This is a genomic window from Allobosea sp. RCC_152_1, assembly GCF_041360765.1.
GTDB classification, from domain to species: Bacteria; Pseudomonadota; Alphaproteobacteria; order Rhizobiales; family Beijerinckiaceae; genus Allobosea; species Allobosea spartocytisi.
This window is the reverse complement of sequence record NZ_JBFUPU010000001.1, coordinates 902891-1014059: the sequence shown is the minus strand read 5'-3', so window position 1 is coordinate 1014059 and position 111169 is coordinate 902891. Positions and strand designations below refer to the sequence as shown.

The window sequence follows — 111169 nt, the reverse complement described above, 5'->3', positions numbered from 1 at the left end:
CGGGTAGGTGAACTGATGGGGTGGATGCCCCCCCCTCTGGCGGGCATCGTAAGGTGCCTGCGAGCGCCATCAAGGCGCGTTCGAAGGAGGAGCCCATGTTCTGGCGATCGATCTCGCCAAGCGAAGCTTCCAGGTCTGCGCGACGGCTCGAGGCGGGGCGGTTCTATTCAATCGCATGGTGTCGCGCGCCAAGCTGATGCAGATGCTGCGATCTCAGGTCTGTTGTATCGTTGCCATGGAGGCTTGTGCGACAAGCCATTACTGGGGCCGCATGGGCGCAAGGCCACGGCCATGACGTCCGGCTTATCCCACCCTACGTGAAGCCCTTCGTCAAGCGGCAGAAGAACGATGCAGCTGACGCGGCTGCGATCGCGGAAGCTGTTTTGCAGCCAAGCATTCACTACGTCGCTGTGAAGAGCGCCGAGCAGCAGGCGCGATCCGTCGGTTTCCGCACGCATCAGTGCTTCGTCCGGCAGCGTACGCAGCTGATCAACGCCCTGCGAGGCCATCTGGCGGAGTTCGGTATCGTCGTCGCCAAGGACCTGTGCACCTGAGGGAGATCGTCGGCTTGCGGGAGAATCGCGAAGTGGAGGAGGTTCCCGACGCGGTCAAGGAGATCGCTCGGCTCTATCTTGATCAGATCGACGTGCTCGGCGGTCGGATCGAAGAGCTGGCCTCTGGCCTCAGGGCCGCGAGCGAGGAGCAGGTCGAGACGTGCCGCCTGTGTACCGTACCAGGCGTCGGCCGGTCACGGCCGGCGCCATCATGGCCTTCGCGCCCGATCTGCGCGCCTTCGCCAGCGGCCGGAACTTCGCGGCCTGGCTCGGCCTCGTGCCGCGGCAGCGGTCGACGGGTGGCAAGACCCTCCATGGCGGCGTCAGCAAGATGGGGCAGACCGACATCCGCAAATTGTTGATCGTCGGAGCGATGAGCCGGATTCGGTGGATCATCCGAAAAGGCGTCATGCCTGAAACCTGGCTCGGCAGGATCGTAGCTCGCGAACCCCGGATGGTGGCCGCCGTCGCCTTGGCCAACTGTCCGGCGTCAGCGCTCTTGAGACAGTTTAGGGGTTTTCGGGAAGGGAGGTCTCCAATGAATCAATGTTTCGGCTGCGCGGAGAACTGTCAGCGAGACGTCAGTGCGCTAACTCATGCGCAACGTGCAGGAGATATTCGCCATATCCGCTCTTTTTGAGCCTTTCCCCGAGGGCGCTGAGATCCCGTGCAGAGATCCAGCCTTGTCTTGCGGCGATCTCCTCCGGGCAGGCGATGCGTAGGCCCTGGCGTGCTTCCAGCGTGCGGACGAACTCGCCGGCCTCGATCATGCTGTCGGGCGTGCCGGTGTCGAGCCAGGCGAAGCCGCGCCCCATCGACTCCACCGAAAGCTCGCCGCGCTCGAGATAGATGCGGTTGATATCGGTGATCTCCAGCTCGCCGCGTGGCGAGGGCTTCAGCGACCTTGCGATGTCGACGACCTGAGCGTCGTAGAAATACAGTCCCGTCACGGCCCAATGCGACTTGGGGTTCTGCGGCTTCTCCTCGATCGAGATCGCCTTGCCGTTCGCGTCGAAATCGACCACGCCGTAGCGCTCGGGATCGCGCACGTGATAGGCGAAAACCGTCGCGCCTTTGGTCCGCGCTGTCGCGCTCGCCATCATCTCGGGCAGGGAGTGACCATAGAACAGATTATCGCCGAGGATCAGCACGGAGGGCTGGCCGGCGACGAATTCGGCCCCGATCAGATAGGCCTGGGCCAGGCCCCCCGGATGGGGCTGCTCCGCATAGCTGAGGCTCATGCCCCAGTCCGAACCGTCGCCGAGGAGGCGCTTGAAGTTCGGCAGGTCATGCGGGGTCGAGATGATCAGCACCTCGCGGATGCCGGCCAGCATCAGCGTCGAGAGCGGATAATAGATCATCGGCTTGTCGTAGACCGGCAGAAGCTGCTTCGACATCGCCAGCGTCATCGGATGCAGCCGCGTGCCGGAGCCGCCGGCGAGGATGATGCCCTTCATCGTTACTGGTCCTTGCCCTGATCTCTGAGAAGTCGCGCGACGCAAGCTTGGAGCGACCCTTGCCATTCCGGCAGCCGCACGCCATGGGCGCGGGCGAGCTTGCCGCAATCGAGCCGGGAGTTCGCCGGCCGGCGCGCCGGTGTCGGGTAATCGGCGGTGGCGATGCGCTTGACCCGGACGGGTTTGCCGCCCTGCCGCTCGCGTTCGGCGAAGATCGCCTCCGCGACATCGGCCCAGACCGCATCGCCCGTCGCGCTCATATGGAAGACGCCGCGGAGGGACGCATCCTCCGCCCTGCCGGTCAGGTTACGTGCGACGGCGAAGATCGCATCGGCGATGTCGAGCGCGTTGGTCGGGCACCCCGCCTGGTCGGCGACGACGCCAACCTCGTCGCGGGTCTCGGCCAGGCGCAGCATCGTCTTGACGAAATTCTTGCCGAAGGGGCTGTAGATCCAGGCCGTACGCAGGATGGCGTGGTTGCCGGTCGCTGCCGCGACCGCCTGCTCACCGGCGAACTTGCTCGCGCCATAGGCCGAGATCGGACCGGTCGCGTCGTCCTCGCGATAGGGCCGGTCGAGGCCGCCATCGAAGACATAGTCGGTCGAGATCTGGATCATGGGAATGCCGAGGGCCGCCGCCGCCCTCGCCGCTTCGCCCGCAGCCTCGCCATTGACGCGCATGGCGAGCTCGGGCTCGCTCTCGGCCTGATCGACCGCCGTATAGGCAGCCGCATTGACGATGACGTCGGGCCTGGCCGCGCGCAGCGCCGGCGCGACCGTCCTGGGGACGGAAAGGTCAAGCTCCGGGCGGCGGATCGCGATGACCTCGACGCCGACCGGCACGCGCTCGAGCATGGCGCAGACGACCTGGCCGGTCCAACCGGTGACGGCGATACGCAATGTCATCAGTCGAAATACCGCAGCAGCTCGGCGAGGCGCGGATGCTTGCGGTCCTTGTCGGAAAGGGTGAGTTCCGAGAGCGGCAGGCGCCAGTCGATGCCCAGCGCCGGATCGTCGAAGGCCAGGCCGTGATCGTTGTCCGGCGCATAGGGCGCCGTGACCTTGTAGAGCACCTCGGTATCCGGCTCGAGCGTAACGAAGCCATGCGCGAAACCAACCGGCACCAGGAGCTGCCTCCAGTTCTCGGCCGAGAGCTCGACCGCGACATGCCGGCCGAAGCTCGGAGACGATGTCCGGATGTCGACGGCAACGTCGAGGATGCGCCCGCGTGTCACGCGCACCAGCTTGTCCTGGGCGAAGGGCGGCGACTGGAAATGCAAACCGCGCAGCGTGCCGACCGGCGCCGACAGCGACTGGTTGTCCTGGACGAAATCGAGATCGAGCCCGGCATCGGCGAAAGCCTTGCGGCTCCAGGTCTCCGAGAAGAAGCCGCGATGATCACCGAACTTCTTCGGCGTGACGATTTTGACGGCGGGGATCGCCGTTTCTTCGACGCTCAACATGTCTTCTTTCCCGGTCAGGCCGCGCCGAGGCGCTCGCCGCGATAAACCCCAGAGCGGATGTCACCCCACCAGCCGGAATTGGCAAGATACCATTCGACCGTGCGGCGAAGCCCGGTCTCGAAGGTCTCCTTGGGCGTCCAGCCGAGCTCGCGGCCGACCTTGCCGGCGTCAATGGCGTAGCGCGCATCATGGCCGGGGCGGTCTGTGACATAGCTGATCAGCCGCTCATGCGGACCCTTCGGATCGGGCCGGAGCTCGTCGAGAATGGCGCAGATGGCCTTCACCACCTCGAGATTGGTCTTCTCGTTATGGCCGCCGATATTGTAGCTCTCGCCGGTCTTGCCGGCAGTGGCGACCGTCAGCAGCGCGTCGGCGTGATCGTCGACATAGAGCCAGTCACGCACGTTCAGCCCGTTGCCGTAGACCGGCAGCGGCTTGCCCTCCAGCGCGTTGATGATCATCAGCGGGATCAGCTTCTCCGGGAAGTGATACGGTCCGTAATTGTTCGAGCAGTTGGTCATCACCACCGGCAGGCCATAGGTGTGGTGCCAGGCGCGCACGAGATGGTCGGAGGCCGCCTTCGAGGCCGAATAGGGCGAGTTCGGCTGATAGGCGGTGTCCTCGCGGAAGAAGCCGTCGCTACCCAGCGAGCCGAAGACCTCGTCGGTCGAGATATGGTGGAAGCGGAAACGTGCCTTCCCGGCCTCGTCCAGACCACGGAAATGCCGAAGCGCTTCCTGCAGCAGGGTGAAGGTGCCGACGATATTGGTCTCGATGAAGTCGCCCGGCCCGTCGATTGAGCGGTCGACATGGCTTTCGGCAGCCAGATGCATGACGATATCCGGGCGAAAATCGGCGAAGATCGCCTTCATCCGTTCGCCATCGCCGATATCCGCCTGCTCGAAGCGATAGCGGTTGCTGCCCGAGACAGGTGCGAGCGAGGCGAGGTTGCCGGCATAGGTCAGCTTGTCGACCACGCAGACATCATGCTGCGTCTCTCCGACCAGCTTGCGCACCACTGCCGAACCGATGAAGCCGGCGCCGCCGGTGACAAGGAATTTCAATGACACGCCGCGTCGCTCCACAGGGGCGAATAAGGATTAGAAATCGTTGTAAGCCGCGGGCAAGAAGCAGTCCTCCGGCAATCTGTCAAGCAGGGGCTGCCCCTGCTGCCGCCATTGGCCGATCTGTTTTCGGCGCCGAAAAAGCGGCTCAATTCACAGCTGCCGGCGCCGGACCTAACCGGTTGCGCCAGCCATCCGCCACTCCGGCCCAGACGGGCTCGAGCGAGCCGTTCGGGCCTTTTATGGCCAGAACGGCGGCTTGGGCCGCTAGAGCGACACATGATTTGACGCGCCAGCGTAATGGCACATGGGCGAGCTTGGCGGTCGCGACGACATTGCGCGCGTAGTAATAATTGCGAAGCTTCGAATGCCGCAGGATTTGGGGCTTACCCCCTTCCTCCGCGCTGACCGCCTCGCCCCAGCGATGAGGCATCGCGAGTTCGGTCGCGAGATAAGATCCCCAACCACGCTCCCATGCACGAAAGCCCCATTCGACATCGATCCCCGCGATGAAGAAGTCGTCTCTGAACGGCCCGATCTCGGCATAAGCGGCGAGGTTCATCAGCGAACCGGAGGTCGGCGCGAAATCAAGGGCGGCGAGACCGTCACCACGTGGACTTCCCCGTCTCTCGTAGCGGATCGGCTTGTAGAAGCCCTCCGACGGCGGCTCGAGGCGCGGTGCCAGGACGGCAACCTTCTCGCCTCGCCCCTCGAGCTCAAGGCTGCGTGCAGTCAGACGGTCGAGTAGGTCCGGCCCCGGCTCGCTGTCTTGGTCGAGCAGCATGATGTGGCTGAACCCTTCACGTATGGCAGCATCCGCGACGGCGTTGAGGCCCTGGCCCAAGCCGACATTTTCCTTGCTTTGGATCAGGCGCAGATCCGCCGATGCGAGGGCAGCCACGATTTCCGTGTCGACCGGCCCGTTCGCGAAGGCAAACAGTGCCCGCCCTCGGAGGACCTCAGCCTGCCTCGCAAGCAGCATCCGATCGGGCTGATACAGCACCACGCCGGCGCAAGCCCGCGCGACCTGCGTATTCGTCTCTCGCTCCATCATGGGGTGCAATTATCTGCCATTCACGCAGCCGCAACTTAAACCGTCTTGGCCTCGACCGCAGACACAGGCCTACAGACTTGACCATCGGCGCTCAAGCCCTAGAAAGTCCGCCCTGCAGCCCTGCAGGGGGGCTTTGGTACGGTGCCCATAGGCGCCACGGAATACGCTGGTTGTTAACGGCCGTCGCCTTGCGCAGCCCCTCGACAGATTCGGTGAACCTCGGGCCGCGGCGCAGGTCCACCTCATGGAAGATACTTTCCGTATCACCAGCTGAGTTCCAAGAGGTTTTGGAGCGCGCGATCGAGATCGAACCGACGACATTCAGCTTGAGAAGCTGATGTTCTACCACTGAACTACGCCCGCATGCCGCGCGGACTGCGAAGCAGCGCCGTGGCAGGCGGGATTTCATAGCGGCTCCGCGAGCGCGGTGTCATCCGGGAATTTCCGGGAGAGGCTCAGCCCCTGAAATGCCTCGAGAGCTTGAGGGCCTGGCCCTGATAATTCGATTTCAGCCCGGCGCCGCAGAACGCGGCCGGACGGGCCGCCATCGTCTCGTAGACCAGCCGGCCGACGATCTCGCCGTCCTCGATGATGAAAGGCACGTCGCGGGAGCGCACCTCCAGCACCGTCCGCGCACCCTGCCCGCCAGCGGCGCTCGGCCGCTGGTCGGTTGACGCCCCAGCCTGTCGATGAACCGCTCTGGACTACGCGCGAGCCAAGCGCTCCGTGGAGTGATTAGACGGAAGAGATCATTGCAGGGAGCAAAGATCGAATTCCCGGCGGACAAAGCCAACAAGACCAAGACTGGATATTTCATGACACAGGACAACAAAGCCACTCTGTCGGCCGACAGAGCGATGGAACTCGCCCAACGCTCGCGCAATGACCCGCTTTCGCGCTTTGCCATCCCACAAAACGAGGTCGATCATTATCGAATGGTCGCGGCGCAGTCGGGGCGGCTGGACGACCTGATCAACGAACTGATCTCGCTTGACGCGCTGATCGAGGCCAAGAGAGGGCGCATCGAACCGGACGTCTTGACCGGCATGGAACTCACTTATGATCTCGTCCTGTTGCAAGTCGCGGCGATGGAACCGGCCACCGAGCCGAGCGCGCTGCTGAAATGGTCAATTCTGGACTATCAGCCGAAGACGAAGGCGTTTGGGAATCTGCCGGAGTTTCTGGTCGGTCAGCAGCAACGGCTCCGGAAATCCCTGGGCATTCGCGCGTGGGAGAGCGAACACTGCGATACCGACTGCGTCGAAACCTTGCCTGCTATCTGCGCCCTCTCCAATGAAGACCCCGTCCCGGCGACGAACGAAACGGCCGAGCGCGGCGACGATTCAGCGTCTTCCTAACAAAGAACAAAACAAGAACTATCATTTCACGGAGCCGCCCCATGACTACCGCCCTGCCCGCCTTCACCCAACCAGCGTCGTTCTCTCCCGTTGTCCATGGCCCACAACTGGACCTCTTCGCGCCCCTCTTGCCACTGCCAGCGATCCCGTCGCAGCAGCACCAGCGGCTCGGCGGCGGAACCCACGAAGCCTGCGTCTACATCGCCGGCGCCACCCATCTACGCAGCTACCTCAAGCCGCTCGGCATCACCGCCTACAAGATCGGCGTCACCGGACGCCGATCGACCTGGAACCGGATCATGGATCTCAGGGCCAATCGCTATGCCGGCGTTCTGCGTAATGAGCGGACGCAGGAGGTCACGCTCCTGGAGGATGGTGATGACTGGTTTCAGATGCCGTTGCATGATGACAACGCCGGCCTCTGGGAACTTCCGGCAGGCGTCGCGATCGATCGCAGCACCATCGTCCTGACGATGAGCACACGGATCCCGATCGAGCGGCTCGACGACCGGATCCATGCGGCTTTGGCACCGCGCGACCTGCGCCGCTACCTCCTCGGCGAGGAAGGCCAGGCCCGGTTGCGCGCTGCGGGATATGACCCGCACCGCCAACTCTGGACCAACTACAGCTTGGCCAATGACGGCAGACGCCCAAGCGCAGCGAGCGAGCTCTACTTGTTCCGGCCACGCCGGGAATTGCGCGATCTCCTGACCTGTCTCGGCGATGTGGTCGCGGCGATGGAACGCGAACTCGACAACCAGTCTCCGCAGCACGCCAGACCGTCGTTTGCGCAGGAGGTCTGACCATGGCGGCCGACGAAACCCTACAGGTCGATGCCATCGACGAAAGCGATCTGCATTGCGACGGCGAGCTGTGCCTCTCCGAGGCAGCCTGCATCTGCGGCCTCCATCACTGGCGAGCCGGCAGTCATGGCCCGAAGCCGCAACAGCCTGCCTCAATCGAACCGGAGGGGGCATCGGGTGCGGACGTCTACGACCATGCTGAAGCGCTCCGGCAGATCGGATTGCTGGCCGGTGAAGACCTGGCAATGCCGCGGCGATTGTCTGAGAGCGACGAAACCCGCCTCGCTCATTTGCGCGAACTCGTCGAGAACAAGCCGAAGCGCCCGCTTCTTCATCCCAACCATGGTTGGCGTCTCAACCTTGCCAGCCTGCGCGAGGATTGTCCGCCCTTCGCAATCGTAACCGACCTGATCGACAGGGCGGTCTCGCTGTCGATCATGACCGGAGCGCCGCTCAGGCTCCCACCGCTCCTGCTGGTGGGCGCCCCCGGGGTCGGCAAGACACATTACTGCCGGGCTCTGGCGGAGGCACTCGCGACATCGGTTCGCAAGATCGCCTGCAACGCTGCCTCCGATGCAAAGCAGCTCTTCGTCGGCCTCCCCACCGCATGGAAAGGCGCGCGAATGGGCATCGTCACCGAGACGCTGCTGATGTCCAGCAGTGCCTCGCCCCTCATTCTCCTCGACGAAGTCGATAAATTCCGAACCCATAACAGCGAGGATCCCTACAACATCCTGCTCAGCCTGCTTGAGCCTGAGAACAGCAGGGCCCTCCTCGACGAATATCTGCGCGTCCCCTTCGATCTGAGCCACGCCCTCTTCATCGCCACCGCCAACGACGTCGACGTGCTGCCGGACTTCGTCATCGACCGCTTTCTGGTGTTTCCGATTGCTGAGCCGCGGCCGGAACAGTCGCATACGATAGCCCGCCGCATCGTAGCCGAAGAGGTCAAGCGACATGGCGGCGCTTTCGCCACCCCAGATGATGCGGTGATCGTCCGGTTGGCCCGGTCACATCCGCGCAGGATCACGCGGCTTGTCCCGCTCGCTCTCGGCTTCGCCGCAGCCGAAGGCCGTAGCCATCTCTCCGTTGCGGACATTGAAGCGGCCGGACGGATTGCGGCCAGTCACTCCGCGAAAAACCCAATCGGCTTCGCCCCGGCCGGCACCAGAACGACAGAGATCGTCGACAGCAAAGCATTCCGCGGTCTCTGAGCGCAGCCCCTCCGACGACATCGCCAGCCTCACGCGCGCGGACGCCCGAAGCGGTCACCGCTCCCTTTGGCGTGCGCAGAGCCCAATCAACGATAAGGACATAAGCATATGCGTTTGCTGATCATTTCAGATCTTCACCTCGAATTCGGTCCATTCGAGTTCGCGTGCGAGCTGCCGCCGTTCGATGTGGCGGTTTTCGCCGGCGACATTCACCAGCCGGTCACGGCCGCTATTGAATGGCTGGCTCGTGAACGAGACACCGGAGCGCTGCAAGGTCGTCCGGTCATCTATGTCGCCGGCAATCACGAGTTCTATAATCACGAGATGCTTGGCAGTATCACCGATGGCCAGCGCATGGCGGAGGAAGCTGGCATCCACTTCCTGCATCGGCGCGCCATCGTCATAGACAAGGTGCGGTTCGTCGGCTGCCCCCTCTGGACTGACTATCGACTCTACAGAAAGCCGAAGCAGTCGATGATCCACGCCGGCCACACGATGAACGATCATCATCTGATCCGCTATCGCGAGACGCCGGATCATGTCGCCAGGTTCATGCCCTGGCACGCGGCATCGGAGCATCGGCTCGATCTCGCCTTTCTGCGTCACGAACTCGCGCAGCCGCATGACGGGCCGACCGTCGTGGTGACCCATCACGCCCCGCACCCAGGTTCGATCCAGCCACAGCATCGAGGCAGCCCGCTCACGCCAGCCTTCGTCTCGGATTTGAGCGAGCTGATCGAAACATTCCAACCCAGCCTGTGGGTCCATGGACACGACCATGGGTTCCATGACTACAGCGTCGGAAACACCCGGATATTCGCAAACCAGGCTGGCTACCCGCACAGCGGTGGCCGCCGCGAGAATCCCGGATTCCGCGCAGATTGCGTGATCGAGATACGTGATGCCCGCTCAGACGGACACGGCGGCATATCGGTCTAGGTCACCTACCCATAAACGGGATTCCCCGCGGAGCGGTGTTCTGATTCATTGATCTCAGCCTTGGAGGTTGAGATGGCTCGCTTTGACCTGACGGATTTCGAGTGGTCGGTGATCGGACCGCTTTTGCCAATGAAGGTGCGCGGGGTCGCGCGGGTGGATGACCGTCGCGTTCTGAACGGCATCTTCTGGCGGTTGCGCACCGGGGCGCCATGGGCCGATATCCCGTCGCGCTATGGCCCGCACACGACCTGCGTGAACCGCTTCAACCGGTGGCGCAAGGCCGGCCACTGGGCGCGCATTCTGCAAGCTGTGTCAGCCGCTTACGATGGCGACATCCAGATGATCGACGCCTCGTCGATCCGTGTTCACCAGCATGCCGCCAACGGTCAAAAAAAGACGAGCGATCCCGTTGCATGGGTCGCTCGCGCGGCGGCCTGACCACCAAGATCCACGCCCTCGTCGATGCCGAGCCGCCCGATCCGCCTGAAGTTGACCGAAGGCCAGGCTCATGACGGTCGCTCGGCCGCCGATATGCTGGACATGGTCGAGCGGGGAAACATCCTCCTCGCCGACAGGGCCTACGACAGTGACGCCTTGCGCGAAGAGATGGACGCACGCGGTGCATGGGCCAATGTCCGCGCCATGCCCAACAGGGTCAAGACCTTCGCCTTCAGCGCCCGGGTCTACCGCCAACGCAACGCCGTCGAGCGCTTCTTCAACAAACTCAAACACTTCAGGGCCGTCGCAACCCGATACGACAAAAGAGACGACAACTTCCTTGCATCAGTCCAACTCGCTTCAATCCGCATCTGGCTGAGAAGTTATGAGTCGGTCACCTAAACCAGCTCGGCCGACCGTGAGCCAGGGTCATGGACAACGTTCTGTCAGCGACTTCTCAGAGCAGCAGATTCGGAGACGTCCCGACTTAGAAACTAGCGTTTACAAGAAATAATATTCGTTAAACTCTTAATATAATTCATTAACAAAACGCAAACCCGACACCTGCACAAATTAAAGTTGGAAATCATCCAAATCTTTGAGAGCATATTTTGGTGAATCGAGTCCGATTCACGCGAATCGAAGCACGTATTACGTGGCGTGACTGATCCAGTACGCGATGCCTGACAAGCTTCCGTGCATATTATCGCGCTCACCCTGTGCTCGAATCGCAGCAATCTAGTACTGCGTAAGGAACACAAGATGGAGAATATTCTTCGGGTCCAGCTTCTGACCGTCAAGGAAGCAGCAACGCTCCTCCGCATTTCGCCGAGCACTGTCTATCGGCGCGTCAACGCAGGGCATTTGACCCTCGTCAGGTGGGATCCCCGCCTAAGTCGAGTAACCTTGAACGATCCGGAACGGCTCCTCCCGGCTGCCGAGGTCGACTATGTCTGACCGTCGCATCTCCGACCGCATCGAGGAATCGCTACGAGCCGCCAACCTTCAGCCGGAAGGCTCCGCCAAGGAGACGATCCGCGCCGCGGTTTTCGCAAAGGCCACCTTCCTCCGAAACCTGCTCGACGATGGCGCCTGCCCGATCAAGATCGCCGAGATTTTCTCAGCCGAGTTCGATCGCGCGATAAAGCCCTCCACGATCCTGGCTTATGTTCGGGCGGCCACGAAAGATCGGAAAGGTGGCGGTGGCAGCGGACGGGGAGGCTCTGCCCGGCTCCGCTCTCCCAAAACGCCCAATCCGCCGCCACCGCGGGGGCCTGCGCGGCTGCCACACGCGCCGCCGGTCCGTGCGACCGCGGCTACCACAGAAGTCCCCGACCAGTTCAATGACATGCTCATCGAACGCAGGGATCCTGCGCACTACTCGCCGCCGGATCTTCTCGAATACGACCAAATGATTGCTCTTCCGTCCGCCACTCCCTTGGCACCTCGGTGAGCTGTATGATGAGTCGTATCGAGCGTATCCTTGAAAGCCTTCCGCTCTGCGCTCTTGTGGTCGTCCTCAATGGCAAGGGCGGTGAGGGCAAATCGACGATCGCGCAGACCTTCGTACACGCGCTGGGCGGGCGCGGGCATATCGACTGCATTTCGACAGACACTGCAAATTCCAATCTTAATCAGATTGGACTTGCTACCTTACCGCCGGTCGATCTGGCGGAGACGGAGAATATCGGTCATCTCCTGGCCCTAGCCGACCGCGTCGGCAAGGAATCTCAATTTGCACTCGTCGATACCGGCGCGCGGGACGAGGCACGGCTATTGCCGTTCCTTCCGGGGCTCGCGCAGCGCCTGAAGCGAAACGGTGCCCAGTTAACGGTTCTCCGCCCCATCACAGCCTCGCACTTCGGTCAGGCGAACGCGCTGAGCTATAGTCGGCAACGGCCCCCAGCAACGAGCTGCTTGTTCGTGCGCAACCTCGGCCAAGGTCGCGACGAGAAGCATTTCCAACGCTGGAAGGAGTCTATTGAGCGAGCAGAAGCGCTGCGAAGTGGCGTCGTCGAAACGACGATCGATTCGCTCGGCCCGCTGATCGCTGACAACGCGACGAGCTTCAACCTGTCGCTCGAAGATGTCGCTCATGGGGACTTCAGACGAGCAGGCGTCGATCAGGACCGAGCTGAAAAGCTTTTCGACAAAGCTCGGCAGCTCTTCGTCGCGGAATTCCTACGCGAGCACGGCGAGCGCTTTCGCGCGGCGCTGATCGAAGCGGCCAGGAACAGCGGCTTCTGATCATGTCTGACCTGAACTATCGCATTCGCGAACTTCGCCGGATCGTGCCGCTCGAACAGCGCTACGATCCGGCAATCGACGGACCGCGGCTGGTACACCCGGTTCACGCGTCTCGGCGCGATCTGCGATGCGCTCGGAGTCGGAGCCGACCCATGATAGTCGAGTCCTCCTTTCGGCAGGCCGGCGGACTTTCGAGTCACTTGCTTCGAACCGATTCGAACGAAAGCGTTCGGCTACTCGAAAGCTTGTGCCGGAACGCGCCGCTGGACGTTCGCCTGGCCCTGCGAGCATTCGCTGCGATCTCGGCCACCAATCTCAGAGCCACCAATGCGTTCGCTCACATCGTCATCGCACCTGAGGTGGAGCTCATCGACGGACAACGCGAGCGGATCCTGGACCTCATCGAAGAGGTGTATCGCATTCGTCGGGACCATCCGCGGATCGTTGTCGCGCATGAGAAAGGTGCGCGCCCTGCCCACTACCATGTCGTGTTTCCGCTCGTTCATCCTGAGACCGGGCGCGCCCTCAAATCGAGCAAGAACCATGTCCATGACGAGCTCGTTGCCCGTGTGGCGGAAAAGGAATTCGGCCACCCCGCGGTGATCGGAGCACATCAGGCTGAGGTTGCCGCCAGCCTGCTTGGACGAACGGCCGGGTTGAAGGCACCAGAACCGGATAGTCCTACCCTGCACCGGCAGCTGTTCGGCAAATCCGAACGCCAGCAGATGTCGAGGGTCGGCGCAAGCGTCTCTCGGCTGGAGAAACAGATCCAGCAGGCCTGGGCGGCCGGCGAAGGCCGGATATCAGGCTTCATCGCTTGCCTACCGCAGCACGGTCTCCTGCTTGCAGAGGGACGCAAGGCATTGCTGCTCGTAGACGGCGCGACAGGGGCACAGATGCCAGCCGCACGCACCATTCGGCGCTTGGCGAAGGAGCAACGCGCACCGGTCGCGATCAACGACGCGATGATGCGCGCGGCACTGCACGACCGCCCCCTCCAAGCTTTTGACGAACTTCAACGCACCCTTGTCGAACGCAACTACGAGCTCGCGATCAAAGCCGTCGACGCAGAGGATGGCCTTGCGCGCCGCGAGCAGGAGACCGATCGCGTTCATTTCCGCGATGAGTGGTTTGTCGAGCTCGCCCGTAGGCGTAAGGCGCTGAGCGAAGCCAAGGCAACTCTGACGGCGCGGCGCGCGGCAATCCGCGAAGCGCATGCACTGCGTCGCAACTTGCGGTGGGAACGGGTCAACCGGGCGTTCACCGCAGCCCGTTGGACCGACAACAAACTCGTCCGAAAGCTGGCCTTCCGTGCGGCTGCCGCTGGCGTATTGCTGTGCGGTGGCGGGCTCGGCCTTGCGCTCGTGGCGGGCGGCATCGCTGTTACCCTGTTGCCAACCTATGAGCGAGCCCGCGCGATGAGCCGGGCAGCTCGGACTGCCTCCCTGCAGGACCGTGCCGAATTGGTCAGCCAATTGGCGCAAGCCTTCGCGGACTTCCAGCAGGTGAAGCTTGGAGCCAATCCGAGTGCCACGATTGAGGCTCGCCTGGAAGGGTTGCGCACCGCCCAGGAGACGGTCACCCAGCCGGCAATTCAGCAGCCGCGACCGCCGAATTGTTTTCCAGAACCGATGACCGAGACGGAATCGCCCCCAAAGCGTCAGAGAGCACTCCCGAGAAAGCGCGGTGGCCATGAACGCGATTGATCCTCAAGAGCGCCACTGGTCGTCATGGACGTCAGCACGACCTCTCCGCTCCCTCGTCAGAGGGACGAACCCCGATGTGGTCATCAAACGTATCGACTCCGGCTTCCTCGATTGTGCCGAACCCGATGTGCCGAAACACGACTTCAACGACGTCGTGCGGGCGCTCGGTCGATCGCATCCGGGATCTCCTATGCATGATCGCCCCCTCCTCTCTAGCACTTTGATCGTTCTTTCGCTGTTCGACCGGCGGAACACGACCGCAGTCAACGCGCGCGGATTTTAGCTATGTCTGGAACTCCACAGCAGTCTCAGGTTCGCTTTCCCGTCGACCCGCGCGACGTGCCGCCGACGAAGGCTGCCCGCCGCCTGCACTTGACCCTGGCAGAGTTTGAGCAGCTCTTGCCACGACTATTTCGGCGCGGTTTCCCACGACCGGATCCGGACACGGGCAACTACGATCTGAAGGCCGTCGATCAATGGATGGACAGTCGGTCGAGCCTGCCCCTCGCGAATCCGCTGCGCGATGCTCGCAGTGAAATATCCGAGCGCTTGGCCCAGCTTCGGCAGAGGCGCGGCTGGAACTCGAGCAACTGATGGGCAAAGATTCGATCCGGCACCTGATCTTCATGAGGAACAGGTGGCGCTATAAGCCATCGCACCTCATGGTTCCGTATGGGTTCAAGTTTCTGACGCTCGGCCCCGGGGTGGTGATCGGGAACCGCCATATCGCATCCCCAGAAGATCAGCAGCGCGCCATCGAGCTCAATGCCGAGTGGGATCGCATCCGACTTGGTCTGGCCGAAACAGCCAAGCCGAAGTATCCGCCGGGCTCGGTCGGCGAAGCATATCTTCGTGTGATCAGTCTCCGGACCGCGGACCGAGCCAAGGCTGGCAAAGAGCAGGACCGGGATCAGGCAACCCGCGACGATTGGCCGAGAGCTTGGCGCTGGATTGAACCCTATTTCGGGGTCTCCGATCCGAAATCCATCGAACCCGAGGACTTCCTCGCTATCGATAGCAAGACCGCGAAGCCGATCGGCCTCGTCGTCGAGGTCGAGACAGAAGTTTCGATTTCGGAGCGCCATCGCGTCATCAAGGTCTGGCGCGCGCTTTGGAAGAAGATGGCGGCCATGGGATACTGCGCACTCGACGCCGATCCCTCGCTAGCATTCTCCAACAGAGCTCCCGATGCGCGCCAAGACATTTGGACCGAGGGAGAGGTCGTAAGGCTCTGCAAGCGCTCTTGGCGCATGGGTTATAAGGGTCTTGCCGCCTGCATGGCCACCGCATGGGATAGCCAGCTCTCCCCTGTCGATCTGCGTTCGCTGACAACTGGCCAGCGCGCTGACGACGTTCAAGGCGCGATCTTTTCGCTGGCTCGGACCAAGACAGGGCGGGCCGCCGCGGCGTCCCTCGGGAAGCGGGCGACCTGGGCCCTCGACGCCTACATCGCCAGCCTCGCCTTCGAGCTGATGCCGCACGCGCCGATTTTCAGAACCAGGGGCGCGCCGACAACTGCAAAAGGCGGCAAACCTCAATCGCCCTCGCCTTATACGAAGAACAAACTCGCAGAGGACTTCCGGACGATCCGCATTGCAGAGTTCGGGAAGACCGAGCAGCGCAAGCTTTCAGATATGCGACGTTCTGGCACCGTCGAGGCGACCGCCGGCGGCGCAGATGCCCAGGCGGTATCCACCAAGATGGCGAACACGCTTGCTGCGTCAGCCCGTCTCCAGAAGACCTATAACCCGGTCAACCTAGCGACGGTGCGGGACGTAGACGCGAGCAGGAGAAAAGGGCGGGCCAAGCTTCGCCAGAACAAACCGCGATAGAATTTGTAACGGCGGCGGCTGGGAATTTGTAACGCGACCAAGAGGTTTGTCGCTAACCCCTTGATTTATATGGCGCGGGCGACGGGGCTCGAACCCGCGACCTCCGGCGTGACAGGCCGGCACTCTAACCAACTGAGCTACGCCCGCGCTGGGCGACTGAGGCGCGGTGGCCGTCAGCGAGGTGTGGATTATGGCCCCGGGCCGGAAGTGTCAAGCGCCCGATGCCGGCAAAACCAAATCGGTGGAAAAATATCTCCGGCACCGCGAAAGGACGCGCCCCGCGCCGGGCCGCAAAACTCATTCCCGAGAGGCCAGACAGGGATCGAGCATCACATGGCGGGCGTTCTGGCGGGCGTAGCCGCCGCGCAGCACCGCCATATCGCCGAGCTTCAGGTCGTTGGCGCCATAGGTCACGCAGAGCACGCGCACGCCCGGATCCGCGCAGACGGCGACATACCAGACCGCGCCATCGGTCTGGATCAGGGTGACGGGGCCAGCGATCGCCATATCGACACGCGAATCGCGCGGCACCGATTCCGGGAGCTGGGCCGCGATGCTCTCGCAGCTCGCCGGCGTCGCCGGCTGCTCGGGCTGGGAGAAGGCGGGGCGCCCCTCGAAGAAGGAATCGGGCAGGAGCGACTGCGCGGCCGCCTGTTGCGCGGCGAGGAGGGCGAAGCCGGCCAGCCACCGCAAGGCAAGACCGGGATGTCGTGATCGGAAGCTCATGGCCGGAACAGTGCCGACGAAGATGGCGGAATTCGGCTGCGTACCGCAGCGCTTTGCGGGCAACGCTGCCGAGCCTGCTTGCGATACGCGCGCCGAGGCCTTAAACGCGAGCGCTGAGGGCGGTTAGCTCAGTCGGTAGAGCGTCTCGTTTACACCGAGAATGTCGGCGGTTCGAGCCCGTCACCGCCCACCATCGCTTGAATCACCACGTCCGGTAAACTCTTCGGCTCACGCCGCGTGCGGCGCGGATGTTCTCCCCACGCCCGAGTTGCGCGCCCGATTGCCGGCACGGTTTTCGGACCGTCGCGACCGGCCTTCACAGCATTGTTTTCGATTCGTGTGTTGAACGGCCCGGCCCTACGGGCAAAACCCTGTCGCGTTCAACGGAAATGGATACCGCACATCATGGGATCACTCGATAGCGCTCGTCCCTATGCGCTGACGGCCTTCAGGATCGCGCTCGGCCTCGTCGTCTTCTCATTCGGGACGGCGAAAATCCTGCCCCTGCACCCAGGCAACTTCACCCCTCCCGTCGGCTCCCTGCCCTGGATCGCCGGATCGATCGAGCTGATCGCGGGCTTTCTCTTTCTCGTCGGCTTCCAGACACGCGCCGCCGCGTTCGTGCTCTCCGGCCTGATGGCGGCCGCCTATTTCATCGCGCATTTCCCCAAGAGCTTCTTCCCGACCGAGAACGGCGGCTTCGCCGCCGCCGTCTTCAGTTTCGCCTTCCTGTATTTCGTGACGGCCGGCGGCGGCTATCTGAGCCTCGACCGGGCCTTGCGGACGAAGACGGCCTGACAGGCCGCCCACTAACGAACCGCCAAGCGTGCTTCAACGAAACAAGCGTGCTTCAAACGAAAAAGGCCGCCGGACCTCTCGGTCCGGCGGCCTCTCATGTCAGGCGATGCCTTCGCTCAGTGAGCGACGACGCCCGCCGCATCGTCCTCGGTGCCCTTGGGGGGGACGGCATTGACGTCCTCCTCCCAGACGATCGGAACCGGCTGGCGGGTCAGCGCATGCTGGAGCACCTGCTCCATGCGCGAGACCGGGACGATCTCCATGCCGTCCTTCACGGACTTCGGCAGGTCGATCAGGTCCTTGGCGTTCTCCTCGGGGATCAGCACCTTCTTGATGCCGCCCCGCAGAGCCGCCAGCAGCTTCTCCTTCAGCCCGCCGATCGGCAGCACCCTGCCCCGCAGCGTGATCTCGCCGGTCATGGCGACGTCGCGGTTGGTCGGGATGCCGGTCAGGATCGAAACGATGGCGGTGGCCATCGCGATGCCGGCCGATGGCCCGTCCTTCGGGGTCGCCCCCTCCGGAACGTGGACGTGGATGTCGCGCCGGTCGAAGAGCGGCGGCTCGATGCCGAAATCGACGGCCCGCGAGCGGACATAGGACGCCGCCGCCGAGATCGATTCCTTCATCACGTCGCGCAGGTTGCCGGTGACGGTCATGCGGCCCTTGCCGGGCACCATGACGCCCTCGATCGTCAGCAATTCGCCGCCGACCTCGGTCCAGGCCAGACCGGTGACGACACCGACCTGATTCTCCGTCTCCGCCATGCCGTAGCGATAGCGCGGCGGGCCGAGATATTCCTCGAGCAGCGGCTCGTCGACGACCACCTTCGCCTTCTTGCCGAGCACGATGTCCTTCACGCCCTTGCGGACCGTGTTGGAGATTTCGCGCTCGAGGTTACGGACACCGGCCTCGCGGGTGTAACGCCGCACCAGGGTCTGCAGGGCCTCGTCGGTGATCGACCACTCCTTGCCGTCGAGCCCGTGCTTCTTGATCGCGTTGGCGATCAGGTGCTTGCGCGCGATCTCGGTCTTCTCTTCCTCGGTGTAGCCGGCGATGCGGATCACCTCCATGCGGTCCAGCAGGGCCGGCGGAATGTTCAGCGTGTTCGCCGTCGTCACGAACATCACGTTCGACAGGTCGTAATCGACCTCGAGGTAATGGTCGTTGAAGGTCGAGTTCTGCTCGGGGTCGAGCACCTCCAGCAGGGCCGCCGAGGGATCGCCACGGAAGTCCTGGCCCATCTTGTCGATCTCGTCGAGCAGGATGAGCGGGTTCGAGGTCTTGGCCTTCTTCATCGACTGGATGATCTTGCCGGGCATCGAGCCGATATAGGTGCGGCGGTGACCGCGGATCTCGGCCTCGTCACGCACGCCGCCGAGCGACATGCGCACGAACTCGCGCCCCGTCGCCTTGGCGATCGACTTGCCGAGCGAGGTCTTGCCGACGCCGGGAGGGCCGACGAGGCACAGGATCGGGCCGGCGAGCTTGTTGGCGCGCTGCTGCACGGCGAGATACTCGACGATGCGGTCCTTGACCTTGTCGAGGCCGAAGTGATCGTCGTCCAGCACGAGCTGGGCGGCGTTCAGATCCTTCTTGATCTTCGAGCGCTTGCCCCACGGGATGCCGAGCATCCAGTCGAGATAGTTGCGCACGACGGTCGCCTCCGCGGACATCGGCGACATCTGGCGCAGCTTCTTCAACTCGGCCGTGGCCTTGTCGCGGGCTTCCTTGGTCAGCTTGGTGCGGGCGATGCGCTCTTCCAGCTCGGCCAGCTCGTCACGGCCTTCCTCGCCGTCACCCAGCTCCTTCTGGATCGCCTTCATCTGCTCGTTGAGGTAGTACTCGCGCTGGGTCTTCTCCATCTGGCGCTTGACGCGCGAGCGGATGCGCTTCTCGACCTGAAGCACGGACATCTCGCTCTCCATGAGCGACAGGACCTTCTCCAGACGATGGGCGACGTTGGTGATCTCCAGCACGGCCTGCCGGTCGGCGATCTTGACCGCGAGATGCGAGGCGACCGTGTCGGCGAGCTTGGCAGGCTCGTCGATCTGCGAGACGGCGGCGACGATCTCGCCCGAGATCTTCTTGTTGAGCTTCACATAGCTCTCGAACTCCGAGACGACCGAGCGGGCCAGCGCCTCGATCTCGACCTTCTTGCCCTCTTCCTCGGCAAGGCCCGTGGCCTCGGCCTCGTAGAAGGACTCGGCTGCCGAATAGGAGGAGGCCTTGGCGCGGCCGACACCCTCGACCAGCACCTTCACGGTGGAGTCGGGCAGCTTCAGAAGCTGCAGCACGCGGGCGAGCGTGCCGATCTCATAGATCTCGTTGGGCTGCGGGTCATCGTCGCCGGCATTCTTCTGGGTCGCCAGCAGGATGAGCCCGTCCGTCTTCACGACTTCCTCGAGCGCGCGGATGGACTTCTCGCGGCCGACGAAGAGCGGGACGATCATATGGGGGAAAACGACGATATCGCGCAGGGGCAGGACCGGGTAGGTGCCGGTCTCGCCAGAGACGAAGGGAGCGCGGGGCGTCGACGTCATTGACTTATCCTTTGCAGTTGCGCCCGGCGAACCCCCGAGATGGGCGGAACGATCGGACGTTTGCGGCCAGGGGACCATTCGCCCTTCCGCCCTCGCGCATCGCACCCTCATCAGGCATGCGACTCTCGCAAGTGCACCTAAAGTGGAGACTTCCTTTCTGGCTTTCAAGCGAGGCAGCCGGTCTATGCACTGCTGTCCTGCCTGTCGGACATACGAAGAAATCCCTGCCGTTCGGCTTTGAGTTCAGCGTCTCAATTTTCAACCGGCCCGTCGCGGAACGAAACCGCGGCCGGGCCGCATCCCATCAAAACGCAAAACGCGCGCCAAGAGGCGCGCGTCCTGTTGTCGCAATGTTGCGGCAGGCGTCAGGCAGAGGCCGTCTTGTTCTCGTCCTCGCGCTCCGCATAGATGAAGAGCGGACGGGCCTTGTTCTCGACCGCCTCCGGGCCGATGACGACCTGCTCGACGCCTTCCAGCCCCGGCAACTCGTACATGGTCTCGAGCAGGATGCCCTCCATGATCGAGCGCAGGCCGCGGGCGCCGGTCTTCCGCTCGATCGCCTTGCGGGCGATCAGGCTGACGGCCTCGTCGGTGAAAGTGAGCTGGGTGTCCTCCATCTCGAACAGGCGCTGATACTGCTTCACCAGCGCGTTCTTAGGCTCCGTCAGGATGGTCTTCAGCGCCGGCTCGTCGAGATCCTCCAGCGTCGCCAGCACCGGCAGGCGGCCGACGAATTCCGGGATCAGGCCGAACTTGAGCAGGTCCTCGGGCTCGACATCGCGGAAGATCGCGCCGGTGCGGCGGTCGTCCGGAGACTGGACCTTGGCACCGAAGCCGATCGAGGTGCCCTTGCCGCGGCTCGAGATGATCTTGTCGAGGCCGGCGAAGGCGCCGCCGCAGATGAACAGGATGTTCGTGGTGTCGACCTGCAGGAATTCCTGCTGCGGATGCTTGCGCCCGCCCTGCGGCGGCACGGAGGCGACGGTGCCTTCCATGATCTTGAGCAGCGCCTGCTGGACGCCCTCGCCCGAAACGTCACGGGTGATCGAGGGATTGTCCGACTTGCGGCTGATCTTGTCGATCTCGTCGATATAGACGATGCCGCGCTGCGCCCGCTCGACATTGTAGTCGGAAGCCTGGAGCAGCTTGAGGATGATGTTCTCGACATCCTCGCCGACATAGCCGGCCTCGGTCAGCGTCGTCGCGTCGGCCATGGTGAAGGGCACGTCGAGGATGCGGGCGAGCGTCTGCGCGAGCAGCGTCTTGCCCGAGCCGGTCGGCCCGATCAGCAGGATGTTCGACTTCGCCAGTTCGACGTCGTTGTGCTTCGTCGCGTGGCTCAGGCGCTTGTAGTGGTTGTGGACCGCCACCGAGAGCACCTTCTTGGCGTGCTCCTGGCCGATGACGTAATCGTCCAGAACCTTGCGGATCTCCTTGGGAGTCGGCACGCCGTCCTTCGACTTCACCAGCGCGGATTTGGATTCCTCGCGGATGATGTCCATGCAGAGCTCGACGCATTCATCGCAGATGAACACGGTCGGGCCCGCGATGAGCTTGCGGACCTCGTGTTGGCTCTTGCCGCAGAAAGAGCAGTACAGCGTGCTCTTCGAGTCGCCGCCGGGCTTGCTAGCCATTGTCCATCTCCAGTTCCGGAGCCCGGGACCACACCAGCCGAGGCAGATGCAACCGTCGTCTCTCCGTCATAAAATAAGCGCTCAGATCACGATGATTAGGTTAACGGCCCGTTCCGATACATCCGGATACGCTGGGTCGATCCAAATCGGATCATGATGAAGCGCCTCGTCCGCTCACCCCGACCCCATGCAAACACGGGGCCGATCCGCTTTCAATATGGGCCTTCAACCTGCCCACGCCAACCCACAGGATCGGGACCGCTCGTCGCAACCTCACGCGTCCTCGGGTCGCTTCTCGATGACCTTGTCGATCAGGCCGAAATCGCGGGCCTGCTCGGCGGTCATGAAGTTGTCGCGTTCCAGCGCAGCGTGGATGTCCTCGTAGCTGCGGCCGGTGTGCTTCACGTAGATTTCATTGAGCCGCTTCTTCAGGCTCTCGACTTCCTTGGCGTGGATCAGGATGTCGGTGACCTGGCCCTGGAAGCCGCCGGAGGGCTGGTGGACCATGATGCGGGCATTCGGCAGGGCAAAGCGCATGTCCTTGGCGCCGGCCGTCAGCAGCAGCGAGCCCATCGAGGCGGCCTGGCCGACGCACAGCGTCGTCACCGGGCAGCGGATGAACTGCATCGTGTCGTAGATCGACAGGCCCGAGGTGACCACGCCGCCGGGCGAGTTGATGTAGAAGGAGATTTCCTTCTTGGGGTTCTCGGCCTCGAGGAAGAGGAGCTGCGCCACGATCAGCGAAGCGGAGAAATCCTCGACCGGACCGGTCAGGAAGATGATGCGCTCACGCAGCAGGCGCGAATAGATGTCGAAGGCGCGCTCGCCGCGGCTCGACTGCTCGACCACCATCGGGACGAGATTGTTGTAGGTCTCGATCGGATCGCGAAGCATGGATCAATCCTTGGGAGTAAGCGCCGTATCGGGCGACGAGGTCGAATCGGCAGTGTCTCGGAAGACACTCACATAAGCACGCCGAACGTGGCTGAAAAGGGAAGCGCCGCCGGTCGCGAAGGCCGGCGGCGCAAAGGCTGGCATTAAGGTTGCCGGAACGCTCAGGCGGAAGCGTCTTCGGCCTTGTCTTCGGCCTTCTTGCTCTTCTTGGCGGCAGCCTTCTTCGGCTTGGCCTCGGTGGCGGCTTCCACCTCGTCATCGGCGTAGAGCGCCTCGCGCGATACCGTCTGATCCTCGACCTTCACCTGGCCGAGCAGATGGTCGACGACCTTCTCCTCGAAGATCGGGGCGCGGATCTCGGCGAGAGCCTGCGGGTTCTTGCGGTAGAACTCCCAGACCTGCTTCTCCTGGCCCGGGAACTGGCGGGCGCGCTCGATCAAAGCCTGGGTGACCTCGTCATCCGAGATCTGCACCTTGGCCTGCTCGCCGATCTCGGCCAGCACGAGGCCGAGGCGAACGCGGCGCTCGGCGATCTTGCGGTAGTCGGCGCGGGCTGCGTCCTCGGTGGTGTCCTCGTCGGCGAAGGTCTTGTTGGCCTGCTTCATGTCGGCCTCGACCTGGCTCCAGACGCTGTTGAACTCCTGGTCGACCAGCGTCGGCGGCAGCTCGAAGGTGTACTTGCCGTCGAGCGCGTCGAGCAGGCTCTTCTTGAGCTTGCGGCGCGACTGGGCGCCGAAGTCGCGGCCGATCTGCTCGCTCACGGCGGTCTTGAGCGCATCGAGCGACTCCATGCCGAAGGCCTTGGCGAGCTCGTCGTCGATCTTGATCGCGTCCGGGCCCTGGACGTCGGTAACGGTGACCACGAACTCGGCCGCCTGGCCGGCGAGATGGGCCGCGCCGTAGTTCTCGGGGAAGGTGACCTTGATCGTGCGGGTCTCGCCCTGCTTCACGCCCTCGAGCTGCTCCTCGAAGCCGGGGATGAACTGGCCGGAGCCGAGATCGAGCGGGATGCCTTCGCCGGTGCCGCCCTCGAAGGCCTTGCCGTCGATGGTGCCGACATAGGAGATCATCAGGCGGTCGCCGGTCTCGGCCTTGGCCTTCTCGCCCTTCGCCGAATAGGTGCGGTTGCCGGACGCCATGCGCAGCAGCGCGGCGTCGACATCGGCGTCCGGAACCTCGGCGACCGGCTTCACGAGCGAAACGTCGGAGATGTCGACGAGCTCGATCTTCGGCAGAACCTCGAGGGCGACGGTGAAGGCGAGATCGCCCTTGGCCTCCATCGCGGCCTCGATCTCGTCCTTGTTCTCGGGGAAGCGGATCTGCGGCTCGAAGGCGAGCTTCAGGTTGTTGTCGGCGACGATCTTCTGGTTCGCCTCGTTGACGGCGTTCTGGAGGACGTCGGACATGACCGAGCGGCCATAGAGGCGGCGCAGATGCGCGACCGGCACCTTGCCCGGGCGGAAGCCGTTGATCTTGGCCTTGCCCTGGAGGTCCTGCAGGCTGTCGTCGAGCCTGGTCTTCAGGTCGGCGGCGTTCAGCACCACCTGGAATTCGCGCTTGAGGCCCTGGGACAGGGTTTCGGTCACGTTCATTTTTGTACCGCCAACAGCTCGTTTACGTCTCAATGTCCAAAGCGCGACGCCGGTTCCGGCCGCCACCGCGCTCGCGAAAAATTCCGGCATCGGACCGAAAAGTGGCTTCCACTTTCCGGAAAATCCGATGCGATAACAGTCGCATCGATCACCGTTACCGCATCCGGAAGGACACGCGATGATCTCGGCCGATGGTGCGGGCGGAGGGACTCGAACCCCCACGACTTTCGCCGCTGGTACCTAAAACCAGTGCGTCTACCAATTCCGCCACGCCCGCCGGCCCGATAGCGCTGCGCGCGAGCAAACGCAGCGCGGCCATCATTGGGCCGCGGTGCTATACGCATTTCAGGCGGCGGTTGCAGCAAAAAAATGACGGTTCTGCAAAATGCCGGTGCCGCCACTTTTCGGCACGCTTCGCGCCAGGCCCTCTCGCCAGTGCCCGCCCGCCGGATTATGCGGAGGGAATGACGAGCCTGCCGCCAGACCGCCCGACCACCGCGACCCGCCGTCAATGGCTGGCGGGAATGAGCAGCACCGCCCTGCTCGCCCCCCTGCCCGGCCGCGCCCAGAGCCCGACGCCGCCCGGCAACACAAAACCGCCGGAGGAGCCCCCGGTCAGAACGCTGGTCGCCGGCCCCGCCAAGCTCCGCTTGCGCCCGGTGCCGGCCGCCGAGACCGAGATCTGGGCCTTCGACGGCACGACGCCAGGGCCGAGCTTGCGAATCAAGCAGGGCGAGACGCTGCGACTGAAGCTGGAGAACAAGACGGCCGCGCCGCTCTCGCTACACTGGCAGGGCCTGCGCGGCGCAGCGGCGCAGGACGGCGTCGGCGGCTTCAGCCAGCCGCCGGTCGCGCCGGGCGACAGCATCGAATACCGGCTGACGCCGCCGGATTCGGGCACCATCCTGTATCGCCCGCTGGTCATCGGCGGCTCGTCCGAGCCGGCGGGGCGGGGCTTGAGCGGGCTGCTGATCGTCGAGGAACGCGAGCCGCCCGCCGTCGATCTCGACCTGCCGGTGTTCGTGAACGACTGGCTGCTCGGCGACGACCAGGCGATCCTGCCCTTTGCCTTGCAGGCCACGAGCTCGGCCGCCGCCGGCCGGCTCGGAAACTGGCTCACCGTCAACGGCAAGCCACCGCCGCAGCCGGTCAAGCTGCTGCCCGGATCGCGCGTGCGTCTCCGGCTCGCCAATGGCTGCAACGCCCGCATCATGCGACTGCGCTTCGACGGCGCGAAGGCTGCGGTCGTGGCGGTGGACGGCCAGCCGACCGAAACCTTCGAGCCGGTGCATGCGCAACTGCCCTTCGCGCCGGGCACGCGCTACGACGTCATCCTCGACCTGCCGATCGAAGCCGGCGCCTCGGTCAACGTCACCGCCCTGATCGGCCCGGGCCTGCCGCTGGTGCGGATCGTCACGGATGGCGCAGCGAAGGTCCCGCCAGCCGCGGTGCCGGCGCTCAAGCTCAACCCCGCTTTGCCCGCCGCGGTCCGGATGCAGGACGCGCTGCGGCCGACGCTGGTGATCGAGGGCGGCGGCAAGCCGACGCCGGAGCGGACGCTCGACTATACCGGCCTCGATCTCGCCCGGCCCTGGCTGGTCAATGGCGGCATCGGAGCGAAGGACGGCAAGCCGCTGTTCAGCGTCAAGCGCGGCACGCCGGTCGTGATGGCGATCGACAACCGCACCGCCTTCATCCAGCCCGTGCATGTGCACGGCCACGCCTTCCGCCTGCTGCACCCGCTCGACGACGGCTGGGAAAACTACTTCCTCGACACGGTGCAGATTCCGGAGGGCAAGAAGCTGCACATCGCCTTCATCGCCGACAACCCCGGCCGCTGGCTGATCTCCTCGACCGTGCTGGAACGCTTCGATCTCGGGCTATGGAGCTGGTTCGAGGTGGTTTAAGGTCTTCTGCTCCGTCATTCTCGGGCGAAGCGGAGCGGAGACCCGAGAAGCCCAGGCCGAGAAGACACTGGTTTCCGAGATGCTCGGGTCAAGCCCGAGCATGACGGCAGTCTCGCCTGATCCGATCAGCCCGCGTCCAGCCCCAGCCGCTCCACCACATCCTGCACGATGGCGTCCTTGCTGTCCTCGACCGAGACGACGAGCGGGTTCTCGTCGGAGCCCGGTTCCTGCAGCGTGGCGAACTGGCTGTCGAGCAGCGCCGGCGGCATGAAATGGTGCTGCCGGGCCGCCATGCGCCGGCCGATCAATTCGCGCGAGCCCCTGAGATAGACCAGCCTCACATCCGGCCGATCGCCGATGATGACCTCGCGATAGGCCTTCTTGAGCGCCGAGCAGGTAACGATGCCGTGCGCGCCCGTCGCCCTGAGATCGTCGATCCAAGCGGCGATGGCGGCGAGCCAGGGCTTGCGATCCTCGTCGGTCAGCGGGGTGCCGCCGGCCATCTTGGCGACGTTCTCGGGCGGGTGGAAGGAATCGGCATCGCGGAACGGCCAACCGAGGCGCGCCGCCAGCCGCTCGCCGAGCGAGGTCTTGCCGGAGCTGGCGACGCCCATGATGACGATGACGGCCGGGCGACCGCCCTTATCTTCTGCGCTCACGCCGGTCAGCCCTGCTTTTTCGGCTCGACATGGCCGCCGAAGCCGGCGCGCATGGCGGAGAGGATCTTCTCGCCGAAGGTGTGATCGACCCGCGAGCGGAAGCGGGCGAAGAGCGCCGAGGTCAACACCTCGGCCGGCGTCGCGGTCTCCACGGCGGCATCGACGGTCCAGCGACCCTCGCCCGAATCGGAGACGTTGCCGGTATAGGCGGCGAGCGCCTCATCGGAGGCGAGCGCCTCGGCCGTGAGATCGAGCAGCCAGGAGGTGACGACCGAGCCGCGGCGCCAGACCTCGGCGATCTCGGCTACGTCGAAGTCGAAGCCGTAATCGGCCGGCAGGCCTTCCTTGGCCGATGCGTTGCGCAGCAGGTCGAAGCCTTCCGCGAAGGCCTGCATCATGCCGTATTCGATGCCGTTATGGACCATCTTGACGAAATGGCCCGAGCCGGTCGGCCCGCAATGCAGATAGCCCTGCTCGCTGGTCGGGTTGCGGCCTTCGCGATGCTTGGTCGGCTCGACCTCGCCCTTGCCGGGCGCCAGCACCTTGAAGATCGGCTCCAGCCGGTCGAAGGCCTCCTTGGCGCCGCCGATCATCAGGCAGTAGCCGCGTTCCAGCCCGTGCACGCCGCCGGAGGTGCCGACATCCATGTAGTGGATGCCCTTGGCCGCCAGCTCCTTGCCGCGGCGGACATCGTCCTTCCAGAAGGCGTTGCCGCCATCGATCAAGACGTCGCCTGCGCCGACGAGGCCGGCGAGCTCGGCGAGCGTGCCCTCGGTGATCTTGCCGGCCGGCAGCATCACCCAGATCGCGCGCGGCGCCTTCAGCTTGGCGACCATGTCCTTGAGGTCGGCGGCGACGATGGCGCCATCCTCAGCGAGCGCCTGCCCCGGTTTCGGATCGCGGTCATAGACCACGCATTCATGGCCGGCGCGCATCAGCCGGCGCACGATGTTGCCACCCATCCGGCCGAGGCCGATCACTCCGAGCTGCATGTCAGATCACTCCTGCCGGGAAGCCGGCTCTCTTGCCTGCTTGAAGCATGGCGGCAGCGGGCGGAGCAAGCGGGGTAGGGTCAGCGCGCCGCGGCGGCCCGCTGCTGCAGGCTCCGCCAGCGACCCGGCGTGATGCCGTAGGCCCTGTGGAATTGGCGGGTGAGATGGCTCTGATCGGCGAAGCCGCAGGCGGCCGCGACCTCCGCCAAAGACGTGCCGAGCGTGAGCAAGCTTCGCGCCCGGCCGAGGCGACGCATGACGAGGTAATTGTAGGGGCTCGTGCCGAAGGTCGTCCGAAATTGTCGCGCCAAAGTGAAGCGGTCGAGGCCGGTCAGCCTCTCGAGCTCTTCCGAGGCGACCGGCGCTTCGAGATGGCCATCGAGATAATCCCGCGCCCGCTCCAGCGCCGGACGATCGAGCCGCTGCCGGCGCATGCGCGCCGCGGAAGAATCGATCGCGGCAAGCGCGTCAGCCAGGGGAACCACGATGTCATCGAGCCCGAGCGCTTCGAGCGGCGCATCGAGATCGCGAAGCGCGCCGGTAATGGCACTTACCAACCGAGCATCTTGCGAGACGGCGGCCGGAATGAAGGGCAGGCTGCGGCCGGCCTCTCCCATCGCCTCGCGGATCAGCCGCGGCTCGACATAGATCATCCGGTAGCGAAAGCCCTCGGCGATGCCGGAGCGACCGTTATGGATCTCGTCCGGGTGGATGACGATCGCATGGCCGCACAGGCTGTCGCGCCGGGCGCCGCGATAGTCGAAGGACTGCACACCGGAAAGCGTCAGCCCGAAGGCATAGGTGTCGTGGCGATGCGGATCATAGGCGTAGCCGTGGAAGAAGGCCTCGATCCGCTCGATGCCATCAGCGCCGGTGCCGAGCCGCACCCAGTCCGCGGCACCCGGCTTGCACGATCGTTCAAGACTGGCCTTTCCGGCCTCGGCTAACGCTGCATCCATGCGTTACGATACCAAGATCGCCATCGTGGTGCGCGAGAATCTCGCGACCTGGCAGAAACTCAATGTCGCGAGCTTCCTCGCCGGAGGGCTCGTCGGCGCCTCATCCGAACTCGCGGGAGAGCCTTATCAGGACGGCTCGGGCCGGTTCTACGGCCCGCTGATCCGCCAGCCCGTGCTGATCTTCGCCGCGAGTGCCGAGGCGCTGAAGCAGGTGCTGCAGCGCGCGCAGGGGCGCGGCGTCAGGGCCCATCTCTACACGCATGAGCTGTTCACGACCGGCAACGATGTCGACAATCGCGAAGCCGTGGCGGCGGTCGCCACGGCCGATCTCGATCTCGTCGGCCTCGCTCTCCATGCCGAGCGCAAGGAGATCGACAAGATCGTCAAGGGCCTGAAGCTGCACGATTGAAGGCTCAGGGAAACAGAGCCTCCACCGGGCCGGCGGCGCGCACCGGCTCGCGCATCAGGACCCGCGCGTCCACGCCGTTCGGAAACGCCGCATCGGCGCGCCAATCGGCGATGATCGCAGCCGCATCGGCCGCCCTGGCGAGATCGACAGCCATGATCTCGCGGGCCTCCTCGCCCCTCCGCTCGGTCGCGACGAAGTGCAATTGACCCTTGCAGGCCAGAACGAGCGCCTCAACCCGGCCGAGCAGGGCCTGCCGGACGCCCGCAGCCCGTGCGTCGTATTCGACAAGAAGCAGCCCTTCCATGGCGGCTCAGCCGTTGCGGAAGGTGTAGCTGTAGCCGTTGATCGCCGGCACGCCGCCGAGATGGGCGTAAAGCACCTTCGAACCGGCCGGGAAGAAGCCCTTCTTCACCAGATCGATCATGCCCTGCATGGATTTTCCCTCATAGACGGGGTCCGTCATCATGCCCTCGAGCCGCGCCGACATGCGGATCGCCTCGATCGTTTCCTTCGAGGGCACGCCGTAGACGGGGTAGGCGTAGTCCTCGTTGAGGATGATGTCATCGGCGGTGATGTCCTTGCCGCCGATGAGTGCCGAGGTCTTCTGCGCGATTTCGAGGACCTGCGCCTTGGTCTGGGCCGGCGTGGCTGAGGCATCGATGCCGATGACGTTGCGCTGGCGGCCGTCCTTGGCGAAGCCGACGACCATGCCGGCATGGGTCGAGCCCGTGACGGTGCAGACGACGATATAGTCGAACTTGAAGCCGAGTTCGGCCTCCTGCGCCCTCACCTCCTCGGCAAAGCCGACATAGCCGAGCCCGCCGAATTTATGGACCGAGGCGCCGGCCGGAATCGCATAGGGCTTGCCGCCCTTAGCCTTCACATCGGCCAGCGCATTCTCCCAGCTTTCGCGGATGCCGATGTCGAAGCCCTCATCGACCAGCTCGACATGGGCGCCCATCACGCGCGACATCAGGATGTTGCCGACCCGGTCATAGACGGCGTCGTCATGCGGCACCCAGCTTTCCTGCACGAGCCGGCACTTCATGCCGATCTTGGCCGCCGTGGCCGCGACCATGCGGGTGTGGTTCGACTGCACACCGCCGATCGAGACCAGCGTGTCGGCGCCGGAGGCGATGGCGTCCGGCACGATGTATTCGAGCTTGCGCAGCTTGTTGCCGCCGAAGGCGAGGCCCGAATTGCAGTCCTCGCGCTTGGCGTAGAGCTCGACGGCGCCGCCGAGATGGGCTGAGAGCCGCGAGAGCTTCTCGATCGGCGACGGCCCGAAGGTGAGCGGATAGCGCTCGAATTTCTCCAGCATGGGTCTTGCTTGCTCCGTTAAACACCGGAGAAAGCTAACAAAATCGATTCGAAACGTCCTTCCGAAATAAGCCCTCTTTCTATTGCACTCCCGCCGCAATAAGCAATTCTGTGACTCCTGCAATCAGAAACTGAGCCATATTTCGGAAGAATCTTTCATGGATCAGACGCTCGACAAAACCGACCTCAGGATTCTGCGACTGCTGCAAAGCGACGGGCGCATGGGCAATGCCGAGATCGCCAAGCGGGTGAACACCAGCGCCGCGACCTGCCATCGCCGCATCCAGCGCCTCTTCGCCGAGGGTTACGTCACCGGCGTGCGGGCTCAGATCGCGCCGAAGAAGGTCGAGATGGGCACGCTCGCCTTCGTCGGGGTGGTGCTGGACCGCTCGACGCCGGAAAGCTTCGGCGCCTTCGAGGAGGCGATCCGCGAGATGAAGCTGGTGCTCGACTGCCACATCGTCGCCGGCGATTTCGACTACATCCTGAAGATCCGCGTGCGCGACATGGCCGATTTCAACAAGCTCCACGCCGACAGGCTGATCGCGCTGCCGGGCGTGCGACAAACGCGCACCTTCTTCGTGATGAAGGAGGTCGTGGACAACGCGCCGCTGGTGTTCTGAGGGATCGCGCGGTCCTCCCCCAAAAAAAGCGCGTCGACGGCATTGACTTAGAGCGCACTCGAACTCGTAGCTTCCCGGGCGTCACGACGAGAAGAACGGCATGAAGATCGGCGAACTGGCCCGGCGTTCGGGGCTGACGGCCCATACGATCCGCTATTACGAGCGCATCGGCCTCCTGCCCTATGCCGACCGGGACCGGTCGAGCCAACGCGACTACGATGCCTCGATCCTGACCTGGATCGAGTTCCTGGGCAGGCTCAAGACCACGGGCATGCCGATCCGCGAGATGCTGCGCTACGCCGCCTTGCGGGAACAGGGTGCCGGCACGGAACCCGAGCGGCGCGCCCAGTTGGAGCGCCACCGCGAGCAGGTCCGCGCCCGCATCGCAGAGCTCAACGCCTGCCTTCTCGTCCTCGACACCAAGATCGCCGGCTATGCCGGCGCCGAGAACAGGATAGAAGACTATGACGCACATCAACGCTCACGCCGAAACCAGCCGGCTAGAACGCGGCAAGCGCGCGCTCGCTGAGATCGACGGCGAAGCAGGCCACAAGGTGATCGCGGCGCTCGCCGACATCGCACCCGATTTCGCGGACTATGTGTTCGAATTTCCCTTCGGCGACATCTATTCGCGGCCCGGTCTCGACCTGCGCTCGCGCGAGATCGCGACGATCGCCGCCCTTGCGGCGATGGGCAATGCCGCGCCGCAGCTCAAGGTGCATATCGAGGCGGGGCTGAATGTCGGCCTCTCGCGAGAGCAGATCACCGAGGTCCTGATCCAGATGGCCGTCTATGCCGGGTTTCCGGCCGCGCTCAACGGGCTGTTCGCGGCGAAAGAGGTCTTCGCGGCGCGTGATCTCGCCGCCTGACGAGAGGCTGCATCGGAGCCGCTGACTCTTAATCAGCGGATCTGGTAATCAGCGGGTCCGCCCCTCAGACCTGAATCAGCCTCTGCACCTGGTTGCCGTCGAGCTCGTTCATCGGGCCGGACAGCACGACCTCGCCGCGGTCCATCACGAACATCGTGTCGGCGAGGTCGCGGGCGAAGTCGAAATACTGCTCGACGAGCACGATCGCCATGCCGCCCTTCTGGCGGAGATAGTCGATGGCGCGGCCGATATCCTTGATGATCGAGGGCTGGATGCCCTCGGTCGGCTCGTCCAGAACCAGCAATTTGGGCCGGGTGACCAACGCTCGCGCTATGGCGAGCTGCTGCTGTTGGCCACCCGAGAGGTCTCCGCCGCGCCGGCCCAGCATGGACTTCAGCACGGGGAACAGGTCGAAGAGCTCATCCGGGACGAAGCGCTCCCTGCGCTTCAGCGGCGCGAAGCCGGTCTCCAAATTCTCCTTCACCGTCAGCAGCGGGAAGATCTCCCGCCCCTGCGGCACATAGGCGATGCCGGCCCGCGCGCGATCCTCGCTGCGCAGAGTCGAGATGTCCTCCCCGTCGAAACGGATATGGCCGGCCGAAATCGGCTGATGGCCGACGATGGCGCGCATCAGCGAGGTCTTGCCGACGCCGTTGCGGCCCATCACGCAGGTGACCTTGCCCGGTTCCGCGGTGACGGAGACGCGGCGCAGTGCCTGGGCCGCGCCGTAGTGCAGGTCGATGGCGTCGACGGTCAGCATGAGGACGCCCCCTCGCCGGAATCGCAAGGAAACACCGCGTCATCCCGGACGCAGCGCAGCGGAACTCCTGGATCCATCGGAAGCCTCCGGAGCCCTCCGATGGATCCCGGATCGGCGCCGCTTCGCGGCTTGTCCGGGATGACGGTGAGGATCAGCAGACGGACTGAGCCGGATGAGAACAGCGTCATCTCACCGCCCCAGATAGACTTCGACGACGCGCTCATTGGCGCTGACCTGGTCGAGCGGGCCCTCGGCCAAAACCGAGCCCTCATGCAGGACCGTGACCTTCACGCCGAGTTCGCGGATGAAGCCCATATCGTGCTCGACCACGATCACCGAATGATCCCTGGCGATCTCCTTGAGCAGCACCGCCGTCTGCGCCGTCTCGCCATCGGTCATGCCGGCGGCGGGCTCGTCGACGAGCAGGAGCTTCGGGTCCTGCGCCAGCAGCATGCCGATCTCGAGCCATTGCTTCTGTCCGTGGGAGAGCGAGCCCGCGAGCCGGTCGCGCTTGTCGGCCAGTTTCACGATGCCGAGGATGTCGTCGATGCGCTTCTGCTGGGGCTCCTCCGTCTTCCAGAACAGCGTCCTGCCGACCGTGCGCTTCGATTTCAGCGCGAGCAGGATGTTGTCCTCGATGGTGTGGAAGTCGAACACCGTCGGCTTCTGGAACTTGCGGCCGATGCCGAGATTGGCGATCGCGGCCTCGTCGAGCTTGGTGAGATCGACCGAGCCGCCGAACATCACCGTGCCGACATCGGGCTTGGTCTTGCCGGTGATGATATCCATCATCGTGGTCTTGCCGGCGCCGTTGGGGCCGATGATGGCGCGCATCTCTCCCGGTTCTATGGTCAGAGACAGTCCGCGGATCGCCTTGAAGCCGTCGAAGGAGACGCTGACGCCGTCGAGATAGAGCAGCGAGGAGGTGAGTGCGCCGGGCACGGGAGCGTTCATCGCTTCACTCCGCCGGGGCCGGCTCGGCTGCCGGAGTCTGATCGGGCTTGCGGCGGCGCGCCCAGAGCGCCTCGGCCGTGCCGAGGATGCCCTTGGGCAGGAAGAGCGTGACGACGACAAAGAGACCGCCCAGCGCGAAGAGCCAGTAAGGCGCCATGAAGCCCGAAGTGAACACCGTCTTGGCCCAGTTCACCACGACCGCGCCCAGCGCTGCGCCGACCAGCGTGCCGCGGCCGCCGACCGCGACCCAGATCACCGTTTCGATCGAGTTGGCCGGGGCGAATTCGCTGGGATTGATGATGCCGACCTGCGGCACGTAGAGCGCGCCTGCCACGCCCGCCATGCAGGCCGAGACGGTGAAGACGAAGAGCTTGAAGCGGTCGACCCGGTAGCCGAGGAAGCGGGTGCGCGACTCCGCGTCCCGGATCGCGATCACGACCTTGCCGAGCTTCGAGACGACGATGCCGCGCGCGATCAGGAAGCCGACCGCAAGCATGACGCAGGTCAGCGAAAACAGAGCGGCACGAGTCGCTTGCGCCTGGATGTTGAAGCCGAGGATGTCCTTGAAATCGGTCAGGCCATTGTTGCCGCCGAAGCCCATATCGTTGCGGAAGAAGGCGAGCAGCAGCGCATAGGTCAACGCCTGGGTGATGATCGAGAGATAGACGCCGGTGACGCGCGAGCGGAAGGCGAACCAGCCGAAGACGAAGGCGAGCAGGCCGGGCACGGCCAGCACCATCAGCATGGCGAAGGGGAAGGACGAAAAGCCGTACCAGTACCAGGGCAATTCCTGCCAGTTCAGGAAGACCATGAAGTCGGGCAGGATCGGGTTGCCATAGACGCCGCGCGAGCCGATCTGGCGCATCAGATACATGCCCATGGCGTAGCCGCCGAGCGCGAAGAAGGCGCCGTGGCCGAGGCTGAGGATGCCGCAATAGCCCCAGACGAGATCGAGCGAGACCGCGAGCAGCGCGTAGCAGAGATATTTGCCCCAGAGCGACATGGTCGAGGTCGGGACGTGGAAGGGCGAGGACGCCGGCAGCAGCAGGTTCGAAAGCGGCACCAGCACGGCCAGGCCGAGCAGGATCGCGAGAAAGATGCCGCCGCGACGGTCCATCTTCTGCAGGAGGAAGCGGGTGATCATGCTTCCACCGCCCGGCCCTTGAGCGCGAACAGGCCGCGCGGGCGCTTCTGGATGAAGAGGATGATGCAGACCAAGAGCGCGATCTTGCCCAGCACCGCGCCGGCATAGGGCTCGAGCAATTTGTTGGCGACGCCGAGCGTCATCGCGCCGACCAGCGTGCCCCATAGGTTCCCGACGCCGCCGAAGACCACGACCATGAAGCTATCGATGATGTAGCTCTGGCCAAGGTTGGGGCTGACATTGTCGATCTGCGAGAGCGCGACGCCGGCCAAACCCGCGACACCGGAGCCCAGCCCGAAGGTCAGCGCGTCGATGCGGCCGGTGCGGATGCCCATCGCAGAGGCCATGCGGCGGTTTTGGGTGACGGCGCGCATCTGCAGCCCCATCGGCGTCAGCTTCAGGATGGCGAGCAGCGCCGCAAAGACCAGCCCCGCGAAGACGATGATCCAGAGCCGGTTATAGGTGATGGCGAGACCGCCGAGATCGAAGGCGCCGGACATGAAGCTAGGGGCGCCGACCTCTCGGTTGGTCGGGCCGAAGGCGGTACGGACCGCCTGTTGCAGCATCAGGCTGATGCCCCAGGTCGCCAGCAATGTTTCGAGCGGCCGGCCATAGAGGAAGCGGATGACGCCGCGCTCGATGGCGATGCCGACTGCACCCGAGACGATGAAGGCCGCCGGCAAGGCGATGGCCAGCGACCAATCGAACAGGCCGGGCGCGTTCGCCCGGATGATCTCCTGCACCACGAAGGTGGTGTAGGCGCCGAGCATGACCATCTCGCCATGGGCCATATTGATGACGCCCATCACACCGAACGTGATGGCAAGGCCGATGGCGGCCAGCAGCAGCACCGAGCCGAGCGAGAGCCCGTACCAGAGGTTCTGCGCCATGGCCCAGAGACGCAGGCGGCCCTCGATGGCAGAGATCGCCCTCGCCTGCGCGTCCTTGAGCGCCGGGGTCGCCTCGCCTGCGAGCGAGCGCAACGTCGCCAGCGCATCCTGGTCGCCGCGCTCGCGCAGCAGGTCGATGGCGCCGAGGCGGTCGAGCGGGGCGGCATCGGGCTTGGCGATCAGGATCGCGGCCTGGGCCTGGCGCAGGGCGGCGAGCGCGCGCGGATCGGTCTCCTTGCCGATGGCGGCTTCGACGATGGGCAGGAGGCTGGCATCGCGCGACTTGAAGACCGCTTCGGCCGCGGCAGTCCGTTTCGCGGGTTCAGGATTGAGCAGGCTCAGGCCGCCGAGCGCGGCCTGCACGGTGCGCCGCACCGCGTTGTTGAGGCGAACGGTCTTCACATCCGCCGGAGCGGCGGTAAGCGCAGCGCCGGTCCTGGCGTCGACGAAGCCACCAGTCGGGGTCTTCAGCACGACGCCGCCGGGGCCGGCGAGCAGGCGCCCGTCGTTCAGGGCTTCGACGATCAGCGCAGCATTGGGATGGGCGGTCGACACCAGGATTTCGACGGCGCGCGTCGTGTCGGAATAGCTGTCGGCGGCGAGGCGCGTGAAGGCCTCGTCGGCAGTCTGCGCGAAGGAGGCGATCGAGGCCGCGACCAGCGCGACGACGATCACTCCGAGATGCAGCAGGCGATAAAGGAAGGACATCAAGACCGGCTTCCGCATTCAGGTCATCCCGGGCGCCCGCAGGGCGACCCGGGATCCGGGCGTTTCCCCGAAAAGCTCAGGCATCGATCCCGCCTCTAGGCTTCGCTCCGCCGGGATGACGGAGCGGGACGAGCAACCGCGATGGAACGGCGAGATACGAGGCGAGATACGAGGGACGACCGGGATATTTCCCGTGCCGCCCCTCCCCCTCATGATCTCAGGCGCCACCGCACTTGTTGGTCTTGACGTTGAAGTTGCCGCACTTCTTCTCGACCCAGTCGCCGACCAGATCCTTGGAGCCGTCGAGCTCCTTCGACCAGGCATCGCCCGGAACGAGGCCGGAGGTCTTCCAGACCACGTCGAACTGGCCGTCATCCTTGATCTCGCCGATGAAGACCGGCTTGGTGATGTGGTGGTTGGGCAGCATCTTCGAGATGCCGCCGGTCAGGTTCGGCGCCTCGATGCCGGGCAGCGCGTCGATGACCTTGTCGGGGTCGGTCGACTTGGCCTTCTCGACCGCCTTCACCCACATGTTGAAGCCGATGTAATGCGCCTCCATCGGGTCGTTGGTGACGCGCTTCGGGTTCTTGGTGAAGGCCTGCCACTGCTTGATGAAGGCCTCGTTCTCCGGCGTCTTGATCGACTCGAAATAGTTCCAGGCGGCGAGATGGCCGACGAGCGGCTTGGTGTCGATGCCGGCGAGTTCCTCCTCGCCGACCGAGAAGGCGACGACGGGAATGTCGGTCGCCTTGATGCCCTGGTTGCCGAGCTCCTTGTAGAACGGCACGTTGGCATCGCCGTTGATGGTCGAGACCACGGCCGTCTTCTTGCCGGCCGAGCCGAACTTCTTGATGTCGGAGACGATGGTCTGCCAGTCGGAATGACCGAAGGGCGTGTAGTTGATCATGATGTCCTCGGGCTTCACGCCCTTGGATTTGAGATAGGCTTCGAGGATCTTGTTGGTCGTGCGCGGGTAGACATAGTCGGTCCCGGCGAGCACCCAGCGCTCGACCTTCTCCTCCTTGGCGAGATAGTCGACGGCGGGGATCGCCTGCTGGTTCGGGGCCGCGCCGGTGTAGAAGACGTTGCGCTCGCTCTCCTCGCCCTCGTACTGGACGGGGTAGAACAGGATGTTGTTGAGCTCCTTGAAGACCGGCAGCACCGATTTGCGCGACACGGAAGTCCAGCAGCCGAAGGTGGCCGCGACCTTGTCCTTGGTGATCAGCTCGCGCGCCTTCTCGGCGAAGAGCGGCCAGTTCGAGGCCGGATCGACCACCACGGCCTCGAGCTTCTTGCCGAGGACGCCGCCCTTCTTGTTCTGCTCCTCGATGAGCATGAGCATGACGTCCTTCAGGGTCGTCTCGGAGATCGCCATCGTGCCCGAGAGCGAGTGCAGGATGCCGACCTTGATGGTCTCCTGCTGCGCCGCCGCCGGCAGATAGGAGGAACCGAGGAAAGCGGCGCCCGCGAGCGCGGTGCCGAGGAATTCGCGACGATTGCTGTTCACGGGCTGCTCCCGAATATTCCTGTTGAGCGGCGCCGCGATCGGCACCGACAGGCCTCCCCGGCCCGAAGGCAGGTATCGCAAGCCACATGCCAACCGGCCTCACCGAACGGGTCGTCGCGCAAATCTCTGCCGCTAGGTCAGCAAACCCCGCATTTCCTGCGAAAGAGGGGGGCCCCGACGCAATGATCAGGTCATATCGATCATTTCTGCTCATTTTACAGGCAAACCCACTGCCTGCTAATTGCGCACCGCACCATCCGCCTGAAATTTAGCCCGCAAACACGCCGCTCACGGCGCAGCGGACAGCGCTTTTTTTGGCATTTACGTGGAGCCGAGAATCACCCTAGCCTCTTCTGGTCGGTAACAACTGAAAGGAGGTGATCCAGTGTCTCATTGTCATCAGCCGCTGGTGCAAGGCGGGTGGACCTGGACCTCTTCTTGCTGGGGTTCGTGTTCCGCGTGAGTTTTCGCACCTTTGATCCGGTTCGCTGGATCGCGGTTCGACAATGGAAGGGCTGTCCGAAAGGGCGGCCCTTCTTCTTTTCGTCTCGCGAATGCTGGCACTTGCTCGCCGGCCGTGGCAGACAGTCGGGTGTGGTTCATATCCTTCCCATCCTGACGAGCGGCGCCCCGTGAACGTGCCTGAACCGAGCCGCGAGGCGATCCTCGATTTCATCGAGGAGGAGCGTTCCGCCGGCCGCGAGGTCGGGCGGCGTGAGATCGCGCGTGCCTTCGGCCTCGACCAGGGCGGCAAGATCTGGCTCAAGCGCCTGCTGCGGGAGATGGAACAGGAAGGCGAGATCGGCGGCGACGGCAAGGAGCGCCCGGTGCATCCGCGCGGCGCCCTGCCCCCGGTCCTGCTCTGCGAGGTGAAGTCCCGGGATCGCGACGGCGATCTCGTGGCGCAGCCGCTCGAATGGAACGAGGCCGATGACGGCGCGCCGCCGCGAATCCTGATCGAGAACCGGCATGAGGGCCGGCGCAAGCCGAAGGATGCACGCCCTGCCCCCGGCGTCGGCGATCAGGTCCTGCTCAAGCTGACGCGGCTGCGCGGTGTCGATGGCTTCGCCTATTCCGGCCATGTGCTGAAAGTGATGGGCAAGGCGAAGGCCGCCGTGCTCGGCATCTTCCGGGCCCTGCCCGACGGTTCCGGCCGGCTCGTCCCGATCGACAAGAAGGCGCAAGGGCGCGAGGCGATCATCCCGAAGGGACGCACCGGAGAGGCCGAGGACGGCGATCTCGTCTCGGTTTCGCTCCGCCGCGAGAGCCGCTTCGGCCCGCCGGAGGCGCAGGTGCGCGAGCGGCTGGGCTCGCTCAAGTCGGAGCGCGCCGTCAGCCTGATCGCGATCCATGCCCACGGCATCCCACATGAATTCCCGCCGGCGGCCCTCAAGGAAGCCGCCGAGGCGCCGCTCGCGAGCCTGAAGGGCCGCGAGGATTGGCGCGAGCTGCCGCTCGTCACCATCGACCCGGCCGACGCCAAGGACCATGACGACGCGGTCCACGCCGCGCCGGACGAGAGCCCCGATAATCCCGGCGGCTTCGTCGTCACCGTCGCCATCGCCGATGTCGCGGCCTATGTGCGGCCCGGCTCGGCGCTCGACCGCGAGGCGCTGGAACGAGGCAATTCGGTCTATTTCCCCGACCGCGTCGTGCCGATGCTGCCGGAACGGATCTCCAACGACCTGTGCTCCTTGCGTGAAAACGAGGACCGGCCGGCGCTGGCCGTCAGGCTCGTCCTGAAGGCGGACGGCTCGAAGAAGAGCCATTCCTTTCACCGCGTGCTGATGCGCTCGGCGGCGAAGCTTTCCTACCAGCAGGCGCAGGCCGCCATCGACGGCACGCCGGACGAGAAGACCGGCCCAATCCGCGAGAGCGTGCTGATGCCGCTCTGGGCGGCCTATGGCATCGCGGCGCGTGCCCGCGACCAGCGCCAGCCGCTCGAACTCGACCTGCCCGAGCGCAAGCTGGTCCTGAAGCCCGACGGCGCGGTCGAGCGCGTGATCGTGCCGGAGCGGCTGGCGGCACATCGATTGATCGAGGAGTTCATGATCCTCGCCAATGTCGCGGCCGCCGAGACGCTGGAGAAGGCCGGGAGCCTGCTGATCTATCGCTGCCATGACGAGCCCTCGCTCGAGAAGATGCGCGCGCTCGGCGAGGTCCTGGCCTCGATCGGCATCAAGCTGCCGAAGGACGGGGCGCTGAGGCCCGTGCTGTTCAACCGCATCCTCGGGATGATCAAGGGCTCGGAAAACGAGACGCTGATCAACGAGGTGGTGCTGCGGACCCAGGCGCAGGCCGAATATGTCGCGGAGAATTACGGGCATTTCGGCCTCAATCTGCGCCGCTACGCCCATTTCACCTCGCCGATCCGGCGCTATGCCGACCTGATCGTGCATCGCGCCCTGATCACGGCGCTGAAGCTGGGCGATGACGGCCTGCCCAAGAGCGTCACGCTTGCGGAACTGCGCGAGGTCGCGACCCGCATATCGGCGGCGGAGCGGCGCGCCATGGCGGCCGAGCGCGAGACCACCGACCGGCTGATCGCGCATTTCCTCGCCGACCAGATCGGCGCGAGCTTCGACGGGCGCATCGGCGGGGTGAACCGCGCCGGGCTCTTTGTGAAGCTCGACGGCACCGGTGCCGACGGCTTCGTCCCGGCCTCCACGTTGGGCGGCGACTACTATCGCTACGACGAGGCGGCCCATGCGCTGATCGGCGAGCGCACCGGCGAGAGCTGGCGGCTCGGCGACAAGGTCCATGTCAAGCTCGTCGAGGCGGCGCCGGTCGCAGGCGCGCTGCGCTTCGAGCTGCTCTCGGCCGGCCGCACCGTGCCGACCGGACGCGCTGGCAAGCGAGGCGGCGGCACGCCATATGGAACGAGCCGACCCGCCGCCTCCTTCGGCCGGACAGGCAAGACCAGGCCGGGCAAGAGCGGGGCGGGCAAGAGGCGCCGATGAGCGTTCAGTTTCACGGTCCTGCCGGGGACGCCGGCCTGCGCGACTGGCGCGGGGCGATCACGCACGGGATCAAGGGCCGCTGCCCGCATTGCGGCGAGGGCCGGCTGTTCCGCGCCTTCCTGAAGCCCGTCGACCGCTGCGAGGCTTGCGGCGAGGACCTTTACCACCAGCGCGCCGACGACCTGCCGCCCTATATCGTCATCACCATCGTCGGCCATGTCGTGGTCGGCGGGCTGCTGCTCGCCGAGAAATACGGCGACTGGCCGATGTGGTGGCACATGGCGCTGTGGCCCACCCTGACGATCATTCTCTGCCTGGCCCTGATGCAGCCGGTGAAGGGAGGCGTCATCGGCCTGCAATGGGCCTTGCGGATGCATGGTTTCGGCGGCGAAGCCGATCAGCCCGAGCGCCAACCCCTGCCTTCCCGCGGACGCAATCCATGACCGACCATACCGTCACCCTGACCCAGGCCGAACGCGCGCGCGTTGCCGTCAACCTGCGCCCCAAGGACGCCGCGACGATGCTGATCATCGACCGCAACGGCGCCCGGCCCAAGGTGCTGATGGGCAAGCGCCATGACAGCCACAAATTCATGCCGGGCAAATATGTCTTCCCCGGCGGCCGCCTCGACGACGGCGACCGGCGCATGGTGGCGACGGGCGCATTGCCGCAGATCTGCGAGGACCGGCTGCTCAAGCGCGCCGTGCGGCCGAGCGCGAGCAAGGCGCGCGCGCTGGCGCTGGCGGCAGTCCGGGAGACGTTCGAGGAAACCGGCCTGCTCTTCGGCTCGGACGAATTCGGCGTGCCCGAATTGGCGCCCGAGGGGAGCTGGAGCGAGTTCGCCGGCCATGGCGTGTTCCCGGATCTCTCCGCCATCACCTTCGTCGCCCGCGCGATCACACCGCCGCGCCGGCCGAAGCGCTTCGACACGCGATTCTTTACCATCGACGCTTCGGCCCTGGCCAAGAAGATCGACGGGGTGACGGGACCCGATTCGGAATTGACCGACCTGGTCTGGGTCGATTTCGACGAGGCCAAGGCGCTCGACCTGCCGAGCATCACCAAGGTCATCATCCAGGAGGTCGAGGCGCGGATCGCAGCCGGATTCGCGCCCTATCTGCCCGTGCCGTTCTATTGGGAGAAGCGCGGCAGCTTCGTGCGCGAGGAGCTTTGAAGCGCGACGAGGCCGCATTCCCGGATGAAGCGCACATCCGGCCGCGCTATTCTTCCTTGACTTCGCCGGCCCTTTGCGGCATCTCCCGCGCTGACGGTTTGCCGGGTCTGCCCGGCCATTTTCTTTTCTGAGGGCCATCCGCGGCCCGCATGGTTCGAGGATAAGCCCATGGCCAAGGCCGTGACGATCAAGATCAAGCTGCTTTCGACTGCCGACACCGGTTTCTTCTACGTGACGAAGAAGAACTCGCGCACGATGACCGAGAAGATGTCGAAGAAGAAGTACGACCCGGTCGCGCGCAAGCACGTCGAGTTCAAGGAAACCAAGATCAAGTAAGGCACCCGCCTTCAGATCTGGATGCTTTTTGCAAAGCCGCCCGCCAGGGCGGCTTTTGCTTTTCGGGTGGCCCGAGCTTCGCAAAACAATCCGCCAGGCCGCGGCGACCGCTCCGGAACCGCGTGAAGCCGGCACCGGCGACCGCCTCCTCCGCCGCGGGACGGAGCCCCCGGCTATTCTTCCTGGGGATTGGGGTAGCCACCACGCTCGAACTGCCGTTCGCTCCGCTTCTGGCGATCCCGATCGGCCGTCATGACGCAGTTCGCGAAGGCGTCCGTCCCGCGCTGGAAGCCGTAGGCATCGCAGCGAGAGCGATCCTCGACGATGGGCTCGGGCGTGCTCGCGCAAGCACCCAGAGCGAGGACAAGAGTTGATGCAGCAAGGAGCCTCATGGCCACCAGCATCGTCGAGCGCATGGCGAATTTAGGGCCATCGTTCGATGCCGATGCGTCGGCGGCTCCGCCGCCACGCTTGCCGCTTGGTGTCAGCCTGCAGCGCGCCGGCGCCGCGCAAGACGCGGCCCCTCGCAACGCTTTCGCAGGCAAGCCTGTTAATCGGCTGCTCGACACGCTATTTGCTGGAGCAGCGCTGTTTCGGCTTGGCATGCGCCGCTAGAGTTTCCCGGCACCGATCACGGAGTGCTTTCTTTGGCGAATCAAGAGGATGGGAAGGCGCATCACAGGACGAGCGGTCTCGCGCGACACTTGTTGAAGCTGCTCGTCGAGATCGACTCGTCGCGCTTTCTCAGCAAGAGAATCGCAGCGGCGCTTGGATTGATCGGCCTGCTTGGAAGCTTCGCTGCCGCCGGCTATTGGCTGCCTGCGCTCTTCCAGCACTATTTTCCGGGATAGGCTATCTGCATCCCGTCGCGCTGAAAGCGGCGAAGCATGGGCTTGCGGCTTTATCCGTTGCCACCGCTACCGGAGATGAGGTGGCCGGTCGGCGACGGTTCTGAGGAGGCCAGAATTCCGCTGCCGACCGGCCGAGCCCTTCGGTTTCCCAGGAGATGCGGCGGACCTGAGTCTCCGAGGGGCATTGCCGAGCAGCGATGCCGCTGCGTTGCGGAAACACTTACAATCTGACTGAAACGAATCAATCGAATACGACCGATTCGTCATTCTTCATCGATTTTTAACCTTACCTGCTAAGCTTAAGCTTGAGGCTGCGCGCACTGACTCAAGGTCACGTTTCACGAATCGGCGCAGCGGCTTAGCGGAAAGACTTCATCCGCTGGATGCGGAAACGCCCTCAAGCGGCGTTGGCGGCAATCACGCGGTTGCGGCCACTGGCCTTGGCCCGATAGAGCGCGTCGTCCGCGCGCTTCACGATATCGGCGGAGGAGGCGTCGCCGGCCTTGCGGCTCGCCACGCCGATCGAGACCGTGACCGGGATCTCGCGACTGTTGTTGTAAATGGCGAAGGGCGTGTTCTCGACTCGCTCGCGAATGCGCTCCGCCACGGCATAGGCCGCCTTGGGGCCGGTTTCCGGCAGAACCACCACCACCTCCTCGCCACCCATGCGCGCAACGAGATCGATGCCGCGCGTGCAGGCGCGCACCCGGTCGGCGAATTCCTTCAGCACCTCGTCGCCGGCATCGTGCCCCCAGCTGTCGTTGACCACCTTGAAGTGGTCGACATCGAGCACCATCACCGACAGGGCGCGGGCCCTCAGCGCGGATTCGTCGAACATCGCGGCGAGGCGCGTGTCCATGAAGCGGCGATTATGCAGCCCGGTGAGCTGGTCCAGCACCGCCATTTCCATGGAGGATTGCAGGCTGTCGCGCAGCCGGTCGGTGAAACGCTTGCGGCGCACCTGCGTGCGCACGCGGGCGAGCAGCTCGTTGCGGTCGATCGGGCGGATCAGGAAATCATGCGCGCCGATGTCGAGCCCGCGCAGGATGCGGCCCCGATCCTCAGCCTCCCCCATCAGCAGCACCGAGATGTCACGGGTGCGGTCGAGCGAGCGGAGCTGGCTGCACAGGCGCAAGCCGTCCTGCCCCTGCAGGTCGAGGCTGATCAGGACCGCGTCGACATCTTCTTCCGCCGCCCGCACAGCCGCCCGCTGGGAATCGGGCTCGACCTCGACGAGATGGAAGGCCGAAAGCGCGCTCTGCAGGCGCTCGGCGACCGAGACGCGGTCCTCGACCAGCAGCACCCGCCCGTTGAGGCCGGTTTCGGCGGCGGCCGCCACCAGAGGATCGGCGATGCCGAGGCGGCGCGAGGCGGCGGCGCGGTTGCGCAACTCGTCCGTCATGGATTTCAGCCGCGAAAGGCTGCGCACCCGCGCGAAGAGCGCGACATCGTCGAGCGGCTTGGTGAGGAAATCATCGGCCCCGGCATCGAGACCCTGCAGGCGGTCGCGCGGCTGGTCGAGCGCCGTGACGATCACCACCGGGATATGCGCCGTCACCGGCGTGCTCTTCAGGCGGCGGCAGACCTCGAAGCCGTTCATGCCCGGCATCATCACGTCGAGCAGCACGATGTCGGGCTCGCCCCGCTCGCAGATCGCCAGCGCGTCAGGACCGCTCGTCGCCGTGAGCACGTCGAAATACTCAGCCGAAAGCTTCGCTTCCAGCAGCTTCAGATTGGCGGGAACGTCGTCGACGATGAGGACGCGAGCGGACATGGAAGGGCTTTCGACTCAGGCTGCGCCGGCATAGGCGCGGACGGTCTCCAGGAATTTCGCTACCGAGATGGGCTTCGACAGATAGGCCTCGCAGCCGCCTTCGCGGATGCGCTCCTCGTCGCCCTTCATCGCAAAGGCGGTGACGGCGATGACGGGGATGGCCTTGAGGTCGTCATCCTCCTTGATCCATTTCGTGACCTCGAGCCCCGAAACCTCCGGGAGCTGGATGTCCATCAGGATCAGGTCCGGGCGATGGGTACGGGCCAGCTCGATGGCCTCGATCCCATCCGAGGTCTTGAGCGTGGCGTAGCCATGCGCCTCGAGCAGGTCGTTGAAGAGCTTCATGTTGAGCTCGTTGTCCTCGACGATCAGAACCGTCTTCATTCGGCCGCCCTTCGTGCTGCGCCGCCAAAATCCGACTTGCGTCGGAGCTTCGGCCTGGCGGCTTCGTTCGCTAAATGTGCTAGCATGACAGCAGTTGACGAAACGCAAATCCAATATGCGACACGAGGCCGATGGCACCGCGACAAAGCTTTCCCGACGCCGAGGCGCTGGCGGTCCAGGCGCTGGGCTTCCTCGCCGCAGAACCCGAGCGAATCGGGCCTTTCCTGGCCACGACCGGGCTTGATCCCGCGAATTTGCGCGCTGCCGCCGGTGAACCCGGCTTCCTCGCCGCCGTGCTCGATCATATCGGATCGAGCGATTCGCTCCTGCTCGAATTTGCCGAAAATTTAAGGCTGAATCCGGAAATCGTGGCCGAGGCACGCCGCCGGCTCGCCGGGGACGTGCCCGGCCCCGGCGAATTCGCCTGAACGAGCGGGGTTTTGCGCGTGCGCAGCCTGTGCCGCGACTGCCTGAACGACCACGAGGCCGTGGGCCCGCTGCGGCGTTGCCCGACCTGCGGCTCGCCACGGCTGATCCGCCACGCCGAGCGCGATCGCTTAAGCCTCGCCCATATCGACTGCGACGCCTTCTACGCCACGATCGAGAAGCGCGACGATCCGAGCCTGCAGGACAAGCCGGTGATCGTCGGCGGCGGCAAGCGCGGCGTCGTCTCGACCTGCTGCTACATCGCCCGCACCTATGGGGTGCGCTCGGCCATGCCGATGTTCAAGGCGCTGGAGGCCTGCCCGGACGCCGTCGTCGTCAAGCCGAACATGGCGAAATACGTTTCGGTCGGCCGCGAGGTCCGGCAGATGATGCGGGAGTTGACGCCGCTGGTCGAGCCGCTCTCGATCGACGAGGCCTTCCTCGACCTCTCCGGCACCGAGCGGCTGCACCATGCCAGCGCCGCCGCGACGCTGGCGCGCTTTGCCCGGCGCGTCGAGGACACGCTCGGCATCACCATCTCGGTCGGGCTGTCCTATGCGAAGTTCCTGGCCAAGGTCGCCTCCGACCTCGACAAGCCGCGCGGCTTCTCGATCATCGGCCGGGCTGAGGCCGTCGCCTTCCTCGCCGACAAGCCGGTCGGGCTCATTCCCGGCATGGGGCCGGCGAGCGTCGCCAAGCTCGCGGAGGGGGGCTTCAAGCTGATCGGCGACCTGCGCGAGGCTCCAGACGAGAAGCTCTTCCGCCTCGCAGGCAAGGACGGGCCGCGGCTGAAGAAGCTCGCCAACGGCATCGACCCGCGCAAGGTCACGCCCGAGCGCGAGACCAAGAGCGTCTCCAGCGAGACGACCCTGGATGTCGATCTCTCAGGTTTCGAGGAGCTGGAGCCGATCCTGTGGCGGCTCTGCGAAAAGACGTCGAAACGGCTGAAGGCTCAGGAGCTTGCGGGGCGGACCATCACCCTGAAGCTCAAGACCGCGAGCTTCCACAGCATCACCCGCGCGACCCGGCTGCCGGAACCGACGCAGCTCGCCGCACGGCTCTTTGCCGCCGGGCGCGACCTGCTGAAGCGGGAATGCACCGGCCCGCGCTACCGGCTGATCGGCATCGGCGCGAGCGATTTCAGCCCGCCGGCCGAGGCCGACCATGGCGATCTCGCCGATACCGCCACGCCGCGGCTGAAGGCCATGGAGGGCGCGCTCGACAAGCTGCGCGCTCGCTTCGGCGATGCTTCGATCGGCCGGGGCCTGAACCTCAGGCTGCCGCAGCGTCCGTCGAGCGAACCGGCTATTTCGCGCAAGGCTCCTGAGGAAGAAGGTCCAGACGGCTGAGCGTGCCGCGCAGGGCGAAGCTACCGTAATCGAGATGGATCGCGCCGGTGACGCCGTTCTCGTAGAGCTCGAAGGAGATGGTGTAGGACGGCGTCGATTCGCCTGCGCCGACCTTGTAGTAGGAGATCGAAACCGGCCAGCGGGCGATCTTCTCGAATTCCGGACGCTGCAACGGCTTCTCGGACGGCGCGGCCTCGATGCGCTTCCCGATGATCGAGAGCGTGTCGTAGACCTCCTTGCCGCTGTTGGCGCCGTCATAGAGCCGCACGTTCAGCGTGGTCTTGCCGGCGCGCGCGGCCTGGATCACCGCCTTCATCTGCGCATTGGGGAAAAGGGCGTCGTTCGGCTCGCGATAGGCCTCGGCCTTGGGCTGGCGCAGCTTGACCTCATAGCCGCCGCCGGCCTTCTCGGCCGTGCCGTCGACCGTTTCGGGCTGGGCGCCGCCCGACGAGCTTTCCGTCTTGAAGCGGTAGCTCGCGCCGTCACCGGCCTCGAAGCTGGTGGTGCGGGCATCGACGACGCGCGGGCCGGCCTCGGTGCCGAGCTGCGTCACCTGCCGGAACGAAAGCGCGTAGCCCTCGCAGGCGTCGCCGGTGAACTCGAAGGCGATCCGCCCCTTCGCCGCCTCGATGTTGCCGGACGGCTTGGCGCCATCGAGAACGAGGTCGTAGACGGCGCGATGCGGCGCCAGCACCACCCGGTCGGCCGCATTGCCCTTCGGCGCGGCCTTGTCCTGCGAGGCGCTCTGCGCCTGCGCCCCGCCCGCCAGCAGCAGCGCCGCCACGCAAACCCGCCCCGCAAGGCCGAATAGACTTCCGCTCATGATGTCGCTTGTCCGCTTCCTGTCAGCGAAATCTAGGTGCATTGCGGCAATGGCGCAAACAAGGCGAAACGCCTCGGCCTCCGTGCCGTGGCAGCCCTGCCCGCGCGGCATGCCGCGGCGCTTGCGAGCCGTCCGGCCATCGGCCATGAAAGGCCCCTGCCCTCGTTCGCGCAGCCAGACGGAGCCAAGACCATGAACGTCGTCGATACCAAGCTCGCCGAACTCGGCATCACCCTTCCGACACCGGCCGCGCCGATCGCCAATTACGTGCCCTACGTCATCACGGGGAAGCTGCTGGTCATCTCCGGCCAGCTCTGCTTCGGCCTCGACGGCAAGCTCTCCGACAAGCACAAGGGCAAGCTCGGCGCCGAGATCTTCAACGAGGCGGGGTTGGAAGCGGCACGGCTCTGCGCCATTAACGTGCTCGCCCAGGCGAAAGCCGCGCTCGACGGCGATCTCGGCCGGATCGTGCGCTGCGTCCGCCTCGGCGGCTTCATCAACGCCGCCCCGCATTTCTCCGCCCTGCCGGCGATCATGAACGGCGCGTCGGACCTGATGGTCGAGGTTCTCGGCGACAAGGGCCGTCATGCCCGCTCGACGGTCGGCGTCGCCGAATTGCCGGCCGGGGCCGCGGTCGAAGTCGAAGCCATGTTCGAGATCGCCTGATGAGTGCCGGCCTCGCAAAGGACGCCAGCCGGCCCGATCTCGGCTGGCTGGTGGCGAAGCCGATCGCCCATCGCGGCCTGCACGATCTCTCCGCCGGCGTGATCGAGAACAGCCCCTCGGCGGCGAAGGCGGCCATCGCCGGCGGCTTCGGCATCGAATGCGACGTGCAGCTCACCGCCGACGGCGAGGCGGTGGTGTTCCACGACTTCGTGCTCGACCGGTTGACGGGCGAGACCGGGGCGGTCGTGGCGAAGACGGCGGCCGAACTCGGCAAGATCACGCTCAAGGGGTCGAGCGACCCGATCCTGACGCTCTCCGCCTTCCTCGACCTGATCGGCGGGCGCGTTCCTCTCGTCATCGAGATCAAGAGCCGCTTCGACGGCAATCTCGCCCTGACCAGGCGCACGGTGGAGGTGCTGGCCGGCCATGCGGGCCAGCCGATCGTGATCAAGTCCTTCGATCCCGAGATCGTGACCGCCTTGCGCACGCTCGCGCCGCAGATCCCCCGCGGAATCGTCGCGATGAACGCCTATGATTACGGCGACTACGACAAGCTCTCGCCCGAACGAAAGCATGCGCTCGCCAATCTCCTCCACTTCACCGAAAGCCGGCCGGACTTCCTGTCCTGGAAGGTCACGGACCTCGAAAGCGCCGCGCCCTATCTCTGCCGCAACGTCATCGGGATGCCGCTGATGAGCTGGACGGTACGCACCCCGGAGGAACGGCAGCGGGCGGCCGATTTCGCCGACCAGATGGTGTTCGAGGGCTTTCGCCCTTGAGCGACGGCCCGGGCGACAGTCTCAGCGTCCGCGTTGCGACCTCGCTCAAGGCCGTGCCCGCCGGCGCGTGGAACGCCTGCGCCAATCCTCATGCCTTGCAGGACGCCCTCGCGGCGCCCTGCTCCCCATCCGCGGAAACCGGCATCGACCGCGACAACCCCTTCGTCAGCCATGAATTCCTGAGCGCGCTGGAAGAGAGTCGCTGCATCGGCGGCCGCTCGGGCTGGTCGCCGGCCTATCTGGTCGTCGAGGACGAGAGCGGGCAGATCCTCGCCGCGAGCCCCAGCTTCCTGAAGAGCCACAGCCAGGGCGAATATGTCTTCGATCATGGCTGGGCCGATGCCTATGAGCGCGCCGGAGGGCGCTACTACCCCAAGCTCCAGGTCGCCGCGCCCTTCACGCCTGCGACCGGCCCGCGCCTGCTCGTCGCCGATACGCCGCGCGCCGAGGAAGCGCGCGCAGCCCTGATCGCCGGGCTGGAGGCCCTGCGCGGGCAGACACAGGCCTCCTCCGTCCATGTCACCTTCGCGCAGGAGCCCGACGTCACGGCGCTGAAGCAGGCCGGCTATCTCGAGCGCAACGATCTGCAGTTCCACTGGCAAAATGGCGGCTTCGCGGGCTATGACGACTTCCTCGCCACGCTGGCCTCGCGCAAGCGCAAGGCGCTGAAGCGCGAGCGGCGCGAGGCGGTTTCGGCCGGCATCACCATCGAGGCTCTGTCGGGCTCCGACCTGACGGAAGCCGTCTGGGACGATTTCCACGGCTTCTATGAGGACACCGGCTCGCGCAAATGGGGCCGGCCCTATCTCAACCGGGAATTCTTCTCGCGGGTCGGCGCAGTGATGGGCGAGCGGGTCGTGCTGATCATGGCGAAGCGGGCCGGACGCTACATCGCCGGCGCGATCAATTTCCGTGGCGCCAACACGCTCTACGGCCGCAACTGGGGCTGCATCGAGGATCATCCCTTCTTGCATTTCGAGGTCTGCTACCATCAGGCCATCGACTACGCGATCGCGCATGGGCTCGCCCGGGTCGAGGCCGGGGCGCAGGGCGAGCATAAGCTGGCCCGCGGCTACCGGCCGGTCATCACCCGCTCGCTGCATCACATCGCCGATCCCGGCCTGCGCCGGCCGGTCGCGAACTATCTGGCGCAGGAACGCGCGGAGATCGCAGCCGCGCAGGCGGCGCTGGAGGCGGACGGACCGTTTCGGAAGACAGAGGGCGACAATGACTGACGGCCCCGTCGAGCCTGCGAGCCCGCTGCTGTTCTGCACAGACGGCGAGCTCGGCTATCGCCGCAACCTGAGCGATTTCTCGCAACCCCTGACGCTCGACGAGAGCTACCGGCTGGCGCATCTGCCGCTGGTGGCGCCGGACCATCCGCGCATTATTCCCCGCCAGGACGGCAAGTTCTACGAGATGGGCCGGCATCCGCGCGTGTTCTCGCTGGTGCTGCCGGTCGACGACGCGGCCCTGCAAGCCTCGCCGGCCTTCCGCGAACTGGAAAGCGCGCTGAAAGCGGCGCCTTTCGCCGGCAAGATCGCCTGGGATCTGCTTCCAAGGCGGCGCGACAAGCTGCATGCGACCATCTGCGGTTCACTCGGCGTGGGCGAGCCGCCCGCCATCGCGCCTGAAACCCGCCGGGCACTGGCCGCGATCGCTCCTTTCGCGGTCGAACTGCGCGGGCTGTTCTCCGGAAACGTCAATCGCGGACGCCTCTATCTCCCCGTCTATCCGCAGAAACGGGACGGGGCGAACATGCTGCACAAGGTCCAGGCGGCGTTCGGACGGCCTCCGGGCGATCTCTGGCTCGTCGGACTCTACAATCTGACCGAGGATCTCGATGCGGCGGAGACGGCCGCCCTCGCCGCTCTCATCGAACGCTGGCGGGACATGGCGCTGCTGCGCTTCACCCTGCGCGAACTCTGGCTGCTCGGCGCCGAAGACGATCTCGTGCTCGACTCGCAGATCACGGAGACACTGCCGCTCGGCGGCTGACGCAGGGGCGCCGGCGGCCCCGCGGCCTTGACGCCCCGGCGGCCGGGCCACAGGTTGCGACACCTTCGTCGAACCAGCCGGACCCGCCATGAGCGCCTATGACCCGTCCAATGTCTTCGCCAAGATCCTGCGCGGCGAACTGCCCTCCCAGACCGTCTACGAGGACGCCGAGACGCTCGCGATCATGGACATCATGCCGCGCGCCGACGGGCATGTGCTGGTGCTCCCGAAAGCCGCCTGCCGCAACATCTTCGACGCCCCGCCCGAAGCGCTGAAAGCCGTCGCGCTGACCACGCAGAAGCTCTCGCATGCCGTGAAGGCCGCCTTCGACGCCGACGGGCTCACCATCCAGCAGTTCAACGAGTCGGCCGGCGGCCAGGTCGTGTTCCACCTGCATGTCCATGTCATGCCGCGCTTCGAGGGCGTGGCGCTCAGGCCCCATACCGGCGCGATGGAAAAGCCGGAGATCCTCGCCGCCCATGCCGAAAAGATTCGCGCCGCGTTGAAAAATTCCTGAGGAGCATGTCACAGCGGCGCAGGCTGCCTCGTCCTGTCTTCATCAACTGATGGAGACGAACCATGAGCCAACGCCTCAACGCCTTTCAGGCCGCGCCCGGCGCGATCGACGCGCTGCTGAAGACGCAGACCTACATCAATGAATGTGGGCTGGAGCACAGCCTGCTCGAGCTGGTGAAGATGCGGGCCTCGCAGATCAATATTTGCGCCTATTGCCTGCACATGCACGCCGCCGATGCGCGCAAGGCCGGCGAAACCGAGGCCCGGCTCTATCTGCTCGACGCCTGGCACGAATCGGACCTCTACACCCCGCGCGAGCGCGCGGCGTTGGCCTGGACGGAGGCACTGACCCGGCTCTCGCAAGGCGCGCCGAGCGACGAGGCCTTCGCGGAATTGCGCGCGCATTTCAGCGAGAAGGAATGCGTCGACCTGTCGCTCGCCATCGGCGCGATCAACAGCTGGAACCGGATCAATGCCGGCTTCCGCACGCGCCATCCGGCCGACAAGCCGGCGAAGGCCGCCGCCTGACGCTCCCGCCTTGACCGGGCCCGGCCACAGGCAGAACCTGCGGGCCGGCAACTGCTATCTCTCTCATCTCATCGGATTTCTCCGAAAAGTGGACTCCACTTTTCGATCCGATGCCAGCGAGAACCGCCATGAACAAACGCCTCAACCCCTATACGACCGCCCCCGATGCATTGAAGCCGATGATGGCGCTCGAGGAGGCGGTCGCGAATTCCGGCCTCGAGCACAGCCTGATCGAGCTCGTGAAAATGCGGGCCTCTCAGATCAACGGCTGCGCCTATTGCCTGCACATGCACTCCGCCGACGCCCGCAAGGCCGGCGAGAGCGAGGCCCGGCTCTACCTGCTGAGCGCCTGGCATGAATCCGCGCTCTATACGCCGCGCGAGCGCGCCGCCCTGACCTGGACCGAGGCGCTGACGCTGGTGTCGCAGACCCATGCGCCGGATGCCGATTATGAAGAAGCCTTGCGCCATTTCAGCGGGGAGGAAATGGTGAAACTCACCCTGCTGATCGGCGCGATCAATGTCTGGAACCGGATCGCGATCGGCTTCCGTTTGCACCATCCCAATGACAGGGCGCCGAAGGCTGCGGCAGCCTAGGAATCCGTATACACGGGATTTCATGACGGACGCCACCGCCGCCGGCTTCGAGCTTCACCGGCCCTATCTGACGCGCCTGGCCTACCGCATGCTCGGCTCGCTCAGCGACGCCGAGGATGTGGTGCAGGATGCCTGGTTGCGCTGGCACGCATCCGCGCCCGAAGCGCTGGCGAACCCGCGCGCCTGGCTCGGGCGCGTGGTGACGCGGCTTTGCCTCGACATGATGAAATCGGCCCGGCGGCGGCGTGAGACCTATGTCGGAGCCTGGTTGCCGGAACCGCTGATCGAGGAGATCGGCGGCCCCTCCGACGACAAGGACAATCTCGACATTCCCTATGTGCTGCAGCTCGCCCTGGAGCGATTGTCGCCGCTCGAGCGCGCCGCGTTCCTGCTGCACGACGTGTTCGACGTGCCGTTCTCCGACATCGCCGACACGCTGGGGCGCAGCGAGGCGGCGTGCCGGCAGCTCGTCTCGCGGGCGCGCCGGCATGCGCGGCAGGATGCCCCCCGCCACCCGCTCTCGCCGGACGAGGCCCGCCGCTACGCCATCGCCTTCTTCGAAGCGGCCCACAGCACCGATCCCACAGCCCTGAAGGGGCTGCTCGCGCAGGATGCGGTGTTGCATGGCGACGGCGGCGGCAAGGCGAGCTCGGTGCTCAACCCGATCTTCGGGCGCGACAAGATCGGCCGCTTCTTCGCCGGCCTCGCCCGCAAGCCGGAGCAGCAGGGTTTCGCTCCACGCTACGAGCCGGTGCTGATCAACGGGATGCCCGGCTATATCAGCGCGGAAACCGACACCGAGCAGGCCGTGGTGCTCGATATCCGCGATGGCCAGGTCCATGCGATCTACGTCATCCGCAACCCGGACAAGCTGGGCCCGGTGCGCGACCGCCTCAAAGGCAGCTAGACCGCTCCGAACAGCCAGACGCCACCGATCAGCACCGCCTCTCCCATCAGCACCGCCAGCATCATGCGCCGCCGATCGATCGCCATGACGGCGACGGCGGCGGCCAGCGCCGTGATCCGTATCAGCAGCGGCGCGTGAGCCAGCGCACCCGGCGGCGAGACGATGAGCTTGGCGACGATGCCGGCGAGCAGCGCGGTTGCAACGGCGCGGACCCAGTCGAGCAGCGCCGATTCGGCACCGAGCCCGCGCGCGAAGACCACGGCGAGCCAACGCCAGATCTCCGTCGGCAGCACCGCGAACAGAAAGAGCGCGAGATAGGGCCAATACGGCCCGTCGAGCCAGGCGATGGGCTGGGTCATGCCGTCTTTCGCCTTTTGCCGACGAAGAGCGCGATGGTCCCGGCGACGAGTCCGGCCACGATGAGGTCGAAGCCGCCGCCGATGAAGCGCTCGCAGATCGGGGCCAGCACGAGGCCGAGGATCAACGCGACCACGTCGCCGCGATGGCGCAGCCCCGCCGTGAGCGAGACGAGGAAGAAGATCGGCGTGAGGCAGAGCAGCCCGGCGGCGAACGGCAAGGGCAGCGCCTCGACGAGATAATAGCCCGCGAAGGTGCCGAGGGCGCTCACCGCCATGCAGGTGTTGGCGAAGGCGAGGAAATAGGGAACGCGCTGGTGCAGCGGGATCGCCGGCAGCCGTCGCAGACCCTCGGTCCAGGCGGTGACGGCGACGTAATGCGCCAGCAGGAGCTGCAGCCAGACGCTCTGGCCGGGGCGGCGCAGCAAGGGCAGGATCGCGACCGTCATCGGCAGGAAGCGCAGCGACGCAAAGCCGATCGCGATGGCGATCGCGCTCCAGGCCGCGCCCGCCGCGATCGAGGCAAAGAACAGCACCTGAGAGGGGCCGGCCCAGACGAGAATGGTGGACAGGACCGCGCTGCCGACGGGATAGCCGACATCGCGCGCCAGAGAGCCGATGCCGACCAGGCCGAAGCCGACGATCCAGGCCGGCAGCGACAGCGCGTCGCGCATGCCGGCCAACGCGACGCGCTGCCAGCTCCAATCGGCGGATACGCTCATGCGGTCATCGGCGGGAAGGCTCGGGAGGGTTCAGGTCCCGGCGAATCCGGAGCCCTCTCCTCTATCGTTCACGCAGCCGACGCTTGCATAGACATCAGCAAGCCGGCCTGCCCTGCGGTAGTTGCAAAGGGAACCAGGCGGCGAACCGGAATCCGCGAGCACCGCACAGCTTCAGGGTTCAGCGACGAGCCATGGCTTCGCCGCGCGCGGGATGACGGCGGCGCCTCAGCCCTTGCCCTTCAGGGCCATGGCGATCAGCTCGTTGGCGAAGTCGACCAGCTCCTTGGGGATGCCGCCGACCGACTTGATGCCGAGATAGATCAAATAGATGAAGGCCGGGACCAGGATCCAGCCCAGCACCTCCTCGAAAATGATGCGCCGCCGCCGGCGGCGGCTGCGCTTCTCGAACCAGCCGAGCTTTTCCTTCTGCCGCGGCGGTGGCGCGGCGGTTTCGGTCGCGACCTCGCCGGTCTCGGTCGCCAGCGTCGCAGTCTTCCGTCTGAACAGCACGTCTTAACGCCTTCTCACGCCTTGGTCAGCGGAACCTTCGGCACCGTGCGGACGGCACGGCCGGACGCCTTGGTCGGCGCGGCCGAGCCGCCCGGTGCCCCATTCGACCCCGTGCCGCCTGACCCTGCACCACCTTTGGGAGCACGACGAGGCGGAACGGGCTTGGCCGGGGCGGCGCCCGACGCCTTGGCGCGCGACTTCGGCTCGCGCTTTGCGGTGGCGGCCACGACATCCTTCTCCGGCTTCGGCTTGACCGGGCCATCGGGGAACTCGAGGCCGAGCACCTTGATGCCGGTCTCGGACTGGACGACCACGACCTTGACGGCGCCGCCGCCCTTGAGGCGCCCGAACAGCACCTCGTCGGCGAGCGGCGTTTTGATCGTCTGCTGGATGAGCCGGGCCATCGGCCGGGCGCCCATCGCCTCGTCATAGCCGTTCTCGACCAGCCAGTCGCGCGCCTCGTCCGAGAGCTCGATGGTGACGTTGCGGTCGGCGAGCTGCGCCTCGAGCTGGAGCACGAACTTGTCGACGACGCGGGCGACCACGGTCTTCGGCAGGTGGCCGAAGGAGATCGTCGCATCGAGACGGTTGCGGAACTCCGGCGCGAACAGCTTGTTGATCGCCTCGGTATCGTCACCCTCGCGCTTCTGGCGGGTGAAGCCATAGGCGTTCTTGGCCAGATCGGCCGCGCCGGCATTGGTCGTCATGATCAGGATGACGTTCCTGAAATCGACCTGCTTGCCGTTGTTGTCGGTCAGCTTGCCGTGGTCCATCACCTGCAGGAGGATGTTGAACAGGTCGGGATGGGCCTTCTCGATCTCGTCGAGCAGCAGGACCGAGTGCGGATGCTGGTCGATCTGGTCGGTCAGCAGGCCGCCCTGGTCGAAGCCGACATAGCCCGGAGGCGCACCGATCAGCCGCGAAACGGTGTGGCGCTCCATATATTCCGACATGTCGAAGCGGATCAGCTCCACGCCGAGCGAAGAGGCGAGCTGGCGCGCGACCTCCGTCTTGCCGACGCCGGTCGGGCCGGCGAAGAGATAGCTGCCGATCGGCTTCTCGCCATCGCGCAGGCCGGCACGGGCGAGCTTGATCGCCGAGGACAGCGCCTCGATCGCCTTCTCCTGGCCGTAGACGGAGCGCTTCAGCGTCTCCTCGAGGTTGCGCAGCACCTCGGCATCGTCCTTCGAGACGGTCTTGGCCGGGATGCGGGCCATGGTCGAAATCGCGACCTCGACCTCCTTCACGCCGATGGTCTTCTTGCGCTTGCCCTCGGGCAGCAGCATCTGCGAGGCGCCGGTCTCGTCGATGACGTCGATCGCCTTGTCCGGCAGCTTGCGATCATGGATGTAGCGCGCCGAGAGCTCCACCGCCGCCTTGATGGCGTCGCTGGTGTAGCGCAGCTTGTGGAACTCCTCGAAATAGGGCTTGAGGCCCTTGAGGATCTCGATCGTGTCCGGGATCGACGGCTCGTTGACGTCGATCTTCTGGAAGCGGCGCACCAGCGCCCGGTCCTTCTCGAAATACTGGCGGTATTCCTTGTAGGTGGTCGAGCCGATGCAGCGCAGCGTGCCGGAGGCGAGCGCGGGCTTGAGCAGGTTGGAGGCGTCCATCGCGCCGCCCGAGGTCGCACCGGCGCCGATCACCGTATGGATCTCGTCGATGAACATGATCGCCTTCGGGTGCTGCTCGATCTCCTTCATCACCTGCTTGAGGCGCTCCTCGAAGTCGCCGCGATAGCGCGTGCCGGCGAGCAGCGTGCCCATGTCGAGCGAGAAGACGGTGGCGTCGTGCAGCACCTCCGGCACCTCGCCGCGGATGATCTTGAGCGCGAGGCCCTCGGCGATCGCGGTCTTGCCGACGCCGGGGTCGCCGACCAGCAGGGGGTTGTTCTTCTGGCGGCGGCAGAGGATCTGGATGGTGCGCTGGACCTCGGCCTCGCGGCCGATCAGCGGATCGATGCGCCCGTCCCTCGCCTTGCGGTTGAGGTTGACGCAGTAAGCGTCGAGCGCGCTTTCCTTTTTCTTCTTCTCCTTGTCGTCGCTTTGGCCCTGCTCGGCGCGCTGCTCACGCTGCGGCTCGGCATCGTCCTCGGCGCCGCGCACCGGACGGCTCTCGCTGGCGCCCGGGCGCTTGGCGATGCCGTGGCTGATGTAGTTGACCGCATCATAGCGGGTCATGTCCTGCTCCTGCAGGAAGTAGGCGGCGTGGCTCTCGCGCTCGGCGAACATCGCGACGAGCACGTTGGCGCCGGTCACCTCCTCGCGGCCGGAGGACTGGACATGAATGACGGCGCGCTGGATCACGCGCTGGAAGCCCGCCGTCGGCTTGGAATCGTCACGGCCGTCGGTGACCAGATTGGTCAGCTCGGCGTCGATGTAGTCGACGAGGTTGCGACGAAGCAGGTCGAGATCGACGCTGCAGGCGCGCATCACCGCGGCCGCGTCCTGATCATCGACCAGCGCGAGCAGGAGATGCTCGAGAGTGGCGTATTCGTGGCGGCGCTCATTGGCCAGAGCCAGAGCCCGGTGAAGCGCCTGTTCGAGACTGCGCGAGAAACTCGGCAAGGGGCGCGCTCCTATCTGTTTTGAGAGGGTGAAATACCCAAGGCTACTTCTTCTCCATCACGCATTGCAGCGGATGCATGTGCTTGCGCGCCAGATCCATCACCAGCGTAACCTTGGTCTCGGCGACCTCGTAAGTGAAGACGCCGCATTCGCCGACGCCGTTCTGATGCACATGCATCATGATCCGCGTGGCTTCGGAGCGATCCTTGTTGAAGAACCGCTCCAGCACGTGAACGACGAACTCCATCGGCGTGTAGTCGTCGTTCAAGAGCAGGACACGATAAAGATTGGGCTTGCGCGTGCGAGTCCGGGTCAGCACCGCCGTCCCGGTTCCCTCGCGCCCGCCATCGGCCGGCGGCCCGGCCCGTTTCGGGCGGTCGGCCATGCCGACGGTGCCCGCGACACGCTCAGCGCGCGCGGACATCCCCTGCGAAATCCCGGCTCGCATCGCTCTGCCCTGGCCTGCCTCGCTCATATCCGTCCGCGCCGTACCCAACCGATCCCGCATCACGATCCAAGATAGTGCTTCGTCACCGAATTTACAGACCTCGTCTCCGCTTCGCCAGCCTGTTCGCGTCGCAGCCGATCAACTCTGCGCTGGCCTCGCCCGCCCTGACCCCGGACCGCGACTTGACCGGGGCGGTGCAGCAGCCATATGCCCGGCTGCCCGCCCGCAAAGGAAATGCCATGACCCCGCACGCCATCGTCTCCATCGGCGAGGATCTCGCCCGGCCCGTGCGCTTCGGCAACGCCCTGCCGCTCGCGCTGATCGCCGGCCCCTGCCAGATGGAAAGCCGGGGCCATGCGCTGGAATGCGCGCTGGCGCTCAAGGAGATCGCGACGGCGCTCGGCATCGGGCTGGTGTTCAAGACCTCCTTCGACAAGGCGAACCGGACCAGCGTGCGCGGCCAGCGCGGCATGGGGCTGGAAGCCGCCCTGCCCGTCTTCGCGGAGATCCGCGAGCGCACCGGCATGCCCGTCCTGACCGACGTGCATGATGCGAGTCAATGCGCGCCCGTGGCCGAGGTGGTGGACGTGCTGCAGATCCCCGCCTTTCTCTGCCGCCAGACCGACCTGCTTGTCGCGGCGGCGAAGACCGGCCGGGTGGTCAACATCAAGAAGGGTCAGTTCCTCGCTCCCTGGGATATGGTGAACGTCGCCAACAAGGTAACGGAAAGCGGCAATGCGAATGTCATGCTGACCGAGCGCGGCGCTTCCTTCGGCTACAATACGCTGGTCACCGACATGCGTTCCCTGCCGATCATGGCCGAGATCGGCGCCCCCGTGATCTTCGACGCCACCCATTCGGTGCAGCAGCCGGGCGGCAAGGGCTCCTCCTCCGGGGGGCAGCGCGAATTCGTGCCGGTGCTGGCGCGCGCGGCGGTGGCGGTCGGCGTCGCCGGCGTCTTCATCGAGACGCATCCCGACCCGGACAAGGCGCCGTCCGACGGGCCGAACATGGTGCCGCTGTCGGAGTTCCAGAGCCTGATCGCCGAGCTGCAGGGTTTCGATCGTCTCGCCAAGGGCCGTCCATCGCCAAACCTGGCCTATGTCTGAGCCGAAGCCGGCCGCCGGCCATGATCTCGGCGCCCTCATCCCCGTGCTGGGGCTGTGCGGCTTCGCCTCGACGTTCACCATGCGGCTGGTCGACCCGCTGGTGCCGACCCTCGCCGCCGAATTCGGCCAGAGCGTCCACCAGATCGCCTTCCTGGTGACGGCCTTCGCCGGCTGCTATGCGCTCGGCCAGCCCTTCCTCGGTCCGATCGCCGACTCGGTCGGGAAGCTGCGCAGCATCTCGACCTGCCTCGCCTTGCTGTGCGTGCTGTCCGGCCTTGCGGCCTTCGCCACCAACTACTGGATGCTGTTCGCGCTGCGTGCCGGAGCCGGCGTGATGGCGGGCGGCGTGATCCCCGCCGCGATGGCGGCGATCGGCGATAGGGCTCCGATGGCCGAGCGGCAGATCATGCTCGGTCGCTTCCTCGTCATCATGATCATCGGCCAGATGGCGGGCGCCTCGTTCTCGGGGGTGGTCGCCGACCATATCGGCTGGCGGGCGGTGCTGGGGGTGGCTGCCGCGCTCGCGGCCTGCGGCGCGCTGGTGGTGCGGCTCGTCCTGAAGCCCCGGCCCCTCGCCGAACGGCCGCCGCTGAGTCTCGCCGGCGCCATGACGAGCTACGCAGCCGTCTTCGCCAATCCGCGCAGCAAGGTGCTGTACGGCCTCGTGCTACTGGAAGGCGCGCTGATCTTCGGCTTGCCACCCTTCGTCGCTGCGATCCTGCACGAGCGCTCGGGCACCGGCCCATCCGAGGCGGGGATCGCCATCGGCGCGATGGGGCTTGGCGGGTTGGTCTATGGCCTGCTGACGCGCATCCTTGTCCAGCGCGTCGGACCCGCGCAGATGATGCGCCTTGGCGGGCTTGCCGTGGCGCTGGCCGATTTCGCCTTCATCCTGCCAGCGCCATGGTGGACGTCGATCGGCGTCTTCCTGTCAATCGGCTTCGGATTCTTCCTGATCCACGGCACGTTTCAGGCCCAGGCGACGGAGCTCGCTCCCACGGCACGCGGTTCGGCCATGGCCCTCTTCGCCTGCTTCTTCTTCATGGGCCATGCGACCGGGCCGCTGCTGATGGGCTCGGCCCTTCAAGCGCTCGGCACGCAAGGAGCGCTCGCCCTCTTCGGCACCGCCGTCGGCCTGCTCGGGCTGATGGCGCCGAAGCTGCTGCCGCCCTTGGGCTCGCGGACCTGAGAGGTATACGCCGCCGACATGCTCGGGCTTGACCCGAGCATGTCTTCCCGAAGGACGTTCCCCGCGCCCCTCTGCCCGGAGATCTCGGGTCAGGCCCGAGAATGACGCCCGGCTCCCAATCGTCCGGACGGCCTCAGCGCCCGCGATAGGGCGCGACGCCCTGGTCGGGCAGCCAGAGCCCCTTCGGCGGCTCGCCGGTCTGCCAGAACACGTCGATCGGGATGCCGCCGCGCGGATACCAGTAGCCGCCGATGCGGAACCATTCCGGCTCCAGCAGATCGACCAGCGTCTTGCCGATGCCGACGGTGCAATCCTCATGGAAGGCGCCGTGGTTGCGGAACGAGGCGAGATAGAGCTTGAGCGACTTCGACTCCACCAGCCACTGGCCCGGCAGATAGTCGATGACGAGGATGCCGAAATCCGGCTGGCCCGTCACCGGACAGATCGAGGTGAATTCCGGGCAGGTGAAGCGGGCGAGATAATACGTGCCGGCATGGGGATTGGGCACGCGGTCGAGGCGGGCTTCCTGCGGCGAGGCCGGCAGCGCGCTGGCTTGCCCGAGCTGCAAGGTCGAGGCGTCGATGGACATCGGATGCTCCTGTGTTTGCGCCGCTTCTAGAGCAGGACGCGAAACAGTGGGAGCCGGTTTTTCGCGAGAATCCTGCCCCAACCCTTTGGCCAGAGCATCTTGCGCGATGGTGGGAGCTGCCCGCGCAGGCGCATGACCCTTCGGCGCGCATCGGGGCCGGGCCGCATAGCCTCGCCCGTATCGGACAAGCGCAGAGATCGCCCTAAAGACCTACCGGGCGCGATATCTCAATATTTATCGATCTTCCACACGCATCCTTGCGACGCACCATGCAACATCATAGTGCAAATCAATAGCGTAACGGATCAGATCCCGATAATTTTATGATAATTGCGGGTATATTATTTCTGCTCGGTATTCTGATTGGCCTGTCCTATGGCTATCCGGCCATCGTCATTGCCAGCGCCGCCTTGACGCTCTTCTTCTTTCCGCTCTGGTTGATCCGCGGAGAGCTGAGCTTCTTCACCCTCTTCATCTGGATCGGCTATCTGTTCGCGCTCCAGAGCGGCTTCCTGCTTGGCAGCTATTTCGCCACGCCGGATGACGAGGCGTGATCACCAGAACCAGATCGGCCTGCCGGCGTAGAGGCACAGGCCGACCCACCACGCGACGGTCAGCGCGCACCAGAACAGGACAAGGGCGAGAGAGGGGCGACGACGAGCGGACATATTCTGGAACATGCTTGTTTCCCGATGAGGCGAAGCGCCAAAACCATCGAAAAATCCGCAATCATCGCGCCACGCATTGCCGGTCCGCGTTCCAGAGTAGCCGCTCTTCACACCGTCTTCTTTCGCCGGATCGCTCGGGTCAGAAGCGCGATCGACCTTGCCACAATGCACAATCAACAAGGCGGCCTCATGATGGCACCCCGGACCGCGACGTCCCGGCCGGCGTGACCTCACCCGATGTCTAGCCAAGGCCGGGAACAGCCTCTAGAAGCTGCCTGTCCTTCCCGCTTGCCCCTTCTCCGGAGCCTGCCATGACCGCCATCATCGACATCATCGGACGCCAGATCCTCGATTCCCGCGGCAATCCGACGGTCGAGGTCGATGTGGTGCTCGAGGACGGCTCGATGGGCCGCGCCGCCGTTCCCTCCGGCGCCTCGACCGGCGCGCATGAGGCGGTGGAGCTGCGCGACGGCGACAAGTCGCGCTATCTCGGCAAGGGCGTCCTGCAGGCGGTCGAGTCGGTCAATGTCGCGATCGCCGAGGCGATCGTCGCGATGGACGCCGAGGACCAGACCGCGATCGACCAGACGATGATCGAGCTCGACGGCACGCCGAACAAGCGCAAGCTCGGCGCCAACGCCATCCTCGGCGTCTCGCTTGCCGTCGCCAAGGCTGCTGCCGAGGCGTCCGGCCTGCCGCTCTACCGCTATGTCGGCGGTACCTCGGCCCGCGTCCTGCCCGTGCCGATGATGAACATCGTCAATGGCGGCGCCCATGCCGACAATCCGATCGACTTCCAGGAATTCATGGTGATGCCGATCGGCGCGACCTCCTTCGCGGAAGGCCTGCGCATGGGCTCGGAGATCTTCCACACGCTGAAGAAGAAGCTGCACGACGCCGGCCACAACACCAATGTCGGCGACGAGGGCGGCTTCGCCCCCAACATCAAGTCGGCGGAAGCGGCACTGGATTTCGTCATGCAGGCGGTCGAGGCGGCCGGCTACAAGCCGGGCGAGGACATCGCGCTGGCGCTCGACTGCGCCGCGACCGAGTTCTTCAAGGACGGTTCCTATGTCTATGAGGGCGAGCGCAAGACGCGCGATCCCAAGGCGCAGGCCAAGTACCTCGCCAAGCTCGTCGGCAGCTACCCGATCGTCTCGATCGAGGACGGCATGGCCGAGGATGACTGGGAGGGCTGGAAGGCTTTGACCGACCTCGTCGGGGCGAAGTGCCAGCTCGTCGGCGACGATCTCTTCGTCACCAATGTCGAGCGCCTGTCGCGCGGCATCAAGGGCAAGACGGCGAATTCGATCCTGGTCAAGGTCAACCAGATCGGCACGCTGACCGAGACTCTCGCCGCCGTCGATATGGCGCAGCGCGCCGGCTACACGGCGGTGATGTCGCACCGCTCGGGCGAGACCGAGGACTCGACCATCGCCGACCTCGCCGTCGCCACCAATTGCGGGCAGATCAAGACCGGCTCGCTCGCCCGCTCTGACCGGACCGCGAAATACAACCAGCTTCTGCGCATCGAGGAAGAACTCGGCACGCAGGCGATCTATGCCGGCCGCGCCGCGCTGAAGGCCCTCGCCTGATCGAGGCCCGCGCTGCCGCGCTCACCAGCGCGGCAGCAGGCCGCTCGCCTGCGACAGGCCCCAGGAGCCGACGGCCTGCACGCCGCCAGCAGCCCCCGAAACGGCATCGACGACCTTCGTCGCCGGTGCGATCACGAGACGGCTCCAGGAATCGTCGTGGGACGTCTCGGCCGTCGTCGCAACCTCGATCGCCGTCGCCGCGGCGGGGGGCAGGATGACCAGCGGCCCCGATGCCGCAACGGCGCGGGTCGTCGGCGAAGCGCTCCGGCGCGACACTGCACGGGGCGTGCTGTCGCCCGCCCGCGGCCGGCGCTCGGAGAGCATCGCGAGCTGCGGCGGCGCCCATTCCCCGGTTTCCGGCCAATTCAACGACATCGGCATCGCCAGCGCCGCCGGCGTGACCGGCGCGTTGGCCAGGATCTCCGCGCCCCCGGCCGAGATGCGCTCCAGCCGGTCGGCGATCTTGCCGTTCCGCAGCATCGCCAGCACCGGTACGGACGCCTGATTGCCGATCGCGGCGCGGGCTCCCTGTCCGGGCGCGGTACCGGACAGAAGCGCAGGCAGCGCCGCGAGCAAAGCAACAGTCGTCACCACGCCCAGCGAAAGCAGGAGGTGGTGGCCGAGCCGGCTCGCCATCGCTGCCGGGCTGGGTGGATAGAGGGTGCTGGACATCGCTGCCACTCCGGATCGCTCGCTGCCCCTTTGGCTCGCGGGAGCCAACAAGCCCTGCCCTGTGGGCGGCAGAAGGGCCGAACCGGGGCGCAATTGCGGTTCGCATCCGCAAGCGCGGGCGCCATGCGGAACGGCCCGTAACGGCAGTGCAGCAATCGCGCTATGCCAGCGCATGGATCAGCGCGTCGCCAGCCTTCCCGCACCTCAGGACAAGGAACGACGCCGACGCCGGCTCGCCGTCGCCGGCATGCTGCTCAGCGTGCTGATCTTCGGCTCCAACTTCGTCGTCAGCCGGCACGCCATGCTCAACGGCGTCGGCCCGCATGATCTGATGGCACTGCGTTTCGCGACGGCGGGCCTGTTGCTGATGCCACTCTTCCTGCGCGGGGGCGGCTTGGCCACCTGTGGCGGCGTCGGCTGGAACCGTGGCCTCTGGCTCGCGGCGACCAGCGGCTTCCCGATGACCTTCCTGATGCTGACCGGCCTCACGATGGCTCCCGCCGCCCATGGCGCCACGATCGGCCCCGGCACCGTGACCGTGATCGGCATCGTCGGCAGCGTGGTCCTGTTCGGAGCAAGGCTCTCCGCGCCGCTGATCGTCGGCATCCTCGGCGTGATCTGCGGCTTGAGCTTCCTCGCCTTCGCCGGCAGCAGCGGGGCGGCGTCCGAGACGCTCAGGGGCGATCTCTGCTTCCTCGGCGTCGGGCTGCTCTGGGGCTTCTACCCACTGCTGATCCAGCTCTGGAAGATCGACGGCCTCAAGGGGGCGGTGATCGTCTCGGTGCTGTCGCTCGCCTATCTGCCGATCTACTTCCTGTTCTTCTTCCGCGGCTTCGACATCGCGCCCTGGTGGGTTATCCTCCTGCATGCGCTCTATCAGGGCGTCGTCAACGTCATCCTGGGTCTGTGGCTCTGGGGCTGGGCCGCGCATGTGCTGGGCGCCGCCGTGGTCGGGCGGTTTCCGCCGCTGATCCCTGTCACCGGCACAACGCTCGCCATTCCGGTGCTGGGCGAGCTCCCCGGCCCAATGCAGCTCGCCGGATTCGGTCTGATCGTCAGCGGGCTGTTCGTGGCGTCATGGCGCCGGCCGGTGCGCCAGGAGCCCGAGATTCCAGCAGATCGACAACAGCAATCCGAGAGCCAGCGCCGTTCCTGAGCCGAGCGGGACGGCCGTGAAGTGGAGCACGGCCAGGCCGAGGCCGACGCCGAGCAGGCCGAGCGCGCCATTCCCGATCAGGGCGGCGGTCGCGGCCCCGCCGATGCGCGGCTGCAGGATCAGGACGAGGCTCGACAGCACCAGCGGGAGCCCGGCGAGGATGCCCGACCAGTTCGCCCCGACCTGATGGCTCGCCACGGTGACGCCGCCGACCAAGGCGGCGACGCAAGCGGCGCGCAGCGGGACTGCGAACCAGGCCCGCTTTGACAGGACGGAGGGCCGCGCGGCGAGAAACGGCCGCACCAGGAGATGGACAAGGACCAGCGCGACCGTGGCGAGCAGCGTCAGGGGCAAAGCCGCCAGCGACAGGGCTCGCACCCCGAGCAGCACCGCGATCCAGGCCGTCAGCGCGGCAGCAAGGCTCGGCAGCGTCGCAAGGCGTTGCGCCGCCAGGACATAGGCCAGGACGAAGCCGGCATTGGCGACGTTGGAATGCATCGTGCCGCGGGCGCTCTCGGCGATAAAGGCCGGCTCGTGCTCGAGCGCCAGGAAGAACAGGACCGGGCCGAGCGAGATCGGCAAGGTGGCGATCATCGCCGCGAGCTTCGGCCCGCTGCGCTCGGCGATCAGCGAACAGGTGACCACCACAGCGGCCGCGATCGCCATCTTGACGAGCAGCAGGCCGGGATCGGTAACGGTCACGCCGGGCCGCTTCCGGGCTCGCCCCTGGCCCAGCCTTCCTTCGTCTCGGCGATGAAATCGGCGAGGCGCCCGGCCGCGATGGCGGCGCGCAGGCCGGCCATCAGCTCCTGATAATAGGCGAGGTTCACCCAGGTCAGCAGCATCTTGCCGAGCATCTCCTCGGCCTTGACCAGATGGTGCAGATAGGCGCGCGACCAGCCATTCGCGGCCGGGCAGGCGGATTGCTCGTCGATCGGGCGCGGATCCTCGGCGTGCTTGGCGTTCTTGAGGTTCATCCGGCCGAAGCGGGTGAAGATCTGGCCATGGCGACCGGCGCGCGTCGGCATCACGCAGTCGAACATGTCGATGCCGCGCGAAACCGCCTCGACGATGTCGTCGGGCGTGCCGACGCCCATCAGATAGCGCGGCTTCTCCTGCGGCAGATGCGGCTCGACGGCCTCGATCATCGCCAGCATGACCTCCTGCGGCTCTCCGACCGCGAGGCCGCCGACGGCATAGCCCTTGAGATCCATCGCGGCGAGCTCGCGTGCGCTCTCGACGCGCAGGCTCGGCACAGCCCCGCCCTGCACGATGCCGAACAGCGCGCGGCCCGGATGGGTGCCGAAGGCCGTTTTGCAGCGCTCGGCCCAGCGCAGCGACAGGCGCATCGCCTTCTCGGCCACCTTGTCCTCGCAGGGCAGCGCGACGCATTCGTCGAGCTGCATCACGATGTCGGAGCCGAGCAGGTTCTGGATCTCGACCGAGCGCTCGGGAGTCATCACATGCTTCGAGCCGTCGATATGCGATTGGAAGGTGACGCCCTCCTCGGTCAGCTTCCTGAGCTGCGACAGGGACATCACCTGGAACCCGCCCGAGTCGGTCAGGATCGGGTGAGGCCAGTTCATGAACTTGTGCAGCCCGCCGAGCCTCGCGATACGCTCGGCCCCCGGGCGCAGCATCAGATGATAGGTGTTGCCGAGCACGACATCGGCGCCGAGCGCCCTCACCTGCTCGGGATACATGCCCTTGACGGTCGCGGCCGTGCCGACCGGCATGAAGGCCGGCGTGCGGATGACGCCGCGCGGCATGCTGATCGCGCCGGTGCGCGCGGCACCGTCGCGGGCCGCGACCTTGAAGGTGAATTCGGGAGTGGCAGCGATGTCCGGCTGCATGGGCTGGGGCTGAACGGTCATAGCCTGCGAGGTAGAGCAGCGCGCCGGTTTAGGGAAGAGACCCGCGCGCCGGATGAGCCATGCGCCCTCACCGGGAATCCCGATCAAATCGTCATCCCGGGCGACCGCAGGGAGACCCGGGATCCATGCCGGAACCTTCATCGGAAAGGCTCAGCCATGGATCCCGGATCGGCGCCGCTACGCAGCTTGTCCGGGATGACCCGCGCCTTCCCGCCCATCCCCCGTGTTAAAGCGGCGTCGCTACTTCCCCACCAGCGCCGTCTCGTAGATCTCCGGCTTGAAGCCGACGATCGTGCTGCCCTTACCGAGATCGAGCACCGGGCGCTTGATCATCGAGGGGTTCGCCAGCATCAGCGCGATCGCCTTGCCCGCGTCGAGCCCCTGCTTCTCGGCATCCGGCAGAGCCCGGAAGGTCGTCCCGGCACGGTTCAGCACCGTCTCCCAGCCATGCTCCTTCACCCAGCCTTCCAGCGAGGTGCGGTCGATGCCGCTCGCCTTGTAGTCGTGGAAGGCGTGAGCGACGCCGTGGCTGTCGAGCCAGGCGCGCGCCTTCTTCATCGTGTCGCAGTTCTTGATGCCGTGGATCGTCGTCGTCATACCGAGCGCGCCTCAGGCCGGACGCTTCGGGCTGTCGAGGCCGCGCTGCACCGCCGGGCGCGACAGGCAGCGTTCCAGCCAGATCGGCACATGCGTCAGGCTGGCATAGCCGACGAGTTCGCCGGCGCCATAGAAGCCGACGAGGTTGCGCACCCAGCCGAGCATGGAAATATCGGCGATGGTATAGTCGTCGCCCATGATCCAGGTGCGGCTGCCCAGCCGGTCCTCCAGCACGCCGAGCAGGCGCTTGCTTTCGTTCGCGTAACGATCACGCGGGCGCTTGTCCTCATATTCGCGCCCGGCGAATTTATGGAAGAAGCCGAGCTGGCCGAACATCGGCCCGATCGCCGCCATCTGGAAGAAGACCCACTGGATGGTCTCGTAGCGGGCGGCAGGGTCCTTCGGCAGGAGCTTGCCGGTCTTCTCGGCGAGATAGAGCAGGATCGCGCCGGATTCCCACAGACCGAAGGGCTTCCCGTCCGGCCCATCGGGGTCGATGATCGCCGGGATCTTGCCGTTGGGGTTAAGCGAGAGGAATTCCGGTCCCCAGGTCTCGTTCTTGCCGATGTCGATCAGATGCGGCTCATAGGGCAGTTCCAGCTCCTCCAGCGCGATCGAGGCCTTCACGCCGTTGGGCGTCGGCAGCGAATAGAGCTGGATGCGGTCGGGATGGCTGGCGGGCCAGCGCTTGGTGATCGGGAAAGCGGAAAGATCGGCCATCGGGTGCTCCGGTTGAATCGGGAGAGCTTCGGGCGGGCACGATAGAGCCGGATGGGCTCAAGGCAACGGGGCAACCGCATTAGCTTCGCAAAGCCGGTTTGCGATGGTGCACGATCAGCGATTGGCCAGGGGCCAGCGGCCGAGGATTTCATAAGGCTGGTGCGGAACGCTCCGGATCAGGGCGAAGTCCGCCACGCGCCAGCCCAGCGGCCGCACGCGGAACGCCTTCGTCCGAAAGCGGGCATAGAGCAGCGTCAGATGAGGATGGCAGGGAGAGCGCCTGCCCCGAAAGCCGCCTGCCCGCAGTTCCCGATCCAGCCTGTCGTGAAGCCGGTCAGCCCCGATCACGCTGTCCTGGCCGGTCATGACGAGCGCCGGTTTCTCCAATCCTTGGGCGAAGGTCGCGACTTCGTCGAGCCGCAGCTTGAAGCCATTCTGCCTGACACGCCCCGCCGCGCAGTGCATCAAGGCGAGTTCCTGCGAATCCGGTTCGCGACGTTCAGGCCATCCCCACAGCGTGACGTGGTATTTGCCGATACCGCGTGGATTGCCGGACAGATTGAACCAATTGCGCAGCGCGCGGGCCATATGGTCGGCCGCGGCCGCCGCGACGGGGTTGGGCAGGAGCGCGAAGAAGTAATTCGCCCGTTCGGGCGGCCGGACACCCCGTTCCATGGTCGCCTCCTTCGAAAAGATGGCCGAGGACAGTATTCTAGAACAAATCAGGAACGATCGTAAATCGTGATTTTCCTCTTGCGCCACCGGGCCCGGGACCCGGGGCACACCGCGATTTTGCGCTCGAAGACTGTCATGAGGCATCGCTCTTGAGGCTTGCCGCCAGCCGCATTTCCCTTATATTCGGAATATGCCGAATATATCAAACAAGCCCAGCAAGGATGAGCAACGGTTCGTGGAGGACGTGGCCCGGCTGCTCACGCCCTGGGGCGTGCCGCCCGTCGCGGCTCGCCTTTATGGCTATCTGCTTCTCTGCTCCGACCCCGTCAGCCTCGACCAGATCACCGAGGGCCTCGAGATCAGCAAGAGCAGTGCAAGCGTCGCCGCGCGACTGTTGGAGAGCTACACGCTGGCGCGTCGCCACAGTCAGCCCGGGACAAAGCGTGCGCTCTATGCCGTGGCCGACGACTACGACGTCATGATCCGGCAGCAGAACCGCCTGCTCGACGCCTTGGCCGAACAGCTGAACGCCGGAGCCGAAATCGCCGCGTCCAAAACGGCAAGCGCGCGTCTCGACGAGATGGCCGATTTCTATCGGGTGATGCGTGGCGCCATGGAAGACGCCATGAGCCGCTGGAAGCGTGGCCGGCGACCCCGGTGAGAAACGAACTCCCGCAGCGGCGTATGCCGCGCGGAAGGATCAACAGCTTCGACGCGAGAGGCAGGCAATGAGTCTCGTTCTCAATCTTATCCTCCAGACGATCGTCTGGTTCGGCTTCATGGGCGCGATCATCTTCGGTGCCGCGGGCACGACCGACTATGCCGGCGGCTGGCTCTATCTCGGCCTGATGGTCGCGCTCTCGATCCTGTTTGGGGCGATCATGGCGCGTATCGATCCCGGGCTCCTCAGAGAACGCCTGAAGTCGCCCATGCAGAAGGACCAGCCTCTAGCCGACAAGCTGGTTCTCGTCCCGATCCTGCTCCTCATCTTCGGAGGCATGGGCTTCATGGCAGCCGATGCGGCGCGCTGGCACTGGTCGACCATGCCGCCATCCGTGCAGTGGGCAGGTTGCGCCCTTCTTCTGGCGGCGCTGGTCTTCGTTTACTGGGTCATGCGCACGAACAGCTTCGCGGCACCGGTCGTGAAAATACAAAAGGATCGCGGACAGGCGGTCATCTCGACAGGCCCTTATGCCATTGTCCGCCATCCCATGTATTTCGGCTCGCTCTTCTACATCGCCGGCACGTCGCTCGTGCTCGGCTCGTGGTGGGGACTTGCGACAGTCCCCATCCTCGCCCTCCTGTTCGGCATCCGGATCGGCATCGAGGAGCAGGCGCTGCGGACGGGCCTCGAGGGCTATGAGGACTATGCGCACCGCGTGCGCTGGCGCCTGATACCGCTTATCTGGTGAGACGACTGACCCGCGGTCACTCCCACTCGATCGTGCCGGGCGGCTTGCTGGTCACGTCGTAGACGACGCGGTTGATGCCCTTGACCTCGTTGATGATGCGGGTCGCCGCACGGCCAAGGAAATTCATGTCGAAGGGATAGAAATCCGCCGTCATGCCGTCGACCGAGGTCACCGCGCGCAGCGCGCAGACATGGTCGTAGGTGCGGTAGTCGCCCATCACGCCGACGGTGCGCACCGGCAGCAGCACGGCGAAGGCCTGCCAGATCACGTCGTAGAGGCCCGCCTTGCGGATCTCGTCGAGATAGATCGCATCGGCCTTGCGCAGGATGTCGAGCTTCTCCTTGGTGATCTCGCCGGGGCAGCGGATGGCGAGACCCGGCCCCGGGAAGGGATGGCGGCCGACGAAGGCCTCGGGCAGGCCGAGCTCGCGGCCGAGCACGCGGACCTCGTCCTTGAACAATTCGCGCAGCGGCTCGACGAGCTTCATCTTCATGCGCTCGGGCAGGCCGCCGACATTGTGGTGGCTCTTGATCGTCACCGAGGGGCCGCCGGAGAAGGAGACGCTCTCGATCACGTCGGGATAGAGCGTGCCCTGTGCCAGGAAGTCGGCGCCGCCGATCTTGGCGGCTTCCGCATCGAAGACCTCGATGAAGAGCCGGCCGATGGTCTTGCGCTTGGCTTCCGGATCGGGACCGACCTTCTCCAGCTCGGAGAGGAAAAGCTCCTCGGCCTCAACATGGACGAGCGGGATGTTGTAGTGATCCCTGAACAGGGTCACGACCTGCTCGGCCTCGCCGAGGCGCATCAACCCATGATCGACGAAGACGCAGGTAAGCTGGTCGCCGATCGCCTCATGGATCAGCACCGCAGCCACCGCCGAGTCGACGCCGCCGGAGAGCCCGCAGATGACGCGGCCGCTGCCGACCTGATCCTTGATCTTCTTCTGCATCTCGGCGCGATAGGCCGACATGCTCCAGTCCGGCTTGCAGCCGCAGATTTCGACGACGAAATTGCGCAGCAGCTTGCCGCCATCCGGAGTGTGGACCACCTCCGGGTGGAACATCGTGGTGTAGAAGCGCCGCTCTTCATCGCTTGCCACCGCGAAGGGGGCGTTCTCCGAGGTCGCCTTGACCGAAAAGCCCTGCGGCAATTCGGTGACGCGGTCGCCATGGCTCATCCAGACCGGATAGCGCGCGCCCTTCTCCCAGACGCCTTCGAACAGCTTCGAGGGCGCGACGATCTCGACATCGGCGCGGCCGAACTCGGCGGCGTGTCCGCCCTCGACCTTGCCGCCGAGCTGATGCGCCATGGTCTGCTGGCCGTAGCAGATGCCCATCAGCGGGATATTCGCGGTGAACACCGCCTCCGGCGCGCGCGGGCTACCCTCATCCGGCACGGAAGCTGGGCCGCCGGAGAAGATCACGCCCTTGGGCTTCAGCCGCTGGAACGCCTCGCCCGCCGACTGGAACGGGGCGATCTCGCAATAGACGCCGATCTCGCGGATGCGCCGCGCGATCAGCTGCGTCACCTGCGAGCCGAAATCGATGATGAGGATGGAGTCGTGATGGGGCTGAGCGCTCGTCATCGCGTCCCGTTAGAGCATCGGACCGAAAAGTGGAACCCACTTTTCGGGGCAATCCGATGCGGCCGCAGAGTATGGATCACGCGGGCGCGCGCAATGGCTGCCCCCGCCTCAATCCCCGCGTCGCAGGCAAGCCAGATAGAACCCGTCCGTCCCGGTCCGGCGCGGCGAGAGCTGCAGGCCGAATTCCGTGGCGAAGCGGGCGAGCAGGGAGAAGTCGCTCTCGGCCCCGGTGAGCACGTCGATCGGCGCCACCGCGGCGAAGCCCTGGTGACGGCCGAGGAAGGCGCGGATCGCCTCGTCGTTCTCCTCCGGCAGCATCGAGCAGGTGATATAGGCGATGCGCCCGCCCGGCTTCACCAGCCTGGCGGCGCGGGCCAGCACCTCGGCCTGGTCCTTGATCCGCTCGGCGAGCGCGCCGGGGCGCACGCGCCATTTCGCATCGGGATTGCGCCGCCATGTGCCGGAGCCGGTGCAGGGCGCATCGACCAGAACGAGATCGGCCTGTCCGGCGACATCCGCCAAAGGCTCGTGGCCGCGCGAGCGCGGAATGCGGATATCGACGATGTCGGCGCCCGAGCGCGCCAGCCGGTCATGCAGCGGGGCAAGGCGGCGGCTGTCGAGATCGGTGGCGTAGAGATTGCCGCGATTGGCCATCAGCGCCGCCAGCGCCAGCGTCTTGCCCCCTGCCCCGGCGCAAAGATCGATCACCGTATCGCCGGGCTTCGCGCCGGCGAGCAAGGTCACGAGCTGCGAGCCTTCGTCCTGGATTTCGAAGGCACCGGCAAAGAAGGGGGCTTCAGTCTGGAGCGACGGGCCGCGCCCGTCATGGCCGGGCTGGAAGCGCAAGGCGTCGGGCGACCAGGCGCCCTCTTCCGGCTGAAGATGGGCGAGATCCTTCAGCACCGCCTCGCGGCTGGCCTTGAGCCGGTTGACGCGCAGATCGACGGGAGCGCGCGCCGCCAAGGCCCGCGCCTCCTCCACCGCCATCGCGCCGAACGCCGCCTCGAAGGCGGGCCAGAGCCATTCCGGCACGTCCGCGCGAATCCAGTCGGGCGCATCGTCATCCGAAAGGGCGGTGAGCAGGGCCGTCTCATCGGCGCTGAGCGGCGCGGGCGCGTGGTTCTCGCCGGAGCAAAGCGCGGCGATCTCGGCGAGCGGCAGGCCGCGCAGGCCCATCAGCATGCCCAGCACCAGCGCGCGCGGCTCCTCGGAAGCCATGGCGTAGCTGGAGGAGGCCTTGCGACGCAGCGCGTCATAGACCAGCGAGGCGACGGCCGCGCGGTCCTTGGAGCCGGCGAAGCGGCGCGACAGGCCCCAATCCTTGAGCGCGTCGGCAGCCGGGCGACGGCGCTCGATGATGTCCTGCAGCACCTCGATGGCGGCGCTGATCCGGGCGGCTGGCGTCATGGTCGTTCGATCCTGGCGCGGGCCGCTGGGGCATGGCGCCGCGAAACAAGGGCAAGGTCAGTTTCAACGCATTCCATCATGTCGCTGCGGCATGGGTATCGCGGCGGCATGTTCTTGACGCGGTCGTTTCATAAGCAGAAAGACGATGCAACCGCATGTCGCGGCCAATGGGACACGACACCATGAAAAATGCCGCCCGCCTTGCCGTTCTCGGCCTCTTCGCCTTCGCTCTCGCCGCTTGCGCCACCCAGCCGCAGGCCGATCTGACCCCGCCGCCCGCCAAGCGCCTCGACGCCAAGACCACGCTCGAGAATCACCGCTGAGGTTCCGTTTGGAAACGCCCTGAACCCTCATCCCGAGCCGTCATTCCGCCCGGAATGGCCTCTCGGAGCAGGGTCGAGAGTTTCCAAACAGATTCCTGACGTCCGGTTCGCAGTCGGCCGTCCCCGGCCGGCAGCGCACAGGCGCGAACGCACTTCATGGGGATGTCACATCCCGCGGCCTAGCTTCGCGCGCCCTTTCGCGAGCCGAGGCCCATCATGAAGAAGACGCTGCTTTTCTCGACATCGCTTTTCGCCGCCCTGGCGCTGCAACCGCTGACCGCCGGCGCGCAGTCCGCGCCGACGCTTTCGGGCCAACCGCCTCTCGTCATCGCCCATCGCGGCGCCAGCGGCTATCTGCCGGAGCACACGCTCGAAGGTTACCGGCGCGCCATCGCACTCGGTGCCGACTTCATCGAACCGGACCTGGTCTCGACCAAGGACGGCGTGCTGGTCGTGCGCCACGAGCCGATGCTGAGCGGCACCACCGATGTCGCCGACCGCCCGGAATTCGCCGGCCGCAAGACCACCCGCAAGCTCGACGGCATCGAGACCACGGACTGGTTCGCCAACGACTTCACACTGGCCGAGATCAAGACGCTGCGGGCCAAGCAGGCCTTCGCCGATCGCGATCAGTCGCATAACGGCAAATACGAGATCCCGACCTTCCAGGAGGTGATCGACCTCGCCAAGGCGGAGAGCGCCCGCACCGGCCGGACCATCGGCATCTATCCGGAAACCAAGCACCCGACCTACCACGCCGCGCTCGGCCTCGCCTTCGAGGACAAGCTGCTCGACATGCTCACGGACGCAGGCTGGACGCAGAAGAGCTCCCCGGTCTTCATCCAGAGCTTCGAGACGGCGAACCTGAAATATCTGCGCAAGAAGACGCAGCTCCGGCTCGTGCAGCTCGTCGACGGCGACGGTATCGACAAGGACGGCAAGGTTACGCTGGCCGCCCCTTTCGACCGGCCCTACGACTTCGCGGTGCTCGGCGACAGCCGCACCTTCCCCGACATGCTGTCGCCGGAGGGCCTCAAGGAGATCGCGACCTATGCCGACGGCGTCGGCCCCTGGAAGGTCTATCTGATCGGCGCCCGGCAGACGATCGGCCCGGACGGCAAGCCGAAGGACCTCAACGGCGACGGGAAGATCGACGAGCGCGACCGCAACGTCATCGCGCCGACCAATGTGGTGAAGGACGCGCATGCGGCCGGGCTGGTGGTCCACCCGTGGGCCTATCGCAGCGAGGCGCACCGGCTCGCGGCCGACTACAACAACGACCCGGTTGCCGAATACAAGGCCCATCTGGCGCTCGGCATCGACGGCATGTTCACCGACTTCACCGACCACGCCGTGAAAGCCCGCGACGGCAAGTAGGCCGCAAGGCTTGCCCAGGGAGGAGGCTTCAGGCCTCCTCCTCCATGACCATCTGCGCGATGCGCGGATCACCGTTGAACCGGGTGGCGGCGGCGTGGCCGACCGCGACGGCCGTCACGCAGAGCACGACGGAGGCGACGACGTTGATCGCCGCCCGCACCGTCTCGCCGCTGCGCAACAGGTCGAGCGTCTGCAGGCTGAAGGACGAGAAGGTGGTGAAGCCGCCGCAGAGGCCGACCATCACGAACAGGCGCACGGGCTCGGACACCGGGAAGCGGCCGCTCGCCAGCGTCAGCGTGCCGAAGAAGCCGATGACGAAGGAGCCGGCGATATTGATGAGGATGGTGCCCCAGGGCAGGCTCCCGCTGATCGGCAGCGCAAGCACGGAGATGAGGTAGCGCGCCAGCGTACCGAGCGCGCCTCCGATCATGACGAAAACGACGGTCGAGAAGGACATGCTCGCTTCGGCTCCCTTGTCGACGGGCATGAAAAAACCCGCCTTGCGGCGGGCTCCGGACGGATTCCCACCGCAGTTTCGTGCGGTAGGAGTCATCAGCCCTCACGGGCGGTTTCGGGGGAACTCCATCCCCATCGCCGGTGAGAATAGGATGCCGCGCGGTCCGGCGCAACGGCGTTCGCGGGCGCCGGCCGCATGATTTCCGCATTGGAGCGTGGTGATTTTACCCAGAACCTCCGCCGTCATCCCGGGCTTGACCCGGGATCCATGTCGGAGCGCTTCCGATCAAGGTTCAGGCATGGGTCCGGGATCTTCGCGGAGTTTATCCTTGGGCCGATCGAAGATCGGACCCGAGGGCTGCGTCCGGGATGACTCGCGCTTCCGCCACGACGCAATGCTCGACGAAAAAGAAAAGCGCGCCGGTTTCCCGGCGCGCTTTCGCAATTCGATCTAACCCGACCGTCTCAGTGCAGGATCTGGCTGAGGAAGAGCTTGGTGCGCTCGTGCTGCGGGTTCTTGAAGAACTCGTTGGGGGTGTTCATCTCGACGATCTGGCCGGCGTCCATGAAGATGACGCGGTCGGCGACCTGGCGGGCGAAGCCCATCTCGTGCGTGACGCAGAGCATGGTCATGCCCTCCTCCGCCAGCGAGACCATGGTGTCGAGCACCTCCTTGACCATTTCGGGGTCGAGCGCCGAGGTCGGCTCGTCGAACAGCATGATCTTCGGGCTCATGCAGAGCGAACGGGCGATCGCCACGCGCTGCTGCTGGCCGCCCGAGAGCTGGCCCGGATATTTATGAGCCTGCTCGGGAATCTTGACGCGCTTGAGATAGTGCATGCCGATCTCCTCGGCGTCCTTCTTGGGCATCTTGCGGACCCAGATCGGCGCCAGCGTCAGGTTCTCCAGGATCGTCAGATGCGGGAACAGGTTGAAGTGCTGGAAGACCATGCCGACGTCGCGGCGGATCTCGTCGATCTTCTTGAGATCGTTGGTGAGCTCCGTGCCGTCGACGACGATCTGGCCCTTCTGGTGCTCCTCCAGCCGGTTGATGCAGCGAATCATCGTCGACTTGCCCGAACCGGACGGGCCGCAGATGACCAGCTTCTCGCCGCGGGAGACCTTGAGGTTGATGTCACGCAGCACGTGGAACTCCCCGTACCACTTGTTGACGCCGACCATCTCCACCGCCGTCGCGGTCTTCAACGAGGTCGGCTTCAGCGCTGCCGGGCGGGTGTCGGTGATCTTGGTTTCGGCCATTGCCATGGTTTTTGTCCCTCTCAACGTCTTTGGCCGGCAGCCAGGCGCTTCTCGACCGCAATCGAATATCGCGACATGCCCCAGCAGCACAGGAAATAGAAGATCGCGGCAAAAGCATAGCCCGTCGTCCGCGTCGTCGGCGTCGCCCAGGTCGGATCGACCAGCGTCGCCTGGATTGTGTTCAGGAAGTCGAAGATGCCGACGATCGCGACCAGCGTCGTGTCCTTGAACAGGCCGATGAAGGTGTTGACGATGCCGGGAATGACGATGCGCAGCGCCTGCGGCAGGATGATGAGGCGCATCATCTGCCCGTAGCCGAGGCCGAGCGACATCGCTCCTTCGAACTGCCCCTTCGGAATCGCCTGGAGACCACCACGGATGACCTCCGCCATATAGGCCGAGGCGAAGACCGCGACGCCGATCAGCGGCCGCAGCAGCCGGTCCGGCGAATATTCCTGCGGCACGAAGAGCGGCAGCATGGTGTTCGCCATGAACAGCACCGTGATCAGCGGCACGCCACGCACGAACTCGATGAAGATCACCGAGAGCAGCTGGATGATCGGCAGCCGCGAGCGGCGTCCCAGCGCCAGGACGACACCCAGCGGCAGCGAGAAGACGATGCCGACCGCCGAGATCAGGAAGGTCACCGTCATGCCGCCCCACAGGCCGGTATCGACCCGCGGCAGGCCGAGCTGCTGCTGGATGACGGCGATCAGCCCGAAGACGACGAGCGCCATCAGGATCAGCCGCTTCGGCCGGTAGAAGCGCTGCCAGGGCGACGCCTCGCGCTCCGCCGCCAGCAGCGGCGCAGGAGTCCAGAACGCCAGCGAGGGCACGAAGGACACCACGGCGTAGAGCACCGCCAGCGCGGCACTGAGCAGCAGCAGATTGCGCAGCAGCCCCTCGGCCGTCGCGCCGCCGAGCAGCAGGATGAAGCCGCTGAGCGGCAGGATGATGAAGAAGAAGAAGGCGCCGAGCTTCTTCAGCGGCGCCTTGTTCCAGAGGAGCCAGACGACGCCGAGCGCGAACATCACGAAGACGATGTTGACCCGCCAGCGCTGCGAGACCGGATAGGAGCCGTAGACGAAATACTGGAAACGATCGACCACATAGGGCCAGCACGCGCCGACCGGCCGGCCGATCTTGTCGGCGAGACAGGCTTCGCGGTTCGCACCGGTCCAGACGGCGTCGAGGATGTAGAACCGCACCAGGTCCTCCACCCCGACGATGACGATGTAGAGGCTCACCAGCGTCAGGACCGTGCCCAGCGGGCTGGAGAAGAGGTTCGAGCGGATCCACGCCACCGGGCCGGCCACCGAGAGCGGCGCCGGCTGCTGCGCGAGCGTTTCCCTGCGGACGAAGGCGTTGGGTGCGTTGTCGAGAGTTGCGTCGGTCATCGCTGCGCCCTCACCGTTCCACCAGCGCCATGCGCTTATTGTAGATGTTCATCGCGAACGAGGTCACAAGCGAGATCGTGAGGTAGACCCCCATCGTGATCGAGACCATTTCGACGGCCTGGCCGGTCTGGTTCAGCACCGTGCCCATGAAGACCTGGGTGAGATCGGGATAGCCGATCGCCACCGCCAGCGACGAATTCTTGACGAGGTTGAGGTATTGCGAGGTCAGCGGCGGGATGATGACGCGCATCGCCTGCGGCACGACGACGAGCTTCAGGGTCGGCCCCGACCTCAAGCCGAGCGCGTTGGCGGCTTCCGTCTGCCCTTTCGAGACAGCGAGGATGCCGGCGCGCACGACCTCGGCGATGAAGCCCGCCGTGTAGGTCGACAGGCCGACGAGGAGCGCGACGAATTCGGGGAAGATCTGCAGGCCGCCCGTCAGGTTGAAGCGGCCCTGCTGCGGATACTCGAAGGATAGCGGCTGGCCGGCCAGCAGGAAGACGATCAGGGGCATGCCGATGACCAGGCCGAACGCCACCCAGCCGTTCGGATACTGCTTCCCCGTCTTGGCCTGCTGCCCGCGCGCCCAGATGTAGAACGCGATCGAGCCCGCGATGCCGATGAGGAAAGCGATCACCACCCACTCGAAGGCCGGTGCGAATTGCGGGTTCGGGAAGATGATGCCGCGGTTGTTCAGATAGATGCCGCCGGGCAGCGAGATCGAATTGCGCGCGTCCGGCAAGGGCTTCAGCACCGCGTTGTACCAGAAGAAGAGCTGGAGCAGCAGCGGGATGTTGCGGATGACCTCGACATAGATCATCGCCAGCTTGGCGATGATCCAGTTGCTGGAGAGCCGCGCGACGCCGACCGAGAAGCCGATGATCGTCGCCAGCACGATGCCGAGCGCGGCGACGAGCAGCGTGTTCAGCAGGCCGACGAAAAACGCCTGGCCATAGGTCGAGCCCGAAGCGCTGAAGGGGATGAGCTTCTGGTTGACGTCGAAGCCGGCCGCGTTGTGCCAGAAGCCGAAGCCCGAGGCGATCTTCTGCGCCCGCAGGTTCTCGATGACGTTCGAGGCGGCTGACCAGATCAGGAAGCCGACCACCAGCAGCAGAACGATCTGATAGACATAGCCCCGGATCTTCGGATCGTAGAATAACGACGCCTTGCCGGGTGATACCGTTTCGGTCGGGATGCTCGACACCTGTTACGCCCTTTTTTCTTCGCTTGTTGAGGCCGGCGATCCTGCGGCGGTGCGACTCCACCGAAGGCCGTTGGGTCCGGACCGATTGTCTCTGGTCATTCCTGTCCGTCGTCGATCGCGCTTCCTGCCATGGCGGATGCGCCGCGCCTGTGACGCCCTGTCGCCAAGGCGTGCGGGTACCGCCTCGCCGGCCCATCCGCCGGGCTCGGCTGCGAAGAAACCGGCCGCGCTCGCAGCCTCTCGATCGAACTCTTCATCGTCATTCCCCTGTCGGAGCGGGTTGGTCCCGCTCTCGCCGCGTTCATAGCAAGTCCCGGACCACCTTTCCGGCGGTCTTCTTGTTTCAATCCGGCAACCCGAGGCTCCCGGCCGTTCGGCGCCCCTGCCTCCTGCGCCGGCCGATTTCAGCGCACCGGCGGCGCGTAATGCAACCCACCTCCGGTCCAGAGCGCGTTCAGACCCCGCTCGATCCCCAGCCGCGAGCCGCGGCCGAGGTTGCGCTCGAAGGATTCCCCATAATTGCCGACATGGCGAACGATCCGGTAGGCCCAGTCGCGCGAGAGCCCGAGCGCTCCTCCGAAATCGCCTTCGAGGCCGAGAAGACGGCGGACATCCGGCCGCTCGGAGGCCCGCATCGCTTCCACGTTGTTCTGGCCCACGCCGAGCTCCTCCGCATCGAGCATGGCGAACAGCGTCCACTTCACCAAGCCGAACCAGCCTTCGTCACCCTGCCTCACCACCGGCCCGAGCGGCTCCTTCGAAATCGTCTCGGGCAGGATGACATGATCCTGCGGCGCGGCGAGCCTGCTGCGCTGGATCGCGAGCCCGGCCCGATCATAGGCATAGGCGTCGCAACGGCCGGCCCCATAGGCATCGACCGTCTCGTCGCTGCCGCGATAGGTGACGATCTCGCTGCGCAGGCCGTGACGGCGAAAGAAATCGGCGACGTTGAGCTCCGTGGTGGTGCCCTGCTCGGCGCAGATCGTGGCGCCGCCGAGCTGCGTGGCGGAGGCGATGCCGAGCGCCTTGCGGACCATGAAGCCCTCGCCGCCGTAGAAATTGATCCCGGCGAAACGCAGCCCCAGCGCCGTGTCGCGCGTCATCGACCAGGTCGAGCTGCGCGACAGGAGATCGACCTCCCCCGTCTGCAAGGCGGTGAAACGGTCCTGCGAGGAGAGCGGCACGAAGCTCACCCTGGCCGGATCGTCGAAGATCGCGGCGGCCAGCGCGCGGCAGAGATCGACGTCCAGCCCGGTCCAGTTGCCCCGGCTGTCAGGCATGGAGAAGCCGGGCAGCGATGGCGCGACGCCGCAGAGGATCGTCCCGCGGGCCTTCACCTGCGCCAGCAGATCGCCCTTCGCCAGGGCCTCCGGGGCGATGATCGCCGCGGCGGCAGTCAGCGCAAAGATATGGGCTATCCTCGCTGTTCCCATGGCAAAACCGGTCGTTGCGGCCGATGAGCGGCCGATGTCGTCGCGGTCCGCCCGGGCCATGGCCCAGATCATGGCGCCGGGCGATATCGCGAAGAGGCGCCGGACGATCCGGCGCCTCCCGATGGCACGCTCAGCGAACCGGCGGAGCGTATTGCAGGCCGCCCTTGGTCCAGAGCGCGTTCTGGCCGCGGGCGATCTTGAGCAGCGAGCCCTGGCCGACGTTCTTCTCGAAGGACTCGCCGTAGTTACCCACCAGCTTGACGATCCGGACGACCCAGTCCGTGGTCAGGCCGATCTGCTCGCCGAACTTGCCCTCGGTGCCGAGCAGACGCTTGATCTCCGGATTGTCGGACTTCACCTGCTGGTCGACATTAGCCTTGGTGACGCCGAGCTCCTCGGCGTTCAGCATCGCGTAGCCAACCCACTTCACCAGGTTGAACCACTGCGGGTCATTGTTGCGGACGGAGGGGCCGAGCGGCTCCTTGGAGATGATCTCCGGCAGAACGATGTGATCGTCCGGGGCGGCGAGCTTCAGGCGCTCGGCATAGAGGCCCGAGGCGTCCGTGGTGAAGGCGTCGCAGCGGCCGGCATCATAGGCCTTGATGGTCTCGTCGGCGGTCGCGAAGGCCACGACCTCGTATTTCAGGTTGTTGGCGCGGAAGTAGTCGGCGAGGTTGAGTTCCGTCGTCGTGCCCTGCTGCGTGCAGACCGAGGCGCCGTTGAGCTGCAGCGCCGAGTTCACGCCGAGCTTCTTGCGAACCATGAAGCCCTGGCCGTCATAGTAGTTGACGCCAGTGAAGGCGATGCCGAGCGACGCGTCGCGGGTCATCGTCCAGGTCGAGTTGCGGACGAGCAGATCGACCTCGCCGGACTGGAGCGCGGTGAAGCGATCCTTGGCCGAAAGCGGGATGAACTTGACCTTGGCCGGATCGTTGAAGATCGCAGCGGCCACGGCGCGGCAGACGTCGACGTCGAGGCCGGTCCAGTTGCCCTGCGCGTCCGGCACGCCGAAGCCGGCGAGGCCGGGATTCGAGCCGCAGTTCAGGATGCCGCGCTGCTTGACCTGCGCGAGTGTGGCCTGGGCCGAGGCGCCCGTTGCGGAAATCGCGAGCCCGGCTCCTGCAAAGAGGGCGGCTGCCAAAAGCTTTTTCATCGTAACTCTCCCGTTGAAACAAGCATACCGGAGGATCCGGACACGCTCGAAAATCCGGTTCGCCGCTGGCGGCTCCCAAACCGCTCTGTCGTTCCCAGCAATGAGGCGGCGTCCCCTTAAACAAGTCGATTGCCAGAGCGACCCATGAGCGTCAAGCAACGGCCATCCGCCGCAGCCGCCACTTGTTCGCCACAATCATCACATGCGAACTTGGCAAGACGGTCAAGCCCGGCCGCCTCGCCTTCCGCTCCAGCCGCATCGGTTCCATGAAAAAGCTGCCCTCCTCTGAATTTGCCCGCCTCGGCACACGGACCCGCCTCGCCCTCGCCGGCCGCGACCCCAGCGACAGCTACGGCTTTGTCAATCCTCCTATCGTACGAGGCTCCACGGTCATCTATCCGAACACCGAGGACTTCCTCGCCCGGAAGGCGCGCTACACCTATGGCACCCATGGCAACCCGACGCTCGACGCGCTCGAGGCCGCGGCCAACACCATCGAGGGCGGCGCCGGCGTCGTGGTGACCCCCTCGGGGCTGCTCGCCTGCACCCTGCCCTTCCTCGCCTTCCTCTCCGCCGGCGACCATGTGCTGGTGACGGACAGCGTTTACCGGCCGACGCGCAATTTCTGCGATTCCTTCCTGAAGCGGATGGGCGTCGAGGTCAGCTATTACGACCCGCTGGTCGGGGCCGACATCGCCAAGCTGTTCCAGCCGAACACCAAGGCGGTCTGGACCGAGGCCCCCGGCTCCCAGACCTTCGAGATGCAGGACATCCCGGCCATCGCCAAGGCCGCCGCCGCGCGCGGCATCCTGACGATGATGGACAACACCTGGGCGACGCCGCTCTATTTCGACAGCCACGCCTTCGGCGTCGACATCTCGGTCCAGGCCGGCACGAAATACTATGCCGGCCATTCCGACGTGCTGATCGGCACGATCTCGGCCCGCACGCCCGAGCTCTACAAGACCCTGCGCAAGGCCTGGGAAGAGCTCGGCGTCATCGTCGCACCGGAGGACGCCTTCCTGACGCTGCGCGGCATGCGGACGATGGCGATCCGCCTCAAGGAGCAGATGCCGGCCGGAATCGAGATGGCGAAATGGCTGCAGGCGCGCCCGGAGATCGCCCGCGTGCTGCATCCGGCGCTGCCGGAAGATCCTGGCCATGCCCTCTGGAAGCGCGACTTCACCGGCGCCTCCTCGCTCTTCGCCTTCGAGTTCGCGCCGGTCTCGATGAAGGCGGTCGCCGCGATGTTGGACGGGCTCACGCTGTTCGGCATGGGCGCCTCCTGGGGCGGCTATGAGAGCCTCGTCCTGCCCTTCGACTGCCGCGCCTACCGCACGGCGACGACGCCCGACTACAAGGGGCCGACGGTGCGCATCCATATCGGGTTGGAGAACCTCGAAGACCTCAAGGCCGATCTCGAAGCGGGCTTCGCCCGGCTGAAGGCTGCGAGCTGAGAGAAATAGCCGTGATGCCCGGGCTTGACCCGGGCATCACGCGAAGCGGGGCTTCGACCCCGGTTCTGCAAGAGATTCTCGGGTCGGCGCTTCGCTCCGCCCGAGAATGACGCGAGCCTCGATCCCCGGCGTCAGACCCGCCCGATCTCGTAGTCCCGCGCCAGGAGCTTCGCGAGCTGCTTCAGCCGCCCCTCGACGCGCTCGCTCGCCAGCGCCGCGAGATCGTCGGGCAGGCGCAGCACGAGGCGCCTGTCGACGCAGAGCGCCGGAATGCGCGGCAGGATGCCGGCCATGCCGGCCGAGAGCAGATAGCCGACCCGGAAGATCGCGCCGATCAGGACCGCCCGCTCGAACAGAGCCGGCGGCAGCAGCGTCCTGAGACCATCGGCCGCAGGCGAGGACGCCTTCAGCCCGGCATAGCGAAGGAAGATCGTCAGCGCCAGGAAGGCGCGGCCGACATGGTCGATGCCGGTGAAATAGGCATGGGCGATGACGTTCATGCTCTGCTCGCCGCGATAGTCGGGATGGGCGCGCCAGCCGATATCCGACAGCAGGCAGACGGCCTCGACCAGCCGCGCCGAGGGTTCGTCCTGCGGCAGACCCGCCGTCTCCATGATCGCCTTGGTCCAGTCGATCAGCTCGGCCGCGTGGCGTGGATCGCGGGCGCGCAGGAGATTGTAGTCGCGCGCCGCCTGCAGGAGCGGATCGGCCGCTCGCTCCTCGGCAGAGAGCTGCTCGTGCAGCAGGCCCTCGCGCACGCCCTGGGCGGAGATGACGATGTTGCGCGGCTTGCCGCGCTTGATCAGCTCGTCCAGCACCAGTGCGCCATAGGCCAGCAGCGGGCGGCGCGCCGAGGAGACGGCGTCGATCGCATCGAGCACCGAGGCGTCGGCGCGCTCGACCAACCTGACGAAATCGGCCGCATCCCGGGGCGGGATGGCGTAGCCGTGCATGACGTTGAGGGGATAATTGGCCCGGCGCTGATGCAGCGTCGCGAGGGCACGCCAGGTGCCGCCGACGGCGTAGAAGTCCCGCCCCTTCATGGCGGCGAGCTGGGGCAGCTTGTCGAGCTCGTCCTTGACGATCTTCTCGGCCGCCTTCAGCGAGCCCTTCGAGCGGTCGAGCAGCGCCAGGCCGCCGAGCGGCACGCTGGCGCCCTTCCCGACTTCGCCGCGCTTCACGGAGATCAGCTCGAGGCTGCCGCCGCCGAGGTCGCCAACCACCCCATCGGGCTCGTCGAAGCCGGAAATGACACCGAGCCCGGACAGCACCGCTTCGCGCCCGCCCGAGATCAGCTCGATCGGCTGGCCGATCGCCTGCTCCGCCCGGGCGATGAATTCGGGGCCGTTCTCGGCATAGCGCGCGGCGGCGGTGGCGATGACGCGGAGCTCGCCGACATGCATCGCCTCGCAGAGGATGCGGAAGCGCACCAGCGCGGCGATCGCCTTCTCGATGGCGTCCTCGGCCAGGCGGCCGGTCGTGGCGACCTGCCGGCCGAGCCCGGCCATCTCCTTCTCGTTGAAGACCTGCGACGGTGCCCGAACGAGCATCTCGTAGACGACGAGACGAACCGAGTTCGAGCCGATATCGACGATGGCGATGGTGTCGCCGAGCGCCAGACGGCCGGGCGCGTGCTGCAATTCAGGCCTTACGGCCTCCCTTGCGGGAAAGGGCACGGGGACTGGAACTGGAGAGCGATTTTCCACGACCGGACAGACTCGGATTTGTCATGAAGTAATTATGCGCATTGAACGGTTCTTCGTTCGGCGCCGGGACAATGCGGCGCGAGCCGCCATCGGGCAGGATCGTCCAGCTCTGCTCATTGTCGAGCAGGTTGGCGAGCATGATCTGATCGAGCAATTGCTGGTGCACCGTCGGGTTCAGGATCGGCGTCAGCGCCTCGACGCGACGGTCGAGATTGCGCGGCATCAGGTCGGCGGAGGAGATGTAGACCTTCGCCTTGGGCGAAGGCAAGCCATGGCCGGCGCCGAAGGCGTAGATGCGGTTGTGCTCCAGGAAGCGGCCGATGATCGACTTGACCCGGATATTCTCCGACAAACCGGGCAGGCCTGGCCGCAGGCAGCAGATGCCGCGCACGACGAAGTCGATCTCGACGCCGGCCCGGCTGGCGTCATAGAGCGCGTCGATGATCTCGGGATCGACCAGCGAGTTGCACTTGCCCCAGATCGCGCCCTTGCGGCCGGCCTTCACATGCGCGACCTCCTCGGCGATGTCGCCGAGCAGGCGCTTCTTCAGGTTCGTCGGCGAGACGGCCATGCGCTCCAGCCCGGCCGGCTCGGCATAGCCGGTGATGAAGTTGAAGACGCGCGCGACGTCCTGCGAAAGCACCGGATCGGCGGTGAAGAAGGACACGTCGGTGTAGATGCGCGCCGTGATCGGATGGTAGTTGCCGGTCGCGATATGGCAGTAGCTGACGAGCTGGCCGGCCTCGCGCCGCACGACCAGTGACAGCTTGGCATGGGTCTTCAGCTCGATGAAGCCGTAGACGACCTGGACGCCGGCGCGCTCCATCTCCTTGGCCCAGCGGATGTTCGCTTCCTCGTCAAAGCGGGCCTTGAGCTCGACCAGCGCGGTCACCGACTTGCCGGCCTCGGCGGCCTCGGTCAGCGCCTTGACGATCGGCGAGTTCGAGGAGGTGCGGTAGAGCGTCTGCTTGATCGCGACGACATTGGGGTCGCGCGCCGCCTGCTGCAGGAACTGCACCACGACGTCGAAGCTCTCATAGGGGTGATGGACCAGCAGGTCCTTCTGCCGGATCGCGGCGAAGCAGTCGCCGCCATGCTCGCGGATGCGCTCGGGAAAACGGGCGTTGTAGGGCCTGAACTTGAGGTCCGGCCGGTCGACGCTGACGAGCTGGGCAAGCTCGTTCAGGCCGATCATGCCGTTGACCTCGACGACCTCGTCGCTGTCGACCTTGAGCTCGCGCACGATCATCCGGCGCAGATGGTCGGGCATGCCGGTCGAGAGTTCGAGCCGGATGACGACGCCGAGGCGCCGCTGCTTCAGCATGGTCTCGAAGACGCGGACGAGGTCCTCCGCCTCCTCCTCGATATCGAGGTCGGAGTCGCGGATGACGCGGAAGGAGCCGGTGCCCTTGACCTCGTAGCCGGGGAAAAGCTTGGCGATGAAGAGCGAGACCGCATCCTCGAGGGTGATGAAGCGGTGCAAACCTTCGCGGGCGAGATCGGGCAGCTCGATGAAGCGGTCGATCTTGATCGGCACGCGGATCAGCGCGTCGAGCTGGCGCCCGTCGCTGAGGCGCTCCAGCGCGAGCGCGACGGTGAAACCGAGATTCGGGATGAAGGGGAAGGGATGGGCCGGGTCGATCGCCAGCGGCGTCAGCACCGGGAAGACGTAATTGAGGAAATAATCCTCCAGCCAGATCCGGTCCTGCGAACCGATATCGGCCGGACCGAGCAGATGGATGCGATTTTCGTGCAGCTCATGGCGCAGTTCGACCCAGCGCGCCTGCTGGTCGTCGGTCAGGGCCGAAACCGCATTGCCGATCTCGACGAGCTGCTCGGCCGGGGTGAGCCCGTCCTGGCTGGGGGTGACGACGCCGGCCTTGAGCTGCTCGCGCAGGCCCGAGACGCGGACCATGAAGAACTCGTCGAGGTTGTTGGCCGAGATCGAGAGGAAGCGCAGCTGCTCCAGCAGCGGATGGCTGCGGTTCGACGCCTCCTCCATGACCCGGCGGTTGAACTGCAGCCACGAGAGCTCGCGATTCATGAAGCGCGCCGGCTGCCGGCGCAGCGGCAATGCGTCCGAATCCCCCGTCGCCCTATCCGGCATGTCGGGCATGTCGGCCGCGATCTCCGTGGTCATGCGCTTGGTCCGTACCCTTACCCTGGTCGTCGTCCTGCTCGTGCGTCTCATGGGGCGTTGTGAAGCCATCCTACCGTGACGGTTCGATGACAAGCGACATGAATCGCTGTCGGAAAAGGTTAGCAGGCATCGGCCGCCGGCCATAGATATGAGGCTTCACGGGGCGCCCGGCAGCCCCCGCGATCGTCAGCAGGCCGCTCAGCCCGGCTCCTGCGGGAACAGCTCGGCCAGCACCTCCTGCACCAGCGGGCGCGTCACGCGCCGGCCGCGCTCCAGCGCCACCCGGTCGAGCCGGTCCACGACCTGCCGCGCGGCGGCGAAGGAGCGCTCCATCCTGAGCGCCAGCGTATCGATGACCGCCGTATCGACCACGAGCTGGCGATCGATGAAGAGCTTGACCAGCACGGCGCAGAGCAGCCCGTCATCCGGCGGTTCGATGGTGGCGCTCGGTGCCAACCGCAGGCGCGAGAGCAGGTCCGGCACGCGCAGGCCCCAGAGATCGGGCGGCGTGCGCGCCGTCAGCAGCAGATGGCCGCCGCGCGCCTTGATCGCGTTCATCAGATGGAACAGCGCCGGCTCGTCGAAGGGGCCGGCATCGCAATCCTCGATCACGAGCGCGCCGCCCGAGACCAGATGCGGCACCTTCTCGTCAGCCAGATCACGCGCGGGAATTGTCCAGGCATGGGCCATGCGGGCCCAGATCGCGGCGAGATGGGTCTTGCCCGCGCCTTCCGGTCCCGTCAGGCGCAGCCAGGCATCGGGCCAGCGCGGCCAGCTTTCGACCAGCCCGTAGGCCGCCTCGTTCGAGGGGCCGACGAGGAAATCCTCGACGCCGTGGCGGCTGTCGACCGGCAGGTCGAAGGCGAGCTGGCGCGGGCGCGAAGGCGCGTCTGACATGGGCGGCTCAGCGCTCGATCTCGATCGTCACATCGGCCTTCGCCGGGTTCGGATGAATGCCGCGATAGAGATTGCTGGCGAGATACTGCCTGAGGGCGAAGCGGCAGAGCACGCCGATCACCGCCGCCAGCGGCACCGCCAGCAGCAGGCCGACGAAGCCGAAGAGCGAACCGAAGGCGAGCAGCGCGAACATCAGCCAGACCGGATGGACGCCGATCGAGTCGCCGACGAATTTCGGCTGGAAGATGTTGCCCTCGAGGAACTGCCCGACCAGGAAGACGCCGAGCGTCGCCAGCGGCCAGGTCCAGTCCGGCCAGAACTGCACCGTCGCGACGCCGACCGAGAGCACGAGCCCGGTCAGCGAGCCGACATAGGGAATGAAGGAGAGGAAACCCGAGATGATGCCGATCAACGCGCCGAAATTGACGCCGACGACGCTCAGCCCGATGGCGTAAAATGCGCCCAGCAGCAGGCAGACCAGCGCCTGCCCGCGCAGGAAGCCTGCGATGGCGGTGTCCATCTCGCGCACCAGCCCGCGGATGGTCTTGCGATGGTCGCGCGGCAGCCAGCTATCGACGGTCGCGACCATGCGATCCCAGTCGACCAGCAGATAGAAGGCGATGACCGGCGTCAGCACCAGCAGCGAAAAGACGCCGACGATCGCGGTGCCGCCGCTCCAGAGCGATTGCAGCAGGCCGCCAACCCATTTCGTCGCCTGGCCGACGAGGTCGCCCAGCGAACTCTGCGCCTGCTTGGCAAGATCGCCGCCGCCGAAGCGCTCGAGCCAGGGCGCGCCCTTTTCGAGCACGAGCGACTGCAGTTTCGCCGCATCCCCGGGCAGCCGCGCCACCAGCCCGGCGAGCTGCTGGCCGAGCAGCGGCGCGAGCAGGATCAGCACCAGCGCGAAGATCAGGATGAAGACGACGAGGATGACGATGGTCGCGGCAAGGCGGCTCATCCCGAGGCGCTCCAGCCGGTCGGCCAGCGGATCGAGCAGATAGGCAAGCGCCAGCGCCGCGATGAAGGGCAGCAGGATGTCCCTGAGCAGCACCAGGAACAGCACGAAGACGAAGAGGGAACCCAGCCAAAAGCCGATCTGGCGCTGTAAGGTCATCCATCAGCCTCTTCGCGTCTTCGGCGGGAAGACGAGCAACTCTATACGTGGTCCGGCGGTTCCCGGCCAGCGCGGGCGGTCTCGGCCGATCCCGCCATGTGCCGCAGCCAGAAGGCGAGATAGGCCGCCATCGAGGCCAGCGTCAACAAGGCGACAACCAGCTCGCCGACCGTGCCGGCGGGACCGGGATCGATGCCGAAGGCGCGCGAGCCGAGCGCCAGCGCGGCAAAGGCGATCTGCGCGGCGGTGTTGAGCTTACTGACGATAAAGGGGGCGATCGTGACCGGCCGGTCGAGCAGCCAGGAGAGCAGCACCGCGGCCACGATCATGATGTCGCGCGCCACGACCAGGACGACGAGCCAGAACGGAATCGCGCCGACCACCGCGAGCGTGATGTAGATCGAGACGATCAGCGCCTTGTCGGCGATGGGATCGAGATAGGCGCCGAGCTCGCTCGCCATGCCGCAGCGCTTGGCGAGGAAGCCGTCGACGGCATCGGATACGCCGGCGACGACGAAAATGACGAAAGCGGCGTCCCAGCGCGCATTGACGATCATCACGATGACGAGCGGCACCAGGAAGAGCCGGCCGAGCGTGATCAGATTCGGGATCGTCATGGGTGCAGCTTCGCTCAGCATCACGCGCAATGCCAGCCCGGCCACTCATGACATCCGTTTCCTCGCGCCGTCATCCCGCGTTGGCCCAGGCATGGATCCCGGGTCTCTCTTTCGGTCGCCCGGAATGACGCAAGATGGCGATGATAAAGCCAATAAAGCCCGTTCCAAGCCTTGCCAGCCGGGGCGTGCTTGCCTATCGCTCCCGCGAACAGGAACAAAGGCGAGACCGCAATGAGCAAGCCCGGCGCAAACGGACTGACCTATGCGCAGGCAGGTGTCGATATCGACGCCGGCAATGCCATGGTCGACGAGATCAAGCCGCTGGTGCGCGCGACGCGCCGGCCGGGCGCGGACGCCGAGATCGGCGGTTTCGGCGGGTTGTTCGATCTCAAGGCCGCCGGCTTCAACGACCCGATCTTGGTCGCCGCCAATGACGGCGTCGGCACCAAGGTGAAGATCGCCATCGAAAGCGGGCTGCATTCGACCATCGGCATCGATCTCGTGGCGATGTGCGTCAACGACCTGATCGTGCAGGGCGCCGAGCCCCTGCTCTTCCTCGACTATTACGCCACCGGCAAGCTCGACCCGAAGGTCGGCGTCGAGATCGTGCGCGGCATCGCCGATGGCTGCCGCCAGGCCGGCTGCGCGCTGATCGGCGGCGAGACCGCCGAGATGCCCGGCATGTATGCCGAAAAGGATTACGACCTCGCCGGCTTCGCCGTCGGCGCGGCCGAGCGCGGTGCGCTTCTGCCCCGCGAGGACCTGAAGCCGGGCGACGTGGTCTTCGGCCTGCCCTCCTCCGGCGTGCATTCGAACGGCTATTCGCTGGTGCGCCGCATCGTCGAGCTCAGCGGCCTCGGCTGGGAGGCCCCTGCCCCCTTCGCCCCCGAGAAGAACCTCGCCGAAGCGCTGCTGGAGCCGACGCGGATCTATGTGAAGCCGCTGCTGCAGGCGCTGAAGGCGACCGACGGCATCAAGGCGCTCGCCCATATCACCGGCGGCGGCTTTCCCGACAATATCCCGCGCGTGCTGCCGGAAGGGCTCGGCGTCGCACTCGACCTCGCCTCAATCCCGGTGCCGCCCGTCTTCGGCTGGCTCGCCAAGATCGGCGGTGTCGCCGAGCGCGAGATGCTGCGCACCTTCAACTGCGGCATTGGCATGATCGTGGCGGCCGATGCGGCGAAGGCCGACGAGGTTCTTGCGGCGCTCAAGGCCGCCGGCGAGGCGCCGGTCAGGCTCGGCGAGATCGTGCCGGCCGCGGAAGGCGAGGAGCCGGTCAGCTATCGCGGCAAGCTCGCGCTGTGAGCATGGCGGCTCGCCGCAAACTCGTCGGAGTGCTGATCTCCGGGCGCGGTTCCAACATGGTTTCGCTGGCGGAAGCCGCGCAGGCGCCGGACTATCCGGCGCAGATCGCGCTCGTGCTCTCGAACATTCCCGACGTCGCGGGGCTCGACCGGGCGCGTGGCTTCGGCATCGCGACCGCGACCGTCGATCACCGCGCCTTCGGCAAGGACCGCGAGGCCTTCGAGCGCGCGATGGACGAGGTGCTGCGCGTCAACCAGATCGATCTGGTCGTGCTCGCCGGCTTCATGCGCATCCTGACGCCCTGGTTCGTGACGCGCTGGGAAGGCCGGATGATCAACATCCACCCCTCGCTGCTGCCGCTGTTCAAGGGCACGCATACGCACCGACAGGCTCTGGAAGCCGGCGTCGCCGAGCATGGCTGCTCGGTTCATTTCGTCGTGCCGGAGCTCGATGCCGGCCCGGTCATCTTGCAGGCGAAGGTACCGGTCCTGCCCGGCGACGACGAGGACAAGCTGGCGCAGCGCGTCCTTGCCGAGGAGCACAAGCTCTATCCGGCGGCGCTGGCCGAGGTCGCTTCGGGCCGGGCCAGACTCGAAGGCGGGGTCGTCATCCGCGGCTGAGAGGCGGCTGCGCCCTCGGCGTTCGCCGGCATCCCGCCGCCCTCGCGCTTGCAGCGCTCCCATTCCTCGCGCGTCTTCTCCTCCTCCTTCTGCCAGCGGCGGAAGAGATCGGCGCGGCGGGCGGGGTAACGCTCCTCCAGCGCGACGAGGCCGGTCATACGGTCGGTGCGGAAATGGCGAAAGGCCTGCCGAAGCTCGCACCAGGCGATGACGATGCGGACGCGCTCGTAGAAGGTCATGCCGATCGGCCAGATCATGCGCTGCGTCGCATGGCCGCTTTCGTCGCTGTATTCGATCGAGAGCTTGCGGCCGTTGCGGATCGCGGCGCGCACAGCCGCGACATCGACCTGATCGACCGGCAGCTCGCCCGGATGGGAGGCCGCGAACAAGGCGCCGTCGAGCAGGATCGGCTTCAGATGGGCCGGCAGCACGGCCGCAACCTTGCTGACGACATCCTCGGCCGCTCGCGCGAGCACCGGGTCCGCCCGCTCGCTCAGCCAGCGCATGCCGACGAGCACGGCCTCGATCTCGTCGGGCGAGAGCATCAGCGGCGGCAGGTCGAAACCGGCGTCGAGCACATAGCCGATGCCGGCCTCGCCGCGCACAGGCACGCCCTGGCGCACCAAGGCGCCGATGTCGCGATAGACCGTCCGCACGGAGACATCGAGCTCGGAAGCCAGAGTCTCGGCGGTGACGGGGCGCCTGCGGCGACGCAGGCTCTGGATCATGTCGAGCAATCGTTCGGCGCGCTGCACGGCATTATCTCCCTACCCGGCCTCGTAGCTGCGGCATCATGGCCCAGCCGGGGTGACAACTTCTGTCAGGAGCGTGTCAGCAGCAAGGCGGGAGGTATCGAAGGCGCGGGATCCCCTCTCCTGAAAGGAGAGGGGTAGGGGTGAGGTGTAGGTCGTTTGACCAGTAAGGCACAAACCTCGCAGCAGCAGCCGTCAGGTCACGGCCACAACGTCCAGCGGCCTTCCCCTCACCCTGCCCTCTCCCTCCGGGAGAGGGTTCCCCGCGCTATCCGAGAAACGGCATTGCCGCACCGACCAAAAACGCCACTCGGCTCAGATCGGCCGCTTCAGCTTGCACTGGTCGATGAAGCGGAGGCCCTTTTCGCGGGCCGTGTCGTTGAAATAGCCGGTGTCGCGGAAGGCCTGGATCTCGTCCTTGCTCATGGCATTGACGGTGCCCTTGGCGTAGCAGCTGCAGGGCGTGTGCACCGCCTCGCGCGTCGTGTTGAGCAGGCGCGACTGGGTGATCAGGCAGGCGTCGAAGGCACGGAGCTGAATCATGTAGGGCGTCAGATTCTTCGCGGTCGGGTCCGGCGGAGGCAGCGCCGTGGAGCTGCTCGCGGCATAGGCCGAGGCGCCCAACAGCATCGAGAATCCACCGGCCAGAACGACCGCACCCAACCGCCGCATCATCATGACTTGCCCGTCCTTCGAGAAGAAGCGGTCGCATGGATCCCGGCGCCGCCACGCCTCCGCATGACACAGATGCATGAAAGGTCAAGAGGCTCCGAAGCTTGTCAGGCCTTCCGGATCCACACCTTGTTGTCATGGAAGGCGGCACCGCCGAAAGGCGCCGGCGAATCGGCGCCGGTCAGGGTGTTGATGCCGCGACCGTGCTGATGGGCCGCATTGGGCCAGATCGACTCGGCGATGACCACGCCGCGTACCAGCCCTGCGAAGATCGCCGCGGTCAGATGGACCGTGCCGCGCCGGTTGCCGACGACGACTTCGTCGCCGGCCGCGATGCCGAGCCCGGCCGCATCGTCCGGATGCAGCATCAGCGTCGGCTGCCCCTCCTTCTTCAGCGAGCCTGGCGTCTCATTGAAGGTCGAATTAAGGAAGCTGCGCGCCGGGCTGGTGGCGAGGCGGAAAGGATGCTCGTCATCGGCGAGCTCGATGACGTCCCACTGATCGGGTAGCGCCGGCAGCCGGTCATAAGGACCAACGAGGCCGTCATTGGCGTTCGGCACCTTCGGCCAGTCCGGCTTGAAGTGGAACTTGCCGTCGCGATGGCCGAATCCCTTCAGGTAATGCGCCGTCTCGAAATCCGGCTGTACGTCGAGGAAATCATTCGCGATCAGCTCGTCCAGCGTACCGCGCCCGCTCTCGCGCAGCGTCCAGTCGACGATTTCGCGCGGGGTCATGGCGAAGCCGCGATGCTCGGCGCCCAGCCGCTGCGCCAGCGCCGAGACGACCTCATGGTTCGAGCGGCACTCGCCCGGCGGCTCGATCAGCTTGCCGCCCCACATGATGTGCTGGTGGCCGCCGCCTTGGTAGAGATCGTCATGCTCCATGAACTGCGTCGCCGGCAGGACGATGTCGGCCATGGCCGCCGTCTCGGTCATGAACTGCTCGTGGACGACGGTGAACAGGTCCTCGCGGGCAAAGCCCTGCTTGACCAGCTCCTGCTCGGGCGCGACCGAGACCGGGTTGGTGTTCTGGATGAAGAGCGCCTTGACGGGGCCGCCATCGCGCAGGGCCGGCGCATCGCCGGTCAGGACGCGGCCGATCTGCGACTGGTCGAGCTGGCGCACGCCGCGCTCCATGGTGTCGAGCCCCTCGATCAGGCTCTTGCGCCATTTGTAGATGCCGCTGTTGCTGTGGAAGGCGCCGCCGCCCTCGTACTGCCAGGCTCCCGTCACCGCCGGCACCGACAGCGCCGCATGCATCGAGACCGCGCCGTTACGCTGGCGCGCGAAGCCGTAGCCGAGGCGGAAGAAGCTCCGCTTGCGGGTGCCGACCAGCGTGGCGAATTCCTCGATCTCGGCGACGCTCAGCCCGGTGATCGCCGCCGCCCATTCCGGCGTGCGCGTGGCGAGATGGGCTTCCAGCTCGTCGGGGCAGTCGGTATGGGCAGCGAGATAGTCGCGGTCGGCATGGCCGTCGCGGAAGAGGACATGCATCACCGCGCAGGCGAGCGCCGCGTCGGTGCCGGGCTTCAGGACGAGCGCGAGATCGGCCTGCTGCAGCGTGGCGTTGCGGTAGATGTCGATGGCGACGATCTTGGCGCCGCGCTCCTTCCGCGCCTTGATGGCGTGGTTCATGACGTTGACCTGGGTGTGCACGGCGTTGGTGCCCCAGATCACGACGCAGTCCGACTTCGCCATCTCGCGCGGATCGACGCCGGCGAGACGGCCCGTGCCGGCGATGAAACCGGTCCAGGCGGTCGTCGTGCAGATGGTCGAATACTGGCCCGAATAGCGCTTGGCGTGGCGCAGGCGGTTGATGCCGTCGCGCATCACCAGCCCCATCGTGCCGGCGTAGTAATAGGGCCAGACCGCCTCGGGGCCATGCTCGGCCTCGATGGCGAGGAAACCGCGCGCGATCTCGTCGAGCGCCTTGTCCCAGGAGATGCGCTCGAACTGCCCTGCCCCCTTCGGGCCGACGCGCTTCAGCGGGTGCAGCAGCCGGTCGGGATGGTGGATGCGCTCGGCGTAGCGGGCGACCTTGGCGCAGATCACGCCGTCGGTATAGCTCTGGCGCTTGGAGCCGCGCACGCGGCCGATGCTGCGCCCGTCGAGAACCTCGACCTCGAGCGAGCAGGCGGAAGGGCAGTCATGCGGGCAGACCGAGGGACGGATCTCGACGCGGGGCATCTGGTTCATGGAGTGGTTCTAATCCATCGCGTGGCGGCGCGGGAGCCGAAATTCGCGACAGGCCGCATGCGTAAGAAGCCGTCAACGCTAACCGCGTCTTAATCCTCCTGATCGACATTGCAGCAAGATCCCTTGCGAGAGGTGCCACGGCGCCGGAGTTCTCGACTATGCGTTGCGTTGCGTATCTGGCGGGCCTCGTGCTCGGCCTTGCCCTGTCCTTGCCCGGAGCCGCACAGGCCCAGTCGAGCGACTACACCCAGCTCACCTCGCCCCAGTCGGCCCAGAACTGGTATCTGACGGTCGGGGCGGGCCTGCGCTACCAGCCGGACTATACCGGCTCCGACGACTATCTCTTCCGGGCGCGCCCGATCATCTCGCTCGGCCGGGGGCTGAAGAGCACCTGGTGGGCGGCCGAGGACGACGCCATGCTCAGCATCGGCGTGTTCTCCGGCCAGGGCTGGCGCATCGGCTTCTCGGGCGATCTGCTCTGGAAGCGCAACGCCAAGGTCAACCCGGCGCTGGTCGCGGTGCCCCCCACGAAATTCGGTGGCGAGGCCGGCGCCTTCGCCGAATTCTATCCGACATCCTGGCTGCGCGCCCGCGTCGACGTCCGCCGCGGCATCGTCGCCCATGACGGCGTCGTCGCCGACCTCAAGCTCGACGCCTTCACCAATCTCGGCCCCTGGACCTTCGGCATCGGCCCGCGCATGCGCATCGCCAGCGCCGATTACGTGCGCACCTATTTCGGCACCAGCGGCGCCCTGCCCGGCACCGGCGGGCTGCTGCAGCGCTTCAATGCCGGCGTGCATTCGTATGGCGCACTGGCGCAGGCGACCTATCACTGGTCCGACCGACTCCAGACCACGACCTATGTCGAGTACAAGCGCCTGACCGGCGACGCCGCCCGCTCGCCGATCGTCCGGCCCTTCGGTTCGCGCAACTCGATCACCGTCGGCATCTCGGCGAGCTATTCCTTCGACACCGGATCGAACTACTCGCTCGGTTTCTGAGGAACGGCAGGGCCATGGCCGGGCAAGCGCCCGGTCAGGCTTGCGCCCCAAAAGAAAAGGGCGGACCGGCAAACCGGTCCGCCCTTTTTGCTTTTCAGCCTGAACTGCGGCTGCGATCAGCCGACGATCTCGTTGCCCGCGAAGAACTGGGCGATCTCGACGGCCGCCGTCTCGGCAGCGTCCGAGCCGTGCACGGTGTTCTCGCCGACCGACTGGGCGAAGAGCTTGCGGATGGTGCCCTCGGCGGCGTTGGCCGGGTTGGTGGCGCCCATCACGTCACGGTACTTGGCGATGGCGTCCTCGCCTTCCAGAACCTGCACGACGACCGGGCCGGAGGTCATGAACTCGACGAGCTCGCCGAAGAAGGGACGCGCCGAATGGACCGCGTAGAAGGTCTCGGCCTGGGCCTTGGTCATCTGGATGCGCTTCTGCGCGACGATCCGCAGGCCAGCCTTCTCGATGACCGCGTTGACCGCGCCGGTGAGGTTGCGCTTCGTCGCGTCGGGCTTGAGAATGGAGAAGGTACGCTGGACAGCCATCGAATGATCCTTGGAAGGGTCGAATAAGGGAATGCGGCGCGCTTATAGCTGCCGCCTTCGCACCCTACAAGGCTTGCCCCAAAAGGGGCGCACACCGGGCTACCGCACCGGAATCCATGAGCCGACTGAGCTGTTTCGTGCTAGGATGGCGCGTGAACAACAGGGAGCCAATCCATGGTTGTCGTTGCGATCGTCTTCGCGGGCTTCGTTTCCCTGCTCTGCCAGGTGCTGCTCGTGACGCCTGACTCCATCAGCAAGGACCGCAGGGGCAACCTGCCCCCGCCCTCGGGCGGCATCGCGGCCTTCTGAACGACGCGAGACCGCGTCGTCTCCGAGTAGCCGAACGTGGCGCTCAGTGCCGCGTCAGGAAAGTGCGGGCCTCGCGCAGCGCTTCCGCGATCTCGTCGCGGCTCATTTCCAGTGCCAGCTCCTGCCGATGCGCCGCCGCCCGGGCGCTGCCGCGTGCGAAGGCAATGTTGAACCAGGTCTGAGCCTTGACCAGATCGACGGCTCCTGCCCGCCCCGAAGCATGCATCAGCCCGAGCTCGCAATAGGCCTCGGCCGATACTTCCACCGGTGCCACCAGTGAAGCGGGGATCGCGCTCATCTCCATGCGTGCCATGATTGAACCCACCCTGTCTGTCGTTGCGGCCAGCCACCCGTCCAAGGCCCCGACCGATGAGTGCGAGAGTGGCCGCAACCGTTAAAGCGCGGGCTAAATTTTGCGATGAATCGAGTCTCAACGAGACGTCATCGCCAGGTTAAAGCAACGGGGCGTTTACGAAGGAATGCCGGAAAAGCGTTTCCGCTCAATGCCCTGACCAGAGCGGCGGAATGCCGGCGTTGATGATGGATTCACCTTGCCTCACGGAACCGCCGGCAAGAACTGTCGCTGCGGCATCTTGGAGCCGACGCAAAACGGCGCTATGGTTCACATGTAAACCATAACGGCCGACGGGCCGATCAGGAGGAAACGATGAGGACACTGGCGGCTTTCGGCCTGGCAGGCCTGGCGGCGTTCACTCTGGCCGGCGCGGCCACGCGCGCCTCGGCGCAGGAGGTGGTCGGCGTCTGGGAACGCGACACCGGCGCCTCGCGCGTGCGCTTCAGCAAATGCGGCGATGCGCTCTGCGGCACGATCTCATGGCTTAAGGATCCGAACGGTCCGGCGAAACTCGGCCAGCGCATCTTCTTCGACATGAAGCCGAACGGCGCGAACAAGTGGAACGGCAGCGCCTTCAACCCGGAGGACGGCAAGACCTATTCGGGCACGATGACGCTCTCGGGCAATGCGCTGACCACGGCAGGCTGTGTCATGGGCGGCTTGATCTGCCGCACGGTGAAGTGGTCGCGGACCAATTGAGCCGGTTTTCCTTCTCCCCTCGGGGAGAACGTGTCTGCGAAGCAAACGGATGAGGAAAGGGTGGCGCTGACGGCCCTCATCCGTCAGCGCTTCGCACTGCCACCTTCTCCCCCGGGGGAGAAGGGAGAGCAGTTCAGCTCGCCTTCTGGCCGAAGAGGACCGCCTTCTGCTCCGGCGTGTTGATGCCGGCCGGGCTGCGCAGCTCCTCGCCGACCTTGAGGCCGCGCTCGACCGCGGGGCGAGCGAGCATCGTCTCGATCCAGCGGCCGACATGCGGGAACTGCTTGATGTCCTGGCCCTGCCGCTCCCAGCCGCGGGCCCAGCCGATGCAAGCCATGTCGGCGATGGAATAATCGCCGCAGATGTAGTCGCGGCCCGCGAGCCGCTTGTTCAGCACGCCATAGAGGCGGTTCGCCTCATTGGTGTAGCGCTCGATGGCGTAGGGCACCTGTTCAGGCGCGTAGAGGCGGAAATGATGGGTCTGGCCGAGCATCGGGCCAAAACCGCCCATCTGCCAGAACAGCCACTCGTCGACCGCGACGCGGCCACGCTCGTCCTTCGGATAGAACTTCCCGGTCTTGCGGCCGAGATATTGGAGAATGGCGCCGGATTCGAAGACGGAAATCGGCTTGCCGTCCGGCCCGTCGGGATCGACGATGGCCGGCATGCGGTTGTTGGGGGAGATGGCGAGGAACTCGGGCTTGAACTGGTCGCCCTTGCCGATGTTCACCGGAACGACGTTGTAGGGCAGCCCGCATTCTTCGAGCATGATGCTGATCTTGTAGCCGTTCGGCGTCGGCCAGAAATAGAGGTCGATCGGATGGGCGGGAGCTTGCGACATCGGTAGCTTCCTTGCTGCGACGAAACTTCAGCCGCCAATCTATGGTTAGGCCGGCTGGGCCGGAAGGGGCTGCGCCCGCCCCCAGCGCGACTGCGCCATGTCCTCCCCGCGTGTAACCTTTTCAGGTTCAGAGCGGCTTCTTGAAGCCCTCATGGCTCTGGTCGAAGCCGAGTTTGCGGTAGAAGCGATGGGCATCGACGCGGCTCTTGTTCGAGGTCAGCTCGACGAGACCGGCGCCGCTCTCCTCGGCAAAGGCCAGGGCGTGGCGGATCATCAGCGCACCGATGCCGAGCCCGCGGCTCTCCGGCGAAACGTGGACGCTCTCGATCTTGGCGCGTTTGCGCCCGCGCGCGATGAGGCCGGGGATCAGCGTGATCTGAAAGGTGCCGATCACCTGCCCTGCCCGCTCGGCGACGCAGAGCGCGCTGTCCCTGCTGGCAGCGATCTCGGCGAAGGCCTCGGCATAGGCGGGGTGACGTGCCTCGGCGGCGATCTCCTCCGGCGTCAACGTCTGCGTCGGCGCGCCGAGCATCATGAGTTCCACGATGCGTGCGACATCCTCGGCCCGCGCGCGGCGGATGGTGATTTCGGCGGCGGAGACAGATGTCCTGGTCATCGCATCGGCTTTCGGCTCAGGCACAGACGGGAAGTGGGCGCGAGGTCACTCGGCAAAGAGGCGCTTGGCCATCAGCAGCGTGTTCGGCGTGTCGTCGCGGCCGTCGAAGCGCGCCTGGCGCTGCAGGAAGAAACCCATGCGTTCGTAGAAGGCGATCGCCGGTTCGTTCTGGCTCTCGACCTCGAGGCGGGCGACCGGCGCCTTCGGAAAGCAGGCGAGCGCGACCTGCAGCAGCGTGCGGCCGATGCCGACACCCTGCCAGGCCGGCAGGACATAGAGCCGGGTCAGCAGCGCCGCGCCGTCGCGTTCCGGTCTGGCGGATGCCGTGGCGACGATCTCCGCACCGACCGACGCGACGAGGAAGACGCCCTCGTCGCGGCCGAGCTGGCTGTGCAGATTCTCCGGCGAATGCCAGGCATTGGTGATCTCGGCGACCCGCTGCCAACCATAGATGCCGTCATAGGTCGCATGCCAGGTCTCGACCAGAAGCGCCCTGACCGCCGGGATGTCGGCGGCTTCGGCGTCACGGATGACGAGGTCGGCGGGGGTCATCCCAATCGTCCAGCTTGCGCAGGGAACACCGCGATCATCCCGGATTTGCCCCGGGATCCAGGCCGGAGCGCTTCCGAAAAAGCTTCAAGCATGGATCCCGGATCTCCGCGTCGCAGCGTCCGGGATGACGGCGTATTCGATCACTCGATCCCCAGCTTCTTCTTCAGGATCTCGTTGAGGGCCTGTGGGTTGGCCTTGCCGCCGGAGGCCTTCATTGCCTGGCCGACGAACCAGCCCAGCATGGTCGGCTTGGCCTTGACCTGCTCGACCTTGTCGGGATTGGCCGCGATCAGCTCGTCGACGGCCTTCTCGATCGCGCCGGTGTCGGTGACCTGCTTCATGCCGCGGGTCTCGACGATCTGGCGCGGGTCGCCGCCCTCGGTCCAGAGGATCTCGAAGAGGTCCTTGGCGATGCGGCCCGAGATGACGTTCTCGCCGATCAGGTCGACGAGCCCGCCGAGCTGGAGGGCCGACACAGGAGAGGACGCGATGTCCTTGCCTTCCTTGTTGAGGCGGCCGAACAGCTCGTTGATCACCCAGTTCGCGGCGGCCTTGCCGTCGCGGCCCTTCGCCACCGCCTCGAAATAATCGGCCTGCTCGCGCTCGGCGACGAGCACCGAGGCGTCATAGGGCGACAACCCGTATTCCGCGATGAAGCGGGCCTTCTTGGCGTCCGGCAGCTCCGGCAGTGCGCCCTTCAGATTCGCGACGAAGGCGTCGTCGAATTCGAGCGGCAGCAGATCGGGATCGGGGAAGTAGCGGTAGTCATGCGCCTCTTCCTTGGAGCGCATCGAGCGGGTCTCGCCCTTGCCGGGATCGTAGAGCCTCGTCTCCTGGTCGATCGTGCCGCCATCCTCGATAATGCCGATCTGGCGGCGCGCCTCGACCTCGACCGCCTGGCCGATGAAACGGATCGAGTTGACGTTCTTGATCTCGCAGCGCGTGCCGAGCTCGTCGCCGGGCTTGCGGACGGACACGTTCACGTCGGCGCGGAGATTGCCCTTCTCCATGTCGCCGTCGCAGGTGCCGAGATAGCGCAGGATGGTGCGCAGCTTCGAGACATAGGCCTTCGCCTCCTCGGCCGAGCGCAGATCCGGCTTGGAGACGATCTCCATCAGCGCCACGCCCGAACGGTTGAGGTCGACGAAGCTCATCGTCGGATGCTGGTCGTGGATCGACTTGCCGGCGTCCTGCTCCAGATGCAGGCGCTCGATGCCGACCGTGATCTGCTCGGTCGGCGAGAGATCGACCACGATCTCACCCTCGCCCACGATCGGGCTCTTGTACTGGCTGATCTGGTAGCCCTGCGGCAGGTCCGGATAGAAATAGTTCTTGCGGTCGAAGACCGAGCGATTGTTGATCTGCGCGTTGAGGCCGAGGCCCGTGCGCACCGCCTGGCGGACGCATTCGGCGTTGATCACCGGCAGCATGCCCGGCATCGCCGCATCGACGAGGCTGACATGTTCGTTCGGCTCGGCGCCGAAGCCGGTGGAAGCCCCGGAGAACAGCTTGGCGTTGGAGGTGACCTGGGCGTGGATCTCCATGCCGATCACCACTTCCCAATCCCCGGTCGCGCCCTTGATCAGCTTCTTGGGGTCGGCGGGGCGGACATGCGCGTTCATCTCTAACCTTTCGGCTCTCAAACTCGGCTACGCGTTACGCTTTCGGCGAACGGGCGGCAAGGGTCACGGCGAGCAAGGATCACAGTGCGCGGAGGTCGCCGCGCGCAAGACGCATTCCTCGCGCCAAGGCCTCGACGCGTCATCCGGAGGCCGAAACGCGTTGCACTCCTGCAACCAGATGGCGGGAACATTGCTTATTTGTGTCAGGAAGGCGTCTTATGATGGGTGATGGTTCTTGACATTCGTCACTGCCATACCCTTCTTGCGCCAACGGCCGGAAACCAACGATGATATGCCTGGCCCGCAATCCGGAGTTTCTCCATGTCACGCAGCCGTTTTATCGGCCTGGTGCTCGCTGCCGCCGCGTCGACCATCCTCGTTCAGCAGGATGCGTCCGCCCAGGGAGCGCCGCCGGCCCCGCCCGTCCAGATCGCCAACCCACTCGCCAAACGCGTCACCAACTGGGACGAGTATACGGGCCGCTTCGAAGCGAGCGAGCAGGTCGAGGTGCGCGCGCGCGTCTCCGGCTTCATCGACCGCGTCCATTTCCGTGACGGCGCGCTGGTTCAGAAGGGCGATCTCCTCTTTACCATCGATCAGCGGCCTTACAAACTGGCCGTCGATGTGGCGCAGGCCGACATCGCCCGCGCCAAGGCGCAGGTCGATCTTGCCCGCAACGAGGTCGAGCGCGCCGAGGGCCTGACCCAGAACCGCACGATCACGGCGCGCGACGTCGACCAGCGGCGGGCCAATCTCGACAGCGCCGTCGGCACGCTGCAGGGCGCGGAGGCAAATCTCAAGACCGCCCAGCTCAATCTCGAATGGACCGAGGTGCGCGCGCCGCTGGCGGGTCGCATCTCGAACCGCCGCGTCGATCCGGGCAACCTGATCTCGGGCGGCCAGTCCGGCGCGACGCTGCTGACCACCATCGTCGCGGTCGATCCGATCTACTTCACCTTCGATGTCTCGGAGGCCGACTATCTGCGCTATGCCCGCATGGCCAATCCGCGCGACGGTGCCAGCCGCGATTCCGGCACGGTGGTCGAAGTGCGCCTGTCCGACGAGGCGAAATGGGACCGCCGCGGCAAGGTCAACTTCCTCGACAACGCGCTCAATGCGCGTTCGGCCACCATTCGCGGCCGCGCCGTGTTCGACAACAAGGACCAGTTCCTGACCCCCGGCGTGTTCGGCCGCCTGCGCTTCTTCGCCGGTGAGGCGGATGCGCTGCTGGTGCCCGACGCCGTCATCGCCTCGGACCAGTCCCACAAGGTCGTGCTGACCGTCGGCCCCGAGAACAAGGTGGTGCCGAAGATCGTCGAGCTCGGCCCGCTCAGCGAAGGCCTGCGCGTGATCCGCGCCGGCCTGACCTCGCAGGACAAGGTCATCGTCGGCGGCAATGCCAATCCGATGGTCCGTCCGGGCGTGGCGGTCACGCCGCAGCCGGGCGAGATCAAGGTCGCGACAACGAACTGACCGGTCGGGGGCCGGCCCTCGGCCCCTGACACGACAATCCGGGCGCCTCGCGGCGCCCGTCCGCCTTTTCCGGACAGGACCTTCCATGTTCCGCTTCGCCCATTTCTTCATCGACCGGCCGATCTTCGCCACGGTCCTCTCGATCCTGCTGACGATCGCCGGCGCGATCGCCCAGCGCTCCCTGCCGATCGCCGAATATCCCGAGATCGCCCCGCCGACGGTGTCGATCCGCGCCACCTATCCCGGCGCCTCGGCCGAGACGGTCGCCGCCACGGTGGCGACGCCGATCGAGCAGGAGGTGAACGGCGTCGACGACATGCTCTACATCACCTCGCAGTCGACCGGCGACGGCGTGGTGACGATCAACGTCGTGTTCAAGGGCGGCACCGATATCGACCAGGCGCAGGTGCTGGTGCAGAACCGCGTCTCCCAGGCCGAACCGCGCCTGCCGCAGGACGTGCGGGCGCTGGGCGTCCAGGTGCGCAAGGCCTCGCCCGACTTCCTGATGGTCATCAACATGATCTCGCCGGACGGGTCGCGCGACGCGCAATACATCTCCAACTACGCCTCGCTCTATGTGAAGGACGTGCTGACCCGCGTCGACGGCGTCGGCGACGTACAGGTCTTCGGCGCGCGCGACTTCTCGATGCGCATCTGGCTCGACCCGGCCAAGGTCGCCTCGCGCAACCTGACGGCGAGCGACGTCGTCGCCGCGCTCAGGGCGGCAAACGTGCAGGTGGCCGCCGGCGCGCTGAACCAGCCGCCCGCGAAGTCGAACGAGGCCTTCCAGCTCTCGGTCAATACGCTCGGCCGCCTGACCGACGTCTCCGAGTTCGAGAACATCGTCGTGCGCTCCGACGCCGATGGCGGCACCATCCGCGTCCGCGACATCGCCCGCGTCGAGCTCGGCTCGCAGGACTACACAACCAACGCCTATCTCGACAACAGGAACACCGTCGCCATCGGCGTCTTCCAGCGGCCCGGCTCGAACGCGCTCGCGACATCGGACAAGCTGATCGCGACGATGAGCGACATGTCCAAGCAGTTCCCGCCGGGACTCGAGCACCGCATCATCTACAACCCGACCGAGTTCATCGCGCAGTCGGTCGACGCGGTGGTGCACACGCTGTTCGAGGCGATGATCCTCGTCGTCGTGGTGGTGATCCTGTTCCTGCAGACCTGGCGGGCGGCGGTGATCCCGATCGTCGCGATCCCTGTCTCGCTGGTCGGCACCTTCCTGATCATGAGCGCGGTCGGCATCTCCTTCAACACGATCTCGCTGCTCGCGCTGGTGCTGGCGATCGGCATCGTCGTCGACGACGCGATCGTGGTCGTCGAGAACGTCGAGCGCTATCTGGCGCAGGGAATGTCGCCCAAGGAGGCCGCGCACAAGACCATGGACGAGGTCGGCGGCGCGCTGCTCGCGATCGCGCTCGTGCTCTGCGCGGTGTTCATCCCAACCGCCTTCATCAGCGGCCTGCAGGGCACATTCTACCAGCAGTTCGCCGTCACCATCGCGGCCTCGACCGCGATCTCCTGCTTTGTCTCGCTGACGCTCTCGCCGGCGATGTCGGCGCTGCTGCTGAAGCCGCACAAGGCGCATGACCCGCATGAGCAGCACGGCTTCATCTACAAGCTGGGCGCGCCTGTGCGCTGGTTCTTCCACTACTTCAACGCGGCCTTCGACTGGCTTTCGCGCAGCTATGGGCGCGTCACCTCGCGGCTGATCCGCCTCGCCGTGATCCTGCTCATCGTCTATGCCGGGCTGATCGCGCTGACCGCGCAGCGGCTGGTCCAGACGCCGACCGGCCTCGTTCCGCAGCTCGACCGCGGCTATTTCATCGCCGTGATCCAGTTGCCGCCCGGCTCCTCGCTCGAGCGTACCGACGCCGTGCTGCGCAGGGCCAACGAGATCCTGCAGTCCCGCCCCGGCGTTGCGCATACCGTCGCCTTCGCCGGCCTCGATGGCGCGACCTTCACCATCGCGCCGAACACCGGCGTCGCCTTCGTCACGCTCTCCCCCTTCGAAGAGCGCGTGAAGCAGGGCCTGACGACCCAGGGCATCTTCGGCGACCTCCGCCAGCAGATGTTCGGGATTTCGGAAGCCTTCACCCTGCTGATCGAGCCGCCGGCGATTTCCGGCATCGGCAATGGCGGCGGCCTCAAGGGCTATGTGCAGGATCGCAGCGGGCGCGGTCTCGCGGCGCTCGAAGGCGCGGCCTGGACGGTCGCCGGCTCGGCCGGCCAGCTGCCCTTCATCGTGCAGCCCTTCACCCTGTTCTCGACCAAGACGCCGCAGATCTACGCCGATATCGACCGCACCAAGGCGGAGATGCTCGGCGTGCCCGTCACCCGCATCTTCGAGACGCTGTCGATCTATATGGGCTCGGCCTATATCAACGACTTCAACCTGCTGGGCCGCACCTTCCGCGTCACGGCACAGGCTGACAATCCGTTCCGCCTGACCACCCGCGACGTCGCCAATCTCAAGACCCGCAACGCGGATGGCGAGATGGTGCCGATCGGCTCGGTCGCCACCTTCAAGGACACGACCGGCGCCTATCGCGTGCCGCGCTACAATCTCTATCCAGCAGCGGAAGTGCAGCTTTCGATGGCGCACGGCTTCTCCACCGGCCAGGGCATCGCGGCGGTCGAGAAGATCGCGGCCGAGCGCCTGCCGGCCGGCTTCGGCTTCGAATGGACCGAGATCGCGCTGCAGGAGAAGCTCGCCGGCAACACCGCGATCGTCGCCTTCGGCCTGGCGGTGGTCTTCGTCTTCCTGCTGCTGGCGGCTCTCTACGAGAGCTGGCTGCTGCCGCTGGCGGTCATCCTGATCGTGCCGATGTGTATCCTGGCGGCGATGTTCGGGGTGAACTACGCCAATCTCGACCGCAACATCCTGGTCGATATCGGCCTGGTGGTGCTCGTCGGCCTGGCGGCGAAGAACGCGATCCTGATCGTCGAGTTCGCCAAGCAGGCCGAGGACGAAGGCATGAACCGGCGCGACGCGGCCATCGCCGCGGCCCGGACGCGACTGCGGCCGATCCTGATGACCTCGGTCGCCTTCATCCTGGGCGTGCTGCCGCTGACCATCTCGGTCGGCGCCGGCGCCGAGATGCGCCAGGCGATGGGCATCGCGGTGTTCTCCGGCATGCTGGGCGTGACCTTCTTCGGCCTGATCTTCACGCCGGTGTTCTACGTGATGGTGCGCTGGCTGGCGGATCTGCGCGGGACCAAGCGGAAGGTGCAGGCCCCGCCGCCGGCCGAGCCGACAGCGGCGCACTGAAAGCCGCCGGCGGCCGCTCCGGCAACCGGAGCCACGAACAAGAAAGGGGCCGCAATTGCGGCCCCTTTTCGTTTCGCCTCCACTCCGGGGCTTTCGGAGCCCGAGCAGCGAAGCCTTTCGGAAAGGATCAGACCAGGCGCCGCGCCACCGCCCGGCAGCCCAGAGCGAGGCCCATCGCAATGACGGTCGCGATGGCTCTCGCGGCAGGATCGGGAACAGCCTCCCCTCGCGCCATCTGGACGATCGTCAGCAGGACCAGCAGGACAGCGACGAAGGCGAGGATGCCGGCGAGCACCGTCAGGCAGGCATAGGCCATGGCGCGGCTGAAGATCATGGCCGTCTCCTCGCGGGGCATCCGATCGCCAATCTCTACGAGCCAGCGGTCAATAGCGAGCCCTCATCCTGAGGAGCGCCGCAGGCGCGTCTCGAAGGATGATCCAGCATGCACGGGAGCCCAATGGAGCATCCTTCGAGACGCCGTTCCCTGCGGAACGGCTCCTCAGGATGAGGGCTCGGAAAGCTTCAGGGCGGGCGCCTCAGCCCCACCAGCGCTCGCTCACCGGGAAGCGGCCCGCCGCCTGCTCGATCACCTCGCCGAGCGAGAACAGCGTCTCCTCGTCGAAGGGGCGGCCGATGAGCTGGAGGCCGAGCGGCAGGCCCTGGCTGTCCAGCCCTGCCGGCACCGCGATGCCTGGCAGGCCGGCCATGTTCACCGTCACGGTGAAGATGTCGTTCAGGTACATCTCGACCGGGTCGGCCGAGCCCTTCTCGCCGATGCCGAAGGCCGCCGAAGGCGTCGCCGGCGTCAGAACCGCATCGATGCCGTCGGCATAAACCGTCTCGAAATCGCGCTTGATCAGGGTGCGGACCTTCTGGGCGCGCAGATAATAGGCGTCGTAATAGCCGGCCGAGAGCACGTAGGTGCCGATCATGATGCGGCGCTTGACCTCGGCGCCGAAGCCGGCGGCGCGGGTCTTCTCATACATCTCGACGATGTCCTTGCCCTGCTCGCGCAGGCCGTAGCGGACGCCGTCATAGCGGGCGAGGTTGGACGAAGCCTCGGCTGGGGCGACGATGTAATAGGCCGGCAGGGCGTATTTCGTGTGCGGCAGCGAGATCTCGACGATCTCGGCACCGGCCGCCTTGAGCCATTCGATGCCCTTCTGCCAGAGCGCGTCGATCTCGGGGTTCAGCCCCTCCAGCCGGTATTCCCGGGGAATGCCGATCTTCATGCCCTTCACCGAACGGCCGACGGCGTATTCGTAATCCGGCACCGGGGTATCGACGCAGGTGGTGTCCTTCGGGTCATGCCCGGCCATGGAGCGGAGCATCGCGGCGCAGTCGCGCACGCTCTTACCGATCGGCCCGGCCTGGTCGAGCGAGGAGGCGAAGGCGACGATGCCCCAGCGCGAGCAGCGGCCATAGGTCGGCTTGATGCCGACCGTGCCTGTGAAGGCGGCCGGCTGGCGGATCGAGCCGCCGGTGTCGGTCGCGGTGGCGGCGAGGCAAAGATCGGCAGCGACGGCGGTCGCCGAGCCACCCGAGGAGCCGCCCGGCACGAGATGGTTGCCTTCGACCGCCCCGCCCTGCCCGGCTCCGACATTGGAACCGCTGCGCCGCCAGGGGTTGACGACGTTGCCGAAAGCCGAGGTCTCGTTGGACGAGCCCATGGCGAATTCGTCGTTGTTCAGCTTGCCGAGCATCACCGCGCCGTCGCGCCAGAGCTGGCTAGAGACGGTCGATTCATAGGGCGGCACGAAATTGCCGAGGATCTTCGAGCAGGCGGTGGTGCGCACGCCCTGTGTCGCGAAGAGGTCCTTGATGCCGAGCGGCAGCCCCTCGAGCGGCCCGGCCTCGCCTTTGGCGATGCGCTCGTCTGAGGCGGCGGCCTGCTTCAGGGCATGCTCGGGCGTTTCGAGCACGTAAGCGTTGAGGGCGCGGCCCTTCTCGACGGCGGCGATATGCGCCTTGGTCAGCTCGGTCGCGGTGAAGGTCTTGGCCTTCAGGCCGTCACGGGCCTCGGTCAGGGTCAGGCGGGTGAGATCGGTCACGGGAGAATTCCGGAGTTATCTGGTCAAAAGACCCCCGATCGCGCTGCGCGCGTCCGGGGTGATCGAACAAGCGCGTTTCGCGCCTATTCGATCACCTTGGGCACCATGAAGTAATCGTCTTCGGAAACCGGGGCGTTGGCGACAATCTCGTCGGCGATCTCGCCGTCATCGACCACGTCCTCGCGCTGCTTCATCGCCATCGGCGTCACCGAGGTCATCGGCTCGACGCCCTCAACATTGACCTCGTTGAGCTGTTCGACGAAGCCGAGGATGGCGTTGAGCTCGCCTTGCAGCTTGGGCAGATCCGCCTCCGGAACGGCGATGCGCGCGAGATGCGCGACGCGCTTGACGGTGGCGAGATCGACCGACATGGCGGACTCCTGAATGGGGCGCGGCTTATGCGCCTGAAAACGGTTCGCCGGGGCTATAGCGCGGCGAACACCCCGACGTAAATCAACATTGACGATCCGGGAGCCCGGCTCAGATCGCGAAGGCTTCGCCCTTCTTCGGCACCACGACCTCGATGCCGCTGCCCTGCATCCCGGCGACGAAAGCATCGGCGTTCGAGTCGATGATCGGAAACGAGCCGTAATGGCAGGGAATCGCCACCTTCGGCTTGACGAAGCGGGTCATGGCGAGCGCCGCGACCTTGCCGCCCATGGTGAAGCGGTCGCCGACCGGGCAGATGCAGGCTTCGACGCCATGGATCTCGCTGAGGAGCGCCATGTCCGAGAAGATGTCGGTGTCGCCCATATGCCAGAGCGTCTTCTCGCCCTTCGCCTTGATGATGGCCCCGTTGGGGCTGCCGACCGGGACGGCGACGCCGGCCTCGCCCATTCCCGCCGAATGGTCGGCGCGGACCAGCGTGACGCTGAACGGGCCGAGATCGACAGTGCCGCCGGTGTTCATCGGCTGGAACTTCTTCAGCCCCTTCGCGGCGAGATGCATGGCGAGGTCGTAATTGGTGATGACCGTCGCGCCGGTCTTCTCGGCGATGTCGAGCGTGTCGCCGACATGGTCGCCATGGCCGTGGGTGACGACGATATGGGTCACGCCGCTGGAGATGGCCGCGATATCGCCCTCGAAGCCCGGATTACCGGTGAAGAACGGGTCGATCAGGATGACGGCGCCGTCGATCTCGGCGCGGAAGGCGGAATGGCCGTACCAGGTGAGCTTCATGCGGGGACTCCAGGCTTTTCAGTTGCCGGCCCCTATCTAGGCCGATCCGACCGCCCGACCAAGTCGACAATGCGCGCGCAGCCATGCAGGCTGTCGGCATGACCAGCCAACGGAATCGCTCCATGACCGACGCAGCCACGCTCGCCCGCCGGATCGCCCAGGGGCATGGCGACGAGCCGGCCGATCTCGTCATCAAGGGGGCGCGCCTCCTCGATCTTGTCACCGGCGATCTCGTCGAGAGCGACATCGCCCTCTGCGGCGACACCATCGTCGGGACCTATGGCCAATACGAAGGCAAGCGCGTCTTCGACGCCGCCGGCCTCATCGCCGTGCCCGGCTTCATCGACACGCATCTGCATATCGAATCCTCGCTGGTGACGCCCTTCGAGTTCGAGCGCTGCGTGCTGCCGCACGGCGTCACCACTGCGATCTGCGATCCTCACGAGATCGCCAACGTGCTGGGCGGCGAGGGCATCCGCTATTTCCTCGCCTGCTCTGAGGCGATGCGGATGGATCTGCGCGTCAACCTGTCGAGCTGCGTGCCGGCGACGCATCTGGAGACGGCCGGCGCGCAGCTCGAGGCTGCCGACCTGATCCCGATGATGGACCATCCCAAGGTCATCGGCCTCGCCGAATT

General features: G+C 65.9%; 110 protein-coding genes, 4 tRNA genes, 4 pseudogenes and 1 riboswitch (1 of these 119 only partly in view). Of the genes and pseudogenes, 52 read left to right on the top strand and 66 right to left on the bottom strand.

The annotated features are described in order from the left end of the window. Positions 1-100 precede the first annotated feature (100 nt). Positions 101-1050 (top strand): annotated as a pseudogene (locus tag AB6806_RS04755) (IS110 family RNA-guided transposase); the annotation flags it as partial. Positions 1051-1135: 85 nt separating this feature from the next. Here AB6806_RS04755 and rfbA read toward each other — a convergent pair. The 7 genes and pseudogenes from rfbA to AB6806_RS04720 all read right to left on the bottom strand — a co-directional run. Then, a complete protein-coding gene (gene rfbA, locus AB6806_RS04750) occupies positions 1136-2011 on the bottom strand; it encodes a glucose-1-phosphate thymidylyltransferase RfbA (protein ID WP_370954191.1) in 876 nt (291 codons plus the stop codon). 2 nt (positions 2012-2013) lie between these two features. Further along, positions 2014-2916 (bottom strand): dTDP-4-dehydrorhamnose reductase, encoded by a 903-nt coding sequence (rfbD, locus tag AB6806_RS04745; protein WP_370954190.1) that lies wholly within the window; start codon positions 2914-2916, stop codon positions 2014-2016. Next, positions 2916-3473 (bottom strand): dTDP-4-dehydrorhamnose 3,5-epimerase, encoded by a 558-nt coding sequence (gene rfbC / locus AB6806_RS04740; protein ID WP_370954189.1) that lies wholly within the window; start codon positions 3471-3473, stop codon positions 2916-2918. The genes rfbD and rfbC overlap by 1 nt, the downstream gene beginning before the upstream one ends. Positions 3474-3487: 14 nt before the next feature. After that, positions 3488-4543, bottom strand: a complete 1056-nt coding sequence (gene rfbB / locus AB6806_RS04735; protein WP_370954188.1) for a dTDP-glucose 4,6-dehydratase — start codon at positions 4541-4543, stop codon at positions 3488-3490. A 142-nt stretch (positions 4544-4685) separates the two neighbouring features. Beyond that, entirely contained in the window at positions 4686-5591 is a 906-nt protein-coding gene (locus tag AB6806_RS04730; protein ID WP_370954187.1) for a glycosyltransferase family protein, read from the bottom strand. Between the two features lie 288 nt (positions 5592-5879). Continuing rightward, positions 5880-5954 (bottom strand) — tRNA-Glu (locus tag AB6806_RS04725). 92 nt (positions 5955-6046) lie between these two features. Then, positions 6047-6247: pseudogene (locus tag AB6806_RS04720) on the bottom strand (2'-deoxycytidine 5'-triphosphate deaminase); the annotation flags it as partial. Positions 6248-6343: 96 nt separating this feature from the next. Between AB6806_RS04720 and AB6806_RS04715 the strand changes: the two are divergent. The 10 genes and pseudogenes from AB6806_RS04715 (at position 6344) to AB6806_RS04670 (ending at position 16128) form a co-directional block, all read left to right on the top strand. Further along, positions 6344-6949: a hypothetical protein gene (locus tag AB6806_RS04715; protein ID WP_370954186.1), complete on the top strand. Its 606-nt coding sequence runs from the start codon at positions 6344-6346 to the stop codon at positions 6947-6949. A 41-nt stretch (positions 6950-6990) separates the two neighbouring features. After that, positions 6991-7752 carry a hypothetical protein gene (locus AB6806_RS04710; protein WP_370954185.1) on the top strand — a complete coding sequence of 254 codons (762 nt, stop codon included), beginning with the start codon at positions 6991-6993 and terminating at the stop codon, positions 7750-7752. A gap of 2 nt (positions 7753-7754) precedes the next feature. Beyond that, on the top strand, positions 7755-8966 hold the full coding sequence (locus tag AB6806_RS04705; protein WP_370954184.1) for an AAA family ATPase: 1212 nt from the start codon (positions 7755-7757) through the stop codon (positions 8964-8966). 108 nt (positions 8967-9074) lie between these two features. Then, complete coding sequence (locus AB6806_RS04700; protein ID WP_370954183.1) at positions 9075-9905, top strand: metallophosphoesterase; 831 nt, start codon at positions 9075-9077, stop codon at positions 9903-9905. Positions 9906-9977: 72 nt separating this feature from the next. Next, positions 9978-10745: pseudogene (locus tag AB6806_RS04695) on the top strand (IS5 family transposase). Between the two features lie 360 nt (positions 10746-11105). Then, complete coding sequence (locus tag AB6806_RS04690; RefSeq protein WP_370954182.1) at positions 11106-11300, top strand: helix-turn-helix domain-containing protein; 195 nt, start codon at positions 11106-11108, stop codon at positions 11298-11300. Continuing rightward, the gene (locus AB6806_RS04685) at positions 11293-11796 is read left to right on the top strand and encodes a hypothetical protein (protein ID WP_370954181.1); all 504 of its coding nucleotides are present in this window, start codon (positions 11293-11295) and stop codon (positions 11794-11796) included. Before AB6806_RS04690 ends, AB6806_RS04685 begins: the two co-directional genes overlap by 8 nt. 5 nt (positions 11797-11801) lie before the next feature. Then, positions 11802-12590 (top strand): P-loop NTPase family protein, encoded by a 789-nt coding sequence (locus AB6806_RS04680; RefSeq protein ID WP_370954180.1) that lies wholly within the window; start codon positions 11802-11804, stop codon positions 12588-12590. A 152-nt stretch (positions 12591-12742) separates the two neighbouring features. Then, positions 12743-14296, top strand: coding sequence for a relaxase/mobilization nuclease domain-containing protein (locus AB6806_RS04675; protein ID WP_370954179.1), 1554 nt, complete (start codon positions 12743-12745; stop codon positions 14294-14296). A 593-nt stretch (positions 14297-14889) separates the two neighbouring features. Continuing rightward, positions 14890-16128, top strand: a complete 1239-nt coding sequence (locus AB6806_RS04670) for a hypothetical protein (protein ID WP_370954178.1) — start codon at positions 14890-14892, stop codon at positions 16126-16128. 70 nt (positions 16129-16198) lie between these two features. Here AB6806_RS04670 and AB6806_RS04665 read toward each other — a convergent pair. Together AB6806_RS04665 and AB6806_RS04660 are read right to left on the bottom strand one after the other, a co-directional pair. Then, a tRNA-Asp gene (locus tag AB6806_RS04665) sits at positions 16199-16275 on the bottom strand. Positions 16276-16425: 150 nt separating this feature from the next. Continuing rightward, positions 16426-16917: a hypothetical protein gene (locus AB6806_RS04660; RefSeq protein WP_260368329.1), complete on the bottom strand. Its 492-nt coding sequence runs from the start codon at positions 16915-16917 to the stop codon at positions 16426-16428. Between the two features lie 54 nt (positions 16918-16971). On the opposite strand from AB6806_RS04660, the gene AB6806_RS04655 reads away from it, so the two are divergent. Together AB6806_RS04655 and AB6806_RS04650 are read left to right on the top strand one after the other, a co-directional pair. Next, a tRNA-Val gene (locus tag AB6806_RS04655) sits at positions 16972-17047 on the top strand. A gap of 209 nt (positions 17048-17256) precedes the next feature. After that, complete coding sequence (locus AB6806_RS04650) at positions 17257-17652, top strand: DoxX family protein (protein WP_142021064.1); 396 nt, start codon at positions 17257-17259, stop codon at positions 17650-17652. A gap of 116 nt (positions 17653-17768) precedes the next feature. Here the strand turns inward: AB6806_RS04650 and lon are convergent, their stop codons facing one another. The 5 genes from lon to AB6806_RS04625 all read right to left on the bottom strand — a co-directional run bounded on the left by lon (position 17769) and on the right by AB6806_RS04625 (position 24589). Continuing rightward, the gene (gene lon, locus AB6806_RS04645; RefSeq protein WP_038367944.1) at positions 17769-20192 is read right to left on the bottom strand and encodes an endopeptidase La; all 2424 of its coding nucleotides are present in this window, start codon (positions 20190-20192) and stop codon (positions 17769-17771) included. Between the two features lie 365 nt (positions 20193-20557). Next, a complete protein-coding gene (clpX, locus tag AB6806_RS04640) occupies positions 20558-21826 on the bottom strand; it encodes an ATP-dependent Clp protease ATP-binding subunit ClpX (protein WP_038367947.1) in 1269 nt (422 codons plus the stop codon). Between the two features lie 273 nt (positions 21827-22099). Next, positions 22100-22720, bottom strand: a complete 621-nt coding sequence (locus AB6806_RS04635) for an ATP-dependent Clp protease proteolytic subunit (RefSeq protein ID WP_038367950.1) — start codon at positions 22718-22720, stop codon at positions 22100-22102. Positions 22721-22881: 161 nt separating this feature from the next. Beyond that, on the bottom strand, positions 22882-24312 hold the full coding sequence (tig, locus tag AB6806_RS04630; protein WP_142020798.1) for a trigger factor: 1431 nt from the start codon (positions 24310-24312) through the stop codon (positions 22882-22884). Positions 24313-24504: 192 nt separating this feature from the next. Beyond that, a tRNA-Leu gene (locus AB6806_RS04625) sits at positions 24505-24589 on the bottom strand. A gap of 247 nt (positions 24590-24836) precedes the next feature. Here AB6806_RS04625 and AB6806_RS04620 point away from each other — a divergent pair. Continuing rightward, on the top strand, positions 24837-26219 hold the full coding sequence (locus tag AB6806_RS04620; protein WP_370954177.1) for a multicopper oxidase family protein: 1383 nt from the start codon (positions 24837-24839) through the stop codon (positions 26217-26219). A 125-nt stretch (positions 26220-26344) separates the two neighbouring features. Here the strand turns inward: AB6806_RS04620 and AB6806_RS04615 are convergent, their stop codons facing one another. The 3 genes from AB6806_RS04615 to AB6806_RS04605 all read right to left on the bottom strand — a co-directional run bounded on the left by AB6806_RS04615 (position 26345) and on the right by AB6806_RS04605 (position 28757). Beyond that, complete coding sequence (locus AB6806_RS04615) at positions 26345-26878, bottom strand: gluconokinase (RefSeq protein ID WP_370954176.1); 534 nt, start codon at positions 26876-26878, stop codon at positions 26345-26347. Positions 26879-26883: 5 nt separating this feature from the next. After that, positions 26884-27870, bottom strand: a complete 987-nt coding sequence (gene gnd / locus AB6806_RS04610; RefSeq protein ID WP_370954175.1) for a phosphogluconate dehydrogenase (NAD(+)-dependent, decarboxylating) — start codon at positions 27868-27870, stop codon at positions 26884-26886. Positions 27871-27950: 80 nt separating this feature from the next. Then, entirely contained in the window at positions 27951-28757 is an 807-nt protein-coding gene (locus tag AB6806_RS04605) for an AraC family transcriptional regulator (protein WP_370954174.1), read from the bottom strand. 70 nt (positions 28758-28827) lie between these two features. Here AB6806_RS04605 and AB6806_RS04600 point away from each other — a divergent pair, with 70 nt between their 5' ends. Next, positions 28828-29238, top strand: a complete 411-nt coding sequence (locus tag AB6806_RS04600; protein WP_142020794.1) for a DUF2000 family protein — start codon at positions 28828-28830, stop codon at positions 29236-29238. 4 nt (positions 29239-29242) lie between these two features. On the opposite strand, the gene AB6806_RS04595 is transcribed toward AB6806_RS04600, so the two are convergent. Next, positions 29243-29542, bottom strand: coding sequence for a hypothetical protein (locus tag AB6806_RS04595; RefSeq protein WP_142020793.1), 300 nt, complete (start codon positions 29540-29542; stop codon positions 29243-29245). A gap of 6 nt (positions 29543-29548) precedes the next feature. Beyond that, positions 29549-30559, bottom strand: coding sequence for a 1-aminocyclopropane-1-carboxylate deaminase (locus AB6806_RS04590; protein WP_142020792.1), 1011 nt, complete (start codon positions 30557-30559; stop codon positions 29549-29551). A 157-nt stretch (positions 30560-30716) separates the two neighbouring features. Between AB6806_RS04590 and AB6806_RS04585 the strand changes: the two genes are divergently transcribed. The 3 genes from AB6806_RS04585 to AB6806_RS04575 all read left to right on the top strand — a co-directional run bounded on the left by AB6806_RS04585 (position 30717) and on the right by AB6806_RS04575 (position 32050). Beyond that, complete coding sequence (locus AB6806_RS04585) at positions 30717-31181, top strand: Lrp/AsnC family transcriptional regulator (RefSeq protein WP_112762066.1); 465 nt, start codon at positions 30717-30719, stop codon at positions 31179-31181. Positions 31182-31281: 100 nt separating this feature from the next. Next, positions 31282-31710, top strand: coding sequence for a MerR family transcriptional regulator (locus AB6806_RS04580; protein WP_142020791.1), 429 nt, complete (start codon positions 31282-31284; stop codon positions 31708-31710). Beyond that, complete coding sequence (locus AB6806_RS04575; RefSeq protein WP_038367979.1) at positions 31646-32050, top strand: carboxymuconolactone decarboxylase family protein; 405 nt, start codon at positions 31646-31648, stop codon at positions 32048-32050. The genes AB6806_RS04580 and AB6806_RS04575 overlap by 65 nt, the downstream gene beginning before the upstream one ends. 64 nt (positions 32051-32114) lie before the next feature. Here AB6806_RS04575 and urtE read toward each other — a convergent pair whose 3' ends face one another. From urtE to urtA, 5 genes are all read right to left on the bottom strand, one after another. Beyond that, positions 32115-32810, bottom strand: a complete 696-nt coding sequence (gene urtE, locus AB6806_RS04570) for an urea ABC transporter ATP-binding subunit UrtE (protein ID WP_038367982.1) — start codon at positions 32808-32810, stop codon at positions 32115-32117. 189 nt (positions 32811-32999) lie between these two features. Next, complete coding sequence (urtD, locus tag AB6806_RS04565) at positions 33000-33764, bottom strand: urea ABC transporter ATP-binding protein UrtD (protein WP_038368765.1); 765 nt, start codon at positions 33762-33764, stop codon at positions 33000-33002. Between the two features lie 4 nt (positions 33765-33768). Continuing rightward, positions 33769-34908, bottom strand: coding sequence for an urea ABC transporter permease subunit UrtC (gene urtC, locus AB6806_RS04560; RefSeq protein WP_142020790.1), 1140 nt, complete (start codon positions 34906-34908; stop codon positions 33769-33771). Beyond that, a complete protein-coding gene (gene urtB / locus AB6806_RS04555) occupies positions 34905-36524 on the bottom strand; it encodes an urea ABC transporter permease subunit UrtB (RefSeq protein WP_112762064.1) in 1620 nt (539 codons plus the stop codon). The genes urtC and urtB overlap by 4 nt, the downstream gene beginning before the upstream one ends. A 199-nt stretch (positions 36525-36723) precedes the next feature. Then, positions 36724-38013: an urea ABC transporter substrate-binding protein gene (urtA, locus tag AB6806_RS04550; RefSeq protein ID WP_370954173.1), complete on the bottom strand. Its 1290-nt coding sequence runs from the start codon at positions 38011-38013 to the stop codon at positions 36724-36726. A 554-nt stretch (positions 38014-38567) separates the two neighbouring features. On the opposite strand from urtA, the gene rnr reads away from it, so the two are divergent. From rnr to AB6806_RS04520, 6 genes are all read left to right on the top strand, one after another. Then, complete coding sequence (gene rnr, locus AB6806_RS04545; protein WP_370954172.1) at positions 38568-40973, top strand: ribonuclease R; 2406 nt, start codon at positions 38568-38570, stop codon at positions 40971-40973. Beyond that, the gene (locus AB6806_RS04540; protein WP_113253053.1) at positions 40970-41416 is read left to right on the top strand and encodes a DUF983 domain-containing protein; all 447 of its coding nucleotides are present in this window, start codon (positions 40970-40972) and stop codon (positions 41414-41416) included. The genes rnr and AB6806_RS04540 overlap by 4 nt, the downstream gene beginning before the upstream one ends. Then, positions 41413-42147, top strand: a complete 735-nt coding sequence (locus AB6806_RS04535; protein ID WP_370954171.1) for an NUDIX hydrolase — start codon at positions 41413-41415, stop codon at positions 42145-42147. The genes AB6806_RS04540 and AB6806_RS04535 overlap by 4 nt, the downstream gene beginning before the upstream one ends. A gap of 168 nt (positions 42148-42315) precedes the next feature. Next, positions 42316-42483, top strand: coding sequence for a 50S ribosomal protein L33 (rpmG, locus tag AB6806_RS04530; RefSeq protein WP_038367996.1), 168 nt, complete (start codon positions 42316-42318; stop codon positions 42481-42483). Positions 42484-42873: 390 nt separating this feature from the next. After that, positions 42874-43098: a hypothetical protein gene (locus AB6806_RS04525; protein WP_156116071.1), complete on the top strand. Its 225-nt coding sequence runs from the start codon at positions 42874-42876 to the stop codon at positions 43096-43098. Between the two features lie 92 nt (positions 43099-43190). Further along, positions 43191-43334 carry a hypothetical protein gene (locus tag AB6806_RS04520; RefSeq protein ID WP_156116072.1) on the top strand — a complete coding sequence of 48 codons (144 nt, stop codon included), beginning with the start codon at positions 43191-43193 and terminating at the stop codon, positions 43332-43334. A 397-nt stretch (positions 43335-43731) separates the two neighbouring features. Here the strand turns inward: AB6806_RS04520 and AB6806_RS04515 are convergent, their stop codons facing one another. Then, a complete protein-coding gene (locus tag AB6806_RS04515) occupies positions 43732-45108 on the bottom strand; it encodes a PleD family two-component system response regulator (RefSeq protein ID WP_038368002.1) in 1377 nt (458 codons plus the stop codon). A 15-nt stretch (positions 45109-45123) separates the two neighbouring features. Further along, the gene (locus AB6806_RS04510; protein ID WP_038368004.1) at positions 45124-45492 is read right to left on the bottom strand and encodes a response regulator; all 369 of its coding nucleotides are present in this window, start codon (positions 45490-45492) and stop codon (positions 45124-45126) included. Between the two features lie 131 nt (positions 45493-45623). Between AB6806_RS04510 and AB6806_RS04505 the strand changes: the two genes are divergently transcribed. Continuing rightward, entirely contained in the window at positions 45624-45920 is a 297-nt protein-coding gene (locus tag AB6806_RS04505) for a DUF3572 domain-containing protein (RefSeq protein WP_370954170.1), read from the top strand. A gap of 12 nt (positions 45921-45932) precedes the next feature. Continuing rightward, positions 45933-47267, top strand: a complete 1335-nt coding sequence (locus AB6806_RS04500) for a DNA polymerase IV (protein ID WP_370954169.1) — start codon at positions 45933-45935, stop codon at positions 47265-47267. Here AB6806_RS04500 and AB6806_RS04495 read toward each other — a convergent pair. Beyond that, positions 47224-48090 (bottom strand): cell envelope integrity EipB family protein, encoded by an 867-nt coding sequence (locus AB6806_RS04495; RefSeq protein ID WP_162719973.1) that lies wholly within the window; start codon positions 48088-48090, stop codon positions 47224-47226. The two genes, AB6806_RS04500 and AB6806_RS04495, sit on opposite strands and share 44 nt — an antisense overlap. A gap of 192 nt (positions 48091-48282) precedes the next feature. On the opposite strand from AB6806_RS04495, the gene AB6806_RS04490 reads away from it, so the two are divergent. The 8 genes from AB6806_RS04490 (at position 48283) to AB6806_RS04455 (ending at position 54080) form a co-directional block, all read left to right on the top strand. After that, the gene (locus tag AB6806_RS04490) at positions 48283-48756 is read left to right on the top strand and encodes a RidA family protein (RefSeq protein WP_112762058.1); all 474 of its coding nucleotides are present in this window, start codon (positions 48283-48285) and stop codon (positions 48754-48756) included. Further along, positions 48756-49535: a glycerophosphodiester phosphodiesterase family protein gene (locus tag AB6806_RS04485; RefSeq protein WP_191123522.1), complete on the top strand. Its 780-nt coding sequence runs from the start codon at positions 48756-48758 to the stop codon at positions 49533-49535. Before AB6806_RS04490 ends, AB6806_RS04485 begins: the two co-directional genes overlap by 1 nt. After that, complete coding sequence (locus AB6806_RS04480; protein ID WP_370954168.1) at positions 49532-50770, top strand: GNAT family N-acetyltransferase; 1239 nt, start codon at positions 49532-49534, stop codon at positions 50768-50770. Before AB6806_RS04485 ends, AB6806_RS04480 begins: the two co-directional genes overlap by 4 nt. Next, a complete protein-coding gene (locus AB6806_RS04475) occupies positions 50763-51533 on the top strand; it encodes a 2'-5' RNA ligase family protein (RefSeq protein WP_370954167.1) in 771 nt (256 codons plus the stop codon). The genes AB6806_RS04480 and AB6806_RS04475 overlap by 8 nt, the downstream gene beginning before the upstream one ends. 88 nt (positions 51534-51621) lie before the next feature. Further along, positions 51622-52050 carry an HIT family protein gene (locus tag AB6806_RS04470; RefSeq protein ID WP_191123519.1) on the top strand — a complete coding sequence of 143 codons (429 nt, stop codon included), beginning with the start codon at positions 51622-51624 and terminating at the stop codon, positions 52048-52050. Positions 52051-52112: 62 nt separating this feature from the next. Continuing rightward, the gene (locus AB6806_RS04465; protein WP_370954166.1) at positions 52113-52577 is read left to right on the top strand and encodes a carboxymuconolactone decarboxylase family protein; all 465 of its coding nucleotides are present in this window, start codon (positions 52113-52115) and stop codon (positions 52575-52577) included. Between the two features lie 128 nt (positions 52578-52705). Beyond that, complete coding sequence (locus AB6806_RS04460) at positions 52706-53173, top strand: carboxymuconolactone decarboxylase family protein (RefSeq protein ID WP_038368026.1); 468 nt, start codon at positions 52706-52708, stop codon at positions 53171-53173. Positions 53174-53195: 22 nt separating this feature from the next. Next, the gene (locus tag AB6806_RS04455; RefSeq protein ID WP_370954165.1) at positions 53196-54080 is read left to right on the top strand and encodes a sigma-70 family RNA polymerase sigma factor; all 885 of its coding nucleotides are present in this window, start codon (positions 53196-53198) and stop codon (positions 54078-54080) included. On the opposite strand, the gene AB6806_RS04450 is transcribed toward AB6806_RS04455, so the two are convergent. The 5 genes from AB6806_RS04450 to clpS form a co-directional block, all read right to left on the bottom strand. Beyond that, complete coding sequence (locus AB6806_RS04450; RefSeq protein ID WP_081925639.1) at positions 54077-54439, bottom strand: AzlD domain-containing protein; 363 nt, start codon at positions 54437-54439, stop codon at positions 54077-54079. The genes AB6806_RS04455 and AB6806_RS04450 overlap by 4 nt on opposite strands. Beyond that, positions 54436-55158, bottom strand: a complete 723-nt coding sequence (locus AB6806_RS04445) for an AzlC family ABC transporter permease (RefSeq protein ID WP_370954164.1) — start codon at positions 55156-55158, stop codon at positions 54436-54438. The genes AB6806_RS04450 and AB6806_RS04445 overlap by 4 nt, the downstream gene beginning before the upstream one ends. Positions 55159-55383: 225 nt before the next feature. Beyond that, a complete protein-coding gene (locus AB6806_RS04440; RefSeq protein WP_038368030.1) occupies positions 55384-55668 on the bottom strand; it encodes a hypothetical protein in 285 nt (94 codons plus the stop codon). Positions 55669-55682: 14 nt separating this feature from the next. Next, positions 55683-58235 carry an ATP-dependent Clp protease ATP-binding subunit ClpA gene (clpA, locus tag AB6806_RS04435; protein ID WP_133563854.1) on the bottom strand — a complete coding sequence of 851 codons (2553 nt, stop codon included), beginning with the start codon at positions 58233-58235 and terminating at the stop codon, positions 55683-55685. 43 nt (positions 58236-58278) lie between these two features. Next, the gene (gene clpS, locus AB6806_RS04430; RefSeq protein WP_038368775.1) at positions 58279-58620 is read right to left on the bottom strand and encodes an ATP-dependent Clp protease adapter ClpS; all 342 of its coding nucleotides are present in this window, start codon (positions 58618-58620) and stop codon (positions 58279-58281) included. Positions 58621-58922: 302 nt separating this feature from the next. Here clpS and kdsA point away from each other — a divergent pair, with 302 nt between their 5' ends. Together kdsA and AB6806_RS04420 are read left to right on the top strand one after the other, a co-directional pair. Beyond that, positions 58923-59792, top strand: coding sequence for a 3-deoxy-8-phosphooctulonate synthase (gene kdsA / locus AB6806_RS04425; RefSeq protein ID WP_038368036.1), 870 nt, complete (start codon positions 58923-58925; stop codon positions 59790-59792). Next, entirely contained in the window at positions 59785-60981 is a 1197-nt protein-coding gene (locus AB6806_RS04420) for an MFS transporter (protein ID WP_142020778.1), read from the top strand. Before kdsA ends, AB6806_RS04420 begins: the two co-directional genes overlap by 8 nt. Positions 60982-61114: 133 nt before the next feature. On the opposite strand, the gene queF is transcribed toward AB6806_RS04420, so the two are convergent. Continuing rightward, positions 61115-61570, bottom strand: a complete 456-nt coding sequence (gene queF, locus AB6806_RS04415) for a preQ(1) synthase (protein ID WP_142020777.1) — start codon at positions 61568-61570, stop codon at positions 61115-61117. 323 nt (positions 61571-61893) lie between these two features. Here queF and AB6806_RS04410 point away from each other — a divergent pair, with 323 nt between their 5' ends. Further along, positions 61894-62124 carry a hypothetical protein gene (locus AB6806_RS04410; RefSeq protein WP_038368040.1) on the top strand — a complete coding sequence of 77 codons (231 nt, stop codon included), beginning with the start codon at positions 61894-61896 and terminating at the stop codon, positions 62122-62124. Here the strand turns inward: AB6806_RS04410 and AB6806_RS04405 are convergent, their stop codons facing one another. After that, positions 62125-62418, bottom strand: coding sequence for a hypothetical protein (locus tag AB6806_RS04405; RefSeq protein WP_142020776.1), 294 nt, complete (start codon positions 62416-62418; stop codon positions 62125-62127). A gap of 131 nt (positions 62419-62549) precedes the next feature. On the opposite strand from AB6806_RS04405, the gene eno reads away from it, so the two are divergent. Beyond that, positions 62550-63833, top strand: a complete 1284-nt coding sequence (eno, locus tag AB6806_RS04400; RefSeq protein ID WP_370954163.1) for a phosphopyruvate hydratase — start codon at positions 62550-62552, stop codon at positions 63831-63833. A gap of 21 nt (positions 63834-63854) precedes the next feature. Here the strand turns inward: eno and AB6806_RS04395 are convergent, their stop codons facing one another. Next, positions 63855-64505, bottom strand: coding sequence for a hypothetical protein (locus AB6806_RS04395; RefSeq protein WP_142020774.1), 651 nt, complete (start codon positions 64503-64505; stop codon positions 63855-63857). Between the two features lie 172 nt (positions 64506-64677). On the opposite strand from AB6806_RS04395, the gene AB6806_RS04390 reads away from it, so the two are divergent. Then, positions 64678-65661: a DMT family transporter gene (locus tag AB6806_RS04390; protein WP_142020773.1), complete on the top strand. Its 984-nt coding sequence runs from the start codon at positions 64678-64680 to the stop codon at positions 65659-65661. Here the strand turns inward: AB6806_RS04390 and AB6806_RS04385 are convergent. The 5 genes from AB6806_RS04385 to AB6806_RS04365 form a co-directional block, all read right to left on the bottom strand. Beyond that, positions 65581-66363, bottom strand: a complete 783-nt coding sequence (locus tag AB6806_RS04385) for a hypothetical protein (protein ID WP_051988486.1) — start codon at positions 66361-66363, stop codon at positions 65581-65583. The two genes, AB6806_RS04390 and AB6806_RS04385, sit on opposite strands and share 81 nt — an antisense overlap. Beyond that, positions 66360-67514, bottom strand: coding sequence for a tRNA guanosine(34) transglycosylase Tgt (tgt, locus tag AB6806_RS04380; protein WP_142021060.1), 1155 nt, complete (start codon positions 67512-67514; stop codon positions 66360-66362). Before tgt ends, AB6806_RS04385 begins: the two co-directional genes overlap by 4 nt. Positions 67515-67775: 261 nt before the next feature. After that, entirely contained in the window at positions 67776-68132 is a 357-nt protein-coding gene (locus AB6806_RS04375; protein WP_142020772.1) for an ArsC family reductase, read from the bottom strand. A 12-nt stretch (positions 68133-68144) separates the two neighbouring features. After that, positions 68145-68852 carry a glutathione S-transferase N-terminal domain-containing protein gene (locus AB6806_RS04370; protein WP_142020771.1) on the bottom strand — a complete coding sequence of 236 codons (708 nt, stop codon included), beginning with the start codon at positions 68850-68852 and terminating at the stop codon, positions 68145-68147. Between the two features lie 114 nt (positions 68853-68966). Next, a complete protein-coding gene (locus AB6806_RS04365; RefSeq protein WP_142020770.1) occupies positions 68967-69614 on the bottom strand; it encodes a 2'-5' RNA ligase family protein in 648 nt (215 codons plus the stop codon). 148 nt (positions 69615-69762) lie between these two features. Here AB6806_RS04365 and AB6806_RS04360 point away from each other — a divergent pair, with 148 nt between their 5' ends. Next, positions 69763-70188 (top strand): GbsR/MarR family transcriptional regulator, encoded by a 426-nt coding sequence (locus AB6806_RS04360; protein ID WP_370954162.1) that lies wholly within the window; start codon positions 69763-69765, stop codon positions 70186-70188. A 67-nt stretch (positions 70189-70255) separates the two neighbouring features. Then, a complete protein-coding gene (locus AB6806_RS04355; protein ID WP_142020768.1) occupies positions 70256-70939 on the top strand; it encodes a methyltransferase family protein in 684 nt (227 codons plus the stop codon). 16 nt (positions 70940-70955) lie between these two features. Here AB6806_RS04355 and guaA read toward each other — a convergent pair whose 3' ends face one another. Both guaA and AB6806_RS04345 read right to left on the bottom strand, forming a co-directional pair. Next, complete coding sequence (gene guaA, locus AB6806_RS04350; RefSeq protein ID WP_142020767.1) at positions 70956-72524, bottom strand: glutamine-hydrolyzing GMP synthase; 1569 nt, start codon at positions 72522-72524, stop codon at positions 70956-70958. 108 nt (positions 72525-72632) lie between these two features. After that, positions 72633-73931, bottom strand: a complete 1299-nt coding sequence (locus tag AB6806_RS04345) for an RsmB/NOP family class I SAM-dependent RNA methyltransferase (RefSeq protein WP_370954161.1) — start codon at positions 73929-73931, stop codon at positions 72633-72635. Positions 73932-74113: 182 nt separating this feature from the next. Here AB6806_RS04345 and AB6806_RS04340 point away from each other — a divergent pair, with 182 nt between their 5' ends. Both AB6806_RS04340 and AB6806_RS04335 read left to right on the top strand, forming a co-directional pair. Continuing rightward, entirely contained in the window at positions 74114-74254 is a 141-nt protein-coding gene (locus tag AB6806_RS04340; RefSeq protein ID WP_166653092.1) for a hypothetical protein, read from the top strand. Between the two features lie 216 nt (positions 74255-74470). Then, positions 74471-75631: a glycerophosphodiester phosphodiesterase gene (locus AB6806_RS04335; protein WP_038368073.1), complete on the top strand. Its 1161-nt coding sequence runs from the start codon at positions 74471-74473 to the stop codon at positions 75629-75631. A 28-nt stretch (positions 75632-75659) separates the two neighbouring features. Here AB6806_RS04335 and crcB read toward each other — a convergent pair whose 3' ends face one another. The 6 genes from crcB to AB6806_RS04305 all read right to left on the bottom strand — a co-directional run bounded on the left by crcB (position 75660) and on the right by AB6806_RS04305 (position 82534). Next, complete coding sequence (gene crcB / locus AB6806_RS04330) at positions 75660-76088, bottom strand: fluoride efflux transporter CrcB (RefSeq protein WP_038368783.1); 429 nt, start codon at positions 76086-76088, stop codon at positions 75660-75662. A gap of 79 nt (positions 76089-76167) precedes the next feature. Continuing rightward, a riboswitch (Fluoride riboswitch) is annotated at positions 76168-76230 on the bottom strand. A gap of 322 nt (positions 76231-76552) precedes the next feature. Next, on the bottom strand, positions 76553-77347 hold the full coding sequence (locus AB6806_RS04325) for an amino acid ABC transporter ATP-binding protein (RefSeq protein ID WP_370954309.1): 795 nt from the start codon (positions 77345-77347) through the stop codon (positions 76553-76555). Positions 77348-77367: 20 nt separating this feature from the next. After that, positions 77368-78744 (bottom strand): amino acid ABC transporter permease, encoded by a 1377-nt coding sequence (locus AB6806_RS04320; RefSeq protein WP_038368076.1) that lies wholly within the window; start codon positions 78742-78744, stop codon positions 77368-77370. Positions 78745-78754: 10 nt separating this feature from the next. Beyond that, complete coding sequence (locus tag AB6806_RS04315) at positions 78755-79948, bottom strand: amino acid ABC transporter permease (protein ID WP_248311273.1); 1194 nt, start codon at positions 79946-79948, stop codon at positions 78755-78757. A 404-nt stretch (positions 79949-80352) separates the two neighbouring features. Beyond that, entirely contained in the window at positions 80353-81381 is a 1029-nt protein-coding gene (locus AB6806_RS04310) for an amino acid ABC transporter substrate-binding protein (protein WP_038368788.1), read from the bottom strand. 130 nt (positions 81382-81511) lie between these two features. Next, positions 81512-82534: an amino acid ABC transporter substrate-binding protein gene (locus AB6806_RS04305; protein ID WP_038368079.1), complete on the bottom strand. Its 1023-nt coding sequence runs from the start codon at positions 82532-82534 to the stop codon at positions 81512-81514. A gap of 266 nt (positions 82535-82800) precedes the next feature. On the opposite strand from AB6806_RS04305, the gene metC reads away from it, so the two are divergent. After that, a complete protein-coding gene (metC, locus tag AB6806_RS04300) occupies positions 82801-83991 on the top strand; it encodes a cystathionine beta-lyase (protein WP_112762345.1) in 1191 nt (396 codons plus the stop codon). A 131-nt stretch (positions 83992-84122) separates the two neighbouring features. On the opposite strand, the gene ppx is transcribed toward metC, so the two are convergent. The 5 genes from ppx to AB6806_RS04275 form a co-directional block, all read right to left on the bottom strand. Then, positions 84123-85631: an exopolyphosphatase gene (ppx, locus tag AB6806_RS04295; RefSeq protein WP_370954160.1), complete on the bottom strand. Its 1509-nt coding sequence runs from the start codon at positions 85629-85631 to the stop codon at positions 84123-84125. 1 nt (position 85632) lies between these two features. Beyond that, entirely contained in the window at positions 85633-87813 is a 2181-nt protein-coding gene (locus AB6806_RS04290; RefSeq protein ID WP_370954308.1) for an RNA degradosome polyphosphate kinase, read from the bottom strand. A 222-nt stretch (positions 87814-88035) separates the two neighbouring features. Continuing rightward, on the bottom strand, positions 88036-88734 hold the full coding sequence (locus tag AB6806_RS04285) for an HdaA/DnaA family protein (protein ID WP_142020764.1): 699 nt from the start codon (positions 88732-88734) through the stop codon (positions 88036-88038). Between the two features lie 7 nt (positions 88735-88741). Continuing rightward, positions 88742-89848, bottom strand: coding sequence for an AI-2E family transporter (locus AB6806_RS04280; protein WP_038368091.1), 1107 nt, complete (start codon positions 89846-89848; stop codon positions 88742-88744). 41 nt (positions 89849-89889) lie between these two features. Further along, the gene (locus tag AB6806_RS04275; protein ID WP_142020762.1) at positions 89890-90465 is read right to left on the bottom strand and encodes a CDP-alcohol phosphatidyltransferase family protein; all 576 of its coding nucleotides are present in this window, start codon (positions 90463-90465) and stop codon (positions 89890-89892) included. 231 nt (positions 90466-90696) lie between these two features. Between AB6806_RS04275 and purM the strand changes: the two genes are divergently transcribed. Next, on the top strand, positions 90697-91770 hold the full coding sequence (gene purM, locus AB6806_RS04270) for a phosphoribosylformylglycinamidine cyclo-ligase (RefSeq protein WP_142020761.1): 1074 nt from the start codon (positions 90697-90699) through the stop codon (positions 91768-91770). A 2-nt stretch (positions 91771-91772) separates the two neighbouring features. After that, positions 91773-92390, top strand: coding sequence for a phosphoribosylglycinamide formyltransferase (purN, locus tag AB6806_RS04265; RefSeq protein WP_370954159.1), 618 nt, complete (start codon positions 91773-91775; stop codon positions 92388-92390). Between the two features lie 86 nt (positions 92391-92476). Here the strand turns inward: purN and AB6806_RS04260 are convergent. The 3 genes and pseudogenes from AB6806_RS04260 to AB6806_RS04250 all read right to left on the bottom strand — a co-directional run. After that, positions 92477-93145, bottom strand: a pseudogene (locus AB6806_RS04260) (helix-turn-helix transcriptional regulator); the annotation flags it as partial. A gap of 312 nt (positions 93146-93457) precedes the next feature. Further along, the gene (locus tag AB6806_RS04255; RefSeq protein ID WP_038368794.1) at positions 93458-93820 is read right to left on the bottom strand and encodes a hypothetical protein; all 363 of its coding nucleotides are present in this window, start codon (positions 93818-93820) and stop codon (positions 93458-93460) included. Between the two features lie 101 nt (positions 93821-93921). Further along, positions 93922-96009 (bottom strand): molybdopterin-containing oxidoreductase family protein, encoded by a 2088-nt coding sequence (locus AB6806_RS04250; protein ID WP_370954158.1) that lies wholly within the window; start codon positions 96007-96009, stop codon positions 93922-93924. 158 nt (positions 96010-96167) lie between these two features. Here AB6806_RS04250 and AB6806_RS04245 point away from each other — a divergent pair, with 158 nt between their 5' ends. After that, positions 96168-97010 carry a MipA/OmpV family protein gene (locus AB6806_RS04245; protein ID WP_051988489.1) on the top strand — a complete coding sequence of 281 codons (843 nt, stop codon included), beginning with the start codon at positions 96168-96170 and terminating at the stop codon, positions 97008-97010. 116 nt (positions 97011-97126) lie between these two features. Here the strand turns inward: AB6806_RS04245 and ndk are convergent, their stop codons facing one another. Beyond that, positions 97127-97549, bottom strand: a complete 423-nt coding sequence (ndk, locus tag AB6806_RS04240) for a nucleoside-diphosphate kinase (RefSeq protein WP_038368099.1) — start codon at positions 97547-97549, stop codon at positions 97127-97129. Between the two features lie 174 nt (positions 97550-97723). Here ndk and AB6806_RS04235 point away from each other — a divergent pair, with 174 nt between their 5' ends. Further along, entirely contained in the window at positions 97724-97858 is a 135-nt protein-coding gene (locus tag AB6806_RS04235; RefSeq protein ID WP_260368324.1) for a hypothetical protein, read from the top strand. Between the two features lie 43 nt (positions 97859-97901). On the opposite strand, the gene AB6806_RS04230 is transcribed toward AB6806_RS04235, so the two are convergent. Further along, positions 97902-98171 carry a hypothetical protein gene (locus AB6806_RS04230; RefSeq protein WP_038368102.1) on the bottom strand — a complete coding sequence of 90 codons (270 nt, stop codon included), beginning with the start codon at positions 98169-98171 and terminating at the stop codon, positions 97902-97904. 354 nt (positions 98172-98525) lie between these two features. Between AB6806_RS04230 and AB6806_RS04225 the strand changes: the two genes are divergently transcribed. After that, positions 98526-98912, top strand: coding sequence for a DUF2147 domain-containing protein (locus AB6806_RS04225; RefSeq protein ID WP_133565586.1), 387 nt, complete (start codon positions 98526-98528; stop codon positions 98910-98912). Positions 98913-99045: 133 nt separating this feature from the next. Here AB6806_RS04225 and AB6806_RS04220 read toward each other — a convergent pair whose 3' ends face one another. The 4 genes from AB6806_RS04220 to gatB form a co-directional block, all read right to left on the bottom strand. Continuing rightward, entirely contained in the window at positions 99046-99753 is a 708-nt protein-coding gene (locus AB6806_RS04220; protein ID WP_133565587.1) for a glutathione S-transferase N-terminal domain-containing protein, read from the bottom strand. A 127-nt stretch (positions 99754-99880) separates the two neighbouring features. After that, positions 99881-100369, bottom strand: coding sequence for a GNAT family N-acetyltransferase (locus AB6806_RS04215; RefSeq protein ID WP_133565588.1), 489 nt, complete (start codon positions 100367-100369; stop codon positions 99881-99883). Positions 100370-100414: 45 nt separating this feature from the next. Further along, a complete protein-coding gene (locus tag AB6806_RS04210; protein WP_038368112.1) occupies positions 100415-100921 on the bottom strand; it encodes a GNAT family N-acetyltransferase in 507 nt (168 codons plus the stop codon). A 140-nt stretch (positions 100922-101061) separates the two neighbouring features. Continuing rightward, positions 101062-102543 carry an Asp-tRNA(Asn)/Glu-tRNA(Gln) amidotransferase subunit GatB gene (gene gatB, locus AB6806_RS04205; protein ID WP_038368115.1) on the bottom strand — a complete coding sequence of 494 codons (1482 nt, stop codon included), beginning with the start codon at positions 102541-102543 and terminating at the stop codon, positions 101062-101064. 321 nt (positions 102544-102864) lie between these two features. Between gatB and AB6806_RS04200 the strand changes: the two genes are divergently transcribed. Beyond that, positions 102865-104016: an efflux RND transporter periplasmic adaptor subunit gene (locus AB6806_RS04200; RefSeq protein WP_038368118.1), complete on the top strand. Its 1152-nt coding sequence runs from the start codon at positions 102865-102867 to the stop codon at positions 104014-104016. 85 nt (positions 104017-104101) lie between these two features. Then, positions 104102-107302 carry an efflux RND transporter permease subunit gene (locus tag AB6806_RS04195; RefSeq protein WP_038368120.1) on the top strand — a complete coding sequence of 1067 codons (3201 nt, stop codon included), beginning with the start codon at positions 104102-104104 and terminating at the stop codon, positions 107300-107302. A 127-nt stretch (positions 107303-107429) separates the two neighbouring features. Here AB6806_RS04195 and AB6806_RS04190 read toward each other — a convergent pair whose 3' ends face one another. The 4 genes from AB6806_RS04190 to AB6806_RS04175 form a co-directional block, all read right to left on the bottom strand. Continuing rightward, complete coding sequence (locus AB6806_RS04190) at positions 107430-107636, bottom strand: hypothetical protein (RefSeq protein ID WP_142020759.1); 207 nt, start codon at positions 107634-107636, stop codon at positions 107430-107432. Positions 107637-107838: 202 nt separating this feature from the next. Beyond that, positions 107839-109353, bottom strand: a complete 1515-nt coding sequence (gene gatA, locus AB6806_RS04185; protein ID WP_370954157.1) for an Asp-tRNA(Asn)/Glu-tRNA(Gln) amidotransferase subunit GatA — start codon at positions 109351-109353, stop codon at positions 107839-107841. A gap of 83 nt (positions 109354-109436) precedes the next feature. Next, positions 109437-109724, bottom strand: a complete 288-nt coding sequence (gatC, locus tag AB6806_RS04180; protein ID WP_038368128.1) for an Asp-tRNA(Asn)/Glu-tRNA(Gln) amidotransferase subunit GatC — start codon at positions 109722-109724, stop codon at positions 109437-109439. 109 nt (positions 109725-109833) lie between these two features. Then, positions 109834-110532, bottom strand: coding sequence for a metal-dependent hydrolase (locus AB6806_RS04175; RefSeq protein ID WP_191123494.1), 699 nt, complete (start codon positions 110530-110532; stop codon positions 109834-109836). A 122-nt stretch (positions 110533-110654) separates the two neighbouring features. Here AB6806_RS04175 and ade point away from each other — a divergent pair, with 122 nt between their 5' ends. Next, a protein-coding gene (gene ade / locus AB6806_RS04170; RefSeq protein ID WP_370954156.1) for an adenine deaminase crosses the window boundary here: on the top strand, positions 110655-111169 show its 5' portion. 1186 nt of this gene lie beyond the right edge of the window; 515 of the gene's 1701 nt are visible here — the first part of the coding sequence; its start codon is at positions 110655-110657; the stop codon falls past the right edge of the window.

What these genes read in the sequence shown, in the direction of transcription:
- AB6806_RS04575 (WP_038367979.1), top strand. Translation starts at nt 31,646, where the DNA reads ATGACGCACATCAACGCTCACGCCGAAACCAGCCGGCTAGAACGCGGC.
- rpmG (WP_038367996.1), top strand. Translation starts at nt 42,316, where the DNA reads ATGGCCAAGGCCGTGACGATCAAGATCAAGCTGCTTTCGACTGCCGAC.
- AB6806_RS04345 (WP_370954161.1), bottom strand. Translation starts at nt 73,931, where the DNA reads ATGACGCCAGCCGCCCGGATCAGCGCCGCCATCGAGGTGCTGCAGGAC.
- urtD (WP_038368765.1), bottom strand. Translation starts at nt 33,764, where the DNA reads ATGAACGCTCCCGTGCCCGGCGCACTCACCTCCTCGCTGCTCTATCTC.
- AB6806_RS04475 (WP_370954167.1), top strand. Translation starts at nt 50,763, where the DNA reads ATGACTGACGGCCCCGTCGAGCCTGCGAGCCCGCTGCTGTTCTGCACA.
- AB6806_RS04200 (WP_038368118.1), top strand. Translation starts at nt 102,865, where the DNA reads ATGTCACGCAGCCGTTTTATCGGCCTGGTGCTCGCTGCCGCCGCGTCG.
- AB6806_RS04395 (WP_142020774.1), bottom strand. Translation starts at nt 64,505, where the DNA reads ATGTCCAGCACCCTCTATCCACCCAGCCCGGCAGCGATGGCGAGCCGG.
- purN (WP_370954159.1), top strand. Translation starts at nt 91,773, where the DNA reads ATGGCGGCTCGCCGCAAACTCGTCGGAGTGCTGATCTCCGGGCGCGGT.
- AB6806_RS04225 (WP_133565586.1), top strand. Translation starts at nt 98,526, where the DNA reads ATGAGGACACTGGCGGCTTTCGGCCTGGCAGGCCTGGCGGCGTTCACT.
- rfbC (WP_370954189.1), bottom strand. Translation starts at nt 3,473, where the DNA reads ATGTTGAGCGTCGAAGAAACGGCGATCCCCGCCGTCAAAATCGTCACG.
- AB6806_RS04220 (WP_133565587.1), bottom strand. Translation starts at nt 99,753, where the DNA reads ATGTCGCAAGCTCCCGCCCATCCGATCGACCTCTATTTCTGGCCGACG.
- AB6806_RS04535 (WP_370954171.1), top strand. Translation starts at nt 41,413, where the DNA reads ATGACCGACCATACCGTCACCCTGACCCAGGCCGAACGCGCGCGCGTT.
- AB6806_RS04235 (WP_260368324.1), top strand. Translation starts at nt 97,724, where the DNA reads ATGGTTGTCGTTGCGATCGTCTTCGCGGGCTTCGTTTCCCTGCTCTGC.
- gatB (WP_038368115.1), bottom strand. Translation starts at nt 102,543, where the DNA reads ATGAACGCGCATGTCCGCCCCGCCGACCCCAAGAAGCTGATCAAGGGC.
- AB6806_RS04370 (WP_142020771.1), bottom strand. Translation starts at nt 68,852, where the DNA reads ATGGCCGATCTTTCCGCTTTCCCGATCACCAAGCGCTGGCCCGCCAGC.
- AB6806_RS04310 (WP_038368788.1), bottom strand. Translation starts at nt 81,381, where the DNA reads ATGGGAACAGCGAGGATAGCCCATATCTTTGCGCTGACTGCCGCCGCG.
- clpX (WP_038367947.1), bottom strand. Translation starts at nt 21,826, where the DNA reads ATGGCTAGCAAGCCCGGCGGCGACTCGAAGAGCACGCTGTACTGCTCT.
- AB6806_RS04305 (WP_038368079.1), bottom strand. Translation starts at nt 82,534, where the DNA reads ATGAAAAAGCTTTTGGCAGCCGCCCTCTTTGCAGGAGCCGGGCTCGCG.
- AB6806_RS04510 (WP_038368004.1), bottom strand. Translation starts at nt 45,492, where the DNA reads ATGAAGACGGTTCTGATCGTCGAGGACAACGAGCTCAACATGAAGCTC.
- AB6806_RS04390 (WP_142020773.1), top strand. Translation starts at nt 64,678, where the DNA reads ATGGATCAGCGCGTCGCCAGCCTTCCCGCACCTCAGGACAAGGAACGA.
- AB6806_RS04355 (WP_142020768.1), top strand. Translation starts at nt 70,256, where the DNA reads ATGAGTCTCGTTCTCAATCTTATCCTCCAGACGATCGTCTGGTTCGGC.
- crcB (WP_038368783.1), bottom strand. Translation starts at nt 76,088, where the DNA reads ATGTCCTTCTCGACCGTCGTTTTCGTCATGATCGGAGGCGCGCTCGGT.
- rnr (WP_370954172.1), top strand. Translation starts at nt 38,568, where the DNA reads ATGCTGGCACTTGCTCGCCGGCCGTGGCAGACAGTCGGGTGTGGTTCA.
- eno (WP_370954163.1), top strand. Translation starts at nt 62,550, where the DNA reads ATGACCGCCATCATCGACATCATCGGACGCCAGATCCTCGATTCCCGC.
- metC (WP_112762345.1), top strand. Translation starts at nt 82,801, where the DNA reads ATGAAAAAGCTGCCCTCCTCTGAATTTGCCCGCCTCGGCACACGGACC.
- AB6806_RS04335 (WP_038368073.1), top strand. Translation starts at nt 74,471, where the DNA reads ATGAAGAAGACGCTGCTTTTCTCGACATCGCTTTTCGCCGCCCTGGCG.
- AB6806_RS04255 (WP_038368794.1), bottom strand. Translation starts at nt 93,820, where the DNA reads ATGATGATGCGGCGGTTGGGTGCGGTCGTTCTGGCCGGTGGATTCTCG.
- AB6806_RS04675 (WP_370954179.1), top strand. Translation starts at nt 12,743, where the DNA reads ATGATAGTCGAGTCCTCCTTTCGGCAGGCCGGCGGACTTTCGAGTCAC.
- AB6806_RS04600 (WP_142020794.1), top strand. Translation starts at nt 28,828, where the DNA reads ATGCGTTACGATACCAAGATCGCCATCGTGGTGCGCGAGAATCTCGCG.
- lon (WP_038367944.1), bottom strand. Translation starts at nt 20,192, where the DNA reads ATGACGTCGACGCCCCGCGCTCCCTTCGTCTCTGGCGAGACCGGCACC.
- AB6806_RS04680 (WP_370954180.1), top strand. Translation starts at nt 11,802, where the DNA reads ATGATGAGTCGTATCGAGCGTATCCTTGAAAGCCTTCCGCTCTGCGCT.
- AB6806_RS04250 (WP_370954158.1), bottom strand. Translation starts at nt 96,009, where the DNA reads ATGAACCAGATGCCCCGCGTCGAGATCCGTCCCTCGGTCTGCCCGCAT.
- AB6806_RS04685 (WP_370954181.1), top strand. Translation starts at nt 11,293, where the DNA reads ATGTCTGACCGTCGCATCTCCGACCGCATCGAGGAATCGCTACGAGCC.
- AB6806_RS04595 (WP_142020793.1), bottom strand. Translation starts at nt 29,542, where the DNA reads ATGGAAGGGCTGCTTCTTGTCGAATACGACGCACGGGCTGCGGGCGTC.
- AB6806_RS04325 (WP_370954309.1), bottom strand. Translation starts at nt 77,347, where the DNA reads ATGGCCGAAACCAAGATCACCGACACCCGCCCGGCAGCGCTGAAGCCG.
- AB6806_RS04700 (WP_370954183.1), top strand. Translation starts at nt 9,075, where the DNA reads ATGCGTTTGCTGATCATTTCAGATCTTCACCTCGAATTCGGTCCATTC.
- urtC (WP_142020790.1), bottom strand. Translation starts at nt 34,908, where the DNA reads ATGATCACCCGCTTCCTCCTGCAGAAGATGGACCGTCGCGGCGGCATC.
- AB6806_RS04465 (WP_370954166.1), top strand. Translation starts at nt 52,113, where the DNA reads ATGAGCCAACGCCTCAACGCCTTTCAGGCCGCGCCCGGCGCGATCGAC.
- AB6806_RS04515 (WP_038368002.1), bottom strand. Translation starts at nt 45,108, where the DNA reads ATGTCCGCTCGCGTCCTCATCGTCGACGACGTTCCCGCCAATCTGAAG.
- AB6806_RS04230 (WP_038368102.1), bottom strand. Translation starts at nt 98,171, where the DNA reads ATGGCACGCATGGAGATGAGCGCGATCCCCGCTTCACTGGTGGCACCG.
- AB6806_RS04290 (WP_370954308.1), bottom strand. Translation starts at nt 87,813, where the DNA reads ATGCCCGACATGCCGGATAGGGCGACGGGGGATTCGGACGCATTGCCG.
- kdsA (WP_038368036.1), top strand. Translation starts at nt 58,923, where the DNA reads ATGACCCCGCACGCCATCGTCTCCATCGGCGAGGATCTCGCCCGGCCC.
- AB6806_RS04320 (WP_038368076.1), bottom strand. Translation starts at nt 78,744, where the DNA reads ATGACCGACGCAACTCTCGACAACGCACCCAACGCCTTCGTCCGCAGG.
- AB6806_RS04340 (WP_166653092.1), top strand. Translation starts at nt 74,114, where the DNA reads ATGAAAAATGCCGCCCGCCTTGCCGTTCTCGGCCTCTTCGCCTTCGCT.
- guaA (WP_142020767.1), bottom strand. Translation starts at nt 72,524, where the DNA reads ATGACGAGCGCTCAGCCCCATCACGACTCCATCCTCATCATCGATTTC.
- AB6806_RS04540 (WP_113253053.1), top strand. Translation starts at nt 40,970, where the DNA reads ATGAGCGTTCAGTTTCACGGTCCTGCCGGGGACGCCGGCCTGCGCGAC.
- purM (WP_142020761.1), top strand. Translation starts at nt 90,697, where the DNA reads ATGAGCAAGCCCGGCGCAAACGGACTGACCTATGCGCAGGCAGGTGTC.
- AB6806_RS04485 (WP_191123522.1), top strand. Translation starts at nt 48,756, where the DNA reads ATGAGTGCCGGCCTCGCAAAGGACGCCAGCCGGCCCGATCTCGGCTGG.
- AB6806_RS04495 (WP_162719973.1), bottom strand. Translation starts at nt 48,090, where the DNA reads ATGAGCGGAAGTCTATTCGGCCTTGCGGGGCGGGTTTGCGTGGCGGCG.
- AB6806_RS04690 (WP_370954182.1), top strand. Translation starts at nt 11,106, where the DNA reads ATGGAGAATATTCTTCGGGTCCAGCTTCTGACCGTCAAGGAAGCAGCA.
- AB6806_RS04450 (WP_081925639.1), bottom strand. Translation starts at nt 54,439, where the DNA reads ATGACCCAGCCCATCGCCTGGCTCGACGGGCCGTATTGGCCCTATCTC.
- AB6806_RS04275 (WP_142020762.1), bottom strand. Translation starts at nt 90,465, where the DNA reads ATGACGATCCCGAATCTGATCACGCTCGGCCGGCTCTTCCTGGTGCCG.
- AB6806_RS04710 (WP_370954185.1), top strand. Translation starts at nt 6,991, where the DNA reads ATGACTACCGCCCTGCCCGCCTTCACCCAACCAGCGTCGTTCTCTCCC.
- AB6806_RS04705 (WP_370954184.1), top strand. Translation starts at nt 7,755, where the DNA reads ATGGCGGCCGACGAAACCCTACAGGTCGATGCCATCGACGAAAGCGAT.
- AB6806_RS04620 (WP_370954177.1), top strand. Translation starts at nt 24,837, where the DNA reads ATGAGCAGCACCGCCCTGCTCGCCCCCCTGCCCGGCCGCGCCCAGAGC.
- clpS (WP_038368775.1), bottom strand. Translation starts at nt 58,620, where the DNA reads ATGGCCGACCGCCCGAAACGGGCCGGGCCGCCGGCCGATGGCGGGCGC.
- AB6806_RS04490 (WP_112762058.1), top strand. Translation starts at nt 48,283, where the DNA reads ATGAACGTCGTCGATACCAAGCTCGCCGAACTCGGCATCACCCTTCCG.
- AB6806_RS04730 (WP_370954187.1), bottom strand. Translation starts at nt 5,591, where the DNA reads ATGATGGAGCGAGAGACGAATACGCAGGTCGCGCGGGCTTGCGCCGGC.
- AB6806_RS04455 (WP_370954165.1), top strand. Translation starts at nt 53,196, where the DNA reads ATGACGGACGCCACCGCCGCCGGCTTCGAGCTTCACCGGCCCTATCTG.
- AB6806_RS04585 (WP_112762066.1), top strand. Translation starts at nt 30,717, where the DNA reads ATGGATCAGACGCTCGACAAAACCGACCTCAGGATTCTGCGACTGCTG.
- AB6806_RS04670 (WP_370954178.1), top strand. Translation starts at nt 14,890, where the DNA reads ATGGGCAAAGATTCGATCCGGCACCTGATCTTCATGAGGAACAGGTGG.
- AB6806_RS04410 (WP_038368040.1), top strand. Translation starts at nt 61,894, where the DNA reads ATGATAATTGCGGGTATATTATTTCTGCTCGGTATTCTGATTGGCCTG.
- AB6806_RS04285 (WP_142020764.1), bottom strand. Translation starts at nt 88,734, where the DNA reads ATGTCAGACGCGCCTTCGCGCCCGCGCCAGCTCGCCTTCGACCTGCCG.
- urtE (WP_038367982.1), bottom strand. Translation starts at nt 32,810, where the DNA reads ATGCTGACCGTCGACGCCATCGACCTGCACTACGGCGCGGCCCAGGCA.
- AB6806_RS04635 (WP_038367950.1), bottom strand. Translation starts at nt 22,720, where the DNA reads ATGCTTCGCGATCCGATCGAGACCTACAACAATCTCGTCCCGATGGTG.
- AB6806_RS04470 (WP_191123519.1), top strand. Translation starts at nt 51,622, where the DNA reads ATGAGCGCCTATGACCCGTCCAATGTCTTCGCCAAGATCCTGCGCGGC.
- AB6806_RS04210 (WP_038368112.1), bottom strand. Translation starts at nt 100,921, where the DNA reads ATGACCCCCGCCGACCTCGTCATCCGTGACGCCGAAGCCGCCGACATC.
- gatC (WP_038368128.1), bottom strand. Translation starts at nt 109,724, where the DNA reads ATGTCGGTCGATCTCGCCACCGTCAAGCGCGTCGCGCATCTCGCGCGC.
- AB6806_RS04215 (WP_133565588.1), bottom strand. Translation starts at nt 100,369, where the DNA reads ATGACCAGGACATCTGTCTCCGCCGCCGAAATCACCATCCGCCGCGCG.
- AB6806_RS04420 (WP_142020778.1), top strand. Translation starts at nt 59,785, where the DNA reads ATGTCTGAGCCGAAGCCGGCCGCCGGCCATGATCTCGGCGCCCTCATC.
- AB6806_RS04525 (WP_156116071.1), top strand. Translation starts at nt 42,874, where the DNA reads ATGGCCACCAGCATCGTCGAGCGCATGGCGAATTTAGGGCCATCGTTC.
- AB6806_RS04195 (WP_038368120.1), top strand. Translation starts at nt 104,102, where the DNA reads ATGTTCCGCTTCGCCCATTTCTTCATCGACCGGCCGATCTTCGCCACG.
- AB6806_RS04190 (WP_142020759.1), bottom strand. Translation starts at nt 107,636, where the DNA reads ATGATCTTCAGCCGCGCCATGGCCTATGCCTGCCTGACGGTGCTCGCC.
- AB6806_RS04445 (WP_370954164.1), bottom strand. Translation starts at nt 55,158, where the DNA reads ATGAGCGTATCCGCCGATTGGAGCTGGCAGCGCGTCGCGTTGGCCGGC.
- AB6806_RS04280 (WP_038368091.1), bottom strand. Translation starts at nt 89,848, where the DNA reads ATGACCTTACAGCGCCAGATCGGCTTTTGGCTGGGTTCCCTCTTCGTC.
- AB6806_RS04505 (WP_370954170.1), top strand. Translation starts at nt 45,624, where the DNA reads ATGGCACCGCGACAAAGCTTTCCCGACGCCGAGGCGCTGGCGGTCCAG.
- urtB (WP_112762064.1), bottom strand. Translation starts at nt 36,524, where the DNA reads ATGCGGAAGCCGGTCTTGATGTCCTTCCTTTATCGCCTGCTGCATCTC.
- AB6806_RS04375 (WP_142020772.1), bottom strand. Translation starts at nt 68,132, where the DNA reads ATGACGACGACGATCCACGGCATCAAGAACTGCGACACGATGAAGAAG.
- tgt (WP_142021060.1), bottom strand. Translation starts at nt 67,514, where the DNA reads ATGCAGCCGGACATCGCTGCCACTCCCGAATTCACCTTCAAGGTCGCG.
- rfbD (WP_370954190.1), bottom strand. Translation starts at nt 2,916, where the DNA reads ATGACATTGCGTATCGCCGTCACCGGTTGGACCGGCCAGGTCGTCTGC.
- tig (WP_142020798.1), bottom strand. Translation starts at nt 24,312, where the DNA reads ATGAACGTGACCGAAACCCTGTCCCAGGGCCTCAAGCGCGAATTCCAG.
- AB6806_RS04175 (WP_191123494.1), bottom strand. Translation starts at nt 110,532, where the DNA reads ATGAAGCTCACCTGGTACGGCCATTCCGCCTTCCGCGCCGAGATCGAC.
- ndk (WP_038368099.1), bottom strand. Translation starts at nt 97,549, where the DNA reads ATGGCTGTCCAGCGTACCTTCTCCATTCTCAAGCCCGACGCGACGAAG.
- queF (WP_142020777.1), bottom strand. Translation starts at nt 61,570, where the DNA reads ATGTCCATCGACGCCTCGACCTTGCAGCTCGGGCAAGCCAGCGCGCTG.
- gnd (WP_370954175.1), bottom strand. Translation starts at nt 27,870, where the DNA reads ATGCAGCTCGGAGTGATCGGCCTCGGCCGGATGGGTGGCAACATCGTG.
- AB6806_RS04245 (WP_051988489.1), top strand. Translation starts at nt 96,168, where the DNA reads ATGCGTTGCGTTGCGTATCTGGCGGGCCTCGTGCTCGGCCTTGCCCTG.
- AB6806_RS04590 (WP_142020792.1), bottom strand. Translation starts at nt 30,559, where the DNA reads ATGCTGGAGAAATTCGAGCGCTATCCGCTCACCTTCGGGCCGTCGCCG.
- AB6806_RS04460 (WP_038368026.1), top strand. Translation starts at nt 52,706, where the DNA reads ATGAACAAACGCCTCAACCCCTATACGACCGCCCCCGATGCATTGAAG.
- AB6806_RS04580 (WP_142020791.1), top strand. Translation starts at nt 31,282, where the DNA reads ATGAAGATCGGCGAACTGGCCCGGCGTTCGGGGCTGACGGCCCATACG.
- rfbA (WP_370954191.1), bottom strand. Translation starts at nt 2,011, where the DNA reads ATGAAGGGCATCATCCTCGCCGGCGGCTCCGGCACGCGGCTGCATCCG.